The organism is Gluconobacter sp., from assembly GCF_047723935.1.
Taxonomy (GTDB): domain Bacteria; phylum Pseudomonadota; class Alphaproteobacteria; order Acetobacterales; family Acetobacteraceae; genus Gluconobacter.
Genome location: NZ_JBDOBO010000005.1, coordinates 1 through 111,560, shown reverse-complemented (window position 1 = coordinate 111,560; position 111,560 = coordinate 1). Strand labels below are relative to the sequence as shown.

Below are 111,560 nucleotides of genomic sequence, written 5' to 3'. Positions count from 1 at the left end.
CCCAACGCCAGTGCGACTGAAATCCCGCCCCGCAGCCCTCCCCAGGTCAAAACACCGAGAGCCCTGCCACGCTCACCCTTTTTCAGATGAACCGGCATCGTGGACAGGAACACGCTCAACCCGCGGACAATCACAGACAGGGGAATGATGATGAGCGTCGCCACGAGATTGGGCAGATGCGGCGTGATCTCAAGAAGTTCGAAACCGATCAGCAAGAACAACAGCGCGTTCAGAATTTCGTCGATCAGGCCCCAGAAGGTGGTGAGTTCCTGCCGGGAGTGCTCGGGGATTGCACGCTTGCCAGCATCCGTGGCCAACCACATCCCAGCCACAACGACGGCGATAGGGCCGGACATGTGCAGAGAGCTGGCAAGACTGTAAGTTCCCGTTGCCAGGGCCAGAGAGGCCAGCAGATCAATCTGCATATCCTCTACGCCGCGAATGATTTTCAGAGCGATCCATCCCAAAACGCCCCCCAGCAGGCCTCCACCGACTGCTTCCACCAGAAAGCGCACAACAAAATCCGTCATTGCAACGCTGTGCACGTCTCCGGTCGCAAGGCCGATGACGGTCCCGTACATGACGATGCCAACACCATCGTTAAACAGACTTTCCCCGGCGAAAGTCGCCTGAAGGGCTTCCGGCAACCCCAGACGACGCAGCATTCCCACGACGGAAACCGGGTCAGTTGGGGCAAGAATGGCGCCCAGAACGACACACCAGCTAAAGGGAACATTCATGCCCAATAACGGGAATACAAACCATGCTGCGCCCGCCAGCAGCCCCACTGCCAGAACTGTGCCCAGAATGGCCAGCGCGGCAACAGCTTTTCCCCGTGAGAGCAACAATCCGAGATTGACCTGCATGGCGCCAGCAAACAGCAGGAAAGACAGCGCCCCCTCCAGAAGAGTTTCCGGCAGATTGACCTGACCGAGAAGAGTGCGGGGGATGTGCTGAAGGTCGTAGCCTGGCACCAGAGGGTTGATCAGCATGATCAACATGGAGATGACCATGCTGATCAGAAGGATACCGATCGTCAGAGGAAGCTTGAAAAGACGCTCGTTCAGAACCCCGAAACACGTTGCTCCCAGCATCAGCAAGGCAAAGAGACCCAGCGAGTTCATCCGTTCTTCTCCTCCTGACAGTGCATCATGCACTGACCTTCCGTCGCCAGCCATCAATTCCGTTGCGACGCATTTTTATACGGTCCGTCAGAAACAGAAGCTTCTGTAACAGGCAGAGTTTCCTGCGAAAGATTTCAACATACTACGGGTCAGGATTTTGATGTACCGTTATTCTGAAGACGCGACAGGCGGTTAGCGAGAAAGCCCGTCACCGCGACTTCTTCAGCCGACAGTCCATGCTCCGGCGTGTCCAGAACATCCTGGGCCCGTTTCTGAAATGCTGCCCTCAGGGTTCCATCCAGATGCCCATCCACCACACAGGGATTGATATAGCTTTTGCGACAAACCGCAGGCGTATTGCCAAGCCGGGCAGCCACGGACTTCACCGCTTCCACAACCTGTTTTTTGGCCTTCGCTTTTGTATCGTAGCCACTGAAGGCACAGAGCGTGACGGCGGCAAGCTGCGTAGCGGCCCAAGTGCGAAAATCCTTGGCCGTAATGTCCTCACCAGTGATGGTCTGAAGGTAGTCGTTCACGTCCTGTGAGTGCACATCGTGGCGTTCACCGTTCTCATCCAGATACTGGAAGAGACGTTGCCCCGGCAGATCTTCGAGCCGTGACACAAGCCGCGCCAGCCGGGCGTCGGACAAATCCAGATGCTGCTCAATCCCATGTTTGGCCCTGAAATCAAGCGTGACGTGCTTCCCGGTCACATCCACATGCCGGTGCCGTAGCGTCGTCAGGCCATAACTACGGTTTTCGCGTGCGTACCGGTCATTTCCGATCCGGGCCATCGTCCGTTCCATAATGAAGACAATCGCGGCCAGAACACGGTCCCGGTCCAGCTTTTTTCGCGCCAGATCCTTTGCCACCTGCGCTCTCAAGGCAGGAAGATGCTCACTGAATACAAGCATTCGACCAAACTTGGCGACGTCCCGGGTTTCCCGCCATTTAGGATGATAGCGATACTGCAACCGCCCCCGCGCATCTGTGCCAACAGCTTGCAGATGACCATCGGGATCAGCACAGATCCAGACATCGCGATAAGCCGGAGGAATTCCCAGGCGTTTCAGGCGCCCAATAACGTCCTGATCCGTGATGCGCTCCCCGGAAGGATCGTAATAGGCGAAGCCTTTGCCGGCTCGTCTGCGGGTAATTCCTGGTTCCGTCCTGTCCACATAATGCAGACCCGCGCGCCGGGCCTGTTTCTGCTCAGGTGAAAGTCTTGCTGTCACGGTTTCGCGGTTCCCTGTCCGTCCAACTGTAACAGCGTGCTGCTGGAACCGGAGTTTCGTCAGATCTGCTTACGCTTCCTGATACTTCCTGACATGACACCTGCTTTTCCACAGGTGACTTACAAGGAGGACATTACGGGTAGGGAATACAGATGTGAAACGACTGTTGTTGGGATGCGGTATCTTCCTGCTCGCAAGCTGCGCATCGCATGCACCATCCGATATGTCAGAAACTGCTGACAGCAACGACGGCCCCCCGTTCAGTCAGACGGGCAGTGGGCCTGGTGGAGGCCGCGGCGGCGGTAACAGCATCTGGTCTGATGTATTTCGTACCGCCCTTCAAACTGGAATGGGCTTCGTCCACCACTGAACGAAGCCAGACCCTTATTTGTCTTCGTAACTCAGTCGCCATTCAGCAGGCTCTACATCCGCAAGGCTGTACCATTCCTTCATGAGCGGATGGTGCAACATGCTCTGAACCCAAGCTTTCACAACGGGGTCAACATTAAGTTGATACGTGTGAATCCGGATAGCGACGGGCGCATACATGCAGTCAGCCACCGTCAGGACGTCCCCGAACAGATATGGCGTGGCCGTGCCGGAGCGTATAAGTGCCCCCTTCAGGGTCTCACTCAGCAGAGCAACATCCTTGGCCAGATCTTCGCTGATTTCTGACAAAGGCGCTGGAACACGTTCCACATCCATCGGGCAATTCTGCCGGATTGGGCGGAAACCGGCGTGCATCTGGGCGCTGACGCTGCGGGCATGAGCACGCACCACACGGTCCTGCGGCCAAAGAGACGGCTCATGCTCGGCGCAGTATTCGCAGATGGCCAGACTTTCCCAGACATGCGCGCCATCATGCTGAAGATACGGAACCAGCTTGTTGGGAGAGAGCGCGTGGATTTCCGTGGTCTTGCCACCGCCCTTGAGAGCAATAACCTTCTCGTCCACATCCAGCTTCGCCAGCTTGACGGCCAGCCAGCCTCGCAGGGACCAGGACGAATACCGCCGCGACCCGATCAGAAGTGTCCCTGCCATGCTTACGCTCCCGCCAGAATAAACCCGCCGCCCAGAACACGGCTCCCATCATACAGAACACATGCCTGCCCCGGGGCCGGCATGGCTGGCTCCAGCAGTTCGACTAGCGCGCCACCATTTTCAAGAGGCTTCACCACCGCATCCCGGAGCTTCTCACGGGCACGAATCTGCACACCACAGGATACACCTTCCGGCGGAGCATCAATCAGCCAGTTCATGTCCCGCAAACGGATCGCCTTGCGCGTCTCAACTTCGGTCGCCTGAACGCGAGGTCCAACAACAATCCGGCGCTTTGGCACATCAATCCGCGTTACCATCTGGCGTTCGCCAACGGCTGTATGGATGTCTCCCAGCCGCTTGCTCTGCCCAACCGTATAGCGCGCAACGCCTTCATGATGCCCAAGGACCTTGCCCTGTTCATCCACGATCTCGCCTTCACCCCGAATTTCAGGACGAAGCTTTTCCACGATATCGACGTAAGACCCGCTTGGCACGAAGCAGATGTCCTGACTGTCCGGCTTGGCTGCAATTTCCAGTCCAAGCTCCTGCGCCAGTTCACGCACATGCGCCTTGTCCGGCATCTCGCCAAGCGGGAAGCGCAGGTAATCAAGCTGGTCTTTCGTCGTCGCGAACAGGAACCAGGTCTGGTCCCGCTCTGCATCGACCGGGCGATGCATTTCAGCACCAGACGGACCTTCAACACGCCGGACGTAATGCCCGGTCGCCATCGCTTCACAGCCCAGATCGCGGGCCATGCCCAGAAGATCTGTGAACTTCACGCCCTGATTGCAGGCCACGCATGGCACGGGAGTTTCCCCACGCGCATACGCATCCGCGAAGTTCTCGATCACGCTGTCCCGAAAGCGACTTTCCGCATCAATGACGTAATGCGGGAAATCCAGCTTATCCGCCACGGCGCGGGCATCCATGATGTCGCGTCCGGCACAACAGGCGCCCGGCTTGGACGCCTGGCCGTGATCGTAAAGCTGAAGGGTCGCGCCGATCACCTCGTGGCCCTGCCTTTTGAGCAGCGCGGCCACTACGGAGCTGTCCACGCCTCCCGACATGGCAACGAGGATACGCATGGTCTTCAGCCCGCCTTTGGAAGCTGAACGGTCAGGCCGTCCAGATCTTCGGTCATGACAATTTGGCAGCCCAGACGGGACGTCTGCTCAAGGCCGAAGGCCAGATCCAGCATGTCTTCTTCATCGTCGGTCGGCTCGGACAGCTTGCCCGCCCATTCCGGGTCCACCACGACATGGCACGTCGCACAGGCCAGGGAGCCTTCACAGGCGCCTTCGAGGTCAATGTCATGCTTGTGAGCGATTTCCAGCACCGACAGGCCGACAGGCGCGTCAACTTCACGGCGGGAACCGTCACGTTCGATAAAGGTCATCTTGGGCATGGGCTGTCCGTCTTGTTTCAGTCTCTTGAAGGTTGGCAGGTACGGACAGCCTCGATCAGAAGAGCCGCCGCACGGTCAATACCGGGCTTGGAGGTAGAGCGTCCGACCGACAGGCGCAAGCACCGCGATGCTTTCTCTGCAGAAAGTCCCATCGCCGTCAGCACATAAGAGGGGGTAATTTCTGCGGCCGAGCAAGCTGACCCCGTAGACATGGCAACTTCTGGGACCCGTTCAAGGATGTCCGTCGCCCGCACGCCTTCCGGCAGACAGAAATTCAGCGCACCCGGCAGGCGGGAGACTTCACGTCCATTCAGTTCACATCCTGGAAATGCCGTTTCAATCTGGCGCCACAGATCATCCCGCAGGGCGGAAATCTGCAAAATATCCGTATCCAGTCTTTGTTTCGCCAGCTCCGCAGCTTTCCCGAAACCCACAACTAGAGGAGTGGGCAACGTGCCTGAACGGAAGGCCCGTTCCTGCCCTCCCCCGGAAAAGAGCGGCTGTAGTCGCACACGGGGACGACGCCGCACGTACAGGGCACCAATCCCCTTGGGGCCATACATCTTGTGCGCGGAAAAAGACGCCAGATCGATACCATCCAGAGAAACAGGCAGCTTCCCGGCCATCTGCGCCATGTCGGTGTGAAACAATGCCCCAGCCTCATGGGCGATTCGTGACAGGAGTGGAATGTCCTGCAGGATGCCCGTCTCATTATTTGCCGTCATGATGCTGACAAGGAGTGTCGGCACCGACAGTGCCTCCCGCAGAGCCTCGGGATCAACACGCCCTTGCCCGTCCACTCCCAGGATAAGAGGGTCAAAGCCTTCAGTCTCAAGATCCCGCACGGATTCCAGAACGCATTTATGCTCAGTAGAGACGGTAATGACGCGACGACGCTCATTGCCCATGCGCTTGAGGTGGCGAGCGGCTCCCTTGATGGCAAGATTGTTGGCTTCCGTGGCTCCAGACGTAAAAACGAGCTCCCGGGCTTCAGCCCCGATCAGGTCAGCGATAGTCTGGCGGGCCGCATCAACAGCCTGCGCCGCTTTCTGACCCGAGCCATGAACACTGTGTGGATTACCAAAATCCTCTGCGAACCAGGGCAGCATGGCTTCCACAACCTCAGGGGCGCAGGGCGTTGTGGAAAAATAGTCCAGATAAATCACGCTATACCTTCCACTGACCAGCACAGATCGTTACGGTTCCAGATATAGATGGGCTTTTCAGCCTCGAACCTGTTTCAGGCAGAGAATGCCTCATGGACGCGGTTCCCCTTGGCAGCACTCTGTTTGCCATAGCCTTCGGTATCCTACTCCTCAGCCTCATTTCCCCTTTAGGCCGATGGATCAACGCCCGCAGCGCCCTCCTGGAAGAGCAGGCCCGGAAACTCAGGCTGGAAAATGACCACATGAGCGCGCCTTAACGTTTATTCAAACGACGCGCCATACGCTCATAGGCATCGCAAAACGCGTCAACCTGCCCTGCCCTCACATTCCACGGCAACGACACTCGTATGGCCTGAGAGGCCCCGGTCGTCTCTCCCATCGCCGTCAGCACATGAGATGCCGCGACTTTTCCAGAAGAGCATGCCGAACCGGCAGAAACACAAAATCCTTCCAGATCCAGCGTCATGAGCTGCACCTGTGCGGCTACCCCGTCGAGGATCAGGCAGCTTGTATTCGGCAGGCGAGCGACCTCACGCCCGGCAACACGGGCTCCCGCTGCCATCGCCACCTGTTCGACGCGCTCACGCAATGCCTCAATAGCGGACCAGTCCTGCGCGTGCGCCTCCTCAAAAGCAGCAGCCATGCCCAGAATAGCTGGCAAAGGCTGCGTTCCTCCTCGCCGACCGCGCTCCTGACCGCCCCCCACCATCAGGGCATCAATCGGTTCATCCAGTGGCAGCAGCAACGCGCCTGCGCCTTTTGGTCCGCCCATCTTGTGCCCCGAGAGAGCAACGCTGCACTCAGTCAGGCTGAAAGGCAGTCGCCCAGCGCTCTGAACCGCATCCACATGCAGATGTGCGCCCGAGTCGCGACAGAGTGCAGCCACATCCTCGAGTGGCGACAAAACCCCGGTCTCGTTATTGGCGGCCATGACACAGACAAGTGTTGGCGCCCCATCCGCAAGACGCAGACGGAGAGTCTCAAGGTCCAGAATGCCCTGGTCATTCACCGGAATAACGTCCGCATCCGGGGCGGCTTTACGAACGGCATCATGCTCCGTTGCGCCGATCAGGACCCGACGCCCCTGACCGAACGCATGAATGGCCATTGCATCAGCTTCCGTGCCACCTGACGTGAACACGCAGGTCCCGGAAATCCGCCCGAAACCCGCACTGATACGACTACGGGCATCTTCAAGACATCGCCTGGCTTCGCGCCCTTCCGCGTGGACCGAAGACGGATTGCCGGACAGCAGCAGACCGTACAGCACAGCCTCCCTCGCTGCGGGGCGCAGAGGCTCGGTTGCATTGGCGTCAAGATAGGTCGGAGCAGATGCGTTCGTCATGTTCTCTAGATCGTGCAGAGTTGCAGGAATCGCAATCCCGAGTCGATTTTGGTGGAAATTCTGGCTTTCAACTCGATATACAGACGCCCACCGGAAGGCAGGGCCGTAATCCTGCCGGACATAGAGCGAGAGTATTCATGCCTGAAGTGATGTTCGCCGGCCCAGATGGCCGGCTTGAGGGTCGTTACCACCACTCCAGCGAACCAAACGCTCCCCTTGCCCTGGTGCTGCACCCACACCCGCTTCACGGCGGCACCATGAATAATCGTATTACGTACACGATGTATCGCCACTTCGAGAAGATGGGCTTCTCGGTCATGCGCTACAATTCGCGCGGCGTCGGCCGTTCGCAGGGCCGCTACGATGGCGGTATCGGAGAAATCTCCGATGCAGCTGCAGCACTTGACTGGATGCAGATGGTCAACCCGAACTCCAGCGAACTGTGGATCGCCGGATACTCGTTCGGGGCGTTCGTCGGCATGCAGCTTCTGATGCGCCGCCCGGAAATCAGTGGCTGGATTAGCGTTGCGCCTCCAGCCAATGATTATGACTTCGGCTTCCTTGCACCTTGTCCGTGTAGTGGTCTGATGATCGCTGGCGGCAAGGACGAAATGGCTCCCGAGCCAGGCATCCGCAAGCTGGTCGACAAGCTCAACACGCAGAAGAATGTGACGGTCGATTATCGTATCTTCGACGATGCCGACCACATTTTCGCCAAGCAGGCTGAGCGCGTCGGAGAAGCACTGGAAGATCACGTCATGACCATGCGTGGCCGCAAGGCTCTCGCACTGGCCGCCGACTGAACAAATCTGACGGTTCCATGAAGAAAAAGGCCTGCGCCCTCCGGGACGCGGGCCTTTTCTTTTAGGGCTCTTGCCGGTTCATATACATTATGTAACGATTATTACATGAGCACCCGGCAAGATGTCCTCCCCGTCCGCGTGACGGACCTCTCCAAGCGCTTCGGCAGCTTCACAGCTCTTGATGGCGTATCGTTCACTATAGCACCTGGCGAAACCGTCGCGTTGCTCGGAAAAAACGGGGCCGGAAAATCCACCCTCATCGGATGCCTGATGGGCTTCCTTGTGCCGGATACGGGCTCTGTGGACCTGTTCGGTCAAAACGTTCTGGAACTCCCGAGAGAGTTGAGAGCCCGGACAGGCTTCGTTCCGCAGACCATGACGGGATTCGCGGCGTTCACTGTTGGTAAGCTCATTGATTACATTGGTGCGTTCTACGGTACACTGCCACCGATTGATCCCGCCGTTCTTCGCTGGGCCGATCTTGATCCCAAGAAAATTGTCAAAAACCTCTCCGGTGGTCAGCGCCAGCGCCTCGCAATCCTGCTGGCCATGCGTCACGAGCCGGACTTTCTGGTGCTGGATGAACCCGTGGCCAGTCTGGATCCGCACGCCCGACGGGATTTCATGAATCTTTTGGGAGATTACGCCCGGCGCACAGGGGCCAGCGTCCTGATTTCCTCGCATATCCTGTCAGATCTGGAACGCCTATGCTCCCGCCTTCTGTTCCTGCGTCAAGGTCAGGTTGTGCTGGATGTTCCCACCCCCGTGTTCCGCGCCACAACACGCTGGCTGGATCACGCAACACCGCACATCCTCGATAACGTCCCCCTCCAGATTATCGGCCAGCGCGAAACGAGGCTTCTGGTGCATGGATGGTCGGAAGACACCCTACTGCCTGAAGGAACTAAGGTTTCTGTTCCTGATTTCGAGGATGCCTTCCTTGAAATCACCGCGACGCGAGCTTCCTGATCCATGACGTTGTTTCGTCTCTCTTCACTTGAATGGTCAGACCTGCGTCGAGCCCTTGGCATTTACGCCACGGCGACGTTCCTGCGCGGCAACTACATGATCTTGATGCTCGCCTGCTGGGTGATTGCCGCTCTTTCCACTCTCTGGGACCTGCATGGTCTGCTCAGACATGAAACGTTGGCGGAGGCTTTGTCGCACGCCAACGTTTTCTATGTGATCCTCGTCGTGATGGTCGTTCAGAGTGTGCTCCAGCTTCATACGAACAATCAGATCAGCGGCTCACAGGCTCCATCCATCCCTGGACTGGCCCTTGCCGAAGCCCGGGCCGCCAGCATTGTCGCGAGCGTGATCATTCTGGGGCTCGCCGGCGTGATGAGACTGCTGCCGGTTCCTTTCCACGACGCCCTTTTCTTTATCCTTTTCAACGCCATCCCCTCAACTGTGCAGTGGTACGCTCCCCCGCGTGAGCAATCTGGCAAAAAACGGGTCGCCATTCTTCTCTTCGGCGTGGCCTTGATGGTTGGGCAGTTTGCACTGGTACTCGTCTCAGATGCCACCTACTGGATGCTGACACGCCCTGCTGTTCTGACCATTCCCGCCAGCATCATTCTGTTCATGGCACTGATCGGCAGTATCCTGTCCCTCCCGAACCGGCTGTATGGCAGCAAACCCCTTGCACCGGCCGCTCATGAGACAGGGCAGTCTCTTCCGGCAGAGACAACACATTCCAGTCGCGCAAGACCTCCCACACAGCGTTCTTTGACGCCTTATCAACTCCGTCAGATGCTTCTTGCGCCCGTCACCCCCGTCACTTTCAGAACCGACATTCTGGTCAGCCTGTTTCTCATTCCAGTGACACTGTCTGTCTTTGCAATGATAGAGGCGTTTCTCGCCCATCGCAGTTTCAGTTCGGCCTGGGTCAAGTCCGTGGGAACGGGCTGCGTCATGCTGGTCATCGGGGACAAGTGGCTATTGGACCGACAGCACTGGCCGCTCCTTCTTGTTACAGGGCGTTTTGGCAGCAGACTGGAGTTTGTACGGGCCGTTTTCAGAGCCAAACTCTCCCGAATGCTGATCATCACCCCCATCCGGGTGCTTACCCTTGTCGTACCTTATGCAGTCCTGAAGCCTCTGCTTCCTGCAACTGCCATCTTTGAGGCGCTGGACCTGATCGTACTTGTCGGCGGCATGACCCTTTGCTCCGCCCTGCCGTTCGTGATCATGCGCGCGCCCCCAAAATCAGTCGTTTTTGCCTTTAATCTCGCCCCGCTCCTTCTGATCCAGATGTGTTCGCCTTTTCTGCTGAGTGTCAGATATGCCGCATATCTGGCTATCACGGCGCTTGTTCTCGGGCTCCTCAGCTACTGTTTTGCACCCTATCGACTGAGCCGGTCAGACTGGCCTTACGAAAACGAATAACTGATCGGAACAGAAATTCTGACGCCGAGACATTTTCAGCGAATACCTTCGGGCAGTCTTCAGAAATCAGCCCCAACCTGCGCAAACACATAGCGTCCGGGAATAAATCCTGAATATTGCATGACCGCGGTATTGGACGCCCCGTCTACTACAAAGGGCGGCTGCCGATTGAACAGGTTGTTGATGCCCGTATTGAACGTCCATCGACCTGCCCGATATCCCACCGTCACATCCTGAAGGAAAACGCCCGGCGAGCGCGTACGCCCAGCCGTCTGCGGCGCCAGATCGTTCGTGCCATCATTCCAGTGCATGCCGCCAATATACTGCACCATGTAGGTCAGGCTGAACGCGCCATGCTGCCAACTGACCGTGGTGTAACTCCGCTCACGCGGCATGCCGCTTCCAGCCAAATAGAGCAATCGACCTGTGTAATTCCGCCATGCGCCACCCGGCGTGTACTGCTGGAAATACCCAATCAACTGCTGATAGTTTTCAGACAGGGACAGACTGTCATGCCGCCCCAGACGCATCCGATATGTCAGGTCGATATCCAAACCATTTGTCCGCAGGCCACCAAGGTTCTGCTGAACGGCAGAAATGGCCGTGAGTTGTCCGTTTGTGGAACGAGGCGAAACCAGGGAGCAAAGCTGTGGTTCCGTTCCCGTATAGCATCCGTCCAGAATATATTGCGTACTCGGCGCAGAGATCATGTTCTGCAACGTGTAGTGCCAGTATTCGACGGATAGCGAGAGATGCGGCACCCAATGCGGCGTGACAACTGTTCCAATTGTATAGGTGCGGCCCGTTTCTGGCTTTAGAGCCGCGTTTCCGCCCGACAGCGTGGGCAACTGCCCCACGAACGCCGAATTGAACGTCTCGGGATTGATCCCTTCAGACACGCACCGTGCCCGGACCGTACCGGCCCGCGCACCATAGGCTCCGGCCTGACTGCATGGATCGGACGCAGACGGATAACTCAGCGTGCGGCCACCGTAGAGGCTATAGATACTCGGCTGCCGGTAGGACGTTCCGAGAGTGGCGCGAAACGCGATGTCCTGAACCGGTGCCCAGTGCAGCCCGACCTTCCAGTTCTTTGTTGTTCCAAACGTGTTGTAGGCAGAAATACGCCCCTGAAGATCCACCGTCAGGTCCCGGGCCAGAAAAGCATGTTCGAGAAGCGGTATTTTCCCTTCGACATATCCTTCCGTCACATGGAAGCCACCCCCCGTATAAGCCGTGGTTGCACCCGTTGAGTCGCCACGTTCAACTATGGGGTCCGGCTTGTAGCTAAGCTGTTCGCTTCGGTGTTCCATCCCGAAAGCCAGACCGATCTGACCGCCGTGACGGTATGGCAGGCTCAAAACATGATTGTTATGAAAGCGCAAATTGACGTCCCGCATCTGGTAATCCGCGTGGTCGCGCTGCGTAAACCGGACGTAATTTGCGGCCTGTTCCGAATACGGCGCGAACGGGTTTTGCAGAACGCAGCCTGAAACAGCCACGCAGATATCTGGGTTGTATCGCACCGCACTCGACGAACGGGATGGATCGAGCTGCTCCGTGCCTGTCGTTTCCAAAAGGTGTCGATAGTTGACCATATTCTGCGTCTGCGCCGTCAACTGACTGACGCCGTAAGTCATGGACGCATCGTACTGCCAGTCTCCGACAATGCGTCCTTTGGCACCACCAATGACCGTCCAGGTATCCACAGCAAAATCATTTTGCCGGTATCCGACATCTTCCATCCGCTTCGTCACAGCGTAATCCTTACCCCATGGATTATCAGGACTATCCGCTGGAATGATCCAGGAAGACGGAAGACTGGAAGGCGGGATGCTCCCTTGCACAGGAGAAGGGGAAAGCTGCCGGGACGCCGTAGTGTGGCTGTAACGAACGTTGGAATACAGCGTGATGTGTGAGTTCAGATCGTAATGGGCATCACCAGACAAGGCCGCCTTCTGATGATAGTTCTGAAGCATTGAGCCTTCAGCGAAATTATACAGATCTGAAGACTGAAAGGCCCGAAAACCGCCATTCCCGTCAGGGACCATGCGCTTGCCTGTCACCGGGTTAAACGCCACGCCTGATGGGATAATGGAGGAGCCAAAACTTGGCGCTCCAGAAGCCGGATTGTCGTTCTGTGGCAGCGCAGCCCACCGTCGGTCCCGTGAAGAAATCGGTCCAGTCGTATCGTACTGACCAAACAGGGTGACGTTGCCGCGCCCATGATCGAAATTGAAGCCCTTGTAACCAGAAATCAGCCCCGATCGACTGTCTCCATATTGGGTGATGCCGCCCTTGATCGTCAGGTTTCCTCCCGTCAGATCATGTTTCAGCCGGATATTGATGACGCCTGAGACAGCATCCGCTCCGTAGAGTTCGGAACCACCATCTTTCAGGATTTCAATCCGGTCGATCTGCTGCACGGGGATGGCGTTGAGATCGACACATTCAGATCCGGCATTCATCGCCGTGCGCTTGCCATCAATCAGAATTAGAACACGTCCTTGCCCCAGATTACGCAGGTCTGTGCAAGACACGCCGCCACCGCCGTTCGTGCGGGTATTGGGTGTTCCCGATGAGCCGACAGAGGGCAGACGCGTCAGGTAGTCGCCGAGGGAAATGGCCGAGGTTTTCTGGATATCCTTCGCCGAAATGATCTGGACCGGATTGGCTGTCTTGTTCCCTCCTCCTCCAAGATAGGATCCCGTTACAACAATATCCTCGGACTTCGAGGACTTGAGGGTCTCTGTCCGGTCATCTGCAAAGACGACAGGGCTCCACATCATGCTGCCAATCAGAGCCGGATAAAAAGGACGAACAGCTTTCCGAAAAGGGCGGACAGACATGGGAAATACACACTCAGACATTATGTTACGATATAACATATCTTTAGTGATCGACGGGGCTGCCCTTCAAGCGACAAACAATGACCATCCTGTTGCGTCCGGTATCATGGGGCACATGGTCGTGCTTTGCGCGATGTTATGATAGACAGACCTTCCCCTTTTCCGACAGCGCAGCAGCAAGACCGATCCATGCCAAAGAGTCCGTTCCTTCTTGAAGCCCAGGCACGCGGCCTGATTTTCCAGTGCACCGACCTCGACGCCCTTGATGAAGCCATGTTGGCTGGACCGATTACTGCCTATGTAGGCTTCGACCCGACGGCGGACTCCCTGCATGTGGGCAATGCTATGTCCATCATGGCGCTGCGCCTGTTGCAGAAGCATGGTCATCGCCCAATTGCCCTGATGGGTGGCGGCACGGCAAAGATCGGTGATCCGTCTTTCCGTGACGAAGCCCGTTCGCTCATGACGAACGACACCATCGCGCACAATATCGCTGGCATTGAACAGTCCCTGCGTCAGTTCATCACCTTCAGCGATGAAGACCCGTCCAGCGGCGCGATCCTCGCCAACAATGCGGAATGGCTAGACAAGCTGTCCTACATCAATCTTCTGCAGGATGTCGGCGTTCATTTCTCCATCAGCCGTATGCTGTCTTTCGAGAGCGTGAAGCAGCGTCTGGACCGTGAGCAGGGCCTGACGTTCCTGGAGTTCAACTACTCTATCCTTCAGTCCTACGATTTCCGTGAACTGAACCGCCGCCATGGAGCCGTGCTTCAGATGGGCGGTTCGGACCAGTGGGGCAACATTGTTGCCGGTATCGACCTGACGCGTCGCACTGATGGCAAGCAGGTGTTTGGTCTCACCACGCCTCTCGTCACCACGTCGTCCGGCGTAAAGATGGGCAAGTCTGCACAGGGTGCCACATGGCTCCGCGCCGAGAAGCGCCCGGTCTTTGACTACTGGCAGTTCTGGCGCAACACGGAAGACGCCGATGTCGGCCGCTTCCTCAAACTTTTCACGGATCTGCCTGTGGAAGAATGCGAGCAACTGGGCGCACTTGAAGGGGCAGACATCAACGAAGCCAAGAAGATCCTCGCCACGGAAGCCACTGCGATCTGTCACGGACGCACGGCTGCAGAAGAGGCTGCCGAGACGGCCCGCAAGGTCTTCGAACAGGGCTCCACAACGGCCGCTCTTCCGGAAATCGATCTTCCCGCCAATATGCTGGCCGAAGGTCTTCCGGCGTTCCGCGTCTTTCAGGAGGCCGGTCTTGCCGCCAGTGGTGGGGAGGCCCGTCGGCTGATCCGTGGCGGTGGTGGCCGCGTCAATGACGTCGTCATTTCCGATGAGAACCAGACCTTCACCCTTGAGGATCTGCGCGAGGGTACGCTGAAGGTCTCGTCCGGCAAGAAGAAGCACATTCTTATCCGTCCGGTCTAAATCTGACAGATGTCATGACCTAGTCATGACGTCCTTCACTGTTTCGGATCATGGCTTGTGTCATAATCTTTCCGAAACAGTGGAGTCCGCGGTCGTGACAAGTCAAAAAAACTGGAAAGCCCTTTCCACCGATGCCGCCGGACTGCTGTTCGCAGTCATCTGGGCAGCACGCGGTGCCATGGCAGCGCATGTCTCCACAATTGCCATGGCCATCCCGATTGCTGTCATCACGCTGGCCCTGCTTGCCGGGTTTGCCAGACGCGACCTGATCCAGTGTCGCCCCGAGCGCATTTGGGACGCGGCCCTGCTGCGCCGTGTGAAGATCATGCGCATCATTGCCATCACTGTAATGATTACGTCCGTCCGCAGCACGCATCATCCGGAACTGCTTTACCCGCTGCTCGGATGCATTATTGGCCTTTCGTACATCCCTATGGGCCGCGCGATGCACGAACCCATTCACGTCATCATGGGTTTTGTGATTGTCAGCGTGTCAGCTCTTTCTTTCCTGCTTCCAGAACCGCTACATCTTGAAGTCGCAGGCTTTGGAACTGCTCTGGCCATCTGGGTCGGTGCCGTTATCCGTCTGCGCAATTCCGGAACCCTGTCCTTTCTGCCGAAGAACGCCTTGCCCTCATGACAGAAATAGAGACCTTCATCCCGCTTCCTGGAAACAAGGAAGACAACTGGCCGAGCTTCAACCGGTATCGGGTCTCTTATCTCGTTTATCTTCTGATCTACCCTATTCCCTGGTTGATCCATGGAGAACCCACCCTTCCGGCAGCCCTCTTTTCTGCGGGCGCAACGGGCGTTTTCCTGCTGCTGTATTTCGCGCCCTACCGCAATGACCGGTATTATGGGCTGCCAGAAATCATCTTCACGGCCCTTATCGGATTTGCGACCGCATGGACGCAGGGCGACTGGCTGGTCTTCAATATTTATGCCACCGCCATGTGCGCCTGTTTCAGGCAGATGCGGCAAGCTGTCCTGACAATTGTATGTTTGCAGATCGCCCTGTTCGCGTTTGTCTGGCTTCAGGACAAATCCATGCTCCACGCGAGCATCGGGGCCTTCTTTAGCATCATCACCTATGTCGGGACGTGGATGCAGTGGAAACTCGGCCTGCAAAACCTGCAACTCCGCAAGGCACAACACGAAATCCGCACTCTGGCCGCCACAGCAGAGCGCGAGCGTATCGCCCGGGACGTACATGATCTTCTGGGCCATTCCCTGACGGTCATTTCAGTCAAAGCCGAGTTGGCCAACCGCCTGTTCGAGACGCACCCCGACCGCGCACAGCGGGAACTTCAGGACATCACACAGATTGCCCGGACGTCTTTGAAAGAAGTCCGCGAGGCTGTCACCGGCATGAATGGTGCGTCCCTTCAGCATGAACTGGAGCGCGCCCGCAAGGCGCTTGAAGCAGCGTCCATCAGTCTGACCATCCATCACGCTGAGCGTCTCGAAGATCACCCACAAAGCAGCGTTCTGGCGATGGCATTGCGAGAGGCCGTCACGAACGTAATCCGTCATTCCGGTGCGCGCCATTGCACCATCAGTTTTGACTGTGATGCTGCGGGTCAACCCTGTGCCATTCGCATTGAAGATGATGGCGCCCAGCAGTCAGGCCGGTCTCCGGCTCCTCCGCAGGAAGGGAACGGCCTTCGTGGCATGAGAACACGTCTTGCCGCTGCGGGAGGCTCCTTGATGCTAAGCCATACCTCCAGCGGCCTCCGACTCACAGCGAGTATTACCCCATGATCCGCCTTATCCTGGCCGAAGACCAAGCCATGCTTCTGGATGCTTTTGAAGCGCTTCTTGGCCTTGAAGAAGACATTCAGATCGTGGGGCGCGCACCAGATGGACAACGGGCGCTTCAGCTCGCCGCCGACCTGCGCCCGGATGTCATCATCACGGATATCGAAATGCCGAACATGACAGGCATTGAACTGGCAGAAAAAATCCGGGAGCAGGGCCTTCCAAGCCGTGTCATGATCGTAACGACTTTTGGCCGTGCCGGATATCTGCGCCGTGCTCTTCAGGCAGGCGTGCGGGGATACATGCTCAAGGATGCCCCGATTACGCAACTCGCCGATGCTATTCGGAAAGTCGCTGCTGGTGGCCGCGCCATTGCGTCAGATCTGGCAGAGTCTGTCTGGGATGCCCTGCCCGACCCGTTGTCAGACCGTGAGCGGTCCATGCTCCGTCTGGCTGAAGCCGGGCGAACGAACAAGGAGATCGCTGAAGAACTCTCCCTGTCCGCCGGGACAGTCCGCAACTACTTCTCGGAAATTGTTCAGAAACTCGATGCCCGTAACCGGATTGAAGCCGGGCGCGTCGCCCGACAGAACGGCTGGCTCTGACCCCAGCCGCAACGACGGTTCAGGACGGCGCAAATCCCTGCACGCCAACCTGCAGCACAAACAGTGACCCGGCTGCGCACATGAACAGATGGTCGCGTTTCGGGCCGCCGAACGTCAGGTTTGAGCACCCCTGCGGTAAGCGAAGCCGACCAATGAGCTTGCCCGCCGGATTAAAAACGAACACCCCGCACAAGCCGAGCGGACCCGACGCGCCACACCACAAGTTCCCGAATACATCCACACGAATGCCATCCGGGTTCATCTGCGCGCCATTCAGCTTCATGTCCACAAAAATGCGCCCGTTGGTGAGGCTGCTGCCATTCACGTCATAGACATGGATCGCCTGATCGCCACCCGCTTTCTGCCCCGGCCCTTTAGGCGTCGAAACGACGTAAAGCTTTTTGTAGTCGGGAGAAAAACACAGTCCGTTCGGATCAAGTAGATCCTTTTCCTGCAAAACGGCCTGAAGCGTTCCATCCGGGGCGATGCGAAAGACATGGTCACTCTGTCGTTTGGTCCCGCCAATTTCACCCGTCAGTTCACGGCCAATATTCCAGCGAATTTTTCCGTCCGGATTGGTGGGCCCACCGGGTTCATCTGCATGCCCTTCCGTAATATTCGTGCCGTAACCGGGGTCCGTGAACCACAAGCTTCCATCGGGGTGAGGCACAACATCGTTGGGGGAATTTAACCCCTTCCCTTCGAACTTATCCGCGAGAACCTTAACGCTTCCGTCGTGCTCCCATCGCACGACCCGCCGGAAAAAGTCTTCACAGACAACAAGCCGACCATCGAAATCAAAGCAGTTCCCATTGGCCGCATAGCCATCGGGGCGGAAATCCGTGATTTCTCCAGTTTCCCAAATATAGCGTAACGCACGGGAGCGAATAACATCACTGAGAACCAGAAAGCGCCCTTCACTACTCCATGCAGGACCTTCCAGCCAACCGCCCTGATCCCACACGCGACGAATGGGGGCCGCGAAATACGTCAAATCACGAAACGAGGGATCAATCGCAATCACGTCAGGATCAGGCAGATAACTGGGACCTGCTTTCTCACCCCATGCTCTAGGGGGCTGGCTGATAACACTCGGGGGCTCTACTGCCCCCTGAGGCTGAGCCGCTTTGGCTTTGGCAGCACCAAGACAGACCAGCCCTGCTGCTCCCGAAAGAACTGTGCGGCGCGCCAGAACAACACCTGACTGGCTATTCCCGTCAGTCTGAACACTCGTTTCGTCAGACATCGTCCCTCTCCAAATAGAACGTGCCTATTCTCGTTGTTTTCCTGAAAGGCGAAAATCAAAATTTCGGAATAACCAGGAAATACCAGAGAATTTCGAGAAAAACGTCTACCGCGCTTCAGCCTCGATCAGACGCACCACGAGGTCCATGATCCGTTTTTCGCTATAGGACGCAACCGCCCGCTGCCGCCCCCGCTCTCCCATAGCACGCGCCAGAGGTAGATCCTGTGTCACTGTTCTCAGCGCCCGAGCCAATGGCGCGGACAGACCGGGAGGCACCAGAAATCCGGTCTGTCCATCCACGACCTGTTCTCGCGGACCGCGAACATCAGTCGCCACTACAGGCAATTCCGTCAGCATCGCTTCAATGACGGACATGGGAAGCCCTTCAAAGTGGCTTGGAAGCGCAAACACGTCTGCGGCGGCAAGAAGATCTGGCACATCTTCCCGATAACCCAGCATCCGCAACCGCGGGCCCAAAAGCTGTCTGGCTCTGTCAAACGCGGGCCCGAGGGCATCGCCATGATCAGATGGCAGCCGCTCCCCCACAACCCAGAGTTCAGCTCCTGGCACATCTTCCATGGCTCGTAGAAGCTCCGGATGGCCTTTGTGGCGCACCAGTCGCGAAACCACGATAACCACGGGGCGATCTTCCGGAACACCCAACTCCCTACGGATACGGGCCCGCACCAAGGGATTAGCATGAAAGCGCTTGGGGTCACGGCCATTACCAATAGCAACGGGATGCACATTCAGGTGCAGGCGTCTTGCGTCCCGTGCCTCTTCAACCGAGACGGTCATGTACAGATCGGTGATCCGACCTGCGGCCCATTCCAGAACAACGGAGAGTACCCGGCGGGCCAAAGATCCAGGTTGATTGAACAGGAAACCATGACAGGTGTAGGCAATGATCCTGACACCACAAAGACGTGCAGCAAACCTCGCCAGAATGCCACTGATGGGCATATGTCCATGCACGACGTCAGGCTTCTCCCGGCGAATAAGCCGGATCAGCGCGACAAACGCGCGAAGCTGTGCAACCGGTGACAATGACCGCGCCATCGGCACTGAATGAACGACAAACCCATCTGCACGAACTGGCGCCAGATGGGGGCCTTCCGCACAGGCCCCTTGAACCTCATGCCCGGCGGCACGAAGCGCCTTCATTAAGGGAAACAGGAACTGGCGGAGGGAGAAATCAACGTTTGTGATTTCAAGAATCTTCACAGCAGCACCATTATTCCGGGATACGTTCCAGAAGCCAGGTGACTGTCTGGGAGACAACCTGAAGTGGTTTTGAGGGTGCCGTAGGTTTGGCACTTTCCTGCGCTTCTCCACCATTCTCGGCTGCCTCTTCCGCCGCAGGAAGAACACGCCTGAGAGAAGCAATAACGATCTGCTTGGTCTTTTCACGCCGACCGCGCGCCAAATAGACGTCATCTTCGAGCAGTAGCATGCCGCCCTTCTGACGGAAGCGCCAGATCATGCCGCCCACCTGAAGAATGATATCTTCGTCGTCCCGTGTGACATGCACGTCCGGGTGAATATGGAACCGCAGGGCAAAAGGCGTCTCGCGCTCACCTTCAAGAACTTCCTGCCCGCGCAGGTCTTCTCCGTCTGCCCCAAGGTAGAGACGCCGCGTCCACTTCATACCAAGCGGTGGATGATACCCGTCATGAGACAGATCCAGCCAATGGGCCTCCCCACTGCTTTGATGCTCGCAGGTGACATGCGCCGGACGCCGCGTGACATGTCCGTCAGGCCCGAAGTCTGAGGAAGACAGACCATCCGCGACCAGAACCGTATGCGCTGCACTGGCCCTCAGCGCCTGCGCCCATGCCCCCACCTGCGCACTGCCGCAATTGACGAAAAGACGATGCCGCTGGTTTGAAAACTCGAAAGACAACGTGCCAGCATGCGCTGCCTGATCATAACTGGTCGGTGGAGGCGCACCGCTATCCACAATCAGCAGAGACTTCCCGAGAGCCAGCCGGATAAATTTCCCCTGATGCATGGCAGGCGCAATCAGCTTCTGCCTAGAGCCCTGCGCCAGAACATCTTCCACCATCGCGCTGTAACGCTCGTTGGAACCATTAAAAACGGCCAGGCCACCATCACCATGACGCATGGCACGCAACACCGGGCAGACTCTGTCCAGGGCCACATCAATAAAGGGCGGCACGCTCGAATGCGCTGTGCGGAACATGACAGACATTTCTGCCAGTTCACGCGCCGTCTGATATTGTGCCTCCGGAGACCGCTCAGCAACCGTCCCATCAGAAAGAATCAGACGTTCAATTTCCGCTGGAAGGTAACGCAGGAAGCGCGTCATGAACCCGCTGTGATCCGGCATAGCCAGAGCAGCAGCAAGCAGGCCACGCAGGGCCGTCAGCCCGCGCCAGCCTTGCGGTTCCAGCGGCAAAAGGGCGGCAATGGTCCGCCCCTCTACCAGCATCCGGTCCATGATTTTTTGCTGAAGTTTACGATCCGCCGAAGCCAGGCAGAACTCGTGGTTTGCCAGCCAGGATGAGAGGCGCGCACCTGTTACGCAGGCATCCTTGACCAGCGGATCCGTTGGAGGATGCGACACCCAGTCCGCGACAAGCGCGCGGGCCGTCATGCGGGCATCGTCACTGCCTAATGCGCGCAGATCCCGCAGCCATGCAAAACTTTGCAGCCACTGTTTTGCAGGTTCCGGCCAAGGGCCACGTTCCCACTTTCCGCGCGGCAGATCGTAGTCCTGCCGCTCAAACCGAAAGCGACCCGCGACAAGGCGGGCGCCCTGCTCGGCGTCCCCCTTCCACGGGTCACGATAAATATAAACCGGTCCCTCTGAAGTTCCGCCACCAACGGGCAGTCGTGCGAGTGAAAGTCGTGCGTCCTGAATCCAGCGACGAATGGGCATCAGGCGCTGTCTTCCTTGAACGGGCCTTCAAGTGCATGAATGGCTGAATCACGGTCCGGCTTACCAAAGACGGCAGACCCTGCCACCAGCATCCGCGCGCCGGCAGCCACCACTTTTGGGGCCGTGACCGGGTCAATGCCGCCATCAACCGCCAGCACGATATCACGGCCACTGTCTTCAATCATGCGCGACAGGGTTCGGATTTTTGGCAGCTGGCTTTCCAGAAAGCTCTGGCCGCCAAACCCGGGATTCACTGTCATGACCAGAATGATGTCGACCAGATCAAGCACCTCTGACAGTGCTTCAGGCGGCGTCCCCGGACAGATCGCAATTCCCGGGCGGCAACCGAGCGCACGGATGGTCTGAAGCGTCCGGTGAATATGGGGGGCGTTTTCCACGTGCACCGTAATGTGATCCGCGCCAGCCTTGGCTGTTGCTTCCAGATACGGATCAACCGGATCGATCATCAGATGCACGTCGAACTTCGCATCGGTATGCTTTCGCAAGGCCGAGATCACCCCAGGACCGAACGAGATATTCGGCACAAAATGACCGTCCATTACATCCAGATGTAACCAGGGCGCGCGGGAGATGGATGCAATCTCATCTCCAAGACGGGCGAAGTCGGCAGCCAGCAGGCTGGGGGCGACAATGATCGGGGATCGTTCTGTCATGTTGTTATGTATCGGCAAAGCAACCTCCAGACGCAAGACAGTTCCGCACATCCCCGCGCGTTCGTGAGCGAGTACCGCCGACGAGACCCTCAGGAACCCAACCGCTGCTGATGCGTCCTCATCAGACTGTCTGACTACTACCACCGTAGTATGGAGTTTTTATGACCGATCGCCTCTCCCCCATTCTGCTCAGTAGAGACGCCTGGATCCGCCGACCATCTCACCGGGCATGGCTCGAGATGCAGGGCCGTCGGTTGCTGGATTTCAGCAAGGAAGGTTGTATCGACGGGGGTTTTGCGGGGCTGGATATGGAAGGTCATCTTCCTGAAGGTGCCAAGGCAGAAGCGACCCTGACTGCGCGGTGCGTTCACGCTTATGCGACTGCGGAACTCCAGGGCATTCCAGGAAGCGCGCCGCTCGTCGCACATGGCGTGAATGCGCTCATGACATCCTTTCGGGACCAGCAGCACGGAGGCTGGAACCACTTTGCGGATCAGCCTCACGAGCGCAAGCAGGCCTATCTGCACGCGTTCGTCGCACTTGCCGCGTCCTCTGCTGTTCTGATCGGTGTGGAAGGTGCCAACGCACTTCTCAAAGACGCCATCCATCAGATCGAGACGCATTTCTGGTCTGAAGACGAAGGCGTCATGCGTGAGAGCTTCGCAGATGACTGGTCAGACGAAGAGAACTATCGCGGGGCCAACAGTAACATGCATTCCACAGAAGCCTTCATGGCTCTTGCGGATGTTACCGGCGATGTGAAGTGGTTGCGCCGCGCGCTGCGGATTGTCACCCGGTTTGTGCATGAATTGGCCCCACAGCAGGGCTTCGCAATGCCCGAGCACTTCAACCGAAATTGGGATCTGCTGCAGAATTATCATGAAGACAAACCTACGGACGATCTACGCCCCTACGGCATGACACCGGGTCATTTCGTCGAATGGTCTCACCTGACCGTGAAACTGGAAGCAGCTCTACTCCGCAGGGGCGAAACAGCTCCGGGCTGGATGCTTCATGACGCACAGGCGCTCTTCGAAACCGGAATGAAGTCAGGCTGGAACGTCGATGGTCTTCCCGGAATGGTTTACACAATTGACTGGGATCACAAACCCCATGTGCCTTCGCGCGTCCACTGGGCTCATGCAGAAGCTCTGACGGCGGCAATCAACCTGTATAAGCGCACGGGAAATCCACATTACGAGCACTGGTATCGCACGATCTGGGATTATATCGACACAACCCTCATCGATCGGGATTTTGGCAGCTGGTTCAACGAAGTCAGCCCGGAAGGCGAGCCGACAGAACATATCTACAAAGGTAAGGGCGACCTTTACCATGCCTACCAGTCCACGCTGGCACCGATGATGCCACTGGCTCCGTCACTCGCAACAGCGATTGAACAGATTGGCGTGCCTTACTGAGCAGGGATCGGTTTCGTTACCCAATACACCGGGAGCGCCACGGCCTCCCGGAACAGATAGTAGAGTTCAGGCAGTCGAAAGACTTTCGGATAAGCGCCTGACACGTCTTTCACGCCAGCATGCCGCAATGCCCATTCTGCCCGCATGATGTGAAACCACTGCGAAACGACGACAGCCCCTTCCGGCGCTTCCTGCGCAACATGCAGAGCCGTTAGCCAGGTATTGTTTCCCTGGGAATCAACAATGATCGCTTCGGCCGGAACACCGTGATTTTCCAGCCAGTGCGCCATGATTTCAGCTTCATCCTGATGATTGGAAGTTTCCACAGCTCCACTCACCATCAGTTCCCGAACGCGCTTTTCTTTCCAGAGTAACAATCCGGTTTCCAGACGGTCCTGCAACGCTGGCTTCGGCACGCCCGCATCCGTGACGGCTGTGCCGAAAATGACGCCCATTTCTGCGGGGCTGGCAGAAGCACGCATACCCATTACGGCAACGCATGCGCACCAACTCGCACACAAAATACCGCCAGCCAACGCCGCTGCCGCAATCCGCTTTCCCCAGCGAACGGTCACGAGTGCTTCTCGCCCTGCTGCTCCCGCATGCGCAGGATGTATAACAACGCCACCACTGCCGCCAAAAACCCCGACAGTGCTCCGACTCCCAGGGACCACCGCGGCCCAAAATAATTGGCAACCCATCCCACAACAGGGGCACCAAATGGGGATGATCCTGCAAAAACAGCAAACCGGATGGCCAGCACGCGCCCTCGCATGGATGGGTCGCTCGAGAGCTGCATGAAGCTGTTACTGGTAGCCGTAAATGTCAGAGACGATACGCCGGTAATGAGCAACGTGCAGGCAAAAAGCCAGTATGTCGGGGCCAATGCTCCCAACAGGCAACCAACACCAAAAATCAGTGAGCCATTCAGCAGAACATCAAAATCAGCTTTTTTGCGACTTGCTGCCAGAAAGCCTCCCAGAATGGTGCCAACGGCCATCGCGGAATTCAGAATTCCATAGCCATGCGCGCCGACGTGAAACACACCAACGGCCATGGTCGCAATAAAGATGGGAAAGTTGAGACCAAACGCTCCGATAATAAACAGCATAATCAGAATGGTCCGAAGATCCTCGCGCGCCCAGACATAGCGCAGACCACTGGTCAGGGCATTACGCTCGCTTTCTCTGGCTCTGGCATGCCGAAACAGGTCCTCACGCCGAATAAACAGCAACGAACCCATGACACCGAAAAACGAAACCCCGTTCAGGACAAACGACCAGCCTGAACCAATTTCTGCAATACAGAACCCTGCAACCGCAGGCCCAATCATCCGCCCAGCGTTATAGGACATGGAATTGATGGCCACTGCATTTGGAAGATCGGTCTCTCCCACCAACTCACCGACAAATGTCTGGCGGACAGGACTGTCAAACGCGGCAACACAGCCACTTAGAAACGCAAACAGATCCACCTGCCACAGACGGATCGACCCCGTAACAACAAGCAGGCCGAGTGCAACGGCCAGAACACCCAGAGCACCTTGGGTAAAGAGCAGGAATCGATGCTTCTCAACCCGATCTGCAATCAGTCCGGTCCAGAGCATTAGCAAGAGGGGTGGGGCAAGCTGGAGGGCCATCACGATGCCAATGGCCATGGCATCGTGATGGGTCAGTTCAGTAAGAACAAGCCAGTCCTGCGTGGTAAACTGCATCCATGTCCCGATGTTGGAGAACAGAGCTCCCCACACCCAGACACGATAATTACGCCGCCCCAGAGAGCGGAAAGTGTCACCCAGCATCAGGGGACACTCCAGGCTGAAAACAACAGGAAGACGGACAGACTGGCATCTACCCACTGTCAGGAATCTTACATTAGATGTCGAGGGTTATTCCGCAGGAACGACCCTCACATCATGATTACAGGTGTCCCTGTTCCAGTTCCTGAGCAAGGGCATCGGCATGATAGACGGTCTTGAGTGCAGCCATGATAGCGCTCGTATCCGTCGAAACCGCTCTATTGCGCTCGCCATCGTAATAAAGATCGCCAGCCAGACTATTGAGATTACCGTCGAAAATCAGACCTACCACATTGCCCTGCCGGTTAATGACCGGGGAGCCTGAATTTCCACCCACAATATCATTCGTCGAAACAAAATCGAGATTCGTGGACAGTGTCAGAAGAGGTTTCGCATCAAGCCAGACCTGCGGAAGGCGGAACGGATCGCTGCCGGTCGCATGTTTGTACATTCCGGCAAAGTTTGTGAAGGGCGCAATCGTCTTGGCACCATCCTGCCAGCCTTTGACGGTGCCGTAAGACAGTCTTGGTGAGAATGTAGCATCCGGATAAAGCGTATCTGCCTTTCCTTCTGCCTGTGCGCGCGCAAACTGGGCACGGGCAATCGCACCCTGAGCTTCATGCATTGGTGCTTCGATCTGATCACGGCTTCGATTGCGGATCACATCCAGAACCGGCTGCAACTGACGGGCTAGAACAATCATCGGGTCCGTAGAGGCCTGAATGGCCTTTGCACCACCCTTATACAACGCAAGGCGCTGCGCAGGATCAGCAAGCTTCGTTCCCTGCATCAGCTCCGCAGCGCGTTCATCCGGGCTTTTTGTGCCGAGAACCAGATGAACGGCAGCATCATCCTCACCCAGCATCTGACGCATCGTGGTCATGCCCAGAGCCAGCGTCATGGTTTCCAGATCGACATGCACCGGCACTTTGGCAGAAATTTCAGCTTCAAGTTCAGCCAGTTCGGCATCGTGGTAGCCCGCACGACGCTCGGCATCCGGCTTCTGGCGCTCCTGCGCGGCTGACACGAGCATGACAGCATCACCCAGCAAGCCATGAACTGTACGGGCAATGGCAAAGTCATGGCCATAAGACTGGCGCTGTATGGCCAATGCAGCTTCTACCTTTTTGAACGGCTCACCATAGATCTTGCGGCGCTCGGCATCCGCATCAATCCAGGCCTGTAGAGCACGATCTTCCGCTTCACGCTTTTCCATCACGCCAGGTTCCCGCAGGGCCTTCACGGTGCCCGATAGAGATTTCAGGCCGTTCTGAACGCCGAACAGCGTATTCTGCGCTTCAATCAGATGTTCTTTGCTCTCACGCGAATACTGCCAGAGCGCCCCTTCAATGGTCGAATACACGCCAATGATGGTTGGCAGGATAACATCCCGCTGGAACGTCAATGCACTGGCCGGAAGCGACCGCTGCGTCCGCCCTGGGTTACCAGACGTGAACACCAGCTCTCCCGCTTTTGGTCCTTTCGGATCAAACTTGAAGAAAGGTGTGTGGACCGGCTTACCGTCCTCAAACACCCGCAACATCGACAGATCGATATCATACCGTGGAAAGGTAAAATTGTCCGGATCGCCGCCAAAGAATGCGATATCCTGATCTGGCGCCATCACGAGGCGCACATCCTGATATCGACGATAGCGATACAGGGCGGTCTGACCACCATGGTAAAGCGTCACGACATCACACCGCCAGTGTATTGCATCTCCGCCCGCACATTCCTTCGTCAGAACGCTACTGGCAGCCTGAAGCGCCTTTGCATAATCCGCACCGTGCTTGCCTGCGGTCATATCAGCGACACGGCCTGTCACGTCTTTCACCTGATCCAGACGATCCAGCTCCATACCCGGACATTGCGGCTCTTTGGAAACATCTGCTGCCGAAAAACCATCATGAAAATAATCGTGTGTCTTGTCTGACAGATCCGTCAGGCAGGTATTGGCACAATGATGGTTCGTCATCACCAACCCGTCACCAGAGACAAAGGACGCCGAGCATCCTTCTGCCAGACGTGCTGAAGACTGAATGACGTGGTTGATCCATTCAGCCGAAGGCTCGAAGCCATACTGCTGCTTCAACTGACGAGCTGGCAGATGGTCGAACGTCCACATTCCTTCCTCGGCCTGAGCTGAACCAAGGGCCGTGCTGGCAATGAGCAGAGCAGGCAACAAGCGCTTAACAACACGCATGACAGATCCTAAAAATGTTATCTTATAACAATACTCTATCCTGCTCTGCCTCGCCGCTCCATCCCTGCCGACGAAATTTTGATACCCCCACGCAATACGGAATTTATTGACATTCGCTCGCAGCCCATGAAGGAGTGCGTCTTCACCTTGGGGCGCCCTGACAAAGGGCTGAGAGACTGCTGAGGGTATGCGCTTTAGAGCCATACCAGCGCAGTGACCCATCGAACCTGATCCAGTTCATGCTGGCGGAGGGATGGTGGCTACTGACAGATCCAAAGACTGGATTTTCGGTGTCTCTCGTCGTCCCCGCTGCGCATGGGGGGATCGCAGTATTGCAGGCGGGACAGCACCATCATGACCACCGTATTTGCGCGCAAATCCCGCCAGGTTCCTGTCTTCCTGCTCGGCCTGACCGTTTGTGCCGGTACAGTGCGCGCGGCGGATACCACAGCCCTTACCCCACCTGCGCCCATAGCCCCGAAGGCCGAGCACATCACGGTTCACCGCGTCTCTGACAGTGCGCCCGGACATCAGCCCGGCGGCGGACTGATCCGACCGGAAAACAGCGTGCGCTCTATCAGCACAGTCGGCCGCGACTACATGGACAAGCAGCCCCCGATGGCGACGGCCTATCAGCTCGCCTCCATGCTGCCCGGTGCGAATGTTGCCACATCCGACCCGTTCGGCTTTTCGCCCAACACCAACCTGACCGTTCGCGGCCTGAACAATGATGCCATCGGCTATGTGCTGGAAGGCACGCCGCTGAACGATGTCGCCTATTATTCCGGATATCCGAGCCAGTTCGCTGACAGCGAGAATTATAGTCAGGTCGCACTTGCCCAAGGGTCGGCCGATCTGGACAGTCCGGTTTTGAACGCCGCCGGTGGGCTGATGAGCCTGTCTTTTCTCGATCCGTCACAGAAGGCCGGGGGTTTCGCCAGCGTCTCCTATGGCTCCTTCGACACCAACCGCGAATTCATTCGCCTTGAAACGGGCAACATCGGCAATTCCGGTATTCGTGGCTTTGTATCCTATTCCCACAGCGCCAGCGATAACTGGCGCGGACCGGGGCGGGACAAACGCCAGCATGTCGATTTCAAGTTCCTGAAGGACTGGGGCCAGGGCAACCGCACCAGCCTTATCGGTTCCTTCAACACCACCGTCACCAGCTATTATCCGCAGGTCACGATGGAAAGCTGGAAAGTCGATGGCATCCATGGCGCGAACAACCTTGCAGGCCATTATGACGCCTCCAACGCAGACAACGCCGTCAATTACTGGCGTCTGTGGCGCGCGCAGGAACGCACCTTCTATGCAGGCGCGCCCGTCCATCTGCATCTGACGCATAAGCTTTCCCTGGACGTCACACCTTACGCACAGTTCGCCTATGGCAACGTTCCGGGTGGCTCCACACTGACGGAAACCGGTCTCTATAACGGCACTCAGCCCCTAAGTGACACGCTCACGCTGCCCAATGCACAGGATGGAACTGCTGTCGTGCGTGCCAACTACACGCAACGCAGTTATCGCTCCGGATTCAATTCCACCCTGCATTACAAAACCGGCTGGAACGATTTCGTCCTCGGTTACTGGTATGATTACGGAGACGACAACGAGCAGCAGCCCTTCACAACCGTTTCTGCCACCGGCGCCTCAGGCGATATCTGGGCGGAAAACAACAGTAGCCTGATCCATCTTGCGAACGGACAGAAACTGCTGGGCGGCAGCTTCCACACCATTTCCCAGACCAACGCGCTGTATGTGGGCGATCACATCTCGCTCCTGCATGATCGCCTGACCATCGAGGCGGGTTTCAAGGCCGTCATGATGAGCCGCGCTGGCACGAACAATGTTCCCGGCCCTCAGTATCGTGTGGCGTCAAACAGCATGGAGCCTCTGCCGCGTGTTGGCGTCCGCTGGCGCATTGATGAGCAGAACCAGATCTTCTTCAACGCCACGACCAATTTCCGCGCGCCAGACCAGACGGCGCTTTACAATACCTACGACCCAACCTCCGGCGCACTCGCGACAACAGGCAGTGCGGATGTCCGCAACGAATATTCCATTTCCGAAGAACTGGGATATCGCCGCACAGGACAATGGATCATCGGCAGCCTGACGCTGTTCAACTACAATTTCACCAACCGCCAGATCTCAACGCTGGCCTCCCAGAATGGCTCCATCATTCAGACGACCATGAATGCCGGCGGCCAAACCTCCCGCGGTGTGGATGTGGAAATCGGCCTCCGCCCCTGGCACCACTTCAGCCCCTATGTTTCCGGCGAGTATCTGCACGCCACCATTGATAACAACATTGCCTCCGGCGGCGATCTTCTGCCGACCAAAGGCAAAATGGCCGTTCGCAGCCCGACGCTTCAGGCCGCTGCTGGCATCAGCTACGATGACGGGCATATCTTCGGCGTGGCCACCCTGCATTACACGGGGCACCAATACGCAACGTTCATGAATGATGAGCGGATGTCAGACCGCACAACAGGCGATATTTCCGTCGGCTACCGCTTCGGTGATCTGTCTCGCCTGCACAAGCCAACCCTGCGCCTGAACTTCATCAACATCACCAATGAGCGCTCCCTGTCCGGCGTTGCCAGCCCGACCCTGAACGCAAAGGATACGACCGGCATTTACGGCAGCACGATCAGTGGGAGTGCCCCAAGTTATTACATCGGCGGCGGTTTCGCAGCCCTGTTCACAGCATCCACAGGCTTCTGAACCCGTGGCCGTTCCCGGACAGTTCGGCGTCAATGGTGTGCAGGCTGAACGGCACTGGCCGCCTCTGACACTCGCCGAGGCGAAACGTGTTCTGGCATTTTTTCCCAACACAGCCGTTCCGGAAACCGTTCTGTGGCATGGACAACGCCCATTCTCCGCGACGGCCCTGATCCGCCTTATCGACGGCACGACGCTGTTCCTGAAGCGCCACGACCCACGCCTGCGCGATCAGAATGCCCTGACGGAAGAACATGACTTCATGGCACACCTTGTGCGTCATGACCTACCCGTGACCTCACCGCTCAAAACGCAGAATGGACATTCGGCGCTGACGGATCATGGCTGGGTTTACGAGGTCTTTCCTCCCTTACCCGGTCTGGACCTTTATCGAGACGTTCAATCCTGGGAGCCGTTTCTCTGTTCCAAACAGGCACATACGGCAGGAAGTGCACTCGCTCGCCTGCATCTTGCGGCAACAGATTATACCGCCCGCGCCCGCCCTGATCGGCTTTTGCTGTCCAGCTTCAACGCCATTACCCACCCGGATCTTGAGACTGGCCTTCGCGTCTGGAGCGCGTCTCAACCGGATCTCAATACAACGTTAAATCCTCAATCCTGGCAGCAGATCCTGAGTGTTCTTGAACCTTTCCATGCAAAGCTTCGACCCCTCCTGATGGATATTGTCCCCTGCTGGGGACACGGCGACTGGCATCCATCCAACCAGTTCTGGACTTCGGATACTCCCGATGCCGAAATTTGCGGGATCTTTGATTTTGGCATGTCTGATCGCACCTGCGCCGCTTACGATCTTGCAGTTGCCATTGAACGCACTGCCATCTCATGGCTCTCAACCGATTATCGCGTCTCATGGGACCAGCTAACCGCACTTCTGAGGGGCTATCAGAATATCCGCCCTCTCACACCCCAGGAATGCAAACTGGTTGTTGCGTTTCTACCGCTTGTTCATGTCGAATTCGCATTGTCTGAGGTCGCATATTACAGCGCGCTGCTTCGCGATGAGGCATCCGCACACGTTGCCTATGCGGACTATCTTCTGGGTCATGCCCACTGGTTTGCAGGCCATGAAGGACAACACCTTCTGAACTGGCTCCGTAAAACTCTGAACGGCACTGCGGTATGTCCCTGACAGAACTCATTGCGGCCCTGCTCAGCGCCATGGGCGTGTGGTTGACAGCACGCCGCAACATGGCCTGTTGGCCATTCTCTCTTCTTGCCGCACTCTTATATGGATGGGTATTTTTTAAAGCCCATCTTTATGCTGATGCCTGCCTTCAGGCTGTATTCTGTGGCTGTCTGATTTATGGCTGGTGGTGCTGGATAAGAGATGGCGCTCAGGGTGATGATACCCTGCATATTCGGCCGCTTTCAGGGCGCGGGCTTCTCTTCGGTCTACTGAGCGGCGCACTAGGCGGCGGATTGTGGGCTTTCTGTCTGGCGCGTTTTACAGATGACCCCACCCCGATGGCTGATGCTTTCCTGAGTAGTTACAGTCTGGTCGCGCAGATCTGGGCCGCGCGACGCCATACGATCAGTTGGGCCTGCTGGATCGTGATCGACACAGCTTATGTTGCCATGTTCATCAATCGCACCCTTTATCCAACGGCTGCACTTTACGCGATATTTGTGGGGCTGGCGGTACATGGACTGTTCAAATGGCAAAGAGCGTCTCAAGAATAACGGGAAAGCAGAGTGTGCTTTCCCGCCATATGAGGAACAGTCTCTCAACCGAAACGCATTTCCCTCAATACGCTACGCTGACTTCTCCCAGGAACATGCGCCCTGCGGATGGCGTTGAACGGTTTGAGAAAAGACTCTGATAGTTCAGTCTGTTGGCCAGATTGTAGCCATTCATGGAGATTTTCCAATGCTGATTGAAGCGATGGGAAATCATGGCACTGAAGTCTAGGTTGGCGGGTGCACGCAGCGTATTGGCCGCATTCAACCAGACATGCTCACGCCAGGTCAGTCCACCACCCACCGTCAGGTTATAGGGCTTATCCGGGAAGGCACTATATGCGGACCAGAGTGTTGCCTGATTGTGCGGCACATACTGAACATTCTTGCCACGGTTTGCCTTCGTGGCGGAAGACGTCGTGCTGCTGTCATAGAGGGCATAAGTCGCTGACACGTTCCAGCCTGGCAGAATGACGCCCCCGACAGACAGTTCCAGTCCCTGATTGCGCTGCCGATCAGAAGACCCCTGAATTTCACCGGTCACCGGATCAGCATTCAGCGCATTGCCCTTGTCCAGACGGAACAGTGAGGCGGTTAGACCCAGGCGGTCATGGAGAATGCTGTACTTGGCCCCAAGCTCATAAAGCTGAGCCTTCTCCGGGCTGGCAAAAGAATTGGTTCCCGGACGAATGGGTACAGACCCGTTGGTGACGTACATTCCCATTGGGGTCGTGGAATTGGCCCAAGTGAAATAATAGGTCTGATGTTCGTCTGGTGTTACGACAAGGCTAGCGTTCGGATTGAAGACGCCTGTAACATCATGAAAATGCTGATCGGGGTTCTTCGCAACATTGCCTCCCGTCAGATTATAGCTTGTCTGCCAGCGATCCCAGCGGAAACCACCTTTCACAGAGAGCCACTTGGTGAACCAGATCTGATCGAACAGGAACAGACCGGTGTCGAACCCGTAACCATTGCTGTGAGACTTCGCGCCCAGTGAACCCAGAGACACCAGACCACCCGGATTCATGTCCCCTGGTACGAGATCCAGATTTCCCACATGCGGGTTTGGATTAACAAGGTTCGCATAAGGTTTTGGCTTCAGATACGTCGACTGGGAGCGAACATCATTAACGCGCTCCACATCAAACCCAGCAACCAGTTGATGCTTGAGAAAGCTCGTATGGAAATCAGCCACCATTGAGCCGACATTCTGCACAGACCAGCTTGTTTGCTCATAAGGTAACGGTGCCATGTACGTTCCGGCGCCCGTGCCCGCGCCTGCACCAACAGGCCCGGAACGCGCAACAAGTGCTTTTGAGGCATCCCCGTTGAAGTAATTATTCACACAGGTGGTATCGCAGGTCGCTTTTGAGGCTGCAAAAGACCGGTAATATTCACCACCACGCAAATCGTCATAGAACGTGACATGCTTGTTCAGCTTGAAGCTGAAACGTGCTGTTTCCATGTTGGAGTTGGTGGCGTTCTGGTCGTTATCCGTTCCGTACCAGTTCGTCCGACGGATACCGTATTCCGTAATAGGCTGCCCGTACTTTGCGCCCGGCTTGGTAACGACCGGGACACCGAAATCAGGAACGGAGTTTTCCTGCTGGTGCATGTACTGCAGAATAAGTGTTGTTCTCTTACCGATCCCAAATGCAAGCGACGGAGCAACACCCCAGCGATGGGAGAAGATATAATCTCGTCCTACAACATTATGCTCATCGCCCATGCCCGTAATCCGGAAGGCTGTAGAGTCATTGATTTTCTGGTTCACATCCAGCGTGCCGCGATAATAACTGCCTGATCCGCCTGAAAAATCAGCGGCATAATGGTTCTTCAAACCCGGGGTTTTAGTCACCATGTTGATGGCGCCACCCGTCGTACCATTCCCGAAAACTTCGGAAGACGGCCCCTTGATGACAGACACGTTTTCGAAATTGAATGAATCGCGGGAATACACACCGAAGTCCCGTAAGCCATCTTCATAAATATCATTCTGGGCCTGAAATCCGCGGATCAGAAACTGATCGCCATTCATGCCACCAGCGCCCTCACCGATGGACGTTGTTACACCCGGCACATTCCTGAGAGCTTCATCGAGAGATTTGACATTCTGCTGCTGCATCAGGGCCTGCGGCACAACATTGATGTTCTGCGGCGTATGCATGACATCCTGCGGCATCCGGGAGAGCCCGAGGGACTGATGCATGGTGTTAAACCCATGCCCCTGAACTGTCAGATGTTCGACATCCGATCCTTCGATATCCGTTGGATCTTCAAAATGCCGCGTCGATGACTCGGGTTTACGCTCTGGCTTTTTTTCATGCTTCACAGGGTCGGCAGCATACCCTTGGGAAGACATCAGGAGCGTACCGGCAACTGAAAGAGACGTAATGTGTGTGCGCAGCGAGCCTGTCACCGGAACCTCTTCATTCAGACAAGTTATTTTACATTCGGGAATCCCTATATTGGTAATGAGAAACATTCTCAATAGGGTTTTGATAAAGTGTGTCTGTTTTCCGACAAACTCGGTCATGCGAGGACACAGGCAGGCCCCGTCCCCATACGCAAAAAAAAAGCCCCGCACCTGAAAACAGGGCGGCGCTTTCTAAAACAGTCGTCGAAGAAACAGATCAGTTCGGCGTTTCATCGTCCGGCGCAAGCGGCTGAACATGTGTCACTTTTCCGTAGCGATCATAGTAGATCACGGCATCGCCACGACGTTCGGCATAACCATCGGGCTGGCCGTCACGAGTGCGGAAAAGCAGCCGAAACGCATCCGGCTGTTCAACCACCTTGTCCCCTGGCGGACGATACTTGAAGCGACTGAAGTCAGCATGGCTCCGGGGAAGCGAGGAGCTATGATACAGCTCGTGCATGCTTGGCTTCTTGGGCCCGTCACCCTCGGCATCCTGCGCGACAGCCGTGCCCGTCAGGGCTAGAACGGCTAAAGTGGTAGTCAGGATCCTGCGCATGATGCTCTCCGGTCAGTGCGTTGCGGCAGGCACTGTAGGCGAAACCGTCTTCTGGCTCCAGCCACCGCCAAGCGCACGGTAAAGCGTGACGAGGTTCTGGAACCGGGCCGCCTGAACCAGAATGGCATTCTGCTGAGCCTGATAAAGCGTTCTCTGCTGCTCAAGCGTCGTCAGATAACTGTCGATCCCGGCATCATACCGCATCTTCGCCAGGTCATAGGCCTTCTGTGACTGATCAACGAGGGACTGCATATGGCGGTCCTGAGACAGATACGTCTCACGGGCCGTCAACGCATCCGACACTTCCCGGAAAGCCGTCTGCACAGTCTTTTCATACTGTGCCGCATATTGAAGCTTCTGCGCCTTCGCCATCAACAGATTGCCTTCACTCTGGCCCCAGGTGAAAATCGGCAAACTGATGGATGGTGAAACAGTCCATGTCTCCGCCCCAGGCGTGAACAGCTTGCGAAACTGGAGCGAGCTTGTGCCTTCGGAAGCCGTCAGTGTCACTTTTGGGAAGAACGCGGCGCGTGCGGCACCAATATTCGCGTTGGCACCGATCAGAGTATGTTCGGCAGCCACGATGTCAGGCCGCTGTGCGAGCAGATCCGACGGCAGACCTTCCGGAAGGTTTGCGATCATGGTCTGCGTACCGAACGGCGCCGGTGGCGGCAGATCGGCGGGCAGAGGCGTTCCGACCAGCAACTGAAGCGCATGCTCGTCATCCGCTACGGCGCGGGCATACTGCGCCTCATTGGCGGAAGCCTGCTCAACCTGGGTTTTGACCTGCGCAAGCGTGAGCGCATCCGTTTCGCCATTGTCATACGACAACTGCGTCAAACGCAGGGTCTCTCCCTGCGACTTCAGCGTCCCGCGTGTGACACGAAGCTGTTCCCTGTCAGCCAGCCATTGAATGTAGGTTGTCCCCACCTGTGACACGGTGGTGAGCAGAACATTCCGGGCATTCTCCACGCTGTTAAGAACGGTTTCAGCCTGCTGCCTCGTCAGATTGCGAATACGTCCCCAGAGATCCACCTCATAAGACGAAAATCCGATGGACGTCTGATACAGGCGCAATGTGGAAACAGAAGTACCCAGTCCTGGAGCAAACGAGAATCCCGCCGTATCAGACGGCGCCATGAACATCCCCTGCCCCCCAGCAGAAATAATGGGGAACAGGGACGCATTCTGGATTTCATACTGCCCACGCGCAACCGTGACAGCCGCTGCCTGCGCCGCCAGATCACGATTGTTCTTCAGAGCCAGCTGAACGAGCGCCTTCAACCGCGGGTCGGTATAAAAATCTTCCCAGCCGAGATTGGCAACGCTGCTGACCGCAGGTGCATTTTTTGCACCTGTGTCGGCAGGATAACCATTCTGCACAGCCTGCGTTGGCTGGTGGTATTTAGGAGCCATGTTACAGCCGGAAAGCATCAACAGCGCGGCAAATCCAAGACGGGCCTTCATGCGCCGTGCTCCCCTTCAATGGCAGGTGTCGCCTTATTATCAAGATGGGCATAGGCGTCCTTCCGATCCCGGATCCGGACCACACGGAACAGACGCAGCACCACCACGAAGAATACCGGCACGAAGTAAATCGCAAGCAAGGTTGCAGAGAGCATGCCGCCCACCACGCAGGTTCCGATAGCCACACGTGCAGCAGAGCCTGCCCCCGTTGCGATCGCAAGCGGGAACACACCGCAGACAAACGCAATGGACGTCATGAGAATTGGCCTCAGACGTTCGCGCCCGGCTTCAATCACGGACTCTTCCAGAGACTGCCCTTCTTCGAAGAAAGCCTTGGCAAATTCCACAATCAGGATCGCGTTCTTCACAGACAGGCCCACTGTCGTCAGCAGACCAACCTGGAAGTAAACGTCGTTGGAAAGGCCACGTCCCAGCGTTGCAGCAATCGCTCCGAGCACACCCAGTGGCAGCACCAGAAGCACGGCAAACGGAATGGCCCAGCTTTCATAGAGCGCGGCAAGACAGAACATGATCACGATAGCTGCCAGAGCATAAAGCGGCCCCGTTGAACCACTGGATGCAAGCTGCTCGTAAGACAGACCCGTCCACTCATACCCAATGCCACGTGGCAGCTTGGCGAGGATCTTCTCCATCTCGCTCATAGCCTGACCGGAACTGGACCCAACCGCAGGCTGCCCCTGAATCTCGTAGGAGTTCATGCCGTTGTAGTCTTCGACCTTCTGCGGGCCGCTTTCCCACGTCCCGGACGCAAAGGCATTGAACGGAACCATCGTGCCCGTCGTATTGCGGACGTACCAGCGGTTCAGATCTTCCGGTGTCATACGTGCCCAGGGTTCACCCTGAATATAGACCTGCTTCACACGGTCATCGCGCATGAACTGGTTGACGTAGATGGAGCCAAGAGCACCTTCCAGCGTCGTGTTGATGTCAGCGTTGGTCAGACCAAGCGCATTCGCACGTTCACGGTTGATGTCCAGCTTGAACTGCGGCGCATCTTCCATGCCAAGCGGACGTACAGCCTGAAGCAGCGGATTTTTAGCTGCTTCCATCAGCACCTGATTACGCGCGGCCAGCAGTGCTGCGTGACCCAGATGTCCTGTGTCCTCAAGTTCCAGATCGAAACCGGTAGCGTTACCCAGCTCCATCACGGCAGGCGGATTAACTGCGAAGATCTGCGCGTCCGGATCCATCCAGAAGTGCATCATGATTTCACGAGACACAGTCATCGTCGTATGGGCCGCACCGGGACGCTGATCCCAAGGTTTCATTCTAATGAAGAATGCGCCTGCAGACTGGCCCTGTCCGGCGAAGCTGAAGCCGTTCATCGTGAAGACAGACTGAACGTAATCCCCGTAATTTTTCAGGACGTAATCCGTAATCTTCTGATTGACGGCCGCCGTCTGCTCCTGCGTTGCGTTATTCCTCATCGTGACCTGGCCAAAGATGATCCCCTGATCTTCGTCAGGAAGGAATCCACCGGGCACACGAGTAAACAGGAACACCACACCCGCGGTCAGCAACAAAAACACGATCATGCTGACAACAGGAGCGCGGATCAGCCACTTCACGCCACTCAGATAACCATTGGTCAGGCGATCAAAATTGCGGTTGAACCAGGCTGCCGGACCACGCTCATGTCCCTTATGGGTCGGCTTGAGCATGGACCCGCAAAGTGCCGGCGTCATGACCATAGCCACCAGAACAGACAACCACATGGCAGCAACAATGGTGATGGAGAACTGGCGATAAATCACACCGGTAGAGCCACCAAAGGCAGCCATCGGCAGGAACACGGCCGTCAGAACCAGCACGATACCAATCAGGGCGCCGGAAATTTCGTCCATGGACTGACGGGCTGCTTCCTTGGGAGACAGGCCCTCATCCGTCATCACACGCTCGACGTTTTCAACAACGACGATCGCATCGTCCACGAGCAGACCAACAGCCAGAACCATAGCCAGCATGGTCAGCGTGTTGATGCTGTATCCCATCACGGACAGGAGCCCGAACGTGCCCAGAAGAACAACCGGCACAGCAATCGTCGGGATCAGCGTGGCACGGAAATTCTGCAGGAAGATCAGCATCACGAAGAACACGAGAATGATGGCAATAACCAGCGTCTCGATGACTTCCTTGATAGAAAGTGTAATAAACGGCTCGGTATCCAGCGGATAAACCAGCTTTAGACTATGGGGGAAATAACGCTGCAGGTCCGTCATCTTGGCGCGAACTGCGGCCTCTGTCTGAAGCTGGTTAGCACCCGGCGCCAGCTTCAGCGCCATCGCAGATGCAGGATGACCGTTATAGACGGAACCCAGAGCATAACTCTGTGCGCCCAGTTCAACACGGGCCACGTCGCTCAGGCGAACCTGACTGCCGTCCTGCTGAACCTTAAGCAGAATCTTGTTGAATTCTTCAGGCGAACTCAGACGCGTCGGGCCAATAACCGTCGCATCAAATCCGATGCCCTTCTTTGCGGGCAGACCACCCAGTTCACCAGACGAAACCTGAATATTCTGTGCCTGAATGGCAGACTGCACATCCCCAACCGTCAGGCCGTAATTATACAGCCGGGACGGATCCAGCCAGATTCGCATGGCATACTCAGAGCCAAACAGCGTGTGGTCACCCACGCCTGACACACGTGACAATGGATCAGAAATGTTGGAAGCCACGTAATCTGCGATGTCCTGGCCGGACATGCTGCCATCTTCGGAAATGAAGGCCAGAACCATCATGAAATTCTTGGTGGCCTTCGTAACGCTCAGACCCTGAGCCGTCACTTCGGAAGGCAGACGCGGCTGCGCCAGTTGGAGCTTGTTCTGGACCTGAACCTGAGCAATGTCAGGGTTCGTTCCCTGCTCGAAGGTCAGGTCGATTTCCATCTGGCCGCTCGCATAGGACGAAGCAGACAGATACTCGAGATGATCCAGACCATACATCTGCTGCAGGATCGGACGGACGACCGTATTGTTCACGGTTTCCGCCGAAGCGCCCGGATACATGACGGAAATGGCGATCTGCGGCGGTGCGATGCTTGGATACTGGGCAATCGGCATGCGGGTGATGGCGACGCCACCCACCAGCATGATGATCAGCCCGATCACCCAGGCAAAGATCGGCCGATCAATGAAAAAGCGTGAGAGCGTCATGTGCTGTTACTCAGCCTTTCCCGCAGGAACGTCCTGAGGTGCGACCTTCGCACCCGGCTGAACCTTCTGCAGACCATTCACGATGATCTTGTCGCCAGCCTTGACGCCGCCCGTCACCAGCCAGTCCTTTCCAACTGTCCGGGACGTCTGGATGGCGCGCTGCTGCACCTTGTTTTCTGCATCAACAATCATCACAAAGGGGTTGCCCTTAGAATCACGCTGGACAGCCACCTGCGGCACCAGAATGCCGTTCGGGTCGATACCTTCGCGGATATGGGCATGCACAAACATTCCCGGCAGAAGCAGATGATCCGGGTTCGGGAAAACAGCTCGCATGACAAGCGTTCCCGTTGCAGGATCGACCGTGACTTCCGAAAGCTGGAGCTTGCCGCGCTGGGGATAATCTGAATCATCTTCCAGCTTCAGACCCACAGCAGCGGCATCATCGCCTTTACGCTCAACCTGCCCCGTTGCCAGTTCATGCTTGAGACGCAGCATGTCAGAGGCCGCCAGATTGACGTCCACATAAATCGGATCAAGCCGTGTCACCACTGCGATCGGCTGTGTCTGCCCTGCCGTAAGCAGCGCACCCGGCGTATAAAGCGTACGGCCGATACGGCCATCAATCGGCGCGCGGACATGAGTGTAATTGAGATTGACTTCGGCAGCCTCAAGATTGGCTTTCGCCTGAGCAACCTGCGCTTCAGCTTCGCGGGCCGTTGCAAGCGTGTTGTCATAGTCCTGTGAGCTGACAGCATGCGCCTTGACCAGCGGCGCATAACGGCGAAGCTGACCAGCCGCGCGCGTGGCAACGGCCTGCGCATTCATGAGCTGAGCCTTGGCTTGGTCATAAGCGGCCTGATACGGCGCAATATAAACCTGGAACAGCTGCTGCCCTTTTTTGACGTCAGCACCCTGCTCAAAGTCACGCGAGACAATCACACCATTCACCTGCGGACGGATCTGCGCCTGTTCATAGGCATCCGTTCGGCCGGGAAGAGACGTCTCCAGCGTAACCGGCTGGGTTTGCAGTGTCATAACGCCAACAGGCTGCGGCGGCAATTGTGGAGCAGCAGCTTTTTTCTGACAGCCAGCAACCAAGAAAGGCATGGCTGCCAGCAAAGGGATCATTGTTTTGGCCTGACGGCGCATCTGACCTTTCTCCAAGACGACAGTCGCGGACGACATCCAAAATGTTTTCTGAAAAGAAGGCATGATACAGCCGCTATCCTGTGATACAGAAACCACGCAGTTTCCAGTTGTTCCGGAAACTAGCCGGTTTCTTTGATGAACGTCAATTCGGCCGGTACGAATAATCCCGGAGTTGATCTTGAACAGTCCCACTTCCGCCCTACCCGATACCCGCAAGCTGCGGTGCTGCGATCATAACGGTTCAGTGGATGACGTAGAGCGCAAGACGCGGATCCTGAATGCTGCAAGTTCAATGCTCACGACTCATGGCTATCATGCAGCATCCATGGACAGCATTGCTACGTGCTCCGGGATGTCCAAAAAGACGCTCTACCAGTTTTTCGAGTCTAAAAAATCTCTTTTCGAGACCCTTATTATCGAACGGCTTTTCGCCCCGATCCCTTACACTCCGGTTGAAACAGATCCGCTGCCCCAACAGCTCCAGATGATGATGATGCTTATCGCAGAGCAGCTTTTCGACGAAGAGCGGCTTGGTCTGCTGAAATCTATTATCACGGAAACCACGCGCAATCCTGCCGTACGTCAAATCGTCACAGATCTGTTTCATCTCTCTGGTCGCGCGCTACCGGTTCAACAGTGGCTGACCCAGCAGGTCCAGGCTGGCCACCTTGATATCGAGAACATCGAAGAGGCCGCTGACCTACTTTTCAGCATGACCCTTGGCGGCCCGCTGCTCGCGCATCTGACTCACTGCAAGCCTCCCAAGGAAGGCGAAAATCTGGCCCATTTTATGGCGTATGGCATCCAGACTTTTCTCAAGGCCCATAGTACCTGACTGCTTTACCCACCTACGGGCAGACCTGCGGGCAGACCTGCCGGACTTTCTCCAACAAGAAGATTAAAGACCCCCGCGGACGATGAGTGCTCCATTGAAGAACCATACTGCTTTTTCAACATAGTAAGTGTGGCACCATCATGAGCTCTTGAGGCATCACCGGCCAGTTCCAGAACCAAGGCTTCCAGCTCTACTGACAGAGTTGAAGCATCTTTTCGCGCCGCCCATGCTGCATCGAGGGCTGGCTTCAGAGCAGACACTGCACCAGTCCAGTCCTTCGCCTGTTCCATCAATTTCGCACGCATTTTCAAAGCCTGAACCTCTGTCCGGCCTGTGAGATAACGTTCCGCTTTAGTCAAATCGTGTTGGGCCTGCGCAATTTCGGCGCGAAGCAAAGTCACATCCAATACTTCCAGCTGCCCTCCCGGAAGCGCAGAAACATCTTCTGGCTTTTCCGCTGGTAAATCATGGAGTGCCACGCTTAGATCACCCGCATCAAGATCAAGACGAACAAGCTTCAGCATAGTGTCCTGATGTTCTACCCCCTGCTGGTTCTGCAGAAGACGACGCAAGACCATTCGTTGAGCTGCCGGAAGACCTAGCACAGCATAACGACGGTCCAGAGCTTTCAGAAAATAGGTTTGCAATGTCGGATCATTCGGCGTGATCGTCAGGGCTGATTTCAACAGCTCAACTTCGGCGAGAGCACCGGGCATTTCGATATTTTTCTGTTCCGCAAGCCCTCGGGCAATGACGATCACCCTGTCATGCCCAGGAAAATCCTCTTGCCCATAGGCAGCCTGCCCGTCTTGCACGCCCTGTTGAGCGGCGCGCCATTCTTTCCCTTTAATGAAAGCATCAATACTCAGCAGGCGTGCCTCACGCTCCCTTCCTGCCATTCGAAAAGCAGGCATAAGGGCATCCACACGCTCACCTACTGCTTTTGCGGGCAATGCGCCTGTTTCAAGATCCCGTTTCAAAGCGGCCTCGCGTGCAACAGGCCATATCAGGGGAGCAGGATCATGAGCGAGCTTTTCAAGCTGCTCTCTTGCATCCGACGTACGAGTGTCCGTTGCCACCAAGGCACGCGCAAGGGCAGTTTCAGGCCCCAAAGGCGGAGACGATAGAACGCCCTGATCTTTTGCCGTGCCGTATCGCGCGACCCACTCTGCCCCCACTGGTAACAGGCGGTGCCGCAAAGGCTGAGAATAAGCCGAGACCGATGGCAAGCCTGCCGCAATCAAGCTTGCTATACGGGTTCTCTGCGCATTGACATCAGGCCCGTCTCCCACAAGGGGAAACTGCGCACGCACCATGCCTCGCCAGAACTGATCTTCCGGCGCCGCCCCTTCTTCTTCCGTTAAGAGAGATTGATCAGCGCGACCGTTGAGCACCGCCGCAATCTGTTTCAGTCTTCGTACATCCTTACGCGCAGCCCCTTCAGGTTGATCTTCCAGTGCTGCCTGCAAAACCTGAGAAACCAATGCACCATTCGCCAATCTCGCCGCTGCCTGTGCCAGGCGGACCCGCGCGTCAAAGCGCTGTCCTGCTGACGCTGTTGCCGCCGCGATCCAGGCGCGATGAACACTGTCTCGCAGATTTTCAGGCGCACTATCGGCCAACGATACCCCGGCATCTGAGGCCCCATAAGCGGCCAGCTTTCCGCCAGCGAGAAGCGGAGTATCACCTGGGCCAACTCGATCCAGAAAAAACTGCTTTCCGCTTTGCCTTAACTCGATTGCATCGTCATCAGCCGCGATAACCAGCCCCGTCAAGCTAGGGCGAACCTCAAAACCCGCTCCATGCCGGATCAAGTCACCGGATATAGAGCCTGACCGTGAGAGACCGAGCAAAAGTCGCCGACCGGAATCTGGATCCCGGAATGCGACAACAGCCAAAGCCCCATCCGTCCGAGGTGGCATGAAAGTCAAGGCACCGCCATCTTGGCCCAATAACATAGCGTCTGTTGGTGAGGCCGGCTGTTGTGCGAGAGAGACCGTCCATCCATGCCCGGCAGGCCTAACTGATGGAATGGCTCCTTCAGGGCACAGGATGCTAACAGCCGTCACATCCGCCATACCACGAGCAGATACAGCCTCGAATGGCGTATCATTTGTGAGCCCTGCAGTGTCTATAACATGGCGCCCGGCAGCGACGATCAGGAGACGCCGACCATTCTGAAAGGCAGCAACCGGCGTCATCTCACCCAAAGGTAGCCATAAGCCAGTTGCGGTTGGGGCAACATCCTCTTTAGCCTGTATAACAGGCTGCACACCGACGTTCGCGCGTTCTACCGCCGCCTTCTCCTTCTTTGACAAAAGGGGGGAAGGATCATTTAGAAATGACCAGCCTGATGGAAGAAGCGCACTCCCCGTAGACGGCAAAGCTGATGCGCTTTCTGACAGCATCAACACTATCAGCACACACAGGCATCTACGCCCCAGCATTACCCGTTATCCCCAACACGCATCCCAGGATGCGCATGAGCATTTGCGAGCATCTGTGTTGCCAGAATAGCCCTTTGTGGAGACATGGCTTCCATGATCGCTGAAGCTTTCCGCGGGCTCATACGGTTCAGAAGGCCCACGCCAACCCGCAGATCAAGAATATTGAAAATAGCGGCCGCATCGACGGGCTTCATCGCCTCATAAATCCTGACCAGTCTTTCCGCATCCTGGTTCAAAAGCTCGTCCGAATGTCGTGCTGTCTCTTCAAACTGCGAACGGGATGTCTGGAGTGCGGTCATCCGACGTTGCAGTTCTTCTTCTGCCGCATCTACCAGACGTTGCCGATCTTCCAACGCAGCGGCCTTGCGATCCAGTTCCTGCTGCCGTGCAGCCAGCTCTGCTTTCAGCCCGGGATCAGGCGTTATCGGCGCCATTTCATTTGCCGACTGAAGCGCTCCCTGACATCCCCCTGCCTTGCAAAGATCTGGAGAGGCAAGCTTCTGCTGAGCAGGTTTCCCATCCTGCGCCTCAGACGACTTGCTTGCAGTTCCTTCAGCATCAGCGTTCGGTGAGGCTTGTGAGGTGGTCGGCTGCGCCACGGCAGACGACATCAATGACGAATTGGTTGACGCATCAACATACCCAACCAGATCGTAAACTTTCGCGCCCAGCAAGATGATCATCAAACCACAGGCAATATGCAGCAAGCGGAAGAGCATGAGCGTTACACCTGCTTCTGACGAAGGGCACGCAACAGTTCCCGTTCTGCTGCAGTCTTACCGGATGGCGTTTTCAAAGTACTCGCCGCCGGCCATCGTCCTTCATCTGCCCTGACGCGCGCAGAGAAACGAGGGCTATCCATATCCGGCGCCTCTGCCTCTCTGACAGTCGCGGTATTAGCAGGGCGGCCAATTGCCGCTGTTTTTTCCAAAATCTGAGCAACGGCTTCTGATCGTTCACAGAGTATCGTCAGCTCATGTTTGAGGCTCTTTCCGCTCTCCACCGTTTTGCCAAGCGAACGACCAACCATTTCAGTCGTCTGACGCAGATGGTCGATACCGGCTTGAGCCTGCTGGCTGCTACTATGCAAACTGGCAATCAGGGCATCCAGCTCTCCCCGGTTTCGACGAATGACCGATAGCGCCCGCCCAAGATAGAGGCTGTAGAAAATCGTAATCAGCAGCAGGGCTGACAGAGCAACTTCAAGCACAATCTGGAACCTGTCCATGGAAACTGCTCCGCCTTTTCAGCTGTACGCAGAAGGGCGATCAGCAGCCCCTCCGCCAATAAGATTTTCTTCAATACGAACCGCGACATGACCCTGCTTCTTGCCAACCCGCCCCCGAAAGACCGTCTTTCCGCCACAGCGCAGTTGAACGAGAGCCGTAGGATCACGGCGCAGCACCAGCATCTCGCCCGGCGAAAGGGACATGATGTCCTGCAAATTCATGCTCTGCTCTTCCAGAACGGCGTCGAGCGAGACGTCCGTATTCCAGAGCTCTTGGGCAAGGTGACTTTCCCAGATGCCGTCATGGCCAAACTTTTCACCCATGAACTGCTGCAGCAGGATTTCCCGAACAGGCTCCAGCGTTGCATGCGGCAGAATGAGATCCACATCCCCACCGCGGCCATCCATGTCGATGCCAAATCGCGCCAACACCACGCCATTTGCCGCCCGGGAAATAGTCGCAAAGCGGGAATTCAGTTCCAGCCGTTCAAAACGAAAATTCACAGCACACAAAGGGCTGAAACTCATGGAGAGATCCGAGAGGATCACACGGATCAGAGGCTCGACCAGCGCGCGCTCGATCGCCGTATGATGTCGGCCTTCTGCCCGCCTCTCCCCATCGCCATGAGGACGAACACGATCACGCCCTCCCAGCAATGCATCAATGACACTGTAAACAAGGGACGAACTAAGAACGAGAATCCCGTAATTGTCCCATTCCTCCGCTTTGAAGACGGCGAACATGGACTGCCCGGAAACATTCTCCAGATAATCTCCAAACCTCTGGGAAGCCAGGCGATCCATTGAGACTTCAACGTTATCGCTGGTGAAGTTGCGTAGGCTGGTCGTGAGAATCCGGACGAGACGGTCAAAAACCACCTCAAGCATAGGGAGCCGCTCGTAAGAGACGAACGACGTGCTCAGCAGTTTTTCCAGACCGCTTCCTTCGCCTCCGCCGCTCACGTTGGCGTCGCTCCCGAAGAGACTATCAATCTCGTCCTGGTTCAGAATCCGGTCTGCACCCTCATCCTCTGAAAAACCGAGATCATCCATAGAAAGGGCAAACCGCGGCATCGGCGCATCGTTTACACCGCCCTCCGACATCGGGGCGGCTTCTGCCTTCTGTGCGTCTGGCATCACTGCACCAGAACTTCCACAAAGAAGAGATCCCGCACGACGAGCGGCGCAAGAATGTTAGAAATCTGCGCCAGCATGGTTTCCCGCAGACGATAGATTCCCGCTCCGGTCAGTTCGTCCGGGCGCATCCCATGCAAGCAGGTCTGGAAGGCATCCTGTATCTGGGGCATGAGCGACCCGATTTTTGCCGTATCTTTGCTGTCTTCAACCTGAAGGCGCGCACTGATCCGGACATAACGCGCCCTGCCATCTCCGGTATCAAGGTTGGACACCAGCGTCGGGATGGTAATGAGTGTCAGGGATATCGGCTGGGACGCCGCTTTTACGGGACGGGACGCAGGATGTTGGAAATGCCGCCAGGCGAATACGCCGCCTCCAGCCAGCATGGCACAGAGCACTGCTGCGATCAGGATAATCCTGCGTTTTCCGCCAGCTTTCGCCGGGATCTCAAGTTCCGGAGTCTCCGTCGTCACTGCCTGTCTGCCTTCTCTTTCGGACAGACGGCATCATCTGAGCAAAAGATTAACATTGGGTTTATGACGCCTCGGAAAAGGCCCTTTGCCCTGTATGCTGGAAGCCTTTTCCTGTCGGGAATCCTTCTCGCCGGATGCGCCTCCCAACCCTCGCCCTACAATCGATATTATGCAGCAAACGGCGCTTACAAAGCCCCCGGCACAGCCAGTGATCCCTGGGGGCCATACATTCAGCAGGCTGCCAGTCGCTTCTCGATTCCCGAAGCCTGGATCAGAGCGGTCATTCACCAGGAATCGGGGGGACACCAGTATCTGAATGGCCAACCCATCACGTCCAGCGCCGGAGCCATGGGCCTGATGCAGCTCATGCCGCAGACCTATGCTGAAATGCAGGGCCGGTTCGGGTTGGGTTCTGATCCGTATGAACCGCATGACAACATCATGGCGGGAACCGGCTACATCAAAATACTGTCTCGCAAATACGGAGCTCCCGCATTTCTGGTGGCTTACAATGCTGGACCACAACGCCTTGAGGATTACCTCTACCAAGGGCGGGCACTCCCCAACGAAACTGTCAATTACATTGCAAGTATCACGCCGCATCTGGGCACACAGATCGCTATGACAGGCCCATTGGCAGCCTACGCGTCGTCACAGCAACTGAACGCATCTCCTATGGAGGTCGCAGAAGCACCTGATAGCAGCACACAATTGGCCATGGCTCAGCCTTCCAGACAGTATGGTTCAACACAGCAGAGCGTTCAGCAGGCATGGTCCAGACGGCGCATTACGTCTGTCCCGTCAGATACAATGCCACCTGAACTGCCGCCTCTTGGCCCCTGTGACCCGGATGCCGCCTATGATCCAAGTATGGCCTGCACTCCCGTCTCCGTCCCCAACCGTCAACTTGCAGCCCCGTCTGCAACTGTCGAGCAATCGACAGTTGCCAGCACGCTCCTGCCTCCGGCTCCTGTCATTCCCACACCACCTCGAACACCTCGCCCCTCTCAGAGTCTGACACCCACAGCCGTCAGCTATCGCGCGCCAGGAACTTACGGAGACTGGGGCATTCAGGTCGGAGCTTTTGCGAATCCCGGACAGGCACGCTTTGCCGCGAACATGGCGCGACAGACGGCATTCTCTCCCCTTCAGGCATCGCAGACCCAGATTCAGCCCACAATGTCTCATGGAACGCGCTTCTATAGGGCCCGTCTTGCTGGTATCAGCCGGGCCGGGGCTGCCAGTGCCTGTAGCAGTCTGACAGCGCAGGGCATGGCCTGCATGGCCGTTCCACCTGGACATTAAATGTCTCAAAAGTCTGAATTTTCGTAAGGAAACTCAATGCTCGTTGGCAATGAGAGGACTTTGCCGTATGTTCCCATGCAGATTGGACATACCTGCCACGCATGAAGTGTAGGTGACCACCGTCCAGACATTGATTCACCCCGCCGATCCCGGCCCTCAGGATGCGCAGATGACGACCAGCCCTGCTCACGATCACACTCCACCATCGGAAGATGTCATCAGCGAGGAAGGGTACCACAAGGATCTTGGTCGTCGACATGTTCAGATGATCGCCATCGGTGGCGCCATCGGAACCGGACTGTTCCTTGGTGCTGGCTCCCGCCTTCAGGTTGCCGGTCCTTCCCTTGCGCTGATCTATGCCGTTTGCGGCGTTTTCTCTTTCTTGATTCTCCGTGCCCTTGGAGAACTGGTCATGTACCGCCCGACCAGCGGTAGCTTCGTGACCTATGCCCGCGAATTTCTTGGCGAAAAAGCCGCTTATGCTGCGGGCTGGCTCTCATTTCTCAACTGGGCTATGACGGGCATCGTCGATATCACCGCCGTCGCCCTTTACATGCACTACTGGGCCGTTTTCGTGGACGTCCCCCAGTGGGTTTTTGCTCTTGGCGCTCTCAGCATCGTTGGCACGATGAACATGATCGGCGTCCGCTACTTCGGTGAGATGGAGTTCTGGTTTTCGCTCATCAAAGTTGTGGCCCTTGCCGCATTCCTCATCGCCGGAACGCTTATTCTCGGCAGCCGGATGCCCGTAGCCGGGCACACCACGGGCCTTCATCTGATCACAGAGAACGGTGGCCTGTTCCCGCATGGAATCATGCCAGTCTTTCTGCTGCTGCAGGGTGTGGTGTTTGCCTATTCCGCCATTGAACTGATTGGCACTGCCGCTGGAGAATGCCACGATGCGCGTGAAATTCTGCCGCGCGCTGTGAACAGCGTCATCTGGCGTATCGGTCTCTTCTATGTTGGCTCGGTTGTCCTGCTCGTCTGCCTGCTGCCATGGACAGCCTATCATGCTGGCGTCAGCCCGTTCGTGACGTTCTTTCAGGCACTTGGAATTCCGGGCGTTGGCACGATCATGAACATCGTTGTCCTGACTGCGGCACTGTCCAGCCTCAATTCAGGCCTGTACTCCACAGGTCGCGTACTGCGTGCCTTGTCCCTTGGTGGATCAGGCCCTCAGGTGCTTTCGAAGATGAACAAAAGCTCCGTACCTTACATGGGTATCCTGACGACGCTTTCTGTTTATCTGGTTGGCGTTGGCCTGAACTACCTGATCCCTTCCCGCGTGTTTGAAGTGGTTCTGAACTTCTCGGCCATCGGAATCATCAGCACATGGGGTTTCATCCTGTTGTGCCAGCTTCGCCTACGAGCCGCTATCAATCGCGGCGAAATTGCTCCGACAACTTTTGCCATGCCTGGCGCCCCCTATACCAACTGGGCAACACTAGGGTTTCTGGCCTTTGTTCTTCTGATGATGGCTTTCGATTACCCGGACGGCACGATCACCATTGGTGCCATTCCTCTGATCGGACTTATCCTTGTAGGCGGATGGCTCCTTCTGGCGCGCACCCGAAAAGCCCACTGAGATACTAATAAAAAAGCACTCCTTATCGGGGCGCTTTTTTTATGAGCTCCTGTCGAAATCAGGAGTTCTCGACAGGCAGGGCGCCAACAGGCGGAAGCCACACAAGGCACGTCGTCCCGCGCCCCGGCGCACTGGCGACCCTGAGTCTTCCACCGTGTCGGTCAAGAATATGCCGAACGATAGACAAGCCAAGACCAGTGCCCTGTTTGGCCGGCTCTACCTTATCCACCACACGATAAAACCGCTCTGTCAGCCTGGGGAGATGATGCGCTTCCATACCGCGCCCATTGTCTTCTACCCCAAGCAGTACGCCTCCCTCTTCAGGCCAGCGGTCATCCCGCTCCGGGGCCCGTCGGGCGAACAGAGTTACAGTAAAGGGGCGACCTTCTTCCCGGCCATACCGCAGAGCATTTTCGATGAGGTTCAGAAGCACCTGAACCATCTCATCCTCATCCGCCCGGATTGTCAGGTCGTCCTCAATGGCAATTTTAAGCGTACATCCTGGCTCATCAAACCGAGGGGCGACCTCACCAAGTACAATTGCCATCAGATCTGCAATTTCAACCAGATCACGGGGCCGCTGATGCTCATGAGCCTGGACACGAGACAGATATAGCAACCGGTCGATCAGGCGCTTCAGCCGGGCAGACTGCTGAGCCATGATCTCCAGAAACTGCTGTCTCGTCCCTTCATTCATGCTGCTCCCCCCAGTTCGGAGGGCATCAATGAAGCCACTCAGAGACGCCAGAGGCGTACGGAGCTCGTGACTGGCATGAGCTACGAAATCGACCCGCATCCTGTCCAGAACCTGCGCTTCGCTACGATCCGAGAGCATGACAAGCACGCGTGTATGCCGGTCGTGCGGGGCAGAAATTCTTCTCAGTGAGAGATGAAGCGTACGAGGGACGGGAACGTCCAGCGTGAACGTGGTGGAACAGATTGAGGGCAAGCCATCCACATCATTGGATGCAACGCGTAATGCGGCAGAGAGAGCCGAGCGTGCGGCAGGATGACGGAGGATAGCCCCTACACTATCCCCAAACTGGGTAAGTGCCTCCTCGTTGGCCTGAAGAACTGCCCCGAGCCGGTCCAGCAGAAGAACACTCCCGGGGAAGATCTCGATAGGGAGAATAGTCTCTGAAGCTGGCCCTGCGGAGGCCAGGGCTGAATGTTCGGTCTGTGCAGGTAACGGCACGGAGGGACGCCGCAAAGCCAGAAACGCACATCCCCATCCGGCAACCGCCACGCCCATAAGGACAAGCCCTGCCCAGAGAGGCAGACCTTCATGGGAGACGGCTACCAGGCTTTCAGCCTTCAAAGCCCGTCCGTGACAGGCCCGTCATCCAGTGCATAACCAGCGGCCCGGACAGTGCGCACCAGGTCCGGCTCGTTAGGACCATTGATTGCCTTGCGAAGTCGCCGGATATGCACGTCGATCGTGCGGATCTCGACATGGATATTTTGCCCCCAGATCCGCCGCAAAAGATCTTCCCGGGAAAAAACCTTCCGTGGATTACGGATTAGCAGATCCAGAAGACGGTATTCCGTTGGGCCGAGTGACAGCAGACGACCTGCCCGTTCAATCCGATGCGTTTCCGGGTCCAGCGTAATATCTGCAAAAGACAGCACGTCGTATGAAGACTGATGTCGGCGCAGGAGGGCGCGCAGACGTGCATCCAGCGTATCGACGCTGCAAGGCTTGATCAGATAGTCATCCGCGCCTGTATCGAGCCCACGAATGGCATCCTGCTCGCCCGAACGAGCCGTTAGCAGCAGAACCGGAAGATCCCGCAGGGTCGGATTGCTACGAATACGGCGACACAGATCAAGCCCCGACATCCCCGGGAGCATCCAGTCCAGCACGGCAGCATCTGGACGGGCCGTCTCAAGAAACAGGAGAGCCGTTTCAGCATCCGCGGCAGTTTCGACACGATAACCCCGCTGTTCGAGGTTATAGCGCATCATCAGGAGCAAAGCGGGATCATCCTCAACAACGAGAATGAGCCCCTTTGCCCTGATCTGGGTGCTTCCGCTCACCGGTCGGGCTGTTCAGCAGCGTTATCAGTAGTTGCAGGCGCGCCCCGCGGACGCACCGCCGGCAGATTATCTCCCGTCACGGCATAGAAGACGCGTTCAGCAATATTGGTGGCGTGATCACCAATCCGCTCAAGGTTTTTGGCAATGAACAGAAGCTCCGTGCAGGCACGGATGTTCCGTGGATCTTCCATCATGTAGGTCACGAGCTCACGGAACAACGCCGTGTAATACTCATCCACCGCGCGGTCTGCGTGCCAGACTTCCATGGCCCGATTGGAATCCTGCTGCGTGATGGCATCGATGGACCGGCGTAGATTGTCCTGCACCAGACGCCCCATGCTCCGCAGACCGGACAGCGAAATCTGCCCATCGGCCCCGCGAATACGGAGCGATCGACGCGCGATCGACGAGGCATAATCGCCGATACGCTCCAGATCGCCGGTAATTTTCAGCGCGGCAACGATCTCACGCAGATCGCTAGCCATCGGGCTCCGCAGAGCGAGCAGGCGAATGGCGAGACTTTCGACGTCCCGCTCCAGCTCGTCTACGTCCGGATCCTGACGGGCTGCAGCATCGGCAGCCTCCTCATTGCGATCCGCGATGGCAGAAAGCGCCAAGGCGACCTGATTCTCTACGATGCCCCCCATCTGGGACATCATGGACCGGAGCTGACCCAGCTCCTGCTCGTAGCTTTTAACGATATGAGATCTGTCAGCCATGGCGGATTATCCAAATCTTCCGGTGATGTAGTCCTGGGTCTGCTGCTGCCGTGGATTGGTGAAGATACGATCTGCCGCATCCACTTCAATCAGCCGCCCCATGTAGAAAAATGCAACCTGATCCGCACAACGCGCAGCCTGCTGCATATTGTGTGTCACGATCGCAATGGTGAACTCTTCCTTGAGTTCGTCCAGAAGCTCTTCAATGCGCGCTGTAGAGATCGGGTCCAGTGCGGAAGTCGGTTCGTCCAACAGCAGCACTTCAGGACGTGTTGCGATGGACCGCGCAATGCACAGTCTCTGCTGCTGACCGCCCGAGAGGCCGGCTGCAGGAGCATTCAGGCGATCCCGCACTTCATTCCACAGGGCGACGCGTGTCAGAACGTCCTGCACGCGCACATCCATGTCTGCTTTGCTCAGTCGCTCATGGAGGCGCACACCGAATGCGATGTTGTCATAGATCGACATGGGAAACGGCGTCGGTTTCTGGAACACCATGCCGATCCGCGCGCGCAGGATGTTCAGGTCCAGCCCGGTTTCAAGAATATTGCGGCCGTCGAAAATCACCTCTCCCGTTGCACGCTGTCCCGGATAGAGATCGTACATACGGTTGAAGATCCGCAGAAGCGTGGACTTGCCACAGCCGCTGGGGCCGATCATCGCCGTCACTTTCCGGGCAGGAAAGTCGATGCTGATATCGTGCAGGGCATGGTTCTGCCCGTAGTAAAAGTTCAGATTGCGAACGGCGAGGGCCACTTGCGGCTTGGTCTCGTTCATTTTGAAATCCTGTAAAGTCATCCGCGCCGGGCCGAAAAACGAACGGCAATATTGATGGCCAGAACACCCAGTGTCACCAGAAGAGCACCAGCCCAAGCGAGCTGTACCCAGTCGTCATAGGACGCGCCCGCATACTGGTAGATCGTTACTGGCAGACTGGCCATCGGGTGGTTCAGGCTGAAGGACCAGTTCTGATTACCGAGAGATGTGAAAAGCAGGGGAGCTGTTTCACCACTCACACGAGCCAGAGCCAGAAGAATACCTGTCAGAACGCCGGTCTTCGCCGAGCGTAGACAAAGAAAGAGGGTTACACGCCAACGTGTTGCACCCAGCGCTGCTCCAGCCTCCCGCATCGCGACCGGCACAAGCCGCAACATGTCTTCCGTTGTGCGCACGATGATCGGCACGGCGAGAATGGCAAGAGCAACTGAACCCGCCAATGCAGAGAAATGGCCGAACGGGGCCACCAGAACCTGATAGACAAACAGTCCCACAAGAATGGACGGGACAGACATCAGCACATCGGAAACAAACCGCACACAGGAGGCGAAGCGGTTCTGTCTGGAGCCATACTCGGACAGATAAATGCCACAGCCCAAACCCAGTGGGGTTGCCATCGCAAGCGCCAGTGTCGTCTGGATTACGCTGCCAAGAATAGCGTTTGCCAGCCCTCCCCCAGAACCAGGAGGCCCCATAGGCTTGAAAAGCGCACTTGCCGACAAGCCAACAATGCCACGCGAAAGCAGTGTCCAGAGAATGGACGTCAGAACCAGCACGAGGATCGCAGCCGCAATCATACCCAGAATGGTGGCGACACGATCTTTCCGACGACGGCGCGCGCCGCACGGATTAGGAGCCCAGCCGGGAGAATGCGTTGTCATGTTGCTCATTTTCTATCCCCCCGCAGCATCCTTGCCAGAGACAGGCTGGCAAACGACAGCAGCATGAGAATGAAACCAAGAGCCAGCAGAGACGACAGACGAAGCGACCCAGCCGGACTTTCCGGGAACTGGAGAGCAATCAGAGACGCGACCGTGCTTCTCGGAGCAAACAGGGACCATCCTACGGCTGTCACATTTCCGATTACAAATGTGACGGCCATTGTCTCGCCCAAAGCACGCCCCATGCCCAGAACAACAGCTCCGATCATGCCCGACCGGGACCAGGGCACGACGACCTTCCACATCACGTCCCAGCGCGTTGCTCCCAACCCGTAGGCGCTTTCACGAAGCATACCTGGCATGGCGCTGAAAACATCCCGCATGACCGCCGTCATGAAAGGCGCGATCATCATGGCCAGAACAAGACCTGCCGTCATCAATCCCGTGCCAAAAGGCGCACCATGAATCAGCATATTGATCCCTGGGACATGCCGGAAATGATGTGTCATGAAGGGTTGGACATGTCGTGCCATGAAAGGCACGATCGTGAAGAAGCCCCACATACCAAAAATAATGGATGGAACTGCCGCCAGAAGCTGAACGGCAGTGCCAACAATGGCTGCAATTTTCGGAGGCGCGATGGCGGTCAGCCAGAATGCCGTACCAAAAGCCAGCGGCATTGCAATCAATACACCAATCAGAGTGCTGACGATTGTGCCGAACAGGGGAGCCCAGGCACCGTATTCATTCGAAACAGGATTCCAGACATCCCGGAACGCAAATCCAAGGCCAAATGTCCTGAAAGCCTCCTGCCCACCAACACCCATCAGCACGACAAGGCCACCGAGGACAATCAGGACCAGCAGGGAGCATCCACCGACAACCGCCTGAAATGCGGTATCTGCGTTACTCCGTTTTTCCGGATGTTCGGAAACGGAAACCTTTTCGGGTTGCCTGGCTGGGGCAAGTGTCATGCGTCAAAGGCTCTGGCTGTGATAACTGGTGCAGACTGACGACAGGTGCCGCCACTTCCGTGCATTAGCCGTCCCAACCCGGAAGGACAACCGGCGCAGGCAAAGCAAGGCATGAAAGATTTATGTCACGCTCGATCCATTTTTTTTTGGCACACCTGAGACTGGCTCCCCAAGACACATTTCAGCAATTGATTTAACCTTCCGGAAAACAGTCCTTTTTGCCTTTCAGAGAACACCCAAGGGCAGGAAAGAGGAGCAGGAAACCCGTGACGATGAAACAACCTCCGCTGCCGCCCCAGACGACTTCAGGCTTTTTCATGGGGTATTTCGATCTTTTCGAAGGGGGCAGAGCACGGGGTTGGGCCGTGGACATTCGCGGCCAAGGACCGGTCAGACTTCATATCCTGATTGATCAGCAGGAAGTCATGCAGGTTCTCTGCGACCATGAGCGGTCAGACATTCAGGCTGCCCTCAAGCTTCCGACTTCGAAAGTCGGCTTCGAATTTATGGTTCCTGAAAAATTCATGGATGGCGTCTCTCACGAATTCTCCATTCGCTTTCCGGACCGCTCGATCCTCCCACTCACGAATCCTTCTACCCCTGACGTCCCGCCTCTGCCGATCCTTCAGTTTACTGGAAAGCTGTTACCGGAATATCAGAGCTATATTGACGGCGTGAAACAGGGCGCTCTCCGTGGTTGGGTTCTTTGCTCGGATAAGCCTGGTGCAACAAAACACGGGCGATGCATGATCTCCGTCTTCGCAGACGGTGTTCCAATGGCTCAGGCTCGGGCTGATCGGTATCGCGGAGATGTCGCCGCAGCGCTGGGCTGCGATCCGAACTGTGGCTTCGAAATTCCCATTCCTCAGCACCTTCGTGGCAGTGGACCCCGGAAATTCCGGATTATTACCCTTCCTGATGCCGTAGAACTCAGTGGAAGCCCGCTTGTCACCTCTGTCGCAGACGATGCACTGGAATCACGCCTCGTTGATCTCCTGAGCGTCATCGACGGGCTGCATCGGAAACTTTCTGAATTGCGTCAGGAAGTCAGAGACCTGGTTCCTCGGCGCGGCTACAATCTCGGCGATTACAACCGCTGGGCTCATCGATATTATCCGCTCCTGCGAGAGCGAGTTGCCAAACAGCGTCAGTTGCCAGGTGGAAAAGGGCAAGAGGAGCCCCTGGTTTCCATTCTGTGCCCGACCTACCGCCCGCTCAAAAGCGACTTCGAGGCTGCCCTCAATTCAGTGCTGTCCCAGACCTACTCAAACTGGGAGCTCATCATCGTTGATGATGCGGGTCAATGCGCCCAGACGACTGCCGTAATTGAGCAGTTTTGCAAAACCGATCAACGGATCCGCGCTGTACCACTCGAGAAAAACTCAGGCATCTCTGGTGCCACAAATGCTGCCATGGATGCTGCTCGAGGTCAGTACGTCGTTTTCTTTGACCATGATGACCTCATGGTGGATGTCGCGATTGAAGTGATGGTCCGTGCGGCTCTGGAGACAGGGGCGAAGCTCCTTTATTCAGACGAAGATAAAATCGACCAGGCTGGCTATTTCCTGGAACCCAATCTCAAGCCCGATTTCAATTACCGCTATCTGCTCGGCTGCAACTACATCTGTCATCTGACGATGGTTGAGGCAGAGACCATGCGTAGAATTGGCCACCTGAAGTCAGACTATGATGGCGCACAGGATCATGACTTTGTTCTACGGGCGACGGAAATCCTGTCTCCGGCGGAAATTCATCATGTTCCCGAAATTCTCTATCATTGGCGCAAAACCCCCAATTCCACTGCCGTCAATGTGGCCAACAAGACCTACGCCATTGAAGCCGGCGTCAGGTGTGTGCATGACCATCTCAAACGCAAGAAGGTCCGGGGCAAAGTCTCGTCCATCCGCGGGCTGACGCTGTATGGCGTGGAGTGGCTGACGAAAAAGGCTCCCAAAGTCACAATTATCATTCCGTTCAAGGATCAGGTTGAAACCACGCGCCAGTGTGTTGATGCCCTCCTTGATAAAACTTCCTACAAGAATTTTGACATCATTCTGGTCAACAACTGGTCGGTCGAGCATGAGACGGCTGACTTCATCGCTGAAATACAGAAGCAACCGAAGGTCTCCGTCCTGACAGTTGAGGAGCCCTTCAACTATTCACGCCTCAACAATCTCGCTGTCGATCAGACGAATGCTGACTATCTGATGTTCATGAACAACGATGTCTTCGTTGAACATTCAAACTGGCTTCACATTGCGATTGGAGAGGCTCTGGCTGCACCAGATATCGGAGCAGTTGGCGCAAAACTTCTCTATCCCAATGATACAATTCAGCATGCGGGCGTCGCGGTGGGGCCGGCTGGGATAGGCGCTCACGTTCATCGGGGTGATCCACTGACGGAGTATGGCTACATCGGACGCACCATGCTTTCGCATGAGGTCACGGCTGTTACGGCAGCGGCCATGCTGGTTCGAGCAGACGTTTTTCGTGAAGTCGGTGGCTTCGACGAGAAAGAACTGACCGTCGCCTACAACGATGTCGATCTTTGCCTGAAAATCCGAGACGCGGGTTATCGGATTATCTTCTGCGCGGAAGTCATCGCCTATCATCATGAAAGTCTATCGCGCGGCAGCGATGATCGTCCGGAACATGAAGCTCGCTTCTTTCATGAAACCCAGACCATGCTGGCCCGTTGGAGTGACAATCCACTTTTCGAACGAGATCCCGCTTACCCGCGCTATTTCACGGTAGACCAGCAGCCATTCTTCGATCTTGTGGATCCGGAAACACTATGAAACCTATTTGGGATTTCTGCGTTTGACCGGATAACGAACCCTGTTGCAGGAGAACCATCATGGCCACGAAATCCAACCGCCATGTCACACAGAACGACACCGCAGACAACACGAAGAGCGTCTCGATTGAAACGCTCAATGCTCGTCTGGCCGATCTGATTGACCTCGCCCTGATCACGAAACAGGCGCACTGGAACCTCAAGGGTCCGCAGTTCATCGGCGTCCACGAAATGCTGGATGGCTTCCGTACGAGCATTGATGACTTTGTGGACACAACAGCAGAGCGTGCAACGCAGCTCGGTGGCACAGCATACGGCACAGTTCAGGATGTCTCCAAGAATTCATCTTGCAAGCCATACCCGACCGACATCTATCGCGTCGCAGACCATATCGCTGCTCTGATTGATCGCTATGCCACTGTTGCAAACAACGTGCGTGAAGCCATCAAGATCACGGATGAAGCAGGCGACGATGACACGTCTGACCTTTTCACCGAGGTTTCCCGCGGTCTGGACAAGCACCTGTGGTTCCTGGAAGCCCATGTACAGGAACCGACCGGCCAGATGCGTGACGGTGACCATGAAGGCAAGCGCGCCTAATACGCGCCTGCATTACTGAGCCTGAAAACGGAGCGGTCTTGTGCTGCTCCGTTTTTTATTGTGGCACTTGCCCCTCAACAATATCGCGATTACCAATAAAGGCACAAAAGGCGCCGTCTGAGGTGAGCCTTGATCACGACTTTCCTGAAGCGGGACAACAGGCATGACTTCCGAAGATCAAACGACACACCAAGATAGCGCGGCTTGGGATCTGTCCGAGTGGGAAGCCTTGAGAGAAGAAGATACGCCATCTTCTAATGCCGCCGAAGAACCCGCAGCGCCACCAGTGCCCGCTTCACCAGAACTACCGGACCCTCAGGCTGCCGCATATCTCGCACAGCATGGCGCAGACACTGTTGAACATGCTTTTGCGCTTGCCAATATCTTGCACACCAATCGCAGCGTAGCTGAAGCAGCAACATACTACGGCCGTGCGTTTGAATTGCATTCGAAATCTCCGACGCAGTATCCTCTGGCACAGTCACTTTTGCAGGTCCGGCTTCTTTGTCTGCTCAAGGCAGGCCAGCCCATTCCGCAACATGAACTCGCTGAGCTGCGCAGCCTGAACATCCCGTTTGCAAACTATATTGATGGGACATCCCACGCCTGGCGTGGAACGCCACCACGTGATGCCCTGAACATTATGGGTAATGCTTACGACGAATTCCATACGGGCGAAGAAGTTGATTCTGTCGCATTGGAAATCGCGCTTAGAGCCTCCCCCTCTGTATTTTCAGCAACTCCGCAGGGCGACGATATCTATAATCGTATTCCACGGAAGATGTTTCTCTATTGGGATAAAAATCCGCCAGCAGAAATCCAGAAGAATTTTGACTATCACAAAGCGATCTCCAGCTTTGAAGTCAAAACCTTCGATAAGGAAGAAGCTGCTGAGTGGCTTTACGATAATTACGGGATTGAAGCCCGCACACTGTTCCTGAGTGCCCGACACCCCGCTGAAGCTGCTGATTTTCTGCGGGTCCACGTCATCCAGCTCCTTGGGGGCTGGTGGCTGGATGCCGACATTCGCGTCAAGAGCGATGCAGCCCTCCAGTTCATGGCAGAGCGCAAGGAAGGTTCAGCCTTCTTCCTCACACATAACCAAGTCGTTCATAATGACTTCTTCGGATCGGTTGCTAACAGCGACGTACTGACGGACTGCCTGCTGTCCCTGTATCGAAACTGCTATCTGCACCAAGGGCTCTTCATTGCCTACAAAACGGGTCCAGGCATCTTCAACCGTGCATTGAACCGTATTGCCCATCGCTCCCTCCAGGGCCGGACACCTGCAAAATCCATCGAAATCTTTGACCACCATGTCTTCAACGACATAATTGAAGAATTCGATACACCTTACAAAACCCAGTTGCCTTCCTGGTACACAGCCTAAGAGCTTACTGGCCCCGAAAGCTCTTCTTTAGGGGCCAGATTTCCTTCACAGGCAGCGCTGGAGATGCTCTCTGGCAAAACGAAAAGCGTCCTGAGATGGTGCTTCATCTTCAATAGACACTTCATCGACCTCATCGCTCAAAACAGACGCGCCTGAAAACTGCTGAGCCATTCCCTCAAGCGCCAGCATCACAAATTTCCGAAAATCTTCTTTTCCCAGCGGAGTTGGTACTTTGCCGCGCTCGCGCTGCACAACCCAACCGCTCGTTAATGCCTGCAAGCTGCCCCAGCCATTTTCCACATCGCCCAGAGCACGCTCTTTCAAGGTTTCGACGGTCGCCTTGGCCAGATCTTGAATATCGTCGCTGGTCATGCGCTGAGGAGCCAGCGTTGCATCTTTCTTGATGACCCAGCCCTCAACCAAGACCGCAAGGCCAGGAAGCATTTCGCCAGACATAAAATTTTCTCCCTGCTGCCTCCGAATCTATCATTTCGGAGGATTGCCGCCATTTTATTGGGTTTGGAAAATAGCATGCCTGAAGATCACAGGAAATGTGAGTTGCACCTCTTAGAGATAATCAGCTTGAAGATCCTATTGCACCTGGCTTCAGAGTAGTCCTATCTGCAAAGAGACAAAGCTACGGATTAGCTCACACATTTGCGCAAGTGGTATTGATGACTGAGAATATTGACCATGAATCCGACAATGCTCCGTCCATCACAGCGGCGACCCTCGCAGGTGACGGACAAGCTCTCGCATATTTCGAGAAACATGGCGCTGATACGGTAGAGCATTCATTTGCCATCGCAAATATTCTCCATATCCATAGCAACGTTAAAGAAGCCTCATTTTTCTATAGACGTGCCTTGGATTTGCATGGCAAGAGCCAAACAGAATATCCCTTACCACAATCACTATTACAAGTTCGTCTTCTATGCCTCCTCAAGGCTAGTGAGTCGCTACCAGAAGAAGAAATACTTGAATTAGAGAAATATTCGTTTCCGCAAGCAAACTATATCCGCGGAATTCGGGCTGCATGGCGTGAAAGTAATTTCGATGAGAGCCTGAAACTGATCGGAAACTGCTTCGAGGAGTTTCACTCAGGCGAAGAGATTGACCGACTCTATCTTGAAATCGCTCTCCGCTGGATCCGCTCTTTCGGTGAAGATGGCTTTCCAAAATCGCAGCCTGAAATACCCCACCACCTCTACATGTACTGGGACGCGAACCCGCCCGTAGAGATCAGCGAGAATATTGAATACCATCAGAACATGCTGGGAGATCGCTTTACGATCTTCACACGGGAAACAGCGACCAAGTGGTTGTACGACCACTATGGAAAAGAAGCATCCGACCTTTTCCAGCAGGTCCGTCATCCGGCAGAAGGCGCTGATCTTTTGCGCTTGCACGTCATTTTGGCAAAAGGCGGCTGGTGGATTGATGCCGACCTGCGCATCAAGTCTGATGAAGAATGGAATGCCCTCGCCACCATTCCAACGACCTGCCAGCTATTCACCACTGACAACTACGTCCTTCACAATGATTTTTTTGGAGCGACTGCCTCGCATCCAGTCATTGCCAATGCCCTGATGACGGCTTGGGCCAACATGTTTCGTCATCCCGGCCTCTACATTGCCTTCAAGACCGGCCCAGGCGTTCTGAACCGTGCCGTGAGCCGGGCGCTCTTCCAGAGCCTGGAACTCAAGGCACAGCTTCCCGTGCTTCGGATAGATGACCAAGCTCGTTTCAATGACTTCGTTGAAGAGTATGAAGTGCATTACAAGGGTAACGCATCCTGGCACAGTCAGTAAGAAACTGGCTTTATCGTCAGCGGTGATGCCCGCTGACGATCTCCTGCACCAGAGCGTCATAGCGCTTCAGATAACCCTGTAGACACAACTCAGCTTCAGCATAGCGACGGGCATCCTGGCCCAGACGTCGCGCCTGTTTGCGGTCTTCCAACAATTCCAGAACAACATCCGCAATACGATCGGGCTCAAGAAACGGCACCAGCCGACCGGTCAGGCCATCTGTAATGAATTCACTTACAGGTGCCGTATCACTGCCAATAATAGGGCATCCCGTTGCCATGGCTTCTCGCAGGGACCACGAGGCAACAAAAGGATACGTCAGATAGAGATGAGCATCTGAACGCTTCAGCAACGCACGGAAGTCATCATACGCAACCTTACCCACAAAATGGACGCGGCTTAGGTCAAGCTGGCCTTCAAGCTCCTTGAGCATAATATCACGCCAGCTACCCCGCCCTGGTGGAGGGGCGCCGTAGCTGACCTGATCTCCGCCCACCATGATGATATGGGCGTCCTTTCGTTCCGCAAGAATGCGTGGGAGGGCACGCATTGCGGAATGAAAGCCACGATACGGTTCCAGATTACGCGCAACATACGTAATAAGAGCGTCCTTCGGGCTGATCTTGACGCCATTAATGAGAAGATTGCGCTTGCGAGCCTGCGGCTCCGGCTTGCAAAGATCGAGATTTACACCTTCACGAAGAAGCGAAATTTTTTCCTGAGCCCAGACGGGATAAGTTGATCTCTGGAATTCCGTAGGCGTCTGACCATAGCCATTCGTCAGGGAAAGAGCCTGCAGATTGATCGCATTCTTGATCCGAACCGCAGCGGCGAGGTCCGAACTGGATGGAAATTCGGGGTCGAACCCGACATCATTACGATCTGTATGATAGAAAAATTCGAAATATCCCAGCACCGGACATTTCGGAAAGACATCCCCAAGATTGAGCAGTTCGCCCCAGCCATGATGCCCGATAATGATGTCAGGCTCATATCCTAGCTGCTTGAGAGTCTTAGCGGCTGTCGCGACAGCTTCTGCGCGCAGAATTCCGTATTCGAACTCTCGGAGATGGGGATGAGTAGATGAGGATGGGAGGCGAGGCACCCGATAAATGACGCGCCTTACCCCAGGAACCTCACCTGCATTGGCCTCGGAAATGAAAACAATCTCATGCCCTCCCTGCTCATGCAGATGACGGACGAAATGCAGAAACTGGCCAGGAAAGTTCTGATGAACAAAAAGGTAGCGCACACCAAGTCCTGGCTGTTGAAGAGTCTCTGATCCCGAAAATCCAGATACGCCGGATCTCAGGCATCTTAATTAATCGACCCTTGTCATTTCCAAGGATCACTAAAGGCGGCCTACATTGAAGAGTAGTCCGCCTTCATGAAATTCAAACTGCAGAGCTCGCCTTACGCTTCGCAGGCGTTTTTGTTGTTTTAGCAGCCTTGCTCGGAGCGGCCTTGGTACGCGCCTTTGTCGGAGCGACCTCCGCGGCATCATTGGGAATGATTTCAAGCAGAAATGCCTCTAGCGGCGCGAGACTGTCTGCTTCAAGCGCATCCGTGCCATCTACCGGCCCCACACGTGTTCCATCTGTAAAAGTGGAAGAGAGACGCACGTGATGGGTCTGCGCGGATTCACCCTTCAGACGCACCCGAAGCCCAAGAATGGGCAGCGCCATGCCACGGGAGCCGCAATACTGGCCACCTTCAGACCAAGGGGAAAGCCAGCCCTTTCCGAGCACGGCCTGATATTCGATATCCGAAGTCGGGATGCTGTTTTTCGGAGCGATGGCAAAACCTTCGATCCATGCCTGACTTCCCGGCGTGCCCATCCATTCTCCGATCGGAGCGGCGACATCACCACGGCGCTGAACATGAGCCGAAATCTCGGCTACCCCACCGGTGGCCTCGGGTGCAGGAGCGGCAGACTGCGCGGGGGCAACAGCAGCAGGAACTGCTGTCGTCGGACCAGCAAGTTGCGCCACCTGAATTTTTGGAGCTTCAGCCTGGCTGTTCGGTTCCTGATATGTCGTGACCAGAACAGCTGCTGGGCCGCGCGTCACCCGGACCAGAGCGGCACCACTGGATGCGCCGATCCAACCATCTTCCTCAAAGGTGCTGACTGTCACGATACCCGGCGGCGTTCCAGGCGCGCGGGAAATACGGACGCCTGGCAAACCAGCGGGACCTGGTGCAGGTTGCCCGGCGGCATGAAAGATACAGAAAATACCTGCATCCAGCACCATCATGTGAGCACCAGCCTTAAGGTCAATGACCCGATTTTGCGTTGGTGCTTCAGCCGTCTTTGACATTCCCTACTCCACTTGTTCCCGTCTGCCGGGAGAAAAAATCTTCAGGTTCGCGCTACACCAGACACTCCGTGACTGGAGCCCAGTCTATGAACTGTCTGCAGAAAGAATGCTCTGCTTTGTTCCTGCTCTATATTTTACTCTTTCCAGTCGAAGCGTAAACCCGTTCATCTCAACTTCCCTCACGCCAGCAACGCAAAATAAAAGCCAAGATTAATCCAACGGGCATACCGAGAGGTACGACACCTCCCCGTCCACTCCGTCGCACACGCTCCGACTGGGCACCAATATCGAAACACACAACGGGCAGGCCGCTTTTCCATAACAATCCCAGCGCATAACACCAGGTTTCAGGCGCTACGGAAGGAATAAACCCTATGTCGGCATATTGTTCCCGAACAAGGCCCACAGCCTCATCTTCCCGATATTCTCCTGTAACTTTAACGCCGGCAGCAATTAAAGCATCATCATCTGGCGTGTGCCCGACAAGTATAAGCTCAATCTGAACCGGCATGGTTGAAACATGATGAGCCATTGCCAGCAGAACGTCATAGCCTTTCCATTGGCTCAGCCCACCGACAATACAGATTCGCAATGGCCGTCCCGGCACAATCATTGCCTTGTCAGGCAGGTTGGTCAGCAGACGAGCATCGTCTTCCAGAGGCGTGACGCAAAAAAACATATCAGGAAAATGGCGTGACATGCGCTGCGCGGTATCCCGTGACGGGACCAGCAACTGCTCCGCCTCACGAAATTCCTGCTCAGAGCGCTCGATCAGTTCGGGAACTGTAATGCTTTCCCCCAGATATCCCCCCCACCGGTCAATACAAGCCTCACATCCTACGACCTCAGGCTCCCCACAATATCGGCCATCCCCATTCAGAAGCGAAATACGGGGACAAAACCAGATATGATCATGAATGAAGATGTCATATGGGACGTTGAGCATGTGATGCAGCGTCCGAATGCAGGGCGCATGCCCCACAAGGTGGTGCCACTCCACTTTCTGCACACTAAGCTGAGACAAGACATCCACAAGGAATGGTAACTCTTCCGGAAGCTTGAACGTGAGATTGGGAAAGAGCGTCTTTCCACCCGGCAGGTACTCCAACAAGCATCCTTGAGCCGTCGGGCGTAACCCGAGGGGTAACAGCCCCTGCCGCTCAAATTCGGCAGCTCTGTGATGAACGGCACGCCCTACACCGCCGCCAGCATCATGTTGGACAAGCAAAATCGAGGGCCTACTGCCGCGTTGGCGTTGCAGACGATCCACATCAAGCGCCCGCCTGAGTTCTAAAAGTGGGTCGGATTTCAAAAAAGCAGCAACTGCAACATCGTATCCTGGATGCAGAGCGTTCAGGATATCCAGGTTCCGCGCCATCAGCGCCTTCCGGCTGCTTCCGAACGACACGGACCCTACATGGGCAACATAGACATCGGGTGCCGGAAAATGCCGAAAGCCCAGAGCGGAAGCCCGTAGGCAAAAGTCGTTTTCTTCTCCATAGCCCTGCCCAAACAGGTCTTCTCGAAAAAAGCCTGTCTCAGCCAGACAGTGCGCCGTGATGGCCATGCAAAAGCCATTCCCCGTCGGGAGATCACTCTTTGCAGCCATCCCTGAAAACTGACGCAGACACAGACGATCCAACTCTCTGGCTTCAGCCCGGCTGGGTACGTCGTTCACCTGATCCACCGCCGGATAGGACAGAATACTGGCGTCGTTTGAAAAAGGCGTCAGTGTCCCAACATCCGTTGTATTCATACGAGCGCGCAAGCGCTCAACCCATCCCGAGAATACGAGAGTGTCGCTGTTCAGAAGAATAACATCCCGACCACCAGCCTGCCGCATTCCGTCATTCGCAGACGTAGGAAATCCAAGATTACGTTCGTGACGGAGAAGAGTGATCTGATTTTTTGCCGCAAGGTTATCCAACGCCGCAGCCAAGGCCGGCTCAGGTGTAGCGTCATCCACTACAATGACAGCGACATCTGCAGGTACGGTTTTCAATACGCTCTGCAGACAGGCCAGCGTCCCTGCTTTATCGCGATAAACCGGAATAACAATCGCACATCCGGGACTCACACGATCATCGGCAGGACGGTGTTTCCACGGCATAACTGGAACGGGGCGCAAACGAGACGGAAGAGTGCCATCGCCTGCCAGTAGTTTCCCGATCAGCGGATCAATCGGCGCGCCAGACAAAGGCCTCCCATGGTCATCCGTCACCATCAGAAGACCGTTCCCCTCGGTTGGTAGCTCATTTTTCGGGATGGCAAAGACGCGAGGCCTTGAAAGGGGAACGTCACTATCCACGTTCGTTGCCAAGGCCGGAACCTGAAGGACGTCTCCGCCCCCCAGCCTGATGGACGGCACATGATCTGGCTCCGCAGGATACCAGAGCCACCCTTCAAGCCCATTCGCCGTTGCCTGCACAAGCGATTCACAACGCGTCAAAGCCTGAATGTTGATCGGGCTGCCAAGAATATGCTTCCGCCCGGAACGCACCTCCAGACGACAAGCTTTTGGCCACCCAACAGGCAGGAAATAGCGCCCACTGACGCCCCGCCCAACCTCAATCCCATCTAGCAGAATACGAAAAATGCCGGACGTCTGAACATCCACCCACCCACCATTGGAGGCCGTGCACCAGCCTGCCAATCCCGTCTGCTTTGCAAGATTTGTCGCGAGTTCCTGAAGCTCAGGCAGAATATGAAAGCACGAGAGGGTCTTTCCCAAGCGAATGGCGGCTTCTTCTGTTCGATTTTGCCTGGCCAAACAGACAACGGATAGAAAAGCCGCCTCTCGCAGCCTGAACACATTATAAAGCTGCTCCATGCGGACCAGACATTCGGCAATTCGGCCCACCTTCAGGTAAGCGAGCGCCACAGCCCATGTAACGTTTGGGCTCTGGCGCGCCATACGCTCGGCCCGCTCCAGCCAGAAAAGACCGTCCTGCAAACGACCAGTTTGCATCGCTTCCTGACCACGCCGGAAGGCATTCTGCGCCCGGGCATTCATGACGTCCCGCCATTCGGCCCGTTCTTCGTCCGTAACCTCGTGACCATACCCCCCGAATGCCGCACGGGAGGTCGTACCGGTCAGGTCTGGGCGCTCTTTGTCAGAAGACACGTGAAATCAGTCGTCCTCATCAGCGCGGGCATCATCAAGATTGATGAGTTCGGCTTCGGCATCCTGAATGCCCTGGGCTTTGGCACGCTCCAGCCAGCTCCGTCCCTCAACCAGATCCGTTACGCCAGCAAGTCCACGCACAAGATATCGGCCCAGCATGAGTTGAGCCAGGCCGTTACCCCGCTGAGCAGCCTTTCGAAACCATTTCTGTGCATCTGCCCGATTTTCTTCAACATCATGCCCACCGCCATACATTGCAGCCAGTGAGAACATCGCATCCGTATTTCCGCTGTCTGCCGCTGCCTCATAGAGGTTCAGAGCCCGTACGTGATCGCGCCGACCGTTGATCTGCCCCGTCACCAGAAGCTGCGCAACCGCCACCTGAGCTTCAGCCATGCCCGCATCGGCAGCTTTTTCCATCCAATGCATCGCCTGGGTCGGGTCAGGTTGAACGCCGCGCCCTTCCAACAGCATCCGGCCGTACCAGAACTGCGCATTGACGACTCCATCGGTGGCTTTCTGCATCCAACGGGCAGCTTCTGCAGCGTCCTGCGTATCGCCAACACCTTCAGCAAAGCAGACACCCAGATTGAAAGCGCCAACCAAGTCGCCTTTCTCCGCAGCGCGCTCAAAACGCTCTTTCAGAGCCTGCTTCTGGTCATCCGTCGCGGCAGCGCCTGTCAGAATCAGATTGCCGAAATCAGCATCGGCATGATGGTCACCGGATTCCGAAGCCACGCGAAACCAGTGCGTCGCCACATCCGGGTCCCGGTGAACGCCGTTTCCGGTTAGGTAGAGCAGTCCAAGCGCACGTGCAGCACCGCCATGTTTCTGCTCGGCGGCCAACCGATACCAGGTCGCCGCTTCCATGAGATTCGGCGGTAATTCGCCACCTTTGGCATATAGGTCGCCCAAGAGCGCAGCAGACTCTGCATCCCCATTCAGGGCTGCACGCCGTAGCCAGGTTTCAGCACGACCATAATGCTGCTCAACACCGACACCCTCTAACAGGAACAGGCCATACCGTGCTTGCGCTCCGACGATGTTCCGCTCGGCCGCCTGACGATAATAGCGGGCTGCTGCTCCCATATCATGAGGAACACCAGCACCGGCCTCACTCATACGACCAAGAATATCGAATGCCGTCCCGAGGCCACCCTTGGTTGCCTCCTTTAAATGGGATGCAGCAATTTTCCGGGCATCCTCCGTCTCTGCTGAATGCAAAATTGCCAATGCCAGACCCAGATGCCCCTGAGAGCACCCGGCGGCGGCAGATTGTTCATACAAGGCACGAGCCCGAGGAAGATCACGCAGGTCTTCTGGACCGTTTGTTAGAATATAGCCCAACAGGGCCTGAGCATCTGCCGAGCCCGCATCTGCGGCGACCTGTGCCCAATGACGGCCCTGATGAAAATCTGGATGCCTTTTTCCAGATACGGGACGGGCAGAAAGATCAAGTCCTGCTTTTTGTGCCCGGATTTCGAACCCTTCAGGAAGGCCAACCGTATAAAGCGTAGCCAGCACAAAGGTCGCTTCGACATGACCTGCTTCCGCGGCACTCAGAATCCAGCGAGCACCTTCTTCCAGGCTGGGTGGAACGCCAGCTCCGTCCAGATAGGCACGCCCGACGCGAAAGGACGCCTCCATATCACCTTGAGCCGCCATACGGCTCAACAGAGCGAAACCACGAACGGTTTCTCCCGTCTCCATCAAATGGATCGCCTGCTCCAGCTTTCCTTTGGAAGAGAGGAGAGACGTAATGCGGCGCTTGAATGTCATGTTGCTCAACTCAGGTACGGCAAAAATGTAAAACGCCCAGACTGGCCGGGCGTTTTCTCGGCCTTACGGCTCTCTCATGCCTTCTGTCAGGGTCGGCGTTATCCGACTGAAGAAGTATTGCAGGACTGTCCGTTTTCCGACGTCAATATCCGCTGTCGTCGGGACACCTGGTGCTGGATGGAAGAAACTCGGCTGCCCATGCAACGTGTAACGGTCGATCCGAAGACGGACGCGATAAAAGACGCCTTCACTTGCAGAACCGGCAGCCCCACTGGCGTCACCACCCCCGCCGCCGGCGGCATCAGATTTATCGAAAGAATCTGCACTGATAACGCGCACCGTTGCTTCAGCACCGCCATACTGCGTGAAAGGAAATGCTGCGAACTTTACGAGGGCATGATCACCGACCTTCACAAAGGCTGCATCAGCCGCCCGCATGACGGATTCCATTTCGACCCCATAACCCGTCGGCACGAGGGTCATGAACTGATTAGCCGACTGAAGCACAGACCCAACGGACGCCTTTGCAATCGTAAGCACAACTCCATCTTCCGGAGCCTTAAGCAATATCAGATCCTGCCGCAGACGCGCTTTCTCGTAAGAACTACTGTATTCATCGAGATGATGCTGGGTCTCGGTCAGGTTTGTGTAGACCTGCGCTTTCCAGTTTTCGATAAAACTTTCGCGCTCCGCTTTCATGGCGGCAAGCTTGTTCTCAGCGGAATTGGCACTCTGCTGTGCAGAGATTTCAGCCCGCTCCGCTTCCATCATGTCATTCTGTGCGGCCAGCGTGGAGAGACGTGATCCAACCTGATCTGCCTGCTCATGCTGGCGCATCTTCAGGACTTCATCAGCCACCCGCATCTTGCTCGCATACATGGCCGCATTCGCGCGATACCCCTGCATGTCACTCTGCAAGCCGGCAATCTGCTGATCATAGTTCTGAATACGAGCGCGATATTCACTACGACGACGCAGGAAAGCTGCCCCCTGCTGAACCGATGCAGGATTTGATGTGTCAGGATGATAATCCTGATCATCTGCCTCTGCCTTCAGACGATCACGCTCAGCCTGATAGGAATCACGCTGCAGAGCCATATTGGTGATGTCGGCTTTCGTGATGGTCGGATCCAGATGCGCAAGCACCTGACCCTTTTTCACATAATCGCCGACCTGAACATCGATAGACCGAACGATGGAAGTTTCCAGCGGCTGAACAACGATTGTCGGTTCCGTAGAGACCAGCCGACCAGTGGTGCTCACAATCCGATTAAGCGGGAAAAATGCCATTCCTGCCAGACATGCCAGGAAAAGACCGCCAATCAACCAGATCGTATAGCGTGCAGAGGCTGTTGCCGGCAGATTAACCAGACCGGCAGTTGGAGAATGAAACTCCAACAGCGCAATGGGTATGCCTTGCGGAGCGAATGGATCTGTCGCTGTCCGCGGGACATGGCTGGTGAAGCTCTCACTTCCATTGTCCTCAGGAGACTGATCGTTATTTGGAATAATGTCGGAGGAGCTCATGTCTTATTCTCCTTCGGCCAGTTGGTCTGCATCACTGGCAGCGGCAGACGCATTCATATGACGGTTCTGCTGCATCCAGAGGGTGCGATAGATTTCACAGCGTTCCAGAAGAACATGATGCGGCGCAATATCCATCAACTTGCCCCTGTCCATCACAGCAATCTGATGACAGTTGACCAGAGACGACAGACGGTGAGAGACGATCACCATTGTCCGGCCTTTACCAATGCGCTCCAGATTAGCATTCACCAATGCTTCAGATTCTGGATCAAGTGCAGAGGTTGCTTCATCCAGAATCATCAGTTTTGGATCACTGATAACAGCACGGGCAATTGCTAGTCTCTGGCGCTGACCACCGGAAATATTGGTCGAGCCCTCTTCGATCCAGGTATCATACCCGGCTGGCATTCTTTCGATAAACTCTTCAGCACCAGCCAGACGTGCAGCCCGGACGACATCATCAATCGTCAGTCCAGGACGGCCCGCTGTGATATTTTCGCGGATTGTTCCGCGGAAGAGGAAGTTATCCTGTAGAACCACACCGAAAGAACGACGCAGATGAGTCAGGTTGATTTCACGAAGATCAACACCGTCCAAGCGTAAATACCCGGTGTAATTACGGCTCACACCTTGCAAGAGACGGGTAACTGTCGATTTACCAGAGCCAGAACGTCCGACCAATCCGAGCATCGTTCCCGCAGGAATTTCGAACGACACATCGTCCAAGGCTTTGGTAGTCGAACCAGGATAAGAAAAATTAACACCCATGAAGGATAGAGCGCCCTTGATGCGAGGCCGCATGCCCGTTGTCAGGGCTTTGGTTTCTGTCGGCTGGTTCAGAACTGCACCAGCTTCCCCGAGAGACACGGTCACTTCGTTGATGGACTCCATCAACTTTGCCAGCCCCACCAATGGTGCCGCGACACGTCCACCCAACATCATGAAGCCGGCCAGAGCACCGGCCTGCATGTGACTTGCATTGGTGAGCACAAGATAGGCACCCACAAGGATCACGCCACGATTGATAAACGCATCAAACGGCATAACGAGAGTCTGAGGCCAGTTTGACATCCGTCCGGCTGCAAGCTTCCAGCGCACGACTTCAGCAGTTTTCTGGTCCCATTCCTCACGGCGAGTTGCCTCAAGAGCCAGTGTTTTGACAGTCCGGATGCCAGCAATGGTTTCATACAGCGTCGATCCACGGCTCATTTCCGCACGGATCTGCCGTCCCATGACGCGGGTAACAGCCGGGAGGAACATAACCACAATCAGGCCGATACACCCGGCAGCAGCCAGCGTCATCCAGGCCAGGGTAGAACTGAGCAGAAAGAGAACTGGCAGGATCACGAGGAGCGTGAAGAGGTCCAGCATAGTGGACATCAACTGACCAGTCAGGAAGTCACGGACTTTGAAAATCGCGACAAAACGCCCGAGGATTTCACCGGTCTGTTCCCGCTCATAAAATTCCAGCGGGAGTGCAAGCAGCCGATTGAATGCATGCAGCGAAATCCTTGCATCCAGCCGCGACGACAGAACCAGTGACAGTTCACGCCGAGCGTATGTCAGAAGTACTTCATAGAAAGTCAGGATCAGCACAAACGACGACAACGATACCAGCGTCGCCATGGAATGATAATTTACGACCCGATCCAGAACCTGCATGACGATCAGGGCTGGGAAGATCTGTAGAATACTGAGCACCATAGAGGCAAAAGCGATATCCCGGAGGATCTTCTTCTCGCGCATTGCCATTTTGGCAAACCAGAGAAGATCAAACCGCGCATCAGACTCAGATTCATCACGACGACGCTTCACAAGAAGCACGTCACCCGTCCAGACCTGCGACAGACGGAGTTCATCTACCGGGATCGGCGTGTCGCCATCCCCTCCCATCGGATCACGGAGCCAGACAACGCCCTTTTCAGGGTTCGTCGCGACCATGAGGCCGGCCGAGCCATCCTTGAACATCAGAACCACAGGAGGGGTGTTCTGCAGCCGAACCAGGTAGCGCCATTTCAAGCGCATTCCCTTGGCAACAGCTCCCTGCTCATTCAACCAGCGCGCAAGAGATGCAGGGGAAGGAGAATCCTCTCCTGGCTCCGCAGCAAAATCTCGGATATCGAGCTCAAGCCCATGAAACCGGGCTGCAGCCAAAGCGGCATATAGTCGGATGACTGCCGGGCTTACGTCCCTTCCGGGGCCAGACACGCGCTGGGTTTGATCCACGAAACGTCCTCTATGCTGTGGTCCCGCACAGGCGGCATCAAAGGCAGAAATGCCCGTTCATACTTCATGAATAGAGAATACTATCTTTTCCGTCACCTCCCCCTTCTCTTCGCGAGGAAAAAATCTTTACAAAATACAGTCAGCCCACGACCGAATCTGCTCGGGTTTCCATAAAGATAAAGCCAACAACTGGACGTGGAATTGTTATAACCAGACTTCTCCGCGTCCGTTGGGCGCATATTGCAAAGAAATAAGTGACCAGAAAATTTCTTGATTTCTTTTATTTTTCGGGCGGGGAACCTATCTCTCGAAGCTCTGTCCCACGGGCACACAAGGACCTTGCATGCAGATCTCCCGGCACTATGCCTCTCTGCCCGAGCGCTTTTCCAGCGCATTGGCCCCCCGCCCTTTCCGCAATCCACAACTGGTTGCTCTGAACGAACCGCTCGCAGCACGTCTGGGATTGGACAGTCACTGGCTTCGCCAAAAAGAAGGCCTTGCTTTCCTCAGCCAGGGACAGCGCCCTGACGGAGCGGCACCCATCGCTATGGCCTATGCCGGGCATCAATTCGGGCATTTTGTTCCTTCGCTCGGGGACGGCCGCGCAATGCTGGTCGGAGAACTGACGGACAGACAGGGCAAAGTGTGGGATCTGCACCTCAAGGGATCAGGCCCTACGCCATTTTCCCGCCGGGGAGACGGCCATGCGGCTTTAGGACCTGTGCTACGGGAGTACCTGGTCAGCGAGGCCATGGCCGCACTCGGCATTCCCACAACACGTGCGCTTGCAGCCCTCACGACAGGTGAGAACGTCGTTCGAGAGACGCTTATGCCGGGGGGCGTAATTGCACGGGTCGCCTCTACGCACGTCAGGGTCGGGACATTCCAGTTCTTCGCTGCACGCCAGGATCGGGAGGGCCTGACGCTCCTCGTAGATCATGTCATTGAACGGCTCTATCCTGAGTTAGCAGACAGCCCAAACCGGGCCTTGGCACTTTTAAATGCCGTCGTTGACCGCCAAGCTCGACTGATTGCCCAATGGATGCTGGTCGGATTTATTCATGGCGTCATGAACACCGACAACATGTCCATTGCGGGAGAAACGATCGACTTTGGCCCCTGCGCTTTCCTTGATAGCTACGACCCCGGAAAAGTCTTCAGCTTCATTGATCAGAATGGCCGGTATGCCTACGGACAACAGCCGGATATGGCGCTCTGGAATTTAGGTCGCCTGGCAGAAGCACTTTTGCCATGCATTGATGCCGATACTGATCAGGCGGTCAGCCTTGCGACAGACACGCTGAGCCGTTTCGATAGCATTTTCGGGGAGACTTATCTTTCCGGATGGCGTCGAAAGCTCGGCCTGTTTTCGGAAGGTCGGACGGATACGACCCTTATCTCCCGTCTTTTAACCATGATGCATCGTGACGAGGCGGACTTTACGCTCACGTTCCGACACCTGAATACCGTGGCCCGCACAGACGACGCCACAGGTTTTCTGTCTCAGTTCAAAGACAGGGAAGCTGCCACTTCGTGGCTACAAAGCTGGAAAGAAAGACTGGATACGGAAGATCAAACGGCTGACGCGCGTTTTGCGCTCATGCAGGCGAGCAATCCTCGCATTATTCCCCGTAATCACCGGATTGAAGCAGCCATCAAAGCCGCATTAACAGGGGATTATACCCTCTTCCACCAGTTCTCCGCGGCTCTCGCTCGCCCGTTCGAGGACGCCGATGACGGGCTCGATCTGCCACCAGCCTCGAACGAACATGTCCGCAATACGTTCTGTGGAACCTGAAAAGTTTCAGGCTGGCTGAAAGGTCAGGCGACTGTTGTTGAACAGGCGTCTGACCTGACAGTACAGAGCCAGAAGATCCGGCATGCAGGTGTTATGGAGTGCGCGTACACTTTCATGCGTTGCGTAGAACCGGAGAGTATCCATCCCACGATTCATGATGGCCGTGCCTAGAAACACACCATTCACATGAATAACCTTGGAATTCAGCATCAGTCTTGACCTCAGTTGCCCTTCCGCCCCAGGAAGAACCTATCTTTCCACGCCACTGACACCAGCCAGGGCGCTGCAATAACGGGGTTCATGCCAGATCGTTTCCCGTTAGAGCGTGACCTTTTTATGATAACCTGTGACAGCATCATGACCGGGGGTATGGACTTGCCTCCAGCCATGCGGGAAAACGCTGGCATGTCCTGCAAATCATCATCCGCCGGGGCGAACCGGTCCGCTGCCGACCTTCCCCATCTCTGGCTGCCCTACACCCAGATGCAGACGGCTCCTTTTCCTGTGGAAGCCATCCGCACGTCCGGAAGCCGGATTGCGCTGTCAGACGGGCGCGAACTCGTGGACGGAGTCGCCGCCTGGTGGACCGCCTGCCATGGCTATAGCCACCCCCACATTCAGCAGGCACTGGTTCGGCAGGCCAGCGACATGCCTCATGTGATGTTCGGAGGAATGGTTCACGAACCGGCCCGGCGTCTAGCAGCACGTCTGGCTGAACTTCTGCCCGGCGACCTTGAACGCACGTTTTTTACAGATTCTGGCTCAGTGGCGATGGAAGTCGCCGTCAAGATGGCAGTTCAGTATCACATCAACCGTGGCACGCATGGCCGGACAAAGATGCTGTCGTTCCGGGGCGGCTATCACGGGGACACACTGGGCATGATGTCCATCTGCGACCCGGAAGAGGGCATGCACAGCCTTTTCGCGGGCGTTCTTCCCCGCCAGACCCTTGCGGATCTTCCAGTTGATGATGACAGCATGGCCAGACTTGAAGCCCTGCTGGACGCTGAAGGGCATACAGTAGCCGCTATCGTCACGGAGCCGCTGGTTCAGGGGGCAGGCGGAATGCTGTTCCATAGTCCAGACGTTCTGCAGCGCCTTCGCAGAATTTGTGACCGATACGGCATTCTGCTCATTCTGGATGAAATTTTTACCGGTTTTGGCCGAACCGGAACAATGTTCGCCTGTGAACAGGCTGAGATCGTCCCCGATATCATCGCTCTCTCCAAGGCCCTGACCGGCGGGACGATGGCTCTGGCTGCAACCGTGGCTAGACGAGGTGTTTTCGAAGCATTTCTCTCCACGGAAGCTGGCAAGGCTCTCATGCACGGGCCAACATTCATGGCCAACCCACTGGCCTGCGCCGTGGCGAATGCGTCACTGGATCTGTTCGAACAGGAACCCAGACTGGAACAGGTTGCTCGCATCTCAGCTCAACTCCAACGGGAGTTGGAACCATGTCGCGGACTTCCCGGCGTGAAAGATGTTCGCGCGCTGGGTGCAATCGGCGTGGTGGAACTGGAAAACATTGCGGACCCTGACGTCCTCCGCCGCGCGTTCGTGAACCAAGGGACATGGATCCGCCCATTCCGGAACATTGTGTATCTGACGCCAGCGTTCACGATTAGCGAGGAAGATCTGTCTCTTCTGACAGCCAGCATTGTCACTGTTCTCCGGAACAACGCATGAGCCTGTTTGACGCCCACTTTACGTCCGCTCTTCACGACCGCGAAACTGCGGGAACACGGCGCACACTGCGTCCGGTCACTCGGGACGGACAGACCATCCTGCGAGACAGCCATCGCATGATTGATGTGTCCTCAAATGATTATCTGGGCCTTGCCAACCACCCACTGCTCACAGAACGTGCCTCTGACTGGGCTTTGCGTTTTGGAACGGGGGCACGGGCATCCCGCCTTGTAAGTGGAACGCTGGAAATCCATCAGGCTGTCGAGCAGAAGATGGCGCGATTCAAAGGATACGAGGCCGCGCTGCTTTTTGCATCCGGCTGGCAAGCCAATGCCTCGGTGGTCCCTGCCCTGTGTGCCCTCTCGACCGCTCGGACCGGTCATCCGATGCTGGTTTTTTCCGACCGGCTGAACCATGCCAGCCTCCATCACGGATGCGCAGCAGCGGGCGTCCGACAGCATCGTTTTCGCCACAATGATCTTGCGCATCTAGAGACACTGCTCAAACGGGAAGCCACCAAGCCTGGCTTGCGGATGATCGTAACAGAGAGCGTGTTTTCCATGGATGGGGACCGTGCAGACATTCCCGCCCTGCGCGCTCTGGCCGATCACTACGATGCGTTCCTGTATGTTGATGAGGCCCATGCCACGGGCGTTCTTGGAGCCCATGGGCATGGGCTTTCCGGCGGTTTGGCTGACCTGACAATGGGCACATGCAGCAAAGCCCTTGGGGGAATGGGGGCTTATATCGCGGGCTCCAGGCCTCTCTGTGACTATCTGCTCAATCACGCTTCAGGCTTTATCTATAGTACGGCCCTTCCGCCCGCCGTCCTGGGGGCCATTGATGCCGCACTGGACATTATTCCGACGATGGACCGTGAACGGCAGACACTGCTGGGTCATGCAGGACACCTTCGAACGGTTTTGAACGCGGCTGGTCTTTCGACAGCAGAGTCGTCCACGCAGATTGTGCCGGTCCTGATCGGTGAATCCCAGCGAGCGCTTGATGTTGCCAGAGCATTGGAAAACGAAGGTTTCCTCACCGTAGCCATTCGCCCACCAACCGTGCCTCAGGGAACGGCACGCTTGCGTCTGGCCCTTCGCGCTGGACTGACAGATTCACAGATTACCCAGTTAGGCGAGGCCGTTGTCCGGCTGGCATGTGAGCACACGCCATGACCGTCTCCCTTTATCTCGTTCATGGCTGGGGATTTGACGCGTCTTTCTGGGACCCAATGCTTCAGCACCTTCCCAGCCTCAAAGCGTCCGTCGTGGATAAGGGATATTTCGGATGCCATTACGCAGCCCCTAAACCGGAGCAACCTTATCTGGCGATCGGCCATTCCGCAGGAACACTGGACCTGTTGGGACAGGATCTTCCCGGATGCCTGGGGGTCATCATGTTCAATGGGTTTGGACGGTTTTCTGAGAGCAACGATTTTCCGGAAGGCGTGCCCCTTCGCGTTCTGGAAAGAATGAAGCGCCAGCTGCAACGCTCCCCTAAAACGGTCCTGAACGATTTCCGCCAGAGATGCGGAACGGACAAACCTATTCCGTCAGATCCCGTGACGGCCGTTCTGAATCAGGGTCTGGAACATCTGATTCAGAACGATGAACGCAATGCAGCGACCCGCTGGGGGAACCAGCTTCACTGGATGACAGGACTGTCAGATCCGTTCCCTCCTGCCCAGGCAGGTTTCAGTGTTCCGGGTAAAAGGGTTGAAGGCGGCCATCTTCTGCCTCTCGAACAGCCTGAACTCTGTGCTGATTTTGTGCTGCGTCAGGTCGAACAGCATGGATGAGCGCAAACGCCAGATCGTCACCCGGTTTGATGAGGCGGAGGACTATGACGCTGCGGCAGATATCCAACGCCGCTGCGCCGCTTTTCTGGCCGAGCGAATTGTCGCTGACCTGACCGAGACTCAGCCTGCCCATATTCTCGAATTCGGGTGTGGCACGGGTTTCCTCACAGAGCATCTCTCCAGAAGCTTTCCTAACAGCGCCATTCTCGCCACCGATCTTGCGCCGACTATGCTCGCACGCGCCAGATCGCGCCTTCACGGGCAGAAGAACATCGCCTTCGAGGTCATGGATGGAGAGCGCCCGGATGCGACGGGACCATTTGACCTGATCGCATCGAGCCTGTGCTTCCAATGGTTTGAAAACCGCAGCAAGGGGCTCGAACGTCTTTGCCGCTTACTGGCGCCAGGTGGCACTCTGATGATTGCAACGCTCCTTGAAGGGAGCCTGAAAGAGTGGCGCTCGACTTGCCAGAAGACAGACACCCCGTGCGGCGTCCCATTCTATCCCAGCGCAACCATGCTTCAGCAGGAATGGCCCTCTGGAGGGCACGGCCAATGGCATACCGCAAACATGCAAGATCCGGTCCCAAACGCCAGAACATTCCTCCGCAGATTGCAGCAGATCGGCGCGTCTCTCCCTGGCAAAGGAAGCACTCCTGCGGGAATACACGCACTCAGGCGCGCCATGTCCTGTTTTGACAAAGAGCACACCAGCGTCACCTACGTCTTGGGGATCGGAATTTTCAGGAAGGATATGCCATGAACAGCTTTCGCGGTGTGTTCGTCACCGGGACGGACACCGAAATCGGCAAGACGCTTGTCAGTGCAATCCTGACGAAAGCCTGGACTGCGACGTACTGGAAGCCCCTTCAAACGGGCCTTTCTGACGAAGCAGGCGATACCTCTACCGTCAAAACTCTGGCCGCCCTTCCGCCTGATCGGATTATTCCTCCGGCATATGCGCTTCAGGCCCCTCTCGCACCCTACGCAGCGGCGGCGCTGGAAAATGTTACAATCAATCCCGGACGTCTTGTTCTTCCCGCCGTCAAAGCGCCCCTTGTCGTTGAGGGTGCGGGCGGCCTGATGGTGCCTGTCCGAAGCGACATGATGATGATTGATCTCATGCAGCGACTGGATCTTCCCGTCGTTCTTGTTGCGCGCAGCGGGCTGGGAACCATCAACCATACGCTCCTGAATCTCGAAGCGCTTCGTCGCAGAGGTATTCCTGTTCTGGGGGTCGTCCTCAGCGGGCCTGAAAATCCAGGAAATGCACGCGACATTGCTCATTTCGGGAACGTTCGGATCCTTTTCAGCGTTCCACGTCTAGAGAGCATAAATGAAACCGTCGTTTCTGAAATTTCTGGCCGTGTACCGCCGCTTTGTGTCTTGCAGCAACAGAATTCACAATGATGTGTTCTTTTTGGGATGTGCCATGAAAAGAACACATCCGACCCTTGTGAAATAGCTGCGTAATCATAGAACGTCTCTTCGCAACGAAGTGCATCCGGCGTATCGCTTGATCAAAGACCGCCCTCTGATTTCAGGGGGAGGCATACAACTGGGACTGTTGGGAAAAGTATGAGTATCCTGCGTCGTGATCTGGTAAAGCTTGGGGCAGGCCTGTCCCTGATGGGAACGTCTGGCCGCTTCGCTTATGCCCAGTCCGCGCCGCCTGCTGCCAAGCAGGCTCCAAAGACTGTTCCGTTCGATAATGGAACTGTTCGCGCCATTGCGCAGAAACTTGCCAGATCTCCTTACGCTCCACCTCCGCAAAGTCTGCCCTCTGCCATTTCCAATCTGGATTTTGACCAGTTCCGGGGCATTACGTTCAACCCGGACCGTGCCCTCTGGCATGGGCAGAGCCTGGCGTTTGAGGTCGAATTTTTCCCGCGCGGCTTTCTCTACAAGCCCCGGATCGCGATGAATGAAGTCATCGGTGGCCAGTCGACACCGATTGCCTACGACCCTGACCTGTTCAGCTACGCCAACCCGATGCTGCGCGTCACCGATGATCTGGGCTTTGCCGGTCTTCGCCTGCGCTATGCCATCAACACTCCGGGCGAAATGGAAGAGTGCGCCGTTTTTCTCGGCGCGTCCTATTTCCGTGCGGTGGCCAAGGGGCAAAACTACGGCTTGTCCGCCCGCGGCTTCGCCAACGGCACTGGCAACACGAAAGGCGAGGAGTTTGCACTGTTCCGCGAATTCTGGCTGGAAAAGCCGGAACCTGGCGTTCAGTCCGTTGTCATTCATGCCCTTCTGGACAGTCCGTCCGTCACGGGAGCTTTCAGCTTCACGATCCGCCCCGGCGACACGACCGTCTTTGATGTACAGTCATCGCTCTTCCCCCGGCAGGATATTACCGAGTCCGGCATCGCGGCTCTCACGGGCATGTTCTATTTCGATGCCAACGAACATAACCACGTCGATGACTGGCGCCCGGCCGCCCATGACAGCGAGGCGCTTCAGGTGTGGACCGGATCTGGGCAGCAGCTCTATCGTCCACTGGTCAACCCGACGGACCTCCAGTTTTCGGCCTTTCAGGATAGCAGCCCGCATGGCTTTGGCCTGATGCAGCGCAAGCGCTCTTTCCATGACTACGAAGATCTTGCCCTCAACTACGAGAAGCGTCCGTCCCTGTGGATCGAACCTATTGGTAACTGGGGTGACGGAGCGGTTGATCTCGTCGAAATTCCGACGCCTAATGAGGTCAACGACAACATCGTGACGTTCTGGCGTCCGAAAGACGCTCTTAAGGCCGGTCAGGAATACAACTTTACCTACCGGATGTACTGGGGTTGGGATACGCCGTGGCCTACACCGCTGGCACGTGTCGCTGGAACCCGTATCGGTGCAGTCACTGACCACGCCGATGCACGAATGTTCGTAATCGACTTTACCGGCGCGCCATTCCAGAACATTCCGCAGGATGCACATTTCCACCTGATTTCACAGGCTTCCCCCGGCACCATCCGGAATGTGGTGGTTGAGCCAAACCCGAACATCAAAGGATGGAGAACAACCTTTGAATTCGTGCCGGGCGATGCCAAAGCTTCTGAACTCCAGGCGCAGCTTGCAAGCGATCAGGGTCCGATCTCAGAAAAATGGATGTACCGTTGGACGCCGTAACCAATATGTCTCCGTCCGAAGCACCGTTCCTGCCTCATGAGGCTCCGCTCAGGATGGAGCCTCAAAACCTCCATCAGCAGCCTGACCGGCATGGCCGCCCTTTCAGAGTTCTGGACACGACGCCGAAGACACTCTGGCTGCGACGGCTTTTCGTGTTTGGGTCAGCGCTGGCGCTGACCGGGTTTGGCATCTACAGAATCAATCAGGTTTTTAACTCGTTAGGCGTGTCTACGCTTGGCGTGATTGTGCTGATTCTGTTCGCTATTCTCGGTTTCTGGATCGCGCTTTCCTTCACCTCAAGTCTTGGTGGGTTCGTCTCTCTGATCACACGCGGAGGCCTTGGGCTCGGCATTCATCGGGACGGTGCTCTTCCAGTGTTGAAAGCACGGACTGCCGTGCTGATGCCGACTTATAATGAAGATCCGGAACGCGTTCTGGGCGGCCTGAAGGCCATCTATGACAGCATTCTTGCCACCGGTCAGATTGATGCGTTCGACTTCTTCATTTTGTCTGATACCACCAATCCGGACGTGTGGTTACAGGAAGAGCGTGCCTTCCTTGCCCTCCGTCGGGCCACTGGTGATAATCGGCGCATTTTCTATCGCCGCCGCCATCAGAATACAGATCGCAAGGCAGGCAATCTGGGCGACTGGGTGACACGCTTTGGTGACTCGTACCAGCAGATGCTCACCCTTGATGCTGATAGCGTGATGGACGGCAGCCTGATCGTGCGTGTCGTTTCCGCCATGGAGAACCATGAGGGCGTCGGGCTGATCCAAACCCTTCCGGTTATTGTGGGCGGCCGGACATTATTTGCCCGCATGCAGCAGTTCGCCGGCCGCGTATATGGCCCCCTCATTGCCCATGGCATCGCTTGGTGGCATGGCTCGGAAGGAAATTACTGGGGCCATAACGCCGTTATCCGGACGCGGGCTTTCGCCGAACAGGCGGGCCTGCCCCATCTGAAAGGCCGGCCACCCTTCGGCGGCCATATTCTCAGCCATGACTTTGTCGAAGCAGCGCTCATGCGACGCGGTGGCTGGGCCATCCACATGGTGCCTGGCCTGTTCGGGTCTTATGAGGAAAGCCCCCCGTCCCTGACGGATGTGGCCATTCGTGACCGGCGCTGGTGTCAGGGCAATCTCCAGCACGCCAAGATCATTGGAACCAAAGGCCTCCACTGGGTCAGCCGTACACACATGCTGACGGGCATTGGTTCCTACATCATGTCTCCGCTTTGGCTGTTGTTCCTGCTGTTCGGAATCCTGATTTCCCTTCAGTCGCATTTCTATCATCCGGAATATTTCGGCACGAAGCCGACGCTTTATCCGCACTGGCCACGCGTCGATCCTGTGCAGGCAAAGTTCGTGTTCATCGGCACGATGGGCATCCTTCTGGCGCCAAAATTCCTGGCGTTCATCGCCATGATGTTTGATCGCGCGGCATTGCGCGGCTCCGGCGGTGCTATCCGGCTCTTCCTTTCCATCATTCTGGAAACCCTGATTGGTGGCCTGATTGCGCCGATTGCCATGCTGATCCAGACGTCTGGAGTCATCTCCATTCTGCTAGGCCGGGATTCTGGCTGGAATGCCCAGAACCGTGAAGACGGGCGGGTTTCGCTCCGTGAAGTTGCGCGTGGGTACTGGGTTTACACAGTGTTCGGCCTTCTGCTGGCCGCAGCTGCATGGTCCGTTTCACACGCACTTTTCCTGTGGATGACACCGGTTCTGCTTGGGCTTGTGCTGGCTATTCCACTCGCGGCCGTGACAGCCAGCCGCGATGTTGGACTGGGACTCCGTCGGGCTGGATTTCTGCTGATCGAAGAAGAAACGGCCCCCCCGCCTATTCTTCGTCTTGCAGAAGAGAATGAACGTCTGCGCACAGAGGCTCTGCACGCGCCTCATCAGCCGCCCAGCGAGGCATTCGCCCTTCTGCGGACGGATCGTACACTTCTAGACGCCCACCTTGGCGCACTTCCACCAACCCGCAAGGCTGGCAGTGCGATTGATGCCAACCTGCTGGTTGGACTGGTCAAGCTGAAAGAGGCGCCCTCCATCAAGGCCGCCCTCTCCAAACTGACCCGACAGGAAAAAGCCTCAGTCCTCGGAACGACCGAAGGCGTCGCACTCGTCGAGAACCTTCCAGACTAATTCTCTCTGTGGCTGGCAAAGTATGCCAGCCACAGATTATTTACTGTCAAACGCACTCCGGGCGGCTTCCACTTCAGACAGATTTTTCTCTGCCCAGATCCACACCCCACAAAATGCTGCACCTAGACTTAGTCCCAGCGGTGTAAGACGATAGTCCACCCGTGGCGGAATAACCGGGTGAATCGTACGGGTCACCATCCCGTCCCGTTCCATTTGCCGGAGTGTCTGGGTCAGCATCTTCTGACTGATACCCTCGACTTTTCGTGCCAACTGCGTGAAGCGCAATTCCTTGTGCTCTTCCAAAACCTCCAGAATGATCATCGTCCATTTGTCAGCAACGCGACCAATGAGCTCCGTCACCAACCGCTCAACGCGCGCATCGCACTCCGTAGGTGGCGTTGCTTCGGCCAAACGCTTGGCACGGCGTTCAGGCGAGGCTTCGTAGGGGTTATCCGTCATAGGGGTCACTCTCTTTTCGGTGGGTATAAATCTTTGAGGTGCCTTCTTTCGAATTGACGATAGCCCGCTAGATAGAGCGTTCCAATTCTCAATGGAGCAACTCCAATGAAACCGAGCGGAAACACAATCCTGATCACTGGTGGTGGCTCAGGCATAGGCCAGGCTCTTGCACAGCGACTGCATGATGCTGGCAACACGGTTATCGTCGCCGGGCGTCGCCAGAATGCTTTGGATGAGACGATCGCCGGTCGGGCGAACATGCATGCACCGGTGCTGGATATTGAAAGTCCAGAGGGAATTGCCGATTTTACAGAACGGCTTCTAGGCGCATATCCGTCACTTAATGTTCTGATCAACAATGCTGGCATCATGCGATTTGAAGATTTGGCGCAGACGCATGATCTGGCGGATGCCGAAGCGACGATCACGACCAACCTCCTCGGGCCGATCCGCCTGATCAACAGCCTGACGGATCATCTGCTCAAGCAGCCGGATGCCGTCGTGATCAATGTCACATCCGGGTTGGCATTCGTGCCGCTGACGACAACACCCACCTACAATGCCACCAAAGCCGCGATCCATTCCTACACGATTGCCCTCCGAGAGGTTCTGAAAGGGAAAGTCGAGGTTATCGAACTTGCGCCCCCCGCAGTACAGACAGGCCTCACGCCTGGCCAAGAAACGCGCCCCGGCTATCAGCCCCTGACGGACTTTACGGATGAAGTCATGGCGTTGCTGACGCAACAGCCCACGCCACCGGAAATTCTTGTCGAACGCGTGCGTTTTCTGCGCTTTGCGGAGGCCAACGGTCAGTTCGATGAAACACTGACCAGACTCAACGCTTTTGCCGCGCAAGCTCGCAACGGTTAAGAGGCCAATGCTCATAAAAAAAGCCCCGGGGCAGCTGCTCCGGGGCTTTTCTCAGGACGAAAACTCAAAAGATTCAGTTGCCGAGGCTCTGAGCCTTCTTGAAGAGATCACGGCAGACCAGAACCTGCTTGTCCTTGGGCAGCGTGGAGATGTCGAACGGCGTGTTGGTGCTGGTCTGGAGCAGACCACGGCCACCCAGTGAATAGTACTGGTCGTTCTGAACATCAGAGCGCTTGGCAAGCTTGCGGGAGGCAGAACGCGGCCCTGTACCCAGCGAGAGCTTCTTGTGGATACAGTAGGACGTCAGACCTGCCACATTTCCTGCTTGCGCATTGTCGATGGATGGCATGCCATTTTCACCAAGCGTGCCAGGCGTTGATGCAGTTGCTACACCGTTGATACCACCGACGGCCTGCACGTGGTTAGGCGTGATCACAGCCTGAGTTCCTGGTGGAACAATCGGCTGTCCAGGCTGCGGAGCTGTCTGTGCAAAAGCAGCACCAGATACAGCAAGGCCAAGGGCTGCAACGGCAGCAAAATACTTATTGGTATTCATGGATAGAGTCTTTCCATGTTCGATATTATTACACAGCGGCTATTCAGGAATATAATCACCAGAGCAATACTCTGCTGGCTATCTCACGGCCGTTCTCTAAAAACACTTGAAAGCCAGCTTGGTTTCTTTTCGAATTATCTTTCCCGATTTTATAACGCCATGAGGACCCGCATTCAGGCGGTTTATTAACGCTGGATTGAGTCCCAGACATTTCTGCGCCAAGGTTTCGGATATGTCAGACGCGATGCAATCCCTCCCCGTTCCGCCGGCTCCAAAGCAGGAGCCCCTGTCAACCACACAGCTTGGCCGGACCAGAACTGACTCCTACGCCTGGATGAAGGACGAGAACTGGCAGCAGGTTCTGCGGGATCCGTCTGTTCTTCGCCAGGACATTACCGATCACCTCAAAGCAGAAAATGCTTACGCCGAAGTCGTGCTCTCTGGCATGGAGCCGCTTCGCAAAGAGCTTCTGCAGGAAATGATCGGTCGTATTCCCCCTGCCGAAGAATCCATTCCCGTACCTGATGGTCCTTGGGCCTATTACAGCCGCTTTGAAGATGGGGCCCAGCATCCTCTCCGGGCGCGGCGCCCGCGCGACGGCGGAGAAGAACAGATCCTTCTGGATGTGGACGCCCGCGCCAAACAGTTTGACTATTATGCGCTCGGCGGGACGGCCCACTCTGCAGATCATCGCTACTTCGTCTATTCCGAAGACGTGCAGGGCTCTGAAGTTTATCGCATTCAGGTCAAGGACCTAGAAACCGGAGAACTCTGCTCCGAGGCGGTTGAAAGCACGACTGGAAGTTTTGCTCTTTCCCCTGACAGTGCGTGGCTGTTCTGGATCTTCCGGGACGACAATGGCCGCCCCTCGCGGATTTATCGTCGGCCTCTAACCGGCGGAACAGACGTACTGGTCTTCGATGAAACCGATGCAGGCTTTTTCCTCAGCATTGGCACCAGCGCCTCTCGCAAGTGGATCGTTATCGAACGCGGGGATCACGATACGAATGAGACGCTTCTGATTCCTGCTGCCGAGCCGACGGCAATGCCTGTTGTTGCAGCTCCCCTGGTCCGGGGAGAGCGCTATTCCTTCACGCACTGGAATGATCGTTTCATCATTCTCACCAACGCAGGAGGCGCTGTCGATTTCCAGTTCATGCAAACGCCAGATACGGCCACAGATCGGGAAAACTGGCGCCCGTTCGTCCCGTATCTGGAGGGGCACTACCTTCTGGCGGCTACGGCGTCGCGTGATTATCTGGCATGGGCAGAGCGAAAAGACGGAAACGTTTATATCCGCGTCGTAAAGGCAGGCGTAACAGGAGATGTTCGTGCGCAGGCCGCCACGATCGGAATGGACGAACCCGCATATGATCTGACCCTTCAGGGCATTCTGGAATATGACGGCTCTGTTCTGCGCTACGTCTATCAATCCCCGACAACACCAGCGCACTGGTATGACTACAATCTGGCAACAGGCGAGCGAACCCTGAAGAAGGTTCGCGATGTCCCGTCTGGCCATGATCCAGTGCAGTATGAGACGCGGCGTCTGTTCGCGACGGCGGCTGATGGCGAACAGGTTCCCGTCACCGTTCTGATGCGGAAAGGCCAGCCGCTGGATGGCTCTGCCCCCCTTCTGCTCTATGGATATGGCTCCTACGGCATTGCGATGGATGCAGGGTTCTCCACAACAGTCTTCAGTCTCGTTGACCGTGGATGGGTTTATGCCATCGCGCATATCCGTGGTGGGTCCGAGAAAGGCTGGAACTGGTTCCTGCAAGGGCGCGGCAAGACCAAACCCAACACCTTCACGGACTTCATTGCCTCCGCAGAGTATCTGGCCAAAGAGGGCTATGGCTCAGCAGGGCGCATTGTTGCTCATGGGGGCTCAGCGGGGGGCCTACTGATGGGCGCTGTCGCCAACATGGCGCCGGACCTCTTCGCCGGGATCGCCGCGCAGGTGCCGTTCGTGGACATGCTCAACACCATGTCTGACGTTTCCCTGCCGCTGACCCCACCCGAATGGCCGGAATGGGGAAACCCACTCGAAGACGAAGAGGCCTACGATCTCATTGCCAGCTATTCCCCGTATGACAACATTCAGGCACGCCCGTACCCGCCCATTCTTGCCATGGGAGGCCTTTCAGATCCGCGAGTGACCTATTGGGAACCTGCAAAGTGGATTGCCAAGCTCCGTGAAGTGGCCTCAGGCGGCCCATTCCTGTGCCGCATCAACATGGATGCTGGCCATGGCGGATCATCCGGGCGCTTCAAGCGCTTGGAAGAAGTTGCGCTGGTGCAGGCTTTCGCCATCTGGGCCATGGATCGCGCGCCTCTACGCTAAAGGGATGACAGTCTGGCCCACGCCTGCAGTGGGCCAGACATCACGCGGGTTTCGGCTTCCCGATTCGTCCGCCAAACATCCAGACCCCGGCAAACCGCGACAGTAAGATAGCTGCGTTACAGGCAGCCGTCGTCAGGCAGGCACCGGCAAGACCAAAATGCATGGTCAGGACATAGAGCGCGGGAAAATAGATCGCCATGATGGCCGTGCGGCTGGTCATCAGGAACTTCACATGCCCTACGACGATCAGCAGGGGCTCCAGCGGAATAACCAGCAGGCTGAAAACGGCAGCCATCAGCATGATGGAAATGTAAAGCGATGTGTGATGCACATGAACATGCAGCATCAGACGGAAAATCTTTGAGCCAAAAAACGCAGACAGCACCAGAAGCAGCAGGGACAGTGCGGTCAGCACGCCAAACATTTTCCATGTAACGCGCTTGAGGCCTTTCCAGTCCTGCTGATCCCGCATCTTGACCAGTTCGGGGTACAGCACCGGCGAGATGAGCTGGGCAGGCGTAACAATCCCGTCCGCAATCTGGCGGCAAACGCGGAAAACAGCAGCTTCCGCCGGGCCAAGGCCATTACCGACCAGAAGCGTTGCAACATGCCCGGAAATGTTGCCGAGTGTCTGGTTCACGCTGGCCGCACGCGTAAACTGCCACATACCAGGAATCTGCCAGCGCCAACTGCGATAGGCTTGGAAATAGCGGAACCGGAACTTCTTTCGCAGGATATCCATCGCGTAATAGAAGTAGAAACCGTAATCGATGATGATCGCGAGCGCCCACATCGCAAGGAAATATCCAAGCTTCAGATGCAGGGCATATCCCACCAACACTCCCACCGTCTTTACGATTGCAGCACAGGTATCAATGATCGGGACAAGATGAAATTTCCCTGCCATTCGCAGAATACCGTTGGCCCAGCCTGAATACATCAGTGGGCTCACGATCACGTACAGATCCGCCAGAAACCGGACATGCCTGGACCAGTGTGCCGTCACACCATAAATCTGCACGGCGACAAGCCCGAAAATAATCGACCCTGCCGCAGACATCGTATCCAGCCGGATACAGAAATGAACGACCTTCCGCAGCAGGTCCGTTTCGTTCTTGCTGAATGCGTCACTGCCAAAGCGGATCAGCGTCTGCCAGGACTGCATCCGTGACAGAACGGAACCGGTCGAAGCCAGAGAATGGATGAGAATCAGCAATCCGAAGTCAGAGAGGCCCAAAGCGCGCACGGTGAACGCGATATAGACAAAACTGCACAGAGCATTGACCACACGGCCAAGGGTGAGAACACTGACATTTCGGAAAATGGATCTGAAAACAGAGCGCTCGGCGGACATGCGGGCTTTCTGACCACAAAGCCCCGGGAGTGTCCATGCCGGAACATGCATCCCTGCGTTTTGCCGCGTTCTTGACAGCAAAGACCCGAGGGCTATGAACAGGGCCCTATTCCGAGCCTCCGAAGTGTTTCAGAGGCTATTCATAACCGGGATGGCGCCCTTCCAGCAGACGGCGTTCCGGACAAGAGCAGCAGGCAGTCTGCTCCGGGCAGGACGCAAAAGACGCTCATGAAAATCGCTTTCATTTATATTGCCGAGCCTTATCAGTGCTATCACACCGCATCCGTTGCCAGTGCACTTGCGGGAATACCGGGATGTGACGTCACGGAATACTACAGCTTTCCAGAGACCATTGATCATCTGGCGCGCATCCGACGAGCCCTGAATGTTCCGCCGCTTCCGCTGCTGCCGTTTCCCCGATCCTGGAAAGCAAACATCCTGAAACGCGCACGGCGGCTGGATCAGGAGCGACTGGTCATTCTTCAGGAGAACGTTGAAGAGCTGAACCAGTACGACGTGGTTGTCGCAACGGAATATACGGCAGGCGTCCTGAAAGACATGGGGCTGAACGGCCCGAAACTCATACTACTGATGCATGGAGCCGGAGACCGTTACGTTAATGACGAGCATCTTGTTCGAGAGTTTGATCTGACGCTTGTGCCCGGTCCGAAAGTCGAGACTTACTTCCGGGACAAAGGGCTTATCCAGAACGGTGCGTCACGCATCGTGGGTTATCCCAAATTCGATGTCTTCGAAGCCGTCCGTCGGGAAAATGCCGTTTCTTTCAGCAACGAACGTCCCTTCGCGCTCTATAATCCGCACTATCAGCGTGTCCTGACATCTGCCCCCACGTGTATGGACACCATCATTAAAGGCTTTAAGGCACAGAACGAATACAATCTGGTTGTGGCACCTCACATCAAGATGTTCCACAAAGGCTTTGGCATCCGGGAGCGTCTACTCCAACGCCAGCAAAGCCCCGAGGTGCTCGTGGACACTGGCTCAAATGCCATGCTGGACATGACCTATACGTCTCAGGCGGCCCTTTATATTGGGGATGTCAGCAGCCAGGTTTATGAGTTTCTGGCCATCCCGCGTCCCTGTGTTTTCCTGAATCCACACAAGCTCCCATGGCGTGACGATCCGTATTTTTTACACTGGACACTCGGAGAGGTGGTCGATGACCCCGCCGACATCATGCCTGCGGTTGCAAGGGCGGAAGAGCGTCACGCGTTCTATCGGCCAGTGCAGGAAAAACTGTTCCGGGAAACATTTGGGGAGCCCTTGCTCGGGGCATCGCAGCGAGCGGCTGACGCGATCGTCAGTTTTATGAACAACGTCTGAAAATCCCTGAGGAAGAGTGCTCTCCCTCAGGGTGATCAGCTGATTATTGAGGAATCGGCGTGCATTGCGGTGTGACAGGCTCACCCGCCATCACAGCTTTAGTGAAGGCGGCTGAGTCCGGCAGGGACGCATTGACTGTCTGGGAGTGGTCCAGCCCTTTATATAAATGCGCCTGTACTGTTGATCCAGCTGCGCAAGCTGCCTTGACCAGGCCTTCCTGAAGCTGCGGTGGAACGTCCTGATCTGCGGTGCCCGTTCCAACAAAAAGTGGCTGGGCCAGTTTCAACGTCGGGTACGTCATTGTTTTGAATGCGGGTGTCATGGCCTTCACAAACGTAGGCTGAAGCGCATTCGCAAGCGTCAGACCGTCTTTCTCCGCCATGTCTGAGAGGCCCGTCAGGCAGGAGTCAGTCGCTGCCTTGAACGCCGGCATAGCCTTGGACGTAAAGGCGTCTTCGGGACGGAAGGTCGGATGCAGACCAGCATAGGACGAACCAATCAGCAGCGTGTAAGCCACCAACGGGCTATATCCCGATGACTTTCCAGCTTCCTGCAACAGGCCAGACAGTATTTCCGGCGTCATGTACGGGATGCCTGTCGCCACAGTCCCGCGCACATTGATATCGGGAGCGTAAGTCGGTGCAAACGCCGCAGAGGCAAAGGCTGCACCGCCGCCCTGGGACTGCCCGACGATCATCACCTTGTTCTGGAGGCCTGGCACAGACTTCAGCGCCGCCCGCACAGAGTCCAGCACGCTATAAGCTTCAGCGCGCGTATTCAGATAAGGGTGTACACCCGGTGTTCCCAGTCCCTGATAATCCGTTGCGACAATCGCAAAACCGCGCTTCATCCATTCGGACAGGTAATGAGTATTGCGCTCGCTATAGGGGTTCAGAGACGGTGCGCAGCTGTCATCATTTCCCACCGTACCATGCGCCCAGGCGACAATCGGCCACCCGCCTGCAGGAGCTTCACCAGCAGGAACAATGACTTCGGCAGTCACGGGGACAAGCCCCTTCCCCGTAACACCATCTGTGGAAAGATAGGTGATGCGCAGGGAACGAGCAGCATTCGGAAGGCTCAGGGTATCTGCCAACGGAGCAGATTTCAGCAGAACACCCGGCTTCTGTGCGCTGTTCTGAGGTGCGGCATTCGCCTGCGCTGTGATGGCAGCAATACAAACACCACCCATAACCAGACTGATCGTCTTACGGGAAAAAGATACGCGCACAATTCTTCCTTACCTGAAATGCTCTGTGGGCCTGACGAAGTAAGGTACGGGTTCTGACGGAAAAAGTTGTATGAAAATCCTGTGCCCACCCAAATCGGGGCATTTTTGCCCCGGATATTGGAATTTCCGTTATTTGTGACCAAAGAGATGACGAACATCATCCCCGAAATGCTGAAACGCATCCTGCGTTGAGCGATGACGACGATTTCCCGTCTCTGATACGACTGTCACGGTTGCGGTCATGCCAGCAGCCAATGTGAGATCGGACGGGACCTTGTCGATTTTCACGCGCACAGGAATACGCTGTGCCAGACGCACCCACGTATAAACCGGATCAACCGTCGGGAGCCCCTGTTCGTTTACAAGGGCATTGTTGCTGGCAATACCGCGCGTGATGCTCTCGATGTGACCAAAAAGCGGGTCATGGTAGCCCATCAGATCCATGCGAACGAGATCACCTTCATCCAAGTCATGCACCTTGGTTTCTTCGAAATAGCCGTCGATCCAGTATGAGTTGGTATCAATGACGTGCATGTTCACGACGCCGGCTGTTGCAAAGTCACCCGGTCGCATGATCAGGTTTGTGACAATACCGTCTATGGAACTGCGAACTTTTGTACGGTCCAGATTGATTTCTGCCTGACGCAGGTCTGCCTGAGCAGAAGCGTATTGCGCCGCTGCCTGCTGCGACAGTGCAACGTATTGCTTCTTTTCTTCCTGTGAGACAGCCACACCGGGAATGGCCTTACGCCACTGGGCCTGAACTTCCTTGAACTCCATGTCTGCCTTGCGTTCGGCCACCTTGGCTTTGGCCGCATCCACCGCAACCTGGAAATCGAACGGGTCAATTTCGTACAGGACGTCTCCATGATGAACAGGCTGATTGTCCAGCACATTCACATGAAGGATCTGCCCTGAAACGCGCGGCGCGATATTGGCGACCTGAACACGCACCTGCCCGTTCCGGGTCCAGGGAGAGGCTGTGTAGTAATCCCACAGGATAACCACCACGACGGCAGCCACCACAAGGATGGAGATCGTAATGGTCAGGCGGATCAGACGATGGGCACTGGATAGCACTTGAAACGGCCTTGTATCAGAGGATCAGGGTATAGAGCCCGAGCAGGCAGATAAGGATGCCGAACTGGGCAAGCGGCGGATCCCAGACGAAACGCCACAGATCAAACCAGCCCATGAGCCAGCGAAGAATAGCCAGCGTCAGAAGTGACAACGCCAGATTGACGACGAACGCAGACACAAGCAAACCGCCAAGGTCTACGACCTGTCTCATCACCATCGTTTGCGTCCTATTCCATAATGATGAACAGCCGTCCGGTTCCGCAGCAGCATGACGCGCACGGCTTCCAGCCCACCAACACAGTTGAGGATCAGAATTTCCTCACTGGGGGCGCCAAGTCGCAGACGGTCAAGGAATTCCTGGGTCATATCTGCCAGTTCGCGCTCCAGAATACCCAGACTGTCTCTCGCCAGGGCTTTGCGCGCGGGACGGACGAGATGCCGCAGGGAAGGCATACGAGCGGCCTGATCCAGATAAAGCTGGACGCGCGCAATCGTGCTGGACAGATCCTCAAGCGCTACAAGCCGCTCAAAAACATGCTCTGCAGAGGTGCCTCCCTTGGGTAACCTCCTCGTCCAAAGCAGAAGTTGACTCAGACGGTCATATTTCCGGCTGAGCAACGCAGGTCCCATCGTCTCACCATGGCCGCCGAGCTGTGATTCCAGATCCGAAGAGATGGCCACGGCAATCCGGAAACGATGCCGCCGCGCCGTCGGTGGCCACAGCAGAACCAGAAGAATGAATGAGAGAACCGCTGACAGAAAATAGAACGTATTACGCTCAAGGAAGGCCGCCGGGTCGTAACTATGATGATTCCCCAAGCCCACGAAAACGAGAAAGAACGCACCATAGTGGAAGCCCACAGCGGCCGTTTTCGGATTCATCAAAAGAAGGCAGGCAATAACGGTCTGCGGCAGGAGAACAAAGGCCAGGCCCTGAAGGGTATAAACGTAAGGTAAAACCCAGAAGGACAAAAACCCCGCGGCAAAAATCCCGAGAGGCGTGCCAATCATCGCACCTTTACCGAACTGGGCTGTATCCAAAGAAGACGATGCCAGCACAAGGACCAAAGCACACTGAGAGAGCGCAGTCGCAGAAGCTGGCAGCCCTGTTCCGATGCAAAATGCGGCTACGAAACTGAACCCGAGCAGCACACGCATACTGTTGATGAAGGCTGTAATATAATCAGGGTTATTTGAAAGCGTTGCCAGCTTGAGCGCTTCTCCCGCCGGGGTCGCCTTCATGAGCGTACTGATACCAGTACGAATATGCAGCCGGTTACTCAGAAGCGTTGCGGCACGTTCCAGAAACCAGGCATCCCGAGGCGTGGGAAAGTACTCAGGGTCTTCTTTCCGGATATTGGACAGGATGGTGCCCATGGTTTCCTGGCGGTTTGTGCCATCCTCCACCCGTTCGTGCCACTGACGCACGTAACGCACCAGAATGTCCGTGACGCCCCCCTCTTTCAACAGGGCAGAAATGGCTCGGCTGCAGGTCAAAACCGTTAGCATACCAATAATACTGAGCTTGGCTCCTGCCATGCGCAGTCGGCTACGATCCAACTCCGTTCGGGCATAGGAGATCTGCGTCATCAGAGACAGAATTTCGGAGGCCAGTGCCGTTGTCCCCTGCGCTGAGGGTGATGGCTCTCCCATAATGGCAGAGTGACTCAGACCACGGATTCTCTGCCCCAGATTCTGGAGCCCCTTGGCGAGATTACGCCAGGCCTGTGGCGAGCCAGACAGCAGATTGACGACAGCAATGGAGGCAACACCGATAGCGACCGTTGAGGCACGCGCTACACTGACGTGATAAATATTCTGGGGCGCATCAATGCTGGCAACTGCAACAAGGGCCACCATGTAGCCCGCCAGAAGCGCACCATACGCCCGGAAATCGCGTTCCAGTGTTCCGACGAAAGCACAGCCAGCCATCCAGAGCGCGACACCTCCGAGAAAGAGGCCACGATCCTGGCTGAACATGGAAATCAGAAGGATAGAAACGCCGACACCCAGCAGGGTGCCGAGAAAGCGGTAAAACGCTTTGGAAAGCGCCTGCCCCCGAAGGGGTTGCGCAAGAATCATGACAGTCACGCCAGCACCGGCCGGCGTGTCGACCTGAGCCCAGAACGCCGTGGCGAGAGCCAGAACGAGCGCAATCCAGGTTCGGAGGCTGAACTGGATCCATCCCGGGCGAAAGACCGACTGTAACGTGGCGGTCAAGACAGATTATCCCTGCCAGGCAAACGGGTCATTCCGGCGCAGCTTACAGTTCCAGTCATCAACTCAGACTGAAAACCCTACTCCTCACTTTAGAAGAAGGTTAGCCCTGTATTGCCCCTGACATGATTTGACGGATTTTATCGCCTGAACGTGATGTACCGAATCCTCAGTCGTCTTCATGGGGCAAAGCATGACACGCTGCGTCGAGCTTCGGATTACTTTCCGCTGACTCCCTGCACAGCGTCCGTGCATCCGCACCACAGATCGTTGTCACGTCTTCCATGGTGGACGATGTCACGTCCCGCGCCACCTCAACGTCCTGATTGTTTTCATGGCCCTCTTCCTTGCTCAGCTGGTCCTGCGCAGCATGCATTTCCTTGAGGGCATTGATGCAGGCATCCGTGGCAGAATCGGGGTGAGTTTGCAGAACCTTAAGGACCTGATTGACCCCGATGCCCAAAGCATTGATCGACGGGTCGTCATCATTGGTTTTGGCCCCTCCATCCTCGGCGTGAGCCAGGGCTGGAAAGGCGAGCGGGACGGCCAGAAGGAGGGTGGCCACAAAGCGACGCTTGATCATGACGGCATGATTAGGGGAAAATAATCTCCGGACAAGCCTCATGGCATGATAGTCACACACCGTTGCAGAACGCATTCTGGCAGCTTTTCCGCGCTCCAGAACGCTGTTGACCTTGACTCCTTAAAGGACGGTCGTTAAGCGAGGCCATCCTTTTGCGGGCGTTCCGGCCCGCTATCCGGTCCATTGTGGGCCATACAGTCGAGAGCCTGGAAACATCATGAAGATCCGCAACAGCCTGAAGTCCGCAAAGGTCCGCGACAAGGACTGCCGCGTTGTCCGCCGTCGTGGACGCGTTTACATCATCAACAAGAAGAACCCGCGCATGAAGGCACGTCAGGGCTAATTGCTTTGATCCGCCGGATATCAAACAGACGGCGCTGGCTGATGGCTGGCGCCGTTCTGCTTTGTGCACCGGCCATTTCCTCTGCCGCACCTCCGACCTCTGCCCCGTCCCCGTCATCCGGACCGGCCAGCGCTCCTTCCCCTGCAAAAAACGATTCCAGCAAGACACATCCACACCACAAGACCGTCCAGGAACGTCTTGTTGAGGCGGAAAAGGCTCTCGCTCTCGCTGGAAATGAAAAAATTGCGCGTCAGCTTGCTGATCAGGCTGAAAGCCTGCGCAGCCGCAGCCTGACAGGTGCTGTACGGATGCTTCTATCCGATTCGCAGGATGCACTGGGCAAACACGATTTCCAGAACGCGGAAGACGACCTCACCTCTGCCATCACCATCCAGCCTGACCAATCCATTCTCCGCCGTCATCGTGCTGCCGTGCGCCTTGCCGCGGGCGACAACAATGGTGCGATTTCCGATCTGGGCGTGGTTATTCAGGCAGATCCTGGTGACGCAACGGCGTGGGGAATGCTGGCGGACGCAGAGCGTGAAAGGCACGAGCCAGAAGCTGCCCTTCGTGCTTACAAACAGATGATGCAGCTTGATCCGCACGCGCCGGATGCAGACAAGCAACTCAAAATCCTTCAGACAGAGAAAGACGGACAGGAAGACTGACGAACACAACCTCTTGTATTCGTCAGCGTTCATTCCCTGATTCACTCTATTCAGGAGGACCTTCATGAAAACCAAAACAGTTCCCACCGATCAGGCTCCCGCAAAACAGGGTTGCTGCAGCAAAGTCAAAGCCTGCTGCAAGCATGCTGGCCGCGCCCGCGAAATTAGTCTGGCTGTCATGACCGGCATGGCCACAATCGGCCCCAAGCGTTTCCGCCCCTATTTCCAGCAGGCACTCGCCGTTATTTCCGTCGTGGCAGCAACAATCCAGTTCTTCCGTAACCGGAAAGGCTGACCATTCCTCTGGCCAGGCTCTAACCCGGATCTCTGGCCAGAACCCTCTTCAGAATCGCTTTGTCAGACCACCCATAATCGTTCGTGGGGCTCCAACAACCGTTCGGCTTAAAGAAGCTGACGGGAAATATCGCTTGTCGGCTGCATTCTGCACGTTGACCTGCGCACTCCAGGACCCTCTTTCATAATACGCAGCCAGATTGACCAGAGCATAGGCAGACGTTTTGTACGTCAGGCCATAGATGGGATCGCGTGGCGTGTAATTATCGGCTGGGCTGGCCCCTTCAAAATGAACACCCGCCCCAATACCAAGCCCCTTCAGCATCCCTGACGGGATAGAATACTTTGTCCAGACATTGAAAATATGGTGCGGAACACCCGCAAGCCACAGAGTTCCGCCATTGGGCAGGAGCTGGTTGTCTTTGGTGATTTTGGTATCGAGATAAGTATACGCAATATTGGCAGTCCAGGTCGGGAGAATTCTGAGATTGCCTTCCAGTTCAAACCCTTTGCTCGTCTGCTCACCCTGAGCAATTGAGTAAAGCGGATGAAGTGGATCTGTTGTCGCGACATTTGTCCGTGCCAGATCGAAAAGGGTGGCCATCCCTGTCAGCACACCGTTTCGCGTCTGCGCTTTGAGGCCAACCTCGTAATCGGTTCCTCTCTGTGGTGGCAGGATATTCTGTTGATAATCAACAGACGTCGTTGGCAGAAACGCCTTGGACCAGTTGAAGTATGCAGACATCCAGTCCGTAAAGGCCCAGGTAATGCCTGCGTGCGGACTAAAAGCCGTCGTTGGGGGATTGTTCCCGCCCCGGCCACTGGTCGCACGATCCCAACGCACACCAAATGTCACCGCAACCTGACGGCCGATCTTCATGTGGTCCTGAATATAGGCCCCGAACTGGTCCTGCCGTGTTTTGGAAATGACACCACTGCTCGCATAGTCGGGAACATCTCCATAGACCGGATTTGCGAGATTGAGATTTGTGGTGGTTGCAAAGCCGGTGGTGGAGTTGGCTCCATTCTGACCATAGTCTGTTCCGACCAGAACGTAGTGTGAGATCAGGCGTGTTGTATGGAATTTGAAATTAACGTTCGTATCAATTCGAACGTCTGTTCCGTGGTTATTATACGGCCCATAGTAATACCGACCAACCTGTGAAAGATCGTTCGAGAACCCCGTCGTTGCAAATAGCCATCTGTTATAGGTCTGACGGTACACCTGATACCGAAATCCTTGATGGAAACCGATGTTCTCATTGAACTTGTGATCGAACATGTAGCCCAGATGAACATAGGTCTGTCGCTGCTGGGCAGGATTTTCAACATCGTTGATGGCAAAATCCCTGGGTAGTTTTCCCCAGGGAGACGGCAGAACCGTCCCGTACGCCGGGATCGCCGTATAAGGGTGACCGCTCGTGCGATTATAGCGGAACAGGAGCGTCAGGTCGGTATGATCTGTCGGGCGAATTGAAATGGATGGCGCGATATAAAGCGTCTCCATATCCGAGGCACGAACGAAGTAATCCTGCTTCCGGTAGACGGCATTCACCCGGGCTGTAATCATCCCATTGGATGTCAGCTTCCTGTTGATATCCGCGCGCCCTTCATAATAGGACCAAGATCCGCCTTGAGCTGTGAAGTTGGCAAAATTACTGTCTGTCGGCCTCTTGCTGACCATGTTGACCATGCCAGACAGCGGTCCCTGCCCAAACAGGCCCGACGCCGGCCCTTTAATGACTTCCATGCGGGACAGGCCCACAGTCTCGTTCATGGAAAGGCTGTCGATGGTTTTCATGCCATCGAGATAGGTCATGCCGGATGTGCTGAAGCCACGCACACGAATACTGTCATACAGGCCGTAGCTGTCCGCGTGTGACACGCCTGCCACGTTCTGCAGCGCATCCGACAGGCGGATGACATTCTGCTCATCCATCAGCTTGCGGGAAACGACAGAGATGATTTGAGGGTTTTCCAAAAACGGAATGGCCATCTTGGCGGCACTGACAGAAGCGGCCTGCTGCTGCCCAACCACCGTGACAATATCCTGCTTTCTACGCCTGGCCGCAGAAGAAGGGCTGTTTTTACGAGCGTGGGCTGCAGAAGAGCTTTTCTGCTTTTCCGGTTTCTCTACCAGCGAGCCTGCACTGGCGGAAGAAGACAGCAACAACTGGGAAACGATCATCAACGCCATTGGCTGAGTGCAACGAAACACACTCCGACCAAGGCTGGCTGTTGTAGGGCTCATTTGATTCGCATCTCAGAAAGTAAGGACTTGATGCTAATGCGAGTCATTCTTAACAAAAACAAGTGCCCAGACTTTTTTTGTCATAATCCGGATTGTCGTTATCAACGCTTTAGAGAAACGAGATAGGATCGATATCGATATCGATTTTGGCGCTTCCTTTGGGCCTGATGTCTTTCAGCCAGTCCCGCAAAATCGGCTGGACAGCGATTCCCCGCATGGTCCGCAACAGTAACCGGCGCCGGTGCCGCCCGCGTAAAACAGCCAGAGGCGCAGGGGCTGGGCCTAACACCTGCACCCCTTCCCGTTCCGGTGCCGCAAACGCAATTTCCTTTGCCAGCGCATCTGCCGCGTCTGCCGTCGCAGCACTGATGATCAGCGCCGCCAGTCGGCCGTATGGCGGCCAGAAAGAAGGGCGTCTCTGCTCGGCTTCCTGCTCCATGAAAGTCTGAAAGTCGTTTGAGACAAGCGCCGTCATGACAGGGTGCTCACCCACGTAGCTCTGAAGCAGGACACGGCCAGGACGCTCAGCACGCCCTGCACGCCCCGCGACCTGATGCAAAAGCTGAACCGTGCGTTCCGCTGCCCGTAGATCGCCGCCGCCTAATCCCAGATCCGCATCCACAACACCCACCAGCGTTAGCTTCGGAAAATGCCAGCCTTTAGCGACGATCTGCGTCCCGATGATGAGATTGACCTCACCATCCGTGATCTTCCGTACGGCTTCCGCCGTAGCCGCCGGGGAGCCCAGTGTATCCGAGGACATGACCAAGATCTTTGCCTCAGGAAAGCGCAGCTTTGCCTCTTCCGTAATGCGCTCAATCCCCGGCCCAATGGGTACGAGCGAGTGTTCGGCGTGGCATTGCGGGCAGTCTGACGGAATACTCTCGGTGTGACCGCAATGATGACAGGTCAGAATGCCACGCGCGCGATGTTCCACCAGCCAGGTGGAGCAGTTGGGGCACTGCATTCGGTGCCCGCAGGCGCGACAGAGCGTCAGCGGTGCATAACCACGACGGTTGAGGAACAGCATCGCCTGCTCCTCGTTCTTCAGTGTCTCATCAATGGCATTGCAGAGCACTGGAGATAAAAAGAGCCCACGCTCTGGCGGATCAGCCCGCATATCGACCAGAGAGACGTCCGGCATCGTCGCTCCGCCATGCCGGGCAGTCAGAAGCTCATGGTGATAACGGCCGCTTTCCACATTCGCCAGCGTCTCCAGTGATGGCGTGGCAGACACGAGAATGGCAGGAGCGTTCGCCAGACGGGCGCGAACCACAGCCATGTCCCGCCCATGATACATGACGCCTTCTTCCTGCTTGAAGGCGCTCTCATGCTCCTCGTCCACCACGACGAGTCCAAGATCTTCAAACGGCAGGAAGAGCGCCGATCGCGCGCCCACAACGACACGGGCCGTCCCGTCCGCTACAGCGCGCCATGTTTCGCGACGGCGCTTGGTTCCGAGGTCGGAGTGCCATACGGCTGGGTCTGCACCGAAACGACGGATGAACCGATCCGTCCACTGAGCTGACAGAGCAATTTCCGGCAACAGGACCAGAACCTGTTTCCCTTGCGCCAGACAAGCCGCGACAGCCTCGAAATAGACTTCGGTCTTTCCCGATCCTGTCACCCCCTCCAGCAGAGTGACGTCAAACCGCTGCTCTTTCACCGGACGGCAAAGCTGCTCGGCAACGTCCGCCTGCTCTTCAGAAAGCTGCGGTGCGCCGTGGGTTGGGTCCGGCGTTGCGAAAGGAGCCGCGACAGAGATGATGGCTTCCCGAAGGAGCCCCGCAGTCGCGAGTCCTCGGATCACGGCGGAACTGGCACCGCTGGCCGCCGCGAGATCAGACGTCGTCATCGGCGCATTGGAAGCCGCATTGAGGACGGATCGACGTGCCGGTGTGATGCGCAGCCCCTCTTCCGGTTGTTCCGTTCTGACCCAACCCAACGCAGGTTTTGGTGCGTCCTTCAGATGAATGCGGGTTGCCATCGCCAGCACCAGACCAGGCGGCGTCAGGGTATATGCAGCAACCCAATCAATAAACCGCCGCAGACTGCTCGGCAGGGGGCGTACGTCCAGCTTTTCGACAACTGGACGCAGGCGAGACAGCGGAACCTCCCGCCCCGGAGCCATCGCGAAGTCAGCAGGGACTGTGCTGGCCGTATCCCAGACACATCCGACCGTCTCCCGCTTTCCCAAGGGAATTGACACCAGATCGCCCGGTTGAAGCGCCATGGGTGCCAGATAGTCTAACGGCCCCGGAAAAGGCAGCGGAACGAGCACCGAGACACGCGTTCCGGTGGGGGGTGGCTTTCGCCAGAGGTCAGGCTTGGGTAGGCTGCTGGATGCCATGCCTGTGTCTAACCTCCCTGAGCCCGAAATGCCATGATGGCCCATGACGCATTACGCGACTGGACCAAATGGCTGACCCATGAACGGCGCTCCAGCCTGCGAACGGTTGAGGCCTACCGCCATGATATCGTTATGGCCCTCTCCTTCTTTGAGCAGCATCTGGGGGGCGAGGTTGATCTGACTGCTCTGGCAAAGCTCTCCCTTGCTGATCTCCGGGCGTGGCTGGCTCATGAAACAGCCCGCAGCGAAAAACCCACACGTCGCGCCACGAATGCCGATGCGCGCGCTCGTTCCAGAGCACGACATGTTTCGGCCCTGCGATCGTTCTTTCGCTATCTGGCCATGCGCCATGATGTCTCGAATCCTGCCCCGGGGCTCCTCGCGACCCCTCGACTGAAAAAGCGCCTTCCACGTCCTCTTGGGCAAGAACAGGCCTTGGCCGCGCCGGAAGGGATTTCCGACGATGCTTTTACGAGCGCTGCTGCCATCCGGGACAAAGCACTCTTTACGCTTCTGTACGGTACAGGCTTGCGGATTGGTGAAGCCTTGGCCCTTGATGTGCGGGACCTGACCAACGCTGGTGAGAACATGCTGCGCGTGGTGGGCAAAGGGGGGAAAGAACGTCTGGTTCCGCTGCTTCCGGCCGTCCGTGAAGCGTTGGAGTTATGGAAAGGGGTTCACCCTTCTCCGGCCCCGGACGCTCCGCTGTTCTGCGGTGTGCGGGGAGGCCGCCTAAATCCCGGCGTCGCCCAGCGCGCCATGCGGGAATGGCGCAAAGGCGAAGGTCTGCCGGATTCCGCCACACCACATGCTCTTCGCCACTCTTTTGCGACCCATTTGATGGAAGGTGGCGCTGATTTGCGTGCCATTCAGGAACTCATGGGCCATGCCAGTCTTTCCACCACCCAGGCTTATACTCTGGCAGACGAAAAGCACCTGCTGGACGTCTGGCGCAAAGCACATCCACGGGCGGAGCAGGAATGAAAAGACTGACATGGGGCATTCTGGCTGCCTTTCTTGCTTTGACCGGAAAGGCTGAAGCCATGCCATGCCACACGGTACAAGCGGCCGTTCTGCCCCTGCGCGATGATGGTGGATATCTGAGCATTCCTGCCCAGATCAACGGCCACGCGGTCTCCATGATCGTAGACACAGGCTCACAGGGAAGTCTGATGACACCTCAGGGCGTTGCAGCGCTTCATCTGCCTCAGGACCCAGACCGCCACACTGTCATGCAGGGCCCCAACGGCACGCCACACCTCGTTGCCAATATCCGTATTGCAGACCTGCAACTAGGTCGCCTTTCTCTTGGTGCCGGCTCTATGCCCATAGGCTCTCTTCCCGGCTCCCCGATGATTCATCCTCCTATTCTGGGGCTCCTCGGAGCAGATGTTCTGGATGGCTATGACCTGGAGTTTGACGTTCCCCATCAGAAGCTCATTTTCTGGAAGGTTTCCTCAAACAGCTCGTCCTGCCAGCTTCTGCCCTCTTGGAAAGGCCAATGGAGCACGGTCCCGGCCCGGCAGGTTGACGGACGCCTGATGGTAACGTTCACGCTTGATGGGACGCGTGGAACCGCGCTTCTCGACAGCGGTGCGCGCTCCCATATTGTCAGCACCGATTTCGCCTATCGCCTCGGCCTCACGGATGAGCTGCTCGCGCTCGACCCTGGCGGTATTACTGCCGGTGTGGACCTGCATGAACGCCGCTACCACTGGCATCGCTTCAAGCGCTTTTCCATGGGGGGGACGGTCTGGGTTGATCCCGTTCTGACTGTCGCCCCGGTTCATGATCAGGCCGACATGCTGCTGGGCTCAGACTGGTTCGCCAAACATGACATCTGGCTCTCTTACGCCACAAACCAGATTTTCGTTCGTTAAGGAGTTGGGAGCGTACAGAACGTCCCGGATTTCATCCGTTCCTTGCGGGCAGGGGTAAAAGCCCACCAGTTCAGGGCTTCTCCTGTTTTTGCCTGATGGATGGTGGCTGCAAACACGTCATGCACACAGGGATCATGGCGTTGCTGCGTTAGGTGACAGAGCTTCAGATAAAGATCGTCCGGCTCACAGGATGCCAGCTGTGCAGTTGAGGTAATCCCCAATATGGCAAAATCTGCGAGTGCTGCTTTGCCAACATTCTTCAGCATTGTGAGATCACTCATGCCTGCTCGCCCTTTATTTGAGGCAACCATTGTAGCGAGCGGCACTTTAAAGTCCTAGCAACAAAAGGACATTATTCATGGCGACGCAGGGACTATCACGTTTCACTGGCCGCAAGGTTCTCGTGACGGGGGCGGCATCAGGTATTGGTCACGCGACAGCCCTTCGTTTCCTTGACGAAGGCGCGCATGTCATTCTTGTGGACCGGGATCAGGAAAAGCTCGACGAGGCCATGAAAAGCCTCGACCCGAACAAAGCTACGGCCTCTCTGACAGACATTTCCAAACCCGACGAAGTTCAGAAACTGCTGGACCTAACCAAACAGACGTTCGGCACACTGGATGTGCTGGTGAACAACGCCGGTGTCACCACAATCGGCACGGTTCTGGACGGCGATCTGGACGCCTGGCAGACCGTGTGTGCCACAACCCTGACCGGAACCCTGAATGTCAGCCGCACCTTTCTGCCCCTGCTGATCCAGAGCAAAGGGAACATCGTCAACACGGCCTCCGTCTCTGGAATGAGGGGAGACTGGAACACGGCCTATTACGATGTTGCCAAAGGCGGTGTTGTGAACCTGACGCGTGTTCTGGCGATGGATCACGGAAAGGACGGCGTTCGCGTCAATGCCATCTGTCCGTCGGTCACACGCACTGCCATGACAGCTGATGCCCTTAAAGATCCAGCTTTCGTCAAAAGCGTCGAAGACCGCGTTCCGTTGCAGCGTCTGGGAGAGCCGGAAGATATGGCCGCAGCAATCACATTTCTGGCCAGTGAGGACGCGGCTTATATTACCGGATTGATTATGCCTGTTGATGGCGGCGTGACCGCATCAAACGGGCAGCCACCATTTCCTATGAGCTGATCTTTAGAAACTTACTGCACGTCTCCGCGCCGATCCTGCACGGAGACGTTGCCTGAATGGGCGGCGAAGAAAGGAAGCCCCAGACTTCCAATTTCTACTTCATCGTGAAAGAAAATTTTTTCATTCTCTATCGGAGAGCCGCCCATAAAGAGGTTTTTGACAAGCGCGCCCTGCCCCACACTCAGAAAATCATCATAGTGAGTGAATTTCTTCTGATCTTCCGGATTTTCTTTTAGAGAAGAAATCCAGAAAGACGGAAATGTCGTGTATGTCAGATCAGGATCAAGGCTGACGCGCTTCTTCTTTTCGCCAACCCGAATATGAACTGTGAAGCGGAATAACGCAGCGCGTCCGAGCACACCCACAATCGGTCGCCCCTCAACCATCTGCGTACTGGCTTTCGCGAGCAAGACGACATCTACATCTTTCAGCGGAATATCATCCAGAACCAGTTCATTAATTTTGGAATGAAAGGCGCTTTCCTTATAGGCACCGCTGATGACAACTTTGGCGTCATCATAGCCCTTGGGGAACTGTATTCCTTCAGAATTCCGGACGTAAATGTAATCGAACGCCGGGCTAACATACATCGCAGCGGGTTTGCCGTTGGTTCTCACCGGTATAAGCGGCGCATCCCCTCGCCTCCCAGGAACAGGAGAATAACAGGCAAAAAAACCTCCGTCCCGATAAAGGAACGGAGGTTTCTGGTATCCGCTGAAACGTAGGGGATTATTCGCCTTTGAGACGGCTGTTGCACTGGGACCAGTACCCGCCACCCTTCTGGATCCACTTCAGGCTGCCATTGCCGCCGTTTGCCTTGTTCGCATTGTACTGGGCAACACAGGTCTTCATGCGAGCCTTGCCAGCGGACAGGCTGGAAAACTGGGACGACACAGCCGTTGGGAATACAACGTTTCCAGACGTGACCGGAGCACTCTTGGACGCAATCGGTGCCTTCGTACCTGCAACAGACGAATCAGGAGGGTTCGCCTTACCTGTCGTGACAGGCGCCGTCGTTGTAGGTGCTGTCGCAGCCGTTGCCGGGGCAGCAGTTGTCGCAGGCGCGGCTTCAGCCGTTTCGCTACCACAGCTTGCAGCCTTGAAAGCCTTGTAGCTTTGACCGTTCAGGGTGCCGCCCTTCTTGGCGGACTGGAATGCAGCATGGCATTCCTTGGCCGTCATCGCGTGTGCAGGAACCGAGGCAAGACCGGCAGCCAGAACAGCGGCCAGGGAGAGGCGGGACAACATACGGCTGGAAACCATGAAAAACATCCTTGTCTGTCAACCGGGAAGTCGCAGCCTCCCGGTTCAGAAACACCGGTGACTACGATCAGTTGATGCGTTCACCATGCATGGTCGTATCGAGGCCTTCAAGTTCCTCTTCTGCAGAAACACGCAGACCCATGACACGATCCAGAACCTTCAGGATCACGAATGTCATGATGACACACCAGACAATCGTCACGCAGACGGCTTCTGCCTGAGCCAGAAGCTGTGAAAGGCTTCCGACGGTACCAGCCGGATTAGCGTCCGTTGCAGAGAGCGGCCCATAAGCCAGAACACCTGTCAGCAGAGCGCCAACAATACCACCCGTACCGTGAACACCGAACGCATCGAGACTGTCATCATAGCCAAGAGCGTGCTTGAGCCATGTTGCACTCCAGAAGCAGACTGCACCGGCAATCAGACCAATCACCACAGCGCCACCCGGCAGGACAAAGCCCGCAGCAGGCGTAATGGCGACTAGGCCGGCGACCACGCCGGAAATAATGCCAAGTGCCGTCGGCTTACCCGTCCGTACCCACTCGACAGCCATCCAGGCGACACCGCCGGCAGCAGCGGCAAGCTGCGTGGTCAGCATGGCCATACCTGCACGCCCGTTGGCACCCAGCGCAGAGCCTGCGTTGAAGCCAAACCAGCCGACCCAAAGCAGAGACGCACCGATAATGGCGTATGTCAGGTTGAACGGAGACATGTCATCCGTTCCGATGCCCCGGCGCTTGCCAAGAACATATGCACAGACAAGGCCAGCCACACCGGAGTTGATGTGCACGACCGTGCCACCGGCAAAGTCCACAGCGCCCAAGCCAGCGACCCAGCCCGTCGGACTCCAGACCCAATGAGCGACAGGTGCATAAACCAGTAGCAGCCAGAAGATCGTGAAGATGCACATGGAAGAGAACTTCATGCGCTCCGCGTAGGCCCCTGTAATCAGGGCTGGCGTGATGACGGCGAACGTCATCTGGAACATCATGTAGACGCTTTCCGGGATCGTCATTGGAACGGCGGCTGCCGTCCCTGCCCCAAGCGTGAAAGCGGAATCAACGCCGTTGTGAAAGTTTGCTGCCACACCGTTCAGCAACGCGCGGGATAGATCACCAATCCACGGCGTACCGTTCGAAAAGGCCAGACTGTAACCCGCAACCATCCAGACGAGGCTGGCGATACAACAAATGGCGAAAGACTGGATCAGGGTTGCAAGAACGTTCTTCTTGCGAACCATGCCGCCGTAGAACAACGCAAGACCAGGCACTGTCATCATCAGAACGAGTGCCGTGCTGATCAGCATCCAGGCTGTATCGCCTGTGTCGATGGCCGCAGGCGCATCAGCAGCCATCGCGGATACTGGCAGAAGTGCGCCAGCAGCCATGATCGAAAGACCGGAACGTCTCATCACAGAGCGCCCTCCCCGGTCTCTCCCGTGCGGATGCGAATGAGCTGGTCGAGATTGGAGACCATGATCTTGCCGTCCCCGATCTTGCCGGTACGCGCTGCCGTCATGATTGCTTCAATAACATCTTCCACAACGGAATCCGCCACTGCGATCTCGATCTTGAGCTTCGGAAGAAAACTGACGTGATACTCGGCGCCGCGGTAGATTTCCGTCTGGCCTTTCTGACGGCCAAAACCTTTGACTTCCGTCACGGTCAGACCTTGCACGCCCAGTGGCGTCAGCGCCTCCCGGACATCGTCAAGCTTGAAGGGTTTGATAATTGCGGTGACGAGCTTCACGAACGGCATATCCTCGTTGGGAATTAGAAGACTGGTGGCCAGTATGGCCCAGATTGTACCAGTTCAACAACAATATACGAAACAGCCCGGAGGCACCGGAAAACCGGCACCTCCGGGCATTTCTGCTCCGTCTGGGTCTTGAAGGACAATCAGAACGTGGCGTTGATACGGCCGTAATAATAACCGCCGGCAATGCCGATACCGGAAGAGTCCGTGTCGTAAGCATTCGCCCCGAGGTAGTTAAGATACTTGGTCAGACGCCGTGGGCGCTGGTTGAAAATGTTATTGGCGCCCACGGCGAAGTGCCACATGTGATTGAGACGGTACCCAACCTCAAGATCCGTCAGCCAGACTGGCGTATTCTTGAACTGCCCCCAGCAGACATTGGAATACTGAAGGCTCTGCCCCTTGCAGGTCAGGCTTGCAGGCGTCTGATCCTGATAGGTCAGCATGGACGTGGTTTCGCCGTAGCGCGTCTGACGCACGTTCACATCCCACTTTCCGATCGTCCAATACGCATTCAGGATGATCTTGCTGCGCGGAGAGGTAGACGTCAGATACGCGATGCTCTGTTCATTCAGGTATGGGTTGCCCTGAGAATTCGTATTGATGTGATTGACGCGCGTCCGGTTCAGGTTGAGCGCCATGGTCAGATCCAGGTTCCCATACTGGTGCATGTGGAACATATAATCGGACTGGATATCGAGGCCCTGTGTGCGGGTGCTTCCAACGTTTGCGAAGTAGTTTGCCGAAACGTCCGCATTCGTAATGCCTGTCGGCAGCGTTGCCCCCGTCATGTCGATGGCGGAAATGGCCGTATCGCCATAAATGGAACCCGCACCGGAAATACGATCCCGAATATTGATCTGATAAACGTCTGCGGAAATGTGCCAGCCATTGACCGGCTCAAGCACCACACCACCCTCAGCACTTGTAGAGCGTTCTGGCTTCAGGTTCTGAGCGCCAAGACTACGCCCCGCAGCACTGGATGTGGCAAGGAGGCCCGAAGCGCCTGTCGGTGAGACGTTCAATGAGCTGAAGTGTTCTTCAGGGAGGGTTGGGGCGCGGAAACCATTGCTGATCGTGGCCCGAACGGCGATCCGTTTCGTAATGTCATACCGTGTGGAAACTTTACCATTCTCGGTATTCCCAACGTCCGTGTAGTGCTCGAAGCGGCCCGCAAAATCGAGATCCCAGTGCTTCAGCGGATGGAAGTCACCATCGAGGTAGGCGGCCCAGACGTCACGGCTCCACTTGCCAGAGTTTTCCGGCATCAGGCCCGCATAGCCCTGCGTTCCACCCTGGGTATAGGACGCAATTTCGCCCGGCCAGATCTGATAGGTCTCCAGGCGGTGCTCACCACCGAAGGCGACCGTCACAGGAACGAGGTTGGCAATTTTCAGCTGACGGCGGAAATCAAGATTGTTCGTCCACTGAGACAGGCGATAGGTCTCGGCACGAACCGTCGTTGGGGAGGTTCCGGTTTCCGCAATCAGGTTCGGGTTAGCTGTGTGCTTGTTCCCGATATCATTTTCATCAGCACCATAAGTCGAGCTCAGATCCCAGGAAAACCCAAGGAAATTGTCACCTTTAAGCCCCAAGGTTGCGGCGTAATCGTTCTCCTCGATGGTTTCGAGCGGAGAAAACCCATACGGATACAGCGTCGGAGCCACAGACGGCATACGATAGTTTTCATAAGCCTCGGAATGGCGGTGGGCATAGGTAATGAGACCGTATCCCTTCACCCCTTCTGTCAGCGTCTTCCCGAACTCGATGCTGAGGTTTTCACGAGTTTCTTCCGGTGTGCTCAGGATCTTGTTGGAATTATGCGGAACATTAAATCCCTTGTATTCGGGATTCCCCGGAACCGTCCGAACGTCCGTCGTGTTCGGAACCATATGATCGGTGTGGTACATCTGCCCGCTGATATGGACATAACCGTCCCCTAGGAAACCGAAGCCACCATCAGCACCAAGCTGATACTGCCAGCCATCACCGTTGTAGGCATTCGCGCCAGTCTGGGCGGTCATGTTCAGGCCATGCGGCGTCTTTTTCAGGATGATGTTCACAACACCAGCGATTGCGTCCGAGCCATACATGGCCGCCGCACCATCACGCAGAATTTCGATATGATCGATTGCAGAGGCCGGGATCATGTTCAGATCGACAGGTGTTGAGCCCTGCTGCGGGCCAGCATCAGCATAGATATTGGCTGTCGTATGACGGCGCTTTCCATCGACGAGAACCAGAACTTCGTTCGGGTTCAGACCACGCATCCGGATGGAGGACGTCAGGGCACCAGCGTCGCTTCCCATCGCGTTGACCGTGATGGACGGGTCAGTACGAACAATCGCGTCTGCGAGGTTCATCTGGCCGGAACGGCGGAGCGTGGCTGCCGTGAGAACACTGATCGGGCTCGTTGAATCCCGGGCGCGGCGGTTGAACGCATGCGTTCCCGTGACGATCATCTGCTCGTTTGTATTGCTATCAACTGCATGAGGGCGGCGCGGCGTGGCGGCAGCCTGACGGACGACTGTTTTCTTCCCTGTGGTCTTGGTCGTCACCTTCGCAGGAGCTGTGGTGCGGGTTGGTTTATGCACGGCAGCAGAGGCCTGATGTACTGGGTGCACGACCGTAACGATTGTTGTAGCGAGAAGAAGTGACTTGAGGCGCATTCAGGCAGTCCTAATCAGATCTGGTGTTCAGTTCAGATTAGAAACGTTTTAAAGTGTGTCTACCGATTATTCCGGCCTTGAATGTATCACAAGATTTCTAGTGCATAAATGCCACACCTCAAGAGACCAAAACGAAACTTTTGGACTCAGGAGTATGGCATCAGGAAATTTCAGGAAACTGTAGGAGCCTTCAGATCAGGGCCGCGATATTGCCCATCGCCCGGGCGATTGACCGGAGGAGACATGAGGCTTTCGGGCCACGGCGTGTCAGAGGGAGAATCCGATACGACCGCAGTTCGTCCACGAGGCAGACATTCCGGCATTTCTGCTTGAATGCGACGCAGCATGCGTTCGCGGATATCACAGGACAGGTTCCACATATTTCCTGCATCCGCAGCCCCTGCGATCATGCGGATGGAAATGACCTGGGCATTGCTGTCTGCAATCTGGCAGGCAATAGAGGAACGGTCCTTGTCCCAGTCCGGACAGTGCTCGATTTCTTCCATGAACATCGCCCGCAAACGGTCCATCGGTGTGCGATAATCCAGCCAGAGAAAGATGGAGCCGATCAAAGACTGCGAACTATGAGTCCAGTTCTGGAACGGGTTTTCGAGGAAATAGGAAATGGGCACGATATAACGGCGACGATCCCATGTCCGCAGGACGACATAAGTCGCATTAATCTCCTCGACCCAGGCCCAGTCCCCGTTCAGGATCAGCATATCTTCCATACGGATCGGCTGGGTAATGGCGATCTGAATTCCCGCAATCAGATTGGACAAGGCCGGTCGGGCGGATAGACCCACGATCAGGGAGGCCGCACCGGCAGAAGCAAAGAGTGAAACACCAAATTTCTGAACGGAATTGAAAACCATCAGAGACGCGGCAACAGTCAGGACCCCAAAGGTGATCTCAATCAGACGACGGAGCACCCGGATCTGCGTCTGATGAGAGCGGACCGTGATGTCATCCACATTCTCCTTGGAACTGATCCGGTTCAGGTACTGATCAGTCGCCAGACGAAACGCCCTGATAATGCCGAAGCCAAGATTCATGATGAACAGGCAGGCCAGCACGTGCGCGAGAAGCTTTTCCGTCTCGGGAGAGAAGCCCTCCGTCGCTGGCAAAGCTGCACTGGCGGCTATGATCATCAGAAAATAGCGGACATTCATCCTTAACCTGATGGTTAAAGCATGAATGAACTGGATCTTCCTCAGACCCGGCAGGCGGGGCAGCGCATCCGTGATGATCCGACTGAACAAAAGAGCAATCAGCGCCGCTGCAATCAGCAGAAGAACAGAACCCAGCGGGTCAGGCAGCCAGTCGAACTGGTGACGAAGGCTGGACATTGAGTCCACATAATTCTGTCTGAACATCGGTCTCCCTAGACGATCACCTGTCATCCACCATCAGGTCACGCGGAGGCTGCATCCTGAGCGAATGAAATGCTGTAAGCGGCGTCCATCGGCGCACATTTGGCCAAGGACGTCAGACTACAACAGCAGGCAGACCCAACTGTTCCCGAAATACGAACAGTTCCATTTTCACTATTTTAATAAGTTTTAATTTTGTTGAACGATGCATGTTGCCGAAATGAGACACTCACCTGCCGTCTTTTTGGCCGTACTGAATACCAAACAGCCACAACAAAATTTTTGACTGAAAACCTATATTTTTCAGACTTTTCAATTCCTTATAACAACAAACCACAAACAGCGATTTATGTTGTTATTTAATGTTTTAAACATATTTTATTGTTTGTTTCATATTATA

General features: G+C 56.1%; 92 protein-coding genes and 1 riboswitch. Of the genes, 36 read left to right on the top strand and 56 right to left on the bottom strand.

What is annotated here, in order from left to right; genetic code table 11:
- From ABF979_RS04655 to ABF979_RS04630, 6 genes are all read right to left on the bottom strand, one after another.
- Nucleotides 1-1,124: cation:proton antiporter (locus ABF979_RS04655; protein ID WP_415558120.1), on the bottom strand; the 1,124-nt coding region annotated here is incomplete at its 3' end.
- Nucleotides 1,125-1,273: 149 nt separating this feature from the next.
- The gene (locus ABF979_RS04650) at nt 1,274-2,359 is read right to left on the bottom strand and encodes a DNA topoisomerase IB (protein ID WP_415558118.1); all 1,086 of its coding nucleotides are present in this window, start codon (nt 2,357-2,359) and stop codon (nt 1,274-1,276) included.
- A gap of 384 nt (nt 2,360-2,743) precedes the next feature.
- On the bottom strand, nt 2,744-3,400 hold the full coding sequence (locus ABF979_RS04645) for a glutathione S-transferase family protein (RefSeq protein ID WP_415558116.1): 657 nt from the start codon (nt 3,398-3,400) through the stop codon (nt 2,744-2,746).
- A 2-nt stretch (nt 3,401-3,402) separates the two neighbouring features.
- Nucleotides 3,403-4,485 (bottom strand): tRNA 2-thiouridine(34) synthase MnmA, encoded by a 1,083-nt coding sequence (mnmA, locus tag ABF979_RS04640; RefSeq protein WP_046900760.1) that lies wholly within the window; start codon nt 4,483-4,485, stop codon nt 3,403-3,405.
- A 5-nt stretch (nt 4,486-4,490) separates the two neighbouring features.
- Nucleotides 4,491-4,805: a ferredoxin family 2Fe-2S iron-sulfur cluster binding protein gene (locus tag ABF979_RS04635; protein WP_046900759.1), complete on the bottom strand. Its 315-nt coding sequence runs from the start codon at nt 4,803-4,805 to the stop codon at nt 4,491-4,493.
- Nucleotides 4,806-4,822: 17 nt separating this feature from the next.
- On the bottom strand, nt 4,823-5,971 hold the full coding sequence (locus ABF979_RS04630) for a cysteine desulfurase family protein (RefSeq protein ID WP_415558114.1): 1,149 nt from the start codon (nt 5,969-5,971) through the stop codon (nt 4,823-4,825).
- A 92-nt stretch (nt 5,972-6,063) separates the two neighbouring features.
- Between ABF979_RS04630 and ABF979_RS04625 the strand changes: the two genes are divergently transcribed.
- The gene (locus ABF979_RS04625) at nt 6,064-6,228 is read left to right on the top strand and encodes a hypothetical protein (protein WP_415558112.1); all 165 of its coding nucleotides are present in this window, start codon (nt 6,064-6,066) and stop codon (nt 6,226-6,228) included.
- On the opposite strand, the gene ABF979_RS04620 is transcribed toward ABF979_RS04625, so the two are convergent.
- A complete protein-coding gene (locus ABF979_RS04620) occupies nt 6,225-7,316 on the bottom strand; it encodes a cysteine desulfurase family protein (protein WP_415558110.1) in 1,092 nt (363 codons plus the stop codon). The two genes, ABF979_RS04625 and ABF979_RS04620, sit on opposite strands and share 4 nt — an antisense overlap.
- 137 nt (nt 7,317-7,453) lie before the next feature.
- Here ABF979_RS04620 and ABF979_RS04615 point away from each other — a divergent pair, with 137 nt between their 5' ends.
- From ABF979_RS04615 to ABF979_RS04605, 3 genes are all read left to right on the top strand, one after another.
- Entirely contained in the window at nt 7,454-8,119 is a 666-nt protein-coding gene (locus ABF979_RS04615; RefSeq protein ID WP_064274695.1) for an alpha/beta hydrolase, read from the top strand.
- Nucleotides 8,120-8,224: 105 nt separating this feature from the next.
- On the top strand, nt 8,225-9,088 hold the full coding sequence (locus ABF979_RS04610) for an ABC transporter ATP-binding protein (protein ID WP_415558108.1): 864 nt from the start codon (nt 8,225-8,227) through the stop codon (nt 9,086-9,088).
- A 3-nt stretch (nt 9,089-9,091) separates the two neighbouring features.
- Nucleotides 9,092-10,507, top strand: coding sequence for an ABC transporter permease (locus ABF979_RS04605; protein WP_415558106.1), 1,416 nt, complete (start codon nt 9,092-9,094; stop codon nt 10,505-10,507).
- A gap of 59 nt (nt 10,508-10,566) precedes the next feature.
- Here ABF979_RS04605 and ABF979_RS04600 read toward each other — a convergent pair whose 3' ends face one another.
- Nucleotides 10,567-13,356, bottom strand: coding sequence for a TonB-dependent receptor domain-containing protein (locus tag ABF979_RS04600; RefSeq protein WP_415558104.1), 2,790 nt, complete (start codon nt 13,354-13,356; stop codon nt 10,567-10,569).
- 189 nt (nt 13,357-13,545) lie between these two features.
- On the opposite strand from ABF979_RS04600, the gene tyrS reads away from it, so the two are divergent.
- The 4 genes from tyrS (at nt 13,546) to ABF979_RS04580 (ending at nt 17,159) form a co-directional block, all read left to right on the top strand.
- On the top strand, nt 13,546-14,796 hold the full coding sequence (gene tyrS / locus ABF979_RS04595) for a tyrosine--tRNA ligase (RefSeq protein WP_415558102.1): 1,251 nt from the start codon (nt 13,546-13,548) through the stop codon (nt 14,794-14,796).
- A gap of 94 nt (nt 14,797-14,890) precedes the next feature.
- A complete protein-coding gene (locus tag ABF979_RS04590; RefSeq protein ID WP_415558100.1) occupies nt 14,891-15,436 on the top strand; it encodes a hypothetical protein in 546 nt (181 codons plus the stop codon).
- Nucleotides 15,433-16,557: a sensor histidine kinase gene (locus ABF979_RS04585; RefSeq protein ID WP_415558098.1), complete on the top strand. Its 1,125-nt coding sequence runs from the start codon at nt 15,433-15,435 to the stop codon at nt 16,555-16,557. Before ABF979_RS04590 ends, ABF979_RS04585 begins: the two co-directional genes overlap by 4 nt.
- The gene (locus ABF979_RS04580) at nt 16,554-17,159 is read left to right on the top strand and encodes a response regulator transcription factor (RefSeq protein WP_046900746.1); all 606 of its coding nucleotides are present in this window, start codon (nt 16,554-16,556) and stop codon (nt 17,157-17,159) included. The genes ABF979_RS04585 and ABF979_RS04580 overlap by 4 nt, the downstream gene beginning before the upstream one ends.
- Before the next feature lie 19 nt (nt 17,160-17,178).
- Here the strand turns inward: ABF979_RS04580 and ABF979_RS04575 are convergent, their stop codons facing one another.
- The 4 genes from ABF979_RS04575 to rpe form a co-directional block, all read right to left on the bottom strand.
- Nucleotides 17,179-18,405 (bottom strand): SMP-30/gluconolactonase/LRE family protein, encoded by a 1,227-nt coding sequence (locus ABF979_RS04575; RefSeq protein ID WP_415558096.1) that lies wholly within the window; start codon nt 18,403-18,405, stop codon nt 17,179-17,181.
- Between the two features lie 105 nt (nt 18,406-18,510).
- Nucleotides 18,511-19,629: a glycosyltransferase family 4 protein gene (locus ABF979_RS04570; protein ID WP_415558094.1), complete on the bottom strand. Its 1,119-nt coding sequence runs from the start codon at nt 19,627-19,629 to the stop codon at nt 18,511-18,513.
- A gap of 10 nt (nt 19,630-19,639) precedes the next feature.
- On the bottom strand, nt 19,640-21,307 hold the full coding sequence (locus ABF979_RS04565; RefSeq protein ID WP_415558092.1) for a heparinase II/III family protein: 1,668 nt from the start codon (nt 21,305-21,307) through the stop codon (nt 19,640-19,642).
- Nucleotides 21,307-21,981, bottom strand: coding sequence for a ribulose-phosphate 3-epimerase (gene rpe / locus ABF979_RS04560; protein WP_046900742.1), 675 nt, complete (start codon nt 21,979-21,981; stop codon nt 21,307-21,309). Before rpe ends, ABF979_RS04565 begins: the two co-directional genes overlap by 1 nt.
- 161 nt (nt 21,982-22,142) lie before the next feature.
- On the opposite strand from rpe, the gene ABF979_RS04555 reads away from it, so the two are divergent.
- Entirely contained in the window at nt 22,143-23,402 is a 1,260-nt protein-coding gene (locus tag ABF979_RS04555; protein ID WP_099211765.1) for an AGE family epimerase/isomerase, read from the top strand.
- Here ABF979_RS04555 and ABF979_RS04550 read toward each other — a convergent pair.
- From ABF979_RS04550 to ABF979_RS04540, 3 genes are all read right to left on the bottom strand, one after another.
- Nucleotides 23,396-23,977: a YdcF family protein gene (locus ABF979_RS04550; protein ID WP_415558090.1), complete on the bottom strand. Its 582-nt coding sequence runs from the start codon at nt 23,975-23,977 to the stop codon at nt 23,396-23,398. The genes ABF979_RS04555 and ABF979_RS04550 overlap by 7 nt on opposite strands.
- Nucleotides 23,974-25,203 carry an MFS transporter gene (locus ABF979_RS04545; RefSeq protein WP_415558088.1) on the bottom strand — a complete coding sequence of 410 codons (1,230 nt, stop codon included), beginning with the start codon at nt 25,201-25,203 and terminating at the stop codon, nt 23,974-23,976. Before ABF979_RS04545 ends, ABF979_RS04550 begins: the two co-directional genes overlap by 4 nt.
- A 118-nt stretch (nt 25,204-25,321) precedes the next feature.
- Nucleotides 25,322-27,403, bottom strand: coding sequence for a S46 family peptidase (locus ABF979_RS04540; protein WP_415558086.1), 2,082 nt, complete (start codon nt 27,401-27,403; stop codon nt 25,322-25,324).
- A gap of 138 nt (nt 27,404-27,541) precedes the next feature.
- Nucleotides 27,542-27,674: riboswitch (TPP riboswitch) on the top strand.
- A gap of 83 nt (nt 27,675-27,757) precedes the next feature.
- Here ABF979_RS04540 and ABF979_RS04535 point away from each other — a divergent pair.
- The 3 genes from ABF979_RS04535 to pnuC are packed head-to-tail and all read left to right on the top strand — an operon-like array spanning nt 27,758 to nt 31,831.
- Nucleotides 27,758-30,133: a TonB-dependent receptor gene (locus tag ABF979_RS04535; RefSeq protein WP_415558084.1), complete on the top strand. Its 2,376-nt coding sequence runs from the start codon at nt 27,758-27,760 to the stop codon at nt 30,131-30,133.
- A 4-nt stretch (nt 30,134-30,137) separates the two neighbouring features.
- Nucleotides 30,138-31,280, top strand: coding sequence for a phosphotransferase enzyme family protein (locus ABF979_RS04530; RefSeq protein WP_415558082.1), 1,143 nt, complete (start codon nt 30,138-30,140; stop codon nt 31,278-31,280).
- Complete coding sequence (gene pnuC / locus ABF979_RS04525; RefSeq protein ID WP_202207156.1) at nt 31,271-31,831, top strand: nicotinamide riboside transporter PnuC; 561 nt, start codon at nt 31,271-31,273, stop codon at nt 31,829-31,831. The genes ABF979_RS04530 and pnuC overlap by 10 nt, the downstream gene beginning before the upstream one ends.
- A gap of 64 nt (nt 31,832-31,895) precedes the next feature.
- On the opposite strand, the gene ABF979_RS04520 is transcribed toward pnuC, so the two are convergent.
- From ABF979_RS04520 to ABF979_RS04500, 5 genes are all read right to left on the bottom strand, one after another.
- The gene (locus tag ABF979_RS04520) at nt 31,896-34,250 is read right to left on the bottom strand and encodes a TonB-dependent receptor (RefSeq protein WP_415558079.1); all 2,355 of its coding nucleotides are present in this window, start codon (nt 34,248-34,250) and stop codon (nt 31,896-31,898) included.
- Nucleotides 34,251-34,464: 214 nt separating this feature from the next.
- Entirely contained in the window at nt 34,465-34,806 is a 342-nt protein-coding gene (locus ABF979_RS04515) for a hypothetical protein (RefSeq protein ID WP_202207155.1), read from the bottom strand.
- 12 nt (nt 34,807-34,818) lie between these two features.
- Nucleotides 34,819-36,273, bottom strand: a complete 1,455-nt coding sequence (locus ABF979_RS04510; RefSeq protein WP_415558077.1) for an efflux transporter outer membrane subunit — start codon at nt 36,271-36,273, stop codon at nt 34,819-34,821.
- Nucleotides 36,270-39,446, bottom strand: coding sequence for an efflux RND transporter permease subunit (locus ABF979_RS04505; protein WP_415558075.1), 3,177 nt, complete (start codon nt 39,444-39,446; stop codon nt 36,270-36,272). The genes ABF979_RS04510 and ABF979_RS04505 overlap by 4 nt, the downstream gene beginning before the upstream one ends.
- A gap of 6 nt (nt 39,447-39,452) precedes the next feature.
- The gene (locus ABF979_RS04500) at nt 39,453-40,661 is read right to left on the bottom strand and encodes an efflux RND transporter periplasmic adaptor subunit (protein ID WP_415558073.1); all 1,209 of its coding nucleotides are present in this window, start codon (nt 40,659-40,661) and stop codon (nt 39,453-39,455) included.
- A gap of 115 nt (nt 40,662-40,776) precedes the next feature.
- Between ABF979_RS04500 and ABF979_RS04495 the strand changes: the two genes are divergently transcribed.
- Nucleotides 40,777-41,433, top strand: a complete 657-nt coding sequence (locus ABF979_RS04495; protein ID WP_415558071.1) for a TetR/AcrR family transcriptional regulator — start codon at nt 40,777-40,779, stop codon at nt 41,431-41,433.
- Between the two features lie 5 nt (nt 41,434-41,438).
- Here the strand turns inward: ABF979_RS04495 and ABF979_RS04490 are convergent, their stop codons facing one another.
- The 5 genes from ABF979_RS04490 to fliL are packed head-to-tail and all read right to left on the bottom strand — an operon-like array spanning nt 41,439 to nt 46,718.
- Complete coding sequence (locus ABF979_RS04490; protein WP_415558069.1) at nt 41,439-43,880, bottom strand: hypothetical protein; 2,442 nt, start codon at nt 43,878-43,880, stop codon at nt 41,439-41,441.
- Nucleotides 43,880-44,599, bottom strand: coding sequence for a MotE family protein (locus ABF979_RS04485; RefSeq protein WP_202207149.1), 720 nt, complete (start codon nt 44,597-44,599; stop codon nt 43,880-43,882). The genes ABF979_RS04490 and ABF979_RS04485 overlap by 1 nt, the downstream gene beginning before the upstream one ends.
- 5 nt (nt 44,600-44,604) lie before the next feature.
- Nucleotides 44,605-45,108 carry a DUF6468 domain-containing protein gene (locus ABF979_RS04480; protein WP_202207148.1) on the bottom strand — a complete coding sequence of 168 codons (504 nt, stop codon included), beginning with the start codon at nt 45,106-45,108 and terminating at the stop codon, nt 44,605-44,607.
- Between the two features lie 18 nt (nt 45,109-45,126).
- Nucleotides 45,127-46,245: a flagellar motor switch protein FliM gene (gene fliM, locus ABF979_RS04475; protein WP_415558066.1), complete on the bottom strand. Its 1,119-nt coding sequence runs from the start codon at nt 46,243-46,245 to the stop codon at nt 45,127-45,129.
- Nucleotides 46,245-46,718: a flagellar basal body-associated protein FliL gene (fliL, locus tag ABF979_RS04470; RefSeq protein ID WP_415558064.1), complete on the bottom strand. Its 474-nt coding sequence runs from the start codon at nt 46,716-46,718 to the stop codon at nt 46,245-46,247. The genes fliM and fliL overlap by 1 nt, the downstream gene beginning before the upstream one ends.
- 63 nt (nt 46,719-46,781) lie before the next feature.
- On the opposite strand from fliL, the gene ABF979_RS04465 reads away from it, so the two are divergent.
- The gene (locus ABF979_RS04465) at nt 46,782-48,023 is read left to right on the top strand and encodes a transglycosylase SLT domain-containing protein (protein ID WP_415558062.1); all 1,242 of its coding nucleotides are present in this window, start codon (nt 46,782-46,784) and stop codon (nt 48,021-48,023) included.
- A 169-nt stretch (nt 48,024-48,192) separates the two neighbouring features.
- Nucleotides 48,193-49,608, top strand: coding sequence for an amino acid permease (locus ABF979_RS04460; protein ID WP_215750070.1), 1,416 nt, complete (start codon nt 48,193-48,195; stop codon nt 49,606-49,608).
- A gap of 58 nt (nt 49,609-49,666) precedes the next feature.
- Here the strand turns inward: ABF979_RS04460 and ABF979_RS04455 are convergent, their stop codons facing one another.
- Genes ABF979_RS04455 through pstC form a run of 6 tightly spaced genes read right to left on the bottom strand, consistent with a single transcriptional unit; the run spans nt 49,667 to nt 54,996 of the window.
- Nucleotides 49,667-50,926, bottom strand: coding sequence for a sensor histidine kinase (locus ABF979_RS04455; protein ID WP_415558059.1), 1,260 nt, complete (start codon nt 50,924-50,926; stop codon nt 49,667-49,669).
- Nucleotides 50,923-51,645 (bottom strand): response regulator, encoded by a 723-nt coding sequence (locus tag ABF979_RS04450; protein WP_415558057.1) that lies wholly within the window; start codon nt 51,643-51,645, stop codon nt 50,923-50,925. Before ABF979_RS04450 ends, ABF979_RS04455 begins: the two co-directional genes overlap by 4 nt.
- A complete protein-coding gene (phoU, locus tag ABF979_RS04445; protein WP_415558055.1) occupies nt 51,642-52,364 on the bottom strand; it encodes a phosphate signaling complex protein PhoU in 723 nt (240 codons plus the stop codon). Before phoU ends, ABF979_RS04450 begins: the two co-directional genes overlap by 4 nt.
- Nucleotides 52,365-52,370: 6 nt before the next feature.
- On the bottom strand, nt 52,371-53,141 hold the full coding sequence (pstB, locus tag ABF979_RS04440; protein WP_371822701.1) for a phosphate ABC transporter ATP-binding protein PstB: 771 nt from the start codon (nt 53,139-53,141) through the stop codon (nt 52,371-52,373).
- A 17-nt stretch (nt 53,142-53,158) separates the two neighbouring features.
- Entirely contained in the window at nt 53,159-54,031 is an 873-nt protein-coding gene (pstA, locus tag ABF979_RS04435; RefSeq protein WP_202207140.1) for a phosphate ABC transporter permease PstA, read from the bottom strand.
- Entirely contained in the window at nt 54,028-54,996 is a 969-nt protein-coding gene (gene pstC, locus ABF979_RS04430) for a phosphate ABC transporter permease subunit PstC (protein WP_202207139.1), read from the bottom strand. Before pstC ends, pstA begins: the two co-directional genes overlap by 4 nt.
- A gap of 272 nt (nt 54,997-55,268) precedes the next feature.
- On the opposite strand from pstC, the gene ABF979_RS04425 reads away from it, so the two are divergent.
- The 3 genes from ABF979_RS04425 to ABF979_RS04415 all read left to right on the top strand — a co-directional run bounded on the left by ABF979_RS04425 (nt 55,269) and on the right by ABF979_RS04415 (nt 59,783).
- Nucleotides 55,269-57,794, top strand: coding sequence for a glycosyltransferase family 2 protein (locus tag ABF979_RS04425; protein ID WP_415558052.1), 2,526 nt, complete (start codon nt 55,269-55,271; stop codon nt 57,792-57,794).
- A gap of 59 nt (nt 57,795-57,853) precedes the next feature.
- Nucleotides 57,854-58,393: a DNA starvation/stationary phase protection protein Dps gene (gene dps / locus ABF979_RS04420; RefSeq protein ID WP_046900719.1), complete on the top strand. Its 540-nt coding sequence runs from the start codon at nt 57,854-57,856 to the stop codon at nt 58,391-58,393.
- A gap of 163 nt (nt 58,394-58,556) precedes the next feature.
- Nucleotides 58,557-59,783 (top strand): hypothetical protein, encoded by a 1,227-nt coding sequence (locus tag ABF979_RS04415; protein ID WP_415558050.1) that lies wholly within the window; start codon nt 58,557-58,559, stop codon nt 59,781-59,783.
- 45 nt (nt 59,784-59,828) lie between these two features.
- Here the strand turns inward: ABF979_RS04415 and ABF979_RS04410 are convergent, their stop codons facing one another.
- Nucleotides 59,829-60,239: a hypothetical protein gene (locus tag ABF979_RS04410; protein ID WP_415558048.1), complete on the bottom strand. Its 411-nt coding sequence runs from the start codon at nt 60,237-60,239 to the stop codon at nt 59,829-59,831.
- Between the two features lie 218 nt (nt 60,240-60,457).
- Here ABF979_RS04410 and ABF979_RS04405 point away from each other — a divergent pair, with 218 nt between their 5' ends.
- A complete protein-coding gene (locus tag ABF979_RS04405; protein ID WP_215768645.1) occupies nt 60,458-61,594 on the top strand; it encodes a hypothetical protein in 1,137 nt (378 codons plus the stop codon).
- Nucleotides 61,595-61,610: 16 nt separating this feature from the next.
- On the opposite strand, the gene ABF979_RS04400 is transcribed toward ABF979_RS04405, so the two are convergent.
- From ABF979_RS04400 to ABF979_RS04375, 6 genes are all read right to left on the bottom strand, one after another.
- Nucleotides 61,611-62,846: a glycosyltransferase family 4 protein gene (locus ABF979_RS04400; protein WP_415558046.1), complete on the bottom strand. Its 1,236-nt coding sequence runs from the start codon at nt 62,844-62,846 to the stop codon at nt 61,611-61,613.
- A 142-nt stretch (nt 62,847-62,988) separates the two neighbouring features.
- The gene (locus ABF979_RS04395; protein ID WP_415558044.1) at nt 62,989-63,912 is read right to left on the bottom strand and encodes a hypothetical protein; all 924 of its coding nucleotides are present in this window, start codon (nt 63,910-63,912) and stop codon (nt 62,989-62,991) included.
- Between the two features lie 169 nt (nt 63,913-64,081).
- The gene (locus ABF979_RS04390) at nt 64,082-67,036 is read right to left on the bottom strand and encodes a glycosyltransferase (protein WP_415558042.1); all 2,955 of its coding nucleotides are present in this window, start codon (nt 67,034-67,036) and stop codon (nt 64,082-64,084) included.
- Between the two features lie 6 nt (nt 67,037-67,042).
- On the bottom strand, nt 67,043-68,815 hold the full coding sequence (locus ABF979_RS04385; RefSeq protein WP_415558041.1) for a tetratricopeptide repeat protein: 1,773 nt from the start codon (nt 68,813-68,815) through the stop codon (nt 67,043-67,045).
- 63 nt (nt 68,816-68,878) lie between these two features.
- Nucleotides 68,879-70,342 (bottom strand): HlyD family type I secretion periplasmic adaptor subunit, encoded by a 1,464-nt coding sequence (locus tag ABF979_RS04380; protein WP_215750052.1) that lies wholly within the window; start codon nt 70,340-70,342, stop codon nt 68,879-68,881.
- A gap of 3 nt (nt 70,343-70,345) precedes the next feature.
- Entirely contained in the window at nt 70,346-72,568 is a 2,223-nt protein-coding gene (locus ABF979_RS04375; RefSeq protein WP_371822700.1) for a peptidase domain-containing ABC transporter, read from the bottom strand.
- A 343-nt stretch (nt 72,569-72,911) separates the two neighbouring features.
- Between ABF979_RS04375 and ABF979_RS04370 the strand changes: the two genes are divergently transcribed.
- Nucleotides 72,912-74,366: a protein adenylyltransferase SelO gene (locus tag ABF979_RS04370; RefSeq protein ID WP_415558038.1), complete on the top strand. Its 1,455-nt coding sequence runs from the start codon at nt 72,912-72,914 to the stop codon at nt 74,364-74,366.
- A 6-nt stretch (nt 74,367-74,372) separates the two neighbouring features.
- On the opposite strand, the gene ABF979_RS04365 is transcribed toward ABF979_RS04370, so the two are convergent.
- Nucleotides 74,373-74,576, bottom strand: a complete 204-nt coding sequence (locus ABF979_RS04365) for a hypothetical protein (RefSeq protein WP_046900711.1) — start codon at nt 74,574-74,576, stop codon at nt 74,373-74,375.
- A gap of 126 nt (nt 74,577-74,702) precedes the next feature.
- Between ABF979_RS04365 and ABF979_RS04360 the strand changes: the two genes are divergently transcribed.
- The 7 genes from ABF979_RS04360 (at nt 74,703) to mdoH (ending at nt 83,132) form a co-directional block, all read left to right on the top strand.
- Nucleotides 74,703-76,055 carry an adenosylmethionine--8-amino-7-oxononanoate transaminase gene (locus tag ABF979_RS04360; protein WP_415558122.1) on the top strand — a complete coding sequence of 451 codons (1,353 nt, stop codon included), beginning with the start codon at nt 74,703-74,705 and terminating at the stop codon, nt 76,053-76,055.
- On the top strand, nt 76,052-77,233 hold the full coding sequence (locus ABF979_RS04355) for an aminotransferase class I/II-fold pyridoxal phosphate-dependent enzyme (RefSeq protein WP_415558036.1): 1,182 nt from the start codon (nt 76,052-76,054) through the stop codon (nt 77,231-77,233). The genes ABF979_RS04360 and ABF979_RS04355 overlap by 4 nt, the downstream gene beginning before the upstream one ends.
- Nucleotides 77,230-77,856 (top strand): biotin synthase, encoded by a 627-nt coding sequence (locus ABF979_RS04350; protein WP_202207127.1) that lies wholly within the window; start codon nt 77,230-77,232, stop codon nt 77,854-77,856. Before ABF979_RS04355 ends, ABF979_RS04350 begins: the two co-directional genes overlap by 4 nt.
- Complete coding sequence (locus tag ABF979_RS04345) at nt 77,849-78,619, top strand: methyltransferase domain-containing protein (RefSeq protein ID WP_415558034.1); 771 nt, start codon at nt 77,849-77,851, stop codon at nt 78,617-78,619. Before ABF979_RS04350 ends, ABF979_RS04345 begins: the two co-directional genes overlap by 8 nt.
- Nucleotides 78,616-79,266 carry a dethiobiotin synthase gene (gene bioD, locus ABF979_RS04340; RefSeq protein ID WP_415558032.1) on the top strand — a complete coding sequence of 217 codons (651 nt, stop codon included), beginning with the start codon at nt 78,616-78,618 and terminating at the stop codon, nt 79,264-79,266. Before ABF979_RS04345 ends, bioD begins: the two co-directional genes overlap by 4 nt.
- Nucleotides 79,267-79,434: 168 nt before the next feature.
- Nucleotides 79,435-80,982 carry a glucan biosynthesis protein gene (locus ABF979_RS04335; RefSeq protein ID WP_099211713.1) on the top strand — a complete coding sequence of 516 codons (1,548 nt, stop codon included), beginning with the start codon at nt 79,435-79,437 and terminating at the stop codon, nt 80,980-80,982.
- A complete protein-coding gene (mdoH, locus tag ABF979_RS04330; protein ID WP_415558030.1) occupies nt 80,958-83,132 on the top strand; it encodes a glucans biosynthesis glucosyltransferase MdoH in 2,175 nt (724 codons plus the stop codon). Before ABF979_RS04335 ends, mdoH begins: the two co-directional genes overlap by 25 nt.
- 36 nt (nt 83,133-83,168) lie before the next feature.
- Here mdoH and ABF979_RS04325 read toward each other — a convergent pair whose 3' ends face one another.
- Nucleotides 83,169-83,591 carry a winged helix-turn-helix transcriptional regulator gene (locus ABF979_RS04325; protein WP_099211710.1) on the bottom strand — a complete coding sequence of 141 codons (423 nt, stop codon included), beginning with the start codon at nt 83,589-83,591 and terminating at the stop codon, nt 83,169-83,171.
- Between the two features lie 105 nt (nt 83,592-83,696).
- On the opposite strand from ABF979_RS04325, the gene ABF979_RS04320 reads away from it, so the two are divergent.
- On the top strand, nt 83,697-84,461 hold the full coding sequence (locus tag ABF979_RS04320; protein ID WP_415558028.1) for an SDR family oxidoreductase: 765 nt from the start codon (nt 83,697-83,699) through the stop codon (nt 84,459-84,461).
- Between the two features lie 73 nt (nt 84,462-84,534).
- Here the strand turns inward: ABF979_RS04320 and ABF979_RS04315 are convergent, their stop codons facing one another.
- Nucleotides 84,535-85,017, bottom strand: coding sequence for a DUF2501 domain-containing protein (locus tag ABF979_RS04315; protein ID WP_415558026.1), 483 nt, complete (start codon nt 85,015-85,017; stop codon nt 84,535-84,537).
- Nucleotides 85,018-85,249: 232 nt separating this feature from the next.
- Here ABF979_RS04315 and ABF979_RS04310 point away from each other — a divergent pair, with 232 nt between their 5' ends.
- The gene (locus ABF979_RS04310; RefSeq protein WP_415558024.1) at nt 85,250-87,361 is read left to right on the top strand and encodes a S9 family peptidase; all 2,112 of its coding nucleotides are present in this window, start codon (nt 85,250-85,252) and stop codon (nt 87,359-87,361) included.
- Between the two features lie 40 nt (nt 87,362-87,401).
- Here ABF979_RS04310 and ABF979_RS04305 read toward each other — a convergent pair whose 3' ends face one another.
- The gene (locus tag ABF979_RS04305) at nt 87,402-88,715 is read right to left on the bottom strand and encodes a lipopolysaccharide biosynthesis protein (protein ID WP_415558022.1); all 1,314 of its coding nucleotides are present in this window, start codon (nt 88,713-88,715) and stop codon (nt 87,402-87,404) included.
- A gap of 228 nt (nt 88,716-88,943) precedes the next feature.
- Here ABF979_RS04305 and ABF979_RS04300 point away from each other — a divergent pair, with 228 nt between their 5' ends.
- Nucleotides 88,944-90,059, top strand: coding sequence for a hypothetical protein (locus ABF979_RS04300; protein WP_415558020.1), 1,116 nt, complete (start codon nt 88,944-88,946; stop codon nt 90,057-90,059).
- Nucleotides 90,060-90,102: 43 nt separating this feature from the next.
- On the opposite strand, the gene ABF979_RS04295 is transcribed toward ABF979_RS04300, so the two are convergent.
- The 5 genes from ABF979_RS04295 to ABF979_RS04275 all read right to left on the bottom strand — a co-directional run bounded on the left by ABF979_RS04295 (nt 90,103) and on the right by ABF979_RS04275 (nt 95,245).
- The gene (locus ABF979_RS04295) at nt 90,103-91,290 is read right to left on the bottom strand and encodes a lipase family protein (protein ID WP_415558018.1); all 1,188 of its coding nucleotides are present in this window, start codon (nt 91,288-91,290) and stop codon (nt 90,103-90,105) included.
- A 129-nt stretch (nt 91,291-91,419) separates the two neighbouring features.
- Nucleotides 91,420-92,370: an HlyD family secretion protein gene (locus ABF979_RS04290; RefSeq protein WP_064274642.1), complete on the bottom strand. Its 951-nt coding sequence runs from the start codon at nt 92,368-92,370 to the stop codon at nt 91,420-91,422.
- A 16-nt stretch (nt 92,371-92,386) separates the two neighbouring features.
- Nucleotides 92,387-92,587: a DUF1656 domain-containing protein gene (locus tag ABF979_RS04285; RefSeq protein ID WP_016737852.1), complete on the bottom strand. Its 201-nt coding sequence runs from the start codon at nt 92,585-92,587 to the stop codon at nt 92,387-92,389.
- Nucleotides 92,581-94,590, bottom strand: coding sequence for an FUSC family protein (locus ABF979_RS04280; RefSeq protein WP_415558015.1), 2,010 nt, complete (start codon nt 94,588-94,590; stop codon nt 92,581-92,583). The genes ABF979_RS04285 and ABF979_RS04280 overlap by 7 nt, the downstream gene beginning before the upstream one ends.
- Before the next feature lie 166 nt (nt 94,591-94,756).
- Entirely contained in the window at nt 94,757-95,245 is a 489-nt protein-coding gene (locus ABF979_RS04275) for a hypothetical protein (RefSeq protein ID WP_249196774.1), read from the bottom strand.
- 142 nt (nt 95,246-95,387) lie between these two features.
- On the opposite strand from ABF979_RS04275, the gene ykgO reads away from it, so the two are divergent.
- The 3 genes from ykgO to ABF979_RS04260 all read left to right on the top strand — a co-directional run bounded on the left by ykgO (nt 95,388) and on the right by ABF979_RS04260 (nt 96,476).
- Entirely contained in the window at nt 95,388-95,513 is a 126-nt protein-coding gene (gene ykgO / locus ABF979_RS04270; protein WP_007281615.1) for a type B 50S ribosomal protein L36, read from the top strand.
- Between the two features lie 41 nt (nt 95,514-95,554).
- On the top strand, nt 95,555-96,181 hold the full coding sequence (locus tag ABF979_RS04265; protein WP_415558013.1) for a hypothetical protein: 627 nt from the start codon (nt 95,555-95,557) through the stop codon (nt 96,179-96,181).
- Between the two features lie 64 nt (nt 96,182-96,245).
- Nucleotides 96,246-96,476: a hypothetical protein gene (locus ABF979_RS04260; protein WP_202207116.1), complete on the top strand. Its 231-nt coding sequence runs from the start codon at nt 96,246-96,248 to the stop codon at nt 96,474-96,476.
- 48 nt (nt 96,477-96,524) lie between these two features.
- Here the strand turns inward: ABF979_RS04260 and ABF979_RS04255 are convergent, their stop codons facing one another.
- Nucleotides 96,525-98,726, bottom strand: coding sequence for a TonB-dependent siderophore receptor (locus ABF979_RS04255; RefSeq protein ID WP_415558011.1), 2,202 nt, complete (start codon nt 98,724-98,726; stop codon nt 96,525-96,527).
- Nucleotides 98,727-98,835: 109 nt separating this feature from the next.
- Nucleotides 98,836-101,076: a primosomal protein N' gene (locus ABF979_RS04250; RefSeq protein WP_415558009.1), complete on the bottom strand. Its 2,241-nt coding sequence runs from the start codon at nt 101,074-101,076 to the stop codon at nt 98,836-98,838.
- A gap of 33 nt (nt 101,077-101,109) precedes the next feature.
- Here ABF979_RS04250 and ABF979_RS04245 point away from each other — a divergent pair, with 33 nt between their 5' ends.
- Both ABF979_RS04245 and ABF979_RS04240 read left to right on the top strand, forming a co-directional pair.
- Nucleotides 101,110-102,060 carry a tyrosine recombinase XerC gene (locus tag ABF979_RS04245; RefSeq protein WP_415558007.1) on the top strand — a complete coding sequence of 317 codons (951 nt, stop codon included), beginning with the start codon at nt 101,110-101,112 and terminating at the stop codon, nt 102,058-102,060.
- Nucleotides 102,057-102,956 carry a retroviral-like aspartic protease family protein gene (locus ABF979_RS04240; RefSeq protein ID WP_415558006.1) on the top strand — a complete coding sequence of 300 codons (900 nt, stop codon included), beginning with the start codon at nt 102,057-102,059 and terminating at the stop codon, nt 102,954-102,956. Before ABF979_RS04245 ends, ABF979_RS04240 begins: the two co-directional genes overlap by 4 nt.
- Here the strand turns inward: ABF979_RS04240 and ABF979_RS04235 are convergent.
- Nucleotides 102,953-103,237: a helix-hairpin-helix domain-containing protein gene (locus ABF979_RS04235; RefSeq protein WP_211495504.1), complete on the bottom strand. Its 285-nt coding sequence runs from the start codon at nt 103,235-103,237 to the stop codon at nt 102,953-102,955. The genes ABF979_RS04240 and ABF979_RS04235 overlap by 4 nt on opposite strands.
- A 77-nt stretch (nt 103,238-103,314) precedes the next feature.
- Here ABF979_RS04235 and ABF979_RS04230 point away from each other — a divergent pair, with 77 nt between their 5' ends.
- A complete protein-coding gene (locus ABF979_RS04230; RefSeq protein ID WP_415558003.1) occupies nt 103,315-104,100 on the top strand; it encodes an SDR family NAD(P)-dependent oxidoreductase in 786 nt (261 codons plus the stop codon).
- Nucleotides 104,101-104,111: 11 nt separating this feature from the next.
- Here ABF979_RS04230 and ABF979_RS04225 read toward each other — a convergent pair whose 3' ends face one another.
- The 6 genes from ABF979_RS04225 to ABF979_RS04200 form a co-directional block, all read right to left on the bottom strand.
- Nucleotides 104,112-104,717 (bottom strand): hypothetical protein, encoded by a 606-nt coding sequence (locus ABF979_RS04225; RefSeq protein ID WP_415558002.1) that lies wholly within the window; start codon nt 104,715-104,717, stop codon nt 104,112-104,114.
- A 112-nt stretch (nt 104,718-104,829) separates the two neighbouring features.
- Nucleotides 104,830-105,372 carry a hypothetical protein gene (locus tag ABF979_RS04220; protein WP_099211680.1) on the bottom strand — a complete coding sequence of 181 codons (543 nt, stop codon included), beginning with the start codon at nt 105,370-105,372 and terminating at the stop codon, nt 104,830-104,832.
- A 58-nt stretch (nt 105,373-105,430) separates the two neighbouring features.
- Nucleotides 105,431-106,774 carry an ammonium transporter gene (locus ABF979_RS04215; protein WP_415558000.1) on the bottom strand — a complete coding sequence of 448 codons (1,344 nt, stop codon included), beginning with the start codon at nt 106,772-106,774 and terminating at the stop codon, nt 105,431-105,433.
- Nucleotides 106,774-107,112 (bottom strand): P-II family nitrogen regulator, encoded by a 339-nt coding sequence (locus tag ABF979_RS04210; protein WP_029495718.1) that lies wholly within the window; start codon nt 107,110-107,112, stop codon nt 106,774-106,776. Before ABF979_RS04210 ends, ABF979_RS04215 begins: the two co-directional genes overlap by 1 nt.
- A gap of 149 nt (nt 107,113-107,261) precedes the next feature.
- The gene (locus ABF979_RS04205) at nt 107,262-109,787 is read right to left on the bottom strand and encodes a TonB-dependent receptor plug domain-containing protein (RefSeq protein ID WP_415557998.1); all 2,526 of its coding nucleotides are present in this window, start codon (nt 109,785-109,787) and stop codon (nt 107,262-107,264) included.
- A gap of 170 nt (nt 109,788-109,957) precedes the next feature.
- On the bottom strand, nt 109,958-111,163 hold the full coding sequence (locus ABF979_RS04200; RefSeq protein WP_415557996.1) for a mechanosensitive ion channel family protein: 1,206 nt from the start codon (nt 111,161-111,163) through the stop codon (nt 109,958-109,960).
- Nucleotides 111,164-111,560: the final 397 nt, after the last annotated feature.

Bases quoted from the DNA above. Each gene is read 5' to 3' on its own strand.
- ABF979_RS04645 (WP_415558116.1), bottom strand. From the start codon at position 3,400: ATGGCAGGGACACTTCTGATCGGGTCGCGGCGGTATTCGTCCTGGTCC.
- mnmA (WP_046900760.1), bottom strand. From the start codon at position 4,485: ATGCGTATCCTCGTTGCCATGTCGGGAGGCGTGGACAGCTCCGTAGTG.
- ABF979_RS04635 (WP_046900759.1), bottom strand. From the start codon at position 4,805: ATGCCCAAGATGACCTTTATCGAACGTGACGGTTCCCGCCGTGAAGTT.
- ABF979_RS04625 (WP_415558112.1), top strand. From the start codon at position 6,064: ATGGACGCGGTTCCCCTTGGCAGCACTCTGTTTGCCATAGCCTTCGGT.
- ABF979_RS04620 (WP_415558110.1), bottom strand. From the start codon at position 7,316: ATGACGAACGCATCTGCTCCGACCTATCTTGACGCCAATGCAACCGAG.
- ABF979_RS04615 (WP_064274695.1), top strand. From the start codon at position 7,454: ATGCCTGAAGTGATGTTCGCCGGCCCAGATGGCCGGCTTGAGGGTCGT.
- ABF979_RS04610 (WP_415558108.1), top strand. From the start codon at position 8,225: ATGAGCACCCGGCAAGATGTCCTCCCCGTCCGCGTGACGGACCTCTCC.
- ABF979_RS04605 (WP_415558106.1), top strand. From the start codon at position 9,092: ATGACGTTGTTTCGTCTCTCTTCACTTGAATGGTCAGACCTGCGTCGA.
- ABF979_RS04600 (WP_415558104.1), bottom strand. From the start codon at position 13,356: ATGTCTGTCCGCCCTTTTCGGAAAGCTGTTCGTCCTTTTTATCCGGCT.
- tyrS (WP_415558102.1), top strand. From the start codon at position 13,546: ATGCCAAAGAGTCCGTTCCTTCTTGAAGCCCAGGCACGCGGCCTGATT.
- ABF979_RS04585 (WP_415558098.1), top strand. From the start codon at position 15,433: ATGACAGAAATAGAGACCTTCATCCCGCTTCCTGGAAACAAGGAAGAC.
- ABF979_RS04580 (WP_046900746.1), top strand. From the start codon at position 16,554: ATGATCCGCCTTATCCTGGCCGAAGACCAAGCCATGCTTCTGGATGCT.
- ABF979_RS04575 (WP_415558096.1), bottom strand. From the start codon at position 18,405: ATGTCTGACGAAACGAGTGTTCAGACTGACGGGAATAGCCAGTCAGGT.
- ABF979_RS04565 (WP_415558092.1), bottom strand. From the start codon at position 21,307: ATGCCCATTCGTCGCTGGATTCAGGACGCACGACTTTCACTCGCACGA.
- rpe (WP_046900742.1), bottom strand. From the start codon at position 21,981: ATGACAGAACGATCCCCGATCATTGTCGCCCCCAGCCTGCTGGCTGCC.
- ABF979_RS04555 (WP_099211765.1), top strand. From the start codon at position 22,143: ATGACCGATCGCCTCTCCCCCATTCTGCTCAGTAGAGACGCCTGGATC.
- ABF979_RS04545 (WP_415558088.1), bottom strand. From the start codon at position 25,203: ATGCTGGGTGACACTTTCCGCTCTCTGGGGCGGCGTAATTATCGTGTC.
- ABF979_RS04540 (WP_415558086.1), bottom strand. From the start codon at position 27,403: ATGCGTGTTGTTAAGCGCTTGTTGCCTGCTCTGCTCATTGCCAGCACG.
- ABF979_RS04535 (WP_415558084.1), top strand. From the start codon at position 27,758: ATGACCACCGTATTTGCGCGCAAATCCCGCCAGGTTCCTGTCTTCCTG.
- pnuC (WP_202207156.1), top strand. From the start codon at position 31,271: ATGTCCCTGACAGAACTCATTGCGGCCCTGCTCAGCGCCATGGGCGTG.
- ABF979_RS04515 (WP_202207155.1), bottom strand. From the start codon at position 34,806: ATGCGCAGGATCCTGACTACCACTTTAGCCGTTCTAGCCCTGACGGGC.
- ABF979_RS04510 (WP_415558077.1), bottom strand. From the start codon at position 36,273: ATGAAGGCCCGTCTTGGATTTGCCGCGCTGTTGATGCTTTCCGGCTGT.
- ABF979_RS04505 (WP_415558075.1), bottom strand. From the start codon at position 39,446: ATGACGCTCTCACGCTTTTTCATTGATCGGCCGATCTTTGCCTGGGTG.
- ABF979_RS04500 (WP_415558073.1), bottom strand. From the start codon at position 40,661: ATGCCTTCTTTTCAGAAAACATTTTGGATGTCGTCCGCGACTGTCGTC.
- ABF979_RS04490 (WP_415558069.1), bottom strand. From the start codon at position 43,880: ATGCTGGGGCGTAGATGCCTGTGTGTGCTGATAGTGTTGATGCTGTCA.
- ABF979_RS04485 (WP_202207149.1), bottom strand. From the start codon at position 44,599: ATGCTCTTCCGCTTGCTGCATATTGCCTGTGGTTTGATGATCATCTTG.
- ABF979_RS04480 (WP_202207148.1), bottom strand. From the start codon at position 45,108: ATGGACAGGTTCCAGATTGTGCTTGAAGTTGCTCTGTCAGCCCTGCTG.
- fliM (WP_415558066.1), bottom strand. From the start codon at position 46,245: ATGCCAGACGCACAGAAGGCAGAAGCCGCCCCGATGTCGGAGGGCGGT.
- ABF979_RS04465 (WP_415558062.1), top strand. From the start codon at position 46,782: ATGACGCCTCGGAAAAGGCCCTTTGCCCTGTATGCTGGAAGCCTTTTC.
- ABF979_RS04460 (WP_215750070.1), top strand. From the start codon at position 48,193: ATGACGACCAGCCCTGCTCACGATCACACTCCACCATCGGAAGATGTC.
- phoU (WP_415558055.1), bottom strand. From the start codon at position 52,364: ATGGCTGACAGATCTCATATCGTTAAAAGCTACGAGCAGGAGCTGGGT.
- pstB (WP_371822701.1), bottom strand. From the start codon at position 53,141: ATGAACGAGACCAAGCCGCAAGTGGCCCTCGCCGTTCGCAATCTGAAC.
- pstA (WP_202207140.1), bottom strand. From the start codon at position 54,031: ATGAGCAACATGACAACGCATTCTCCCGGCTGGGCTCCTAATCCGTGC.
- pstC (WP_202207139.1), bottom strand. From the start codon at position 54,996: ATGACACTTGCCCCAGCCAGGCAACCCGAAAAGGTTTCCGTTTCCGAA.
- ABF979_RS04425 (WP_415558052.1), top strand. From the start codon at position 55,269: ATGAAACAACCTCCGCTGCCGCCCCAGACGACTTCAGGCTTTTTCATG.
- dps (WP_046900719.1), top strand. From the start codon at position 57,854: ATGGCCACGAAATCCAACCGCCATGTCACACAGAACGACACCGCAGAC.
- ABF979_RS04415 (WP_415558050.1), top strand. From the start codon at position 58,557: ATGACTTCCGAAGATCAAACGACACACCAAGATAGCGCGGCTTGGGAT.
- ABF979_RS04410 (WP_415558048.1), bottom strand. From the start codon at position 60,239: ATGTCTGGCGAAATGCTTCCTGGCCTTGCGGTCTTGGTTGAGGGCTGG.
- ABF979_RS04405 (WP_215768645.1), top strand. From the start codon at position 60,458: ATGACTGAGAATATTGACCATGAATCCGACAATGCTCCGTCCATCACA.
- ABF979_RS04395 (WP_415558044.1), bottom strand. From the start codon at position 63,912: ATGTCAAAGACGGCTGAAGCACCAACGCAAAATCGGGTCATTGACCTT.
- ABF979_RS04385 (WP_415558041.1), bottom strand. From the start codon at position 68,815: ATGACATTCAAGCGCCGCATTACGTCTCTCCTCTCTTCCAAAGGAAAG.
- ABF979_RS04380 (WP_215750052.1), bottom strand. From the start codon at position 70,342: ATGAGCTCCTCCGACATTATTCCAAATAACGATCAGTCTCCTGAGGAC.
- ABF979_RS04370 (WP_415558038.1), top strand. From the start codon at position 72,912: ATGCAGATCTCCCGGCACTATGCCTCTCTGCCCGAGCGCTTTTCCAGC.
- ABF979_RS04365 (WP_046900711.1), bottom strand. From the start codon at position 74,576: ATGCTGAATTCCAAGGTTATTCATGTGAATGGTGTGTTTCTAGGCACG.
- ABF979_RS04360 (WP_415558122.1), top strand. From the start codon at position 74,703: ATGATAACCTGTGACAGCATCATGACCGGGGGTATGGACTTGCCTCCA.
- ABF979_RS04355 (WP_415558036.1), top strand. From the start codon at position 76,052: ATGAGCCTGTTTGACGCCCACTTTACGTCCGCTCTTCACGACCGCGAA.
- ABF979_RS04350 (WP_202207127.1), top strand. From the start codon at position 77,230: ATGACCGTCTCCCTTTATCTCGTTCATGGCTGGGGATTTGACGCGTCT.
- ABF979_RS04345 (WP_415558034.1), top strand. From the start codon at position 77,849: ATGGATGAGCGCAAACGCCAGATCGTCACCCGGTTTGATGAGGCGGAG.
- bioD (WP_415558032.1), top strand. From the start codon at position 78,616: ATGAACAGCTTTCGCGGTGTGTTCGTCACCGGGACGGACACCGAAATC.
- ABF979_RS04335 (WP_099211713.1), top strand. From the start codon at position 79,435: ATGAGTATCCTGCGTCGTGATCTGGTAAAGCTTGGGGCAGGCCTGTCC.
- mdoH (WP_415558030.1), top strand. From the start codon at position 80,958: ATGGATGTACCGTTGGACGCCGTAACCAATATGTCTCCGTCCGAAGCA.
- ABF979_RS04325 (WP_099211710.1), bottom strand. From the start codon at position 83,591: ATGACGGATAACCCCTACGAAGCCTCGCCTGAACGCCGTGCCAAGCGT.
- ABF979_RS04320 (WP_415558028.1), top strand. From the start codon at position 83,697: ATGAAACCGAGCGGAAACACAATCCTGATCACTGGTGGTGGCTCAGGC.
- ABF979_RS04315 (WP_415558026.1), bottom strand. From the start codon at position 85,017: ATGAATACCAATAAGTATTTTGCTGCCGTTGCAGCCCTTGGCCTTGCT.
- ABF979_RS04310 (WP_415558024.1), top strand. From the start codon at position 85,250: ATGTCAGACGCGATGCAATCCCTCCCCGTTCCGCCGGCTCCAAAGCAG.
- ABF979_RS04305 (WP_415558022.1), bottom strand. From the start codon at position 88,715: ATGTCCGCCGAGCGCTCTGTTTTCAGATCCATTTTCCGAAATGTCAGT.
- ABF979_RS04300 (WP_415558020.1), top strand. From the start codon at position 88,944: ATGAAAATCGCTTTCATTTATATTGCCGAGCCTTATCAGTGCTATCAC.
- ABF979_RS04285 (WP_016737852.1), bottom strand. From the start codon at position 92,587: ATGGTGATGAGACAGGTCGTAGACCTTGGCGGTTTGCTTGTGTCTGCG.
- ABF979_RS04275 (WP_249196774.1), bottom strand. From the start codon at position 95,245: ATGCGTTCTGCAACGGTGTGTGACTATCATGCCATGAGGCTTGTCCGG.
- ykgO (WP_007281615.1), top strand. From the start codon at position 95,388: ATGAAGATCCGCAACAGCCTGAAGTCCGCAAAGGTCCGCGACAAGGAC.
- ABF979_RS04265 (WP_415558013.1), top strand. From the start codon at position 95,555: ATGGCTGGCGCCGTTCTGCTTTGTGCACCGGCCATTTCCTCTGCCGCA.
- ABF979_RS04260 (WP_202207116.1), top strand. From the start codon at position 96,246: ATGAAAACCAAAACAGTTCCCACCGATCAGGCTCCCGCAAAACAGGGT.
- ABF979_RS04255 (WP_415558011.1), bottom strand. From the start codon at position 98,726: ATGAGCCCTACAACAGCCAGCCTTGGTCGGAGTGTGTTTCGTTGCACT.
- ABF979_RS04250 (WP_415558009.1), bottom strand. From the start codon at position 101,076: ATGGCATCCAGCAGCCTACCCAAGCCTGACCTCTGGCGAAAGCCACCC.
- ABF979_RS04245 (WP_415558007.1), top strand. From the start codon at position 101,110: ATGATGGCCCATGACGCATTACGCGACTGGACCAAATGGCTGACCCAT.
- ABF979_RS04240 (WP_415558006.1), top strand. From the start codon at position 102,057: ATGAAAAGACTGACATGGGGCATTCTGGCTGCCTTTCTTGCTTTGACC.
- ABF979_RS04235 (WP_211495504.1), bottom strand. From the start codon at position 103,237: ATGAGTGATCTCACAATGCTGAAGAATGTTGGCAAAGCAGCACTCGCA.
- ABF979_RS04230 (WP_415558003.1), top strand. From the start codon at position 103,315: ATGGCGACGCAGGGACTATCACGTTTCACTGGCCGCAAGGTTCTCGTG.
- ABF979_RS04220 (WP_099211680.1), bottom strand. From the start codon at position 105,372: ATGTTTTTCATGGTTTCCAGCCGTATGTTGTCCCGCCTCTCCCTGGCC.
- ABF979_RS04215 (WP_415558000.1), bottom strand. From the start codon at position 106,774: ATGAGACGTTCCGGTCTTTCGATCATGGCTGCTGGCGCACTTCTGCCA.
- ABF979_RS04205 (WP_415557998.1), bottom strand. From the start codon at position 109,787: ATGCGCCTCAAGTCACTTCTTCTCGCTACAACAATCGTTACGGTCGTG.
- ABF979_RS04200 (WP_415557996.1), bottom strand. From the start codon at position 111,163: ATGTTCAGACAGAATTATGTGGACTCAATGTCCAGCCTTCGTCACCAG.